Origin of the sequence: Ructibacterium gallinarum (assembly GCF_014982785.1) — a bacterium.
In the GTDB taxonomy this organism is placed as follows: Bacteria; Bacillota; Clostridia; order Monoglobales; family Monoglobaceae; genus Ructibacterium; species Ructibacterium gallinarum.
Genome location: NZ_JADCKB010000003.1, coordinates 1 through 115,343 on the forward strand (window position 1 = coordinate 1; position 115,343 = coordinate 115,343).

The 115,343-nt window shown below is 41.2% G+C and carries 97 protein-coding genes, 2 tRNA genes and 1 riboswitch (1 of these 100 running past the window's edge); of the genes, 17 read left to right on the top strand and 82 right to left on the bottom strand.

Going from position 1 to position 115,343, the window contains the following annotated elements; translation table 11 throughout:
* Nucleotides 1-373 precede the first annotated feature (373 nt).
* Entirely contained in the window at nt 374-724 is a 351-nt protein-coding gene (locus INF28_RS02135) for a hypothetical protein (protein ID WP_226391830.1), read from the top strand.
* A 116-nt stretch (nt 725-840) separates the two neighbouring features.
* On the opposite strand, the gene INF28_RS02140 is transcribed toward INF28_RS02135, so the two are convergent.
* The 24 genes from INF28_RS02140 to spoIVB form a co-directional block, all read right to left on the bottom strand.
* A complete protein-coding gene (locus INF28_RS02140; protein ID WP_226391831.1) occupies nt 841-2,805 on the bottom strand; it encodes a beta-L-arabinofuranosidase domain-containing protein in 1,965 nt (654 codons plus the stop codon).
* 2 nt (nt 2,806-2,807) lie between these two features.
* A complete protein-coding gene (gene dtd, locus INF28_RS02145) occupies nt 2,808-3,284 on the bottom strand; it encodes a D-aminoacyl-tRNA deacylase (protein ID WP_226391832.1) in 477 nt (158 codons plus the stop codon).
* A gap of 299 nt (nt 3,285-3,583) precedes the next feature.
* Nucleotides 3,584-4,270 carry a DUF975 family protein gene (locus INF28_RS02150; RefSeq protein ID WP_226391833.1) on the bottom strand — a complete coding sequence of 229 codons (687 nt, stop codon included), beginning with the start codon at nt 4,268-4,270 and terminating at the stop codon, nt 3,584-3,586.
* A 94-nt stretch (nt 4,271-4,364) separates the two neighbouring features.
* The gene (locus tag INF28_RS02155; RefSeq protein ID WP_226391834.1) at nt 4,365-5,540 is read right to left on the bottom strand and encodes a phosphoribosylaminoimidazolecarboxamide formyltransferase; all 1,176 of its coding nucleotides are present in this window, start codon (nt 5,538-5,540) and stop codon (nt 4,365-4,367) included.
* Nucleotides 5,541-5,554: 14 nt separating this feature from the next.
* The gene (locus tag INF28_RS02160; protein WP_226391835.1) at nt 5,555-6,268 is read right to left on the bottom strand and encodes an IMP cyclohydrolase; all 714 of its coding nucleotides are present in this window, start codon (nt 6,266-6,268) and stop codon (nt 5,555-5,557) included.
* A 26-nt stretch (nt 6,269-6,294) separates the two neighbouring features.
* Complete coding sequence (purN, locus tag INF28_RS02165; protein ID WP_226391836.1) at nt 6,295-6,894, bottom strand: phosphoribosylglycinamide formyltransferase; 600 nt, start codon at nt 6,892-6,894, stop codon at nt 6,295-6,297.
* Nucleotides 6,888-7,925: a phosphoribosylformylglycinamidine cyclo-ligase gene (purM, locus tag INF28_RS02170; protein WP_226391837.1), complete on the bottom strand. Its 1,038-nt coding sequence runs from the start codon at nt 7,923-7,925 to the stop codon at nt 6,888-6,890. The genes purN and purM overlap by 7 nt, the downstream gene beginning before the upstream one ends.
* A gap of 31 nt (nt 7,926-7,956) precedes the next feature.
* Nucleotides 7,957-8,454, bottom strand: a complete 498-nt coding sequence (purE, locus tag INF28_RS02175; protein ID WP_226391838.1) for a 5-(carboxyamino)imidazole ribonucleotide mutase — start codon at nt 8,452-8,454, stop codon at nt 7,957-7,959.
* 22 nt (nt 8,455-8,476) lie between these two features.
* Complete coding sequence (locus tag INF28_RS02180; protein WP_226391839.1) at nt 8,477-9,736, bottom strand: amidohydrolase; 1,260 nt, start codon at nt 9,734-9,736, stop codon at nt 8,477-8,479.
* The gene (locus INF28_RS02185; RefSeq protein WP_226391840.1) at nt 9,733-10,191 is read right to left on the bottom strand and encodes an S-ribosylhomocysteine lyase; all 459 of its coding nucleotides are present in this window, start codon (nt 10,189-10,191) and stop codon (nt 9,733-9,735) included. The genes INF28_RS02180 and INF28_RS02185 overlap by 4 nt, the downstream gene beginning before the upstream one ends.
* Nucleotides 10,188-10,994: a purine-nucleoside phosphorylase gene (locus INF28_RS02190; protein ID WP_226391841.1), complete on the bottom strand. Its 807-nt coding sequence runs from the start codon at nt 10,992-10,994 to the stop codon at nt 10,188-10,190. Before INF28_RS02190 ends, INF28_RS02185 begins: the two co-directional genes overlap by 4 nt.
* 26 nt (nt 10,995-11,020) lie before the next feature.
* Nucleotides 11,021-12,235 carry a PstS family phosphate ABC transporter substrate-binding protein gene (locus INF28_RS02195; protein WP_226391842.1) on the bottom strand — a complete coding sequence of 405 codons (1,215 nt, stop codon included), beginning with the start codon at nt 12,233-12,235 and terminating at the stop codon, nt 11,021-11,023.
* A gap of 32 nt (nt 12,236-12,267) precedes the next feature.
* Nucleotides 12,268-16,023 (bottom strand): phosphoribosylformylglycinamidine synthase, encoded by a 3,756-nt coding sequence (locus tag INF28_RS02200; RefSeq protein ID WP_226391843.1) that lies wholly within the window; start codon nt 16,021-16,023, stop codon nt 12,268-12,270.
* Between the two features lie 191 nt (nt 16,024-16,214).
* Entirely contained in the window at nt 16,215-17,519 is a 1,305-nt protein-coding gene (gene trmFO / locus INF28_RS02205; RefSeq protein ID WP_226391844.1) for a methylenetetrahydrofolate--tRNA-(uracil(54)-C(5))-methyltransferase (FADH(2)-oxidizing) TrmFO, read from the bottom strand.
* A gap of 11 nt (nt 17,520-17,530) precedes the next feature.
* Nucleotides 17,531-19,651 carry a type I DNA topoisomerase gene (gene topA / locus INF28_RS02210; RefSeq protein WP_226391845.1) on the bottom strand — a complete coding sequence of 707 codons (2,121 nt, stop codon included), beginning with the start codon at nt 19,649-19,651 and terminating at the stop codon, nt 17,531-17,533.
* 20 nt (nt 19,652-19,671) lie between these two features.
* Nucleotides 19,672-20,958 (bottom strand): DNA-processing protein DprA, encoded by a 1,287-nt coding sequence (gene dprA, locus INF28_RS02215; protein WP_226391846.1) that lies wholly within the window; start codon nt 20,956-20,958, stop codon nt 19,672-19,674.
* Entirely contained in the window at nt 20,951-21,751 is an 801-nt protein-coding gene (locus INF28_RS02220) for a TrmH family RNA methyltransferase (protein ID WP_404815131.1), read from the bottom strand. Before INF28_RS02220 ends, dprA begins: the two co-directional genes overlap by 8 nt.
* 18 nt (nt 21,752-21,769) lie before the next feature.
* Nucleotides 21,770-22,465, bottom strand: a complete 696-nt coding sequence (locus INF28_RS02225) for a folate family ECF transporter S component (RefSeq protein ID WP_226391848.1) — start codon at nt 22,463-22,465, stop codon at nt 21,770-21,772.
* A gap of 62 nt (nt 22,466-22,527) precedes the next feature.
* Nucleotides 22,528-22,640: riboswitch (THF riboswitch) on the bottom strand.
* A gap of 106 nt (nt 22,641-22,746) precedes the next feature.
* Nucleotides 22,747-23,091, bottom strand: coding sequence for a 50S ribosomal protein L20 (gene rplT, locus INF28_RS02230; RefSeq protein ID WP_226391849.1), 345 nt, complete (start codon nt 23,089-23,091; stop codon nt 22,747-22,749).
* A 67-nt stretch (nt 23,092-23,158) separates the two neighbouring features.
* Nucleotides 23,159-23,356 carry a 50S ribosomal protein L35 gene (gene rpmI / locus INF28_RS02235; RefSeq protein WP_226391850.1) on the bottom strand — a complete coding sequence of 66 codons (198 nt, stop codon included), beginning with the start codon at nt 23,354-23,356 and terminating at the stop codon, nt 23,159-23,161.
* A gap of 35 nt (nt 23,357-23,391) precedes the next feature.
* Entirely contained in the window at nt 23,392-23,889 is a 498-nt protein-coding gene (infC, locus tag INF28_RS02240) for a translation initiation factor IF-3 (RefSeq protein ID WP_226391851.1), read from the bottom strand.
* A 295-nt stretch (nt 23,890-24,184) separates the two neighbouring features.
* Nucleotides 24,185-24,261 (bottom strand) — tRNA-Arg (locus INF28_RS02245).
* A 147-nt stretch (nt 24,262-24,408) separates the two neighbouring features.
* On the bottom strand, nt 24,409-26,916 hold the full coding sequence (locus INF28_RS02250; protein WP_226391852.1) for a stalk domain-containing protein: 2,508 nt from the start codon (nt 26,914-26,916) through the stop codon (nt 24,409-24,411).
* Nucleotides 26,917-27,277: 361 nt separating this feature from the next.
* Nucleotides 27,278-28,285: a SpoIVB peptidase gene (gene spoIVB / locus INF28_RS02255; protein ID WP_226391853.1), complete on the bottom strand. Its 1,008-nt coding sequence runs from the start codon at nt 28,283-28,285 to the stop codon at nt 27,278-27,280.
* A gap of 477 nt (nt 28,286-28,762) precedes the next feature.
* Between spoIVB and INF28_RS02260 the strand changes: the two genes are divergently transcribed.
* From INF28_RS02260 to INF28_RS02280, 5 genes are all read left to right on the top strand, one after another.
* Nucleotides 28,763-29,245, top strand: a complete 483-nt coding sequence (locus tag INF28_RS02260) for a hypothetical protein (RefSeq protein WP_226391854.1) — start codon at nt 28,763-28,765, stop codon at nt 29,243-29,245.
* A 56-nt stretch (nt 29,246-29,301) separates the two neighbouring features.
* Nucleotides 29,302-30,525 (top strand): CCA tRNA nucleotidyltransferase, encoded by a 1,224-nt coding sequence (locus INF28_RS02265; protein ID WP_226391855.1) that lies wholly within the window; start codon nt 29,302-29,304, stop codon nt 30,523-30,525.
* 83 nt (nt 30,526-30,608) lie between these two features.
* Nucleotides 30,609-31,220 (top strand): dTMP kinase, encoded by a 612-nt coding sequence (gene tmk / locus INF28_RS02270; RefSeq protein WP_226391856.1) that lies wholly within the window; start codon nt 30,609-30,611, stop codon nt 31,218-31,220.
* Complete coding sequence (metK, locus tag INF28_RS02275) at nt 31,213-32,361, top strand: methionine adenosyltransferase (RefSeq protein ID WP_226391857.1); 1,149 nt, start codon at nt 31,213-31,215, stop codon at nt 32,359-32,361. The genes tmk and metK overlap by 8 nt, the downstream gene beginning before the upstream one ends.
* Nucleotides 32,362-32,429: 68 nt before the next feature.
* Complete coding sequence (locus INF28_RS02280; RefSeq protein WP_226391858.1) at nt 32,430-34,193, top strand: Rqc2 family fibronectin-binding protein; 1,764 nt, start codon at nt 32,430-32,432, stop codon at nt 34,191-34,193.
* Between the two features lie 87 nt (nt 34,194-34,280).
* Here the strand turns inward: INF28_RS02280 and INF28_RS02285 are convergent, their stop codons facing one another.
* The 8 genes from INF28_RS02285 to INF28_RS02320 all read right to left on the bottom strand — a co-directional run bounded on the left by INF28_RS02285 (nt 34,281) and on the right by INF28_RS02320 (nt 39,332).
* Complete coding sequence (locus INF28_RS02285) at nt 34,281-34,874, bottom strand: hypothetical protein (protein WP_226391859.1); 594 nt, start codon at nt 34,872-34,874, stop codon at nt 34,281-34,283.
* A gap of 140 nt (nt 34,875-35,014) precedes the next feature.
* Nucleotides 35,015-35,089: transfer RNA gene (locus INF28_RS02290), tRNA-Gly, on the bottom strand.
* Nucleotides 35,090-35,201: 112 nt separating this feature from the next.
* Nucleotides 35,202-35,609, bottom strand: coding sequence for a CD1247 N-terminal domain-containing protein (locus tag INF28_RS02295; RefSeq protein WP_226391860.1), 408 nt, complete (start codon nt 35,607-35,609; stop codon nt 35,202-35,204).
* Nucleotides 35,610-35,639: 30 nt separating this feature from the next.
* On the bottom strand, nt 35,640-36,197 hold the full coding sequence (gene efp, locus INF28_RS02300) for an elongation factor P (RefSeq protein ID WP_226391861.1): 558 nt from the start codon (nt 36,195-36,197) through the stop codon (nt 35,640-35,642).
* Between the two features lie 112 nt (nt 36,198-36,309).
* A complete protein-coding gene (locus INF28_RS02305) occupies nt 36,310-37,362 on the bottom strand; it encodes a M24 family metallopeptidase (protein WP_226391862.1) in 1,053 nt (350 codons plus the stop codon).
* Complete coding sequence (locus tag INF28_RS02310; protein ID WP_226391863.1) at nt 37,359-38,234, bottom strand: TIM barrel protein; 876 nt, start codon at nt 38,232-38,234, stop codon at nt 37,359-37,361. Before INF28_RS02310 ends, INF28_RS02305 begins: the two co-directional genes overlap by 4 nt.
* An 83-nt stretch (nt 38,235-38,317) precedes the next feature.
* A complete protein-coding gene (gene rpsU, locus INF28_RS02315) occupies nt 38,318-38,494 on the bottom strand; it encodes a 30S ribosomal protein S21 (RefSeq protein WP_191511994.1) in 177 nt (58 codons plus the stop codon).
* Nucleotides 38,495-38,627: 133 nt separating this feature from the next.
* A complete protein-coding gene (locus INF28_RS02320) occupies nt 38,628-39,332 on the bottom strand; it encodes a ClpP family protease (RefSeq protein WP_226391864.1) in 705 nt (234 codons plus the stop codon).
* Nucleotides 39,333-39,485: 153 nt separating this feature from the next.
* Here INF28_RS02320 and metA point away from each other — a divergent pair, with 153 nt between their 5' ends.
* Together metA and INF28_RS02330 are read left to right on the top strand one after the other, a co-directional pair.
* A complete protein-coding gene (gene metA, locus INF28_RS02325) occupies nt 39,486-40,418 on the top strand; it encodes a homoserine O-acetyltransferase MetA (protein ID WP_226391865.1) in 933 nt (310 codons plus the stop codon).
* A gap of 111 nt (nt 40,419-40,529) precedes the next feature.
* Entirely contained in the window at nt 40,530-41,378 is an 849-nt protein-coding gene (locus INF28_RS02330; protein ID WP_226391866.1) for an undecaprenyl-diphosphate phosphatase, read from the top strand.
* 48 nt (nt 41,379-41,426) lie between these two features.
* On the opposite strand, the gene INF28_RS02335 is transcribed toward INF28_RS02330, so the two are convergent.
* The 7 genes from INF28_RS02335 to INF28_RS02365 form a co-directional block, all read right to left on the bottom strand.
* Nucleotides 41,427-42,344, bottom strand: a complete 918-nt coding sequence (locus INF28_RS02335; RefSeq protein WP_226391940.1) for a SufB/SufD family protein — start codon at nt 42,342-42,344, stop codon at nt 41,427-41,429.
* Nucleotides 42,345-42,365: 21 nt separating this feature from the next.
* On the bottom strand, nt 42,366-43,130 hold the full coding sequence (locus tag INF28_RS02340) for an ABC transporter ATP-binding protein (RefSeq protein WP_226391867.1): 765 nt from the start codon (nt 43,128-43,130) through the stop codon (nt 42,366-42,368).
* A 17-nt stretch (nt 43,131-43,147) separates the two neighbouring features.
* Entirely contained in the window at nt 43,148-45,007 is a 1,860-nt protein-coding gene (locus INF28_RS02345; protein WP_226391868.1) for a heavy metal translocating P-type ATPase, read from the bottom strand.
* A gap of 22 nt (nt 45,008-45,029) precedes the next feature.
* Nucleotides 45,030-45,386: an ArsR/SmtB family transcription factor gene (locus INF28_RS02350; protein WP_226391869.1), complete on the bottom strand. Its 357-nt coding sequence runs from the start codon at nt 45,384-45,386 to the stop codon at nt 45,030-45,032.
* Nucleotides 45,387-45,573: 187 nt separating this feature from the next.
* On the bottom strand, nt 45,574-46,704 hold the full coding sequence (gene tgt, locus INF28_RS02355; protein WP_226391870.1) for a tRNA guanosine(34) transglycosylase Tgt: 1,131 nt from the start codon (nt 46,702-46,704) through the stop codon (nt 45,574-45,576).
* Entirely contained in the window at nt 46,655-47,737 is a 1,083-nt protein-coding gene (gene queA, locus INF28_RS02360) for a tRNA preQ1(34) S-adenosylmethionine ribosyltransferase-isomerase QueA (protein WP_226391941.1), read from the bottom strand. The genes tgt and queA overlap by 50 nt, the downstream gene beginning before the upstream one ends.
* A gap of 21 nt (nt 47,738-47,758) precedes the next feature.
* On the bottom strand, nt 47,759-49,135 hold the full coding sequence (locus INF28_RS02365) for a SpoIID/LytB domain-containing protein (protein ID WP_226391942.1): 1,377 nt from the start codon (nt 49,133-49,135) through the stop codon (nt 47,759-47,761).
* 360 nt (nt 49,136-49,495) lie between these two features.
* On the opposite strand from INF28_RS02365, the gene asd reads away from it, so the two are divergent.
* The 4 genes from asd to INF28_RS02385 are packed head-to-tail and all read left to right on the top strand — an operon-like array spanning nt 49,496 to nt 52,791.
* Complete coding sequence (gene asd / locus INF28_RS02370) at nt 49,496-50,575, top strand: aspartate-semialdehyde dehydrogenase (RefSeq protein WP_226391871.1); 1,080 nt, start codon at nt 49,496-49,498, stop codon at nt 50,573-50,575.
* A gap of 22 nt (nt 50,576-50,597) precedes the next feature.
* On the top strand, nt 50,598-51,482 hold the full coding sequence (gene dapA / locus INF28_RS02375; RefSeq protein ID WP_226391872.1) for a 4-hydroxy-tetrahydrodipicolinate synthase: 885 nt from the start codon (nt 50,598-50,600) through the stop codon (nt 51,480-51,482).
* Between the two features lie 56 nt (nt 51,483-51,538).
* Nucleotides 51,539-52,300, top strand: a complete 762-nt coding sequence (gene dapB / locus INF28_RS02380) for a 4-hydroxy-tetrahydrodipicolinate reductase (RefSeq protein ID WP_226391873.1) — start codon at nt 51,539-51,541, stop codon at nt 52,298-52,300.
* A gap of 26 nt (nt 52,301-52,326) precedes the next feature.
* Nucleotides 52,327-52,791: an ACT domain-containing protein gene (locus INF28_RS02385; RefSeq protein ID WP_226391874.1), complete on the top strand. Its 465-nt coding sequence runs from the start codon at nt 52,327-52,329 to the stop codon at nt 52,789-52,791.
* Nucleotides 52,792-52,931: 140 nt separating this feature from the next.
* Here the strand turns inward: INF28_RS02385 and INF28_RS02390 are convergent, their stop codons facing one another.
* Nucleotides 52,932-56,120: a GLUG motif-containing protein gene (locus INF28_RS02390; RefSeq protein WP_226391875.1), complete on the bottom strand. Its 3,189-nt coding sequence runs from the start codon at nt 56,118-56,120 to the stop codon at nt 52,932-52,934.
* A complete protein-coding gene (locus INF28_RS02395) occupies nt 56,117-58,588 on the bottom strand; it encodes an efflux RND transporter permease subunit (RefSeq protein ID WP_226391876.1) in 2,472 nt (823 codons plus the stop codon). Before INF28_RS02395 ends, INF28_RS02390 begins: the two co-directional genes overlap by 4 nt.
* Nucleotides 58,589-58,806: 218 nt before the next feature.
* On the opposite strand from INF28_RS02395, the gene INF28_RS02400 reads away from it, so the two are divergent.
* Nucleotides 58,807-59,403 (top strand): TetR/AcrR family transcriptional regulator C-terminal domain-containing protein, encoded by a 597-nt coding sequence (locus tag INF28_RS02400; RefSeq protein WP_226391877.1) that lies wholly within the window; start codon nt 58,807-58,809, stop codon nt 59,401-59,403.
* Nucleotides 59,404-59,503: 100 nt separating this feature from the next.
* On the opposite strand, the gene ytfJ is transcribed toward INF28_RS02400, so the two are convergent.
* The 6 genes from ytfJ to lysA form a co-directional block, all read right to left on the bottom strand.
* Nucleotides 59,504-59,965: a GerW family sporulation protein gene (gene ytfJ, locus INF28_RS02405; protein ID WP_226391878.1), complete on the bottom strand. Its 462-nt coding sequence runs from the start codon at nt 59,963-59,965 to the stop codon at nt 59,504-59,506.
* The gene (locus INF28_RS02410; RefSeq protein WP_226391879.1) at nt 59,958-60,692 is read right to left on the bottom strand and encodes a DUF2953 domain-containing protein; all 735 of its coding nucleotides are present in this window, start codon (nt 60,690-60,692) and stop codon (nt 59,958-59,960) included. The genes ytfJ and INF28_RS02410 overlap by 8 nt, the downstream gene beginning before the upstream one ends.
* A 15-nt stretch (nt 60,693-60,707) precedes the next feature.
* Nucleotides 60,708-61,367 (bottom strand): SMC-Scp complex subunit ScpB, encoded by a 660-nt coding sequence (scpB, locus tag INF28_RS02415; protein WP_226391880.1) that lies wholly within the window; start codon nt 61,365-61,367, stop codon nt 60,708-60,710.
* 10 nt (nt 61,368-61,377) lie between these two features.
* Nucleotides 61,378-62,148, bottom strand: a complete 771-nt coding sequence (locus tag INF28_RS02420) for a segregation and condensation protein A (protein ID WP_226391881.1) — start codon at nt 62,146-62,148, stop codon at nt 61,378-61,380.
* 78 nt (nt 62,149-62,226) lie between these two features.
* Nucleotides 62,227-62,913, bottom strand: a complete 687-nt coding sequence (locus tag INF28_RS02425) for a site-2 protease family protein (RefSeq protein ID WP_226391882.1) — start codon at nt 62,911-62,913, stop codon at nt 62,227-62,229.
* Between the two features lie 15 nt (nt 62,914-62,928).
* Entirely contained in the window at nt 62,929-64,230 is a 1,302-nt protein-coding gene (gene lysA, locus INF28_RS02430; RefSeq protein ID WP_226391883.1) for a diaminopimelate decarboxylase, read from the bottom strand.
* A gap of 320 nt (nt 64,231-64,550) precedes the next feature.
* Between lysA and rpsB the strand changes: the two genes are divergently transcribed.
* Together rpsB and tsf are read left to right on the top strand one after the other, a co-directional pair.
* Nucleotides 64,551-65,300 carry a 30S ribosomal protein S2 gene (rpsB, locus tag INF28_RS02435; RefSeq protein ID WP_226391884.1) on the top strand — a complete coding sequence of 250 codons (750 nt, stop codon included), beginning with the start codon at nt 64,551-64,553 and terminating at the stop codon, nt 65,298-65,300.
* A 51-nt stretch (nt 65,301-65,351) separates the two neighbouring features.
* A complete protein-coding gene (gene tsf, locus INF28_RS02440) occupies nt 65,352-66,266 on the top strand; it encodes a translation elongation factor Ts (protein WP_226391885.1) in 915 nt (304 codons plus the stop codon).
* Between the two features lie 126 nt (nt 66,267-66,392).
* Here tsf and INF28_RS02445 read toward each other — a convergent pair whose 3' ends face one another.
* From INF28_RS02445 to hprK, 32 genes are all read right to left on the bottom strand, one after another.
* Nucleotides 66,393-72,545 carry an immunoglobulin-like domain-containing protein gene (locus tag INF28_RS02445; RefSeq protein ID WP_226391886.1) on the bottom strand — a complete coding sequence of 2,051 codons (6,153 nt, stop codon included), beginning with the start codon at nt 72,543-72,545 and terminating at the stop codon, nt 66,393-66,395.
* A 26-nt stretch (nt 72,546-72,571) separates the two neighbouring features.
* The gene (locus tag INF28_RS02450; protein WP_226391887.1) at nt 72,572-74,794 is read right to left on the bottom strand and encodes an immunoglobulin-like domain-containing protein; all 2,223 of its coding nucleotides are present in this window, start codon (nt 74,792-74,794) and stop codon (nt 72,572-72,574) included.
* A 63-nt stretch (nt 74,795-74,857) separates the two neighbouring features.
* A complete protein-coding gene (locus INF28_RS02455; RefSeq protein ID WP_226391888.1) occupies nt 74,858-77,578 on the bottom strand; it encodes an S-layer homology domain-containing protein in 2,721 nt (906 codons plus the stop codon).
* Nucleotides 77,579-77,754: 176 nt separating this feature from the next.
* A complete protein-coding gene (locus tag INF28_RS02460) occupies nt 77,755-79,341 on the bottom strand; it encodes an extracellular solute-binding protein (RefSeq protein ID WP_226391889.1) in 1,587 nt (528 codons plus the stop codon).
* Between the two features lie 33 nt (nt 79,342-79,374).
* Nucleotides 79,375-80,241, bottom strand: coding sequence for a carbohydrate ABC transporter permease (locus INF28_RS02465; RefSeq protein WP_226391890.1), 867 nt, complete (start codon nt 80,239-80,241; stop codon nt 79,375-79,377).
* Nucleotides 80,242-80,252: 11 nt separating this feature from the next.
* Entirely contained in the window at nt 80,253-81,170 is a 918-nt protein-coding gene (locus tag INF28_RS02470) for an ABC transporter permease (protein ID WP_226391891.1), read from the bottom strand.
* A gap of 177 nt (nt 81,171-81,347) precedes the next feature.
* Nucleotides 81,348-83,522, bottom strand: coding sequence for a helix-turn-helix domain-containing protein (locus INF28_RS02475; RefSeq protein WP_226391892.1), 2,175 nt, complete (start codon nt 83,520-83,522; stop codon nt 81,348-81,350).
* 803 nt (nt 83,523-84,325) lie between these two features.
* A complete protein-coding gene (locus tag INF28_RS02480; RefSeq protein ID WP_226391893.1) occupies nt 84,326-85,540 on the bottom strand; it encodes a nucleotidyltransferase domain-containing protein in 1,215 nt (404 codons plus the stop codon).
* Nucleotides 85,541-85,546: 6 nt separating this feature from the next.
* The gene (locus tag INF28_RS02485) at nt 85,547-86,590 is read right to left on the bottom strand and encodes a nucleoside-diphosphate sugar epimerase/dehydratase (RefSeq protein ID WP_226391894.1); all 1,044 of its coding nucleotides are present in this window, start codon (nt 86,588-86,590) and stop codon (nt 85,547-85,549) included.
* 2 nt (nt 86,591-86,592) lie between these two features.
* A complete protein-coding gene (locus INF28_RS02490; protein ID WP_226391895.1) occupies nt 86,593-88,080 on the bottom strand; it encodes an oligosaccharide flippase family protein in 1,488 nt (495 codons plus the stop codon).
* 57 nt (nt 88,081-88,137) lie between these two features.
* Nucleotides 88,138-88,575: an acyltransferase gene (locus INF28_RS02495; protein WP_226391896.1), complete on the bottom strand. Its 438-nt coding sequence runs from the start codon at nt 88,573-88,575 to the stop codon at nt 88,138-88,140.
* A gap of 125 nt (nt 88,576-88,700) precedes the next feature.
* Nucleotides 88,701-89,567, bottom strand: a complete 867-nt coding sequence (locus INF28_RS02500; protein ID WP_226391897.1) for a glycosyltransferase — start codon at nt 89,565-89,567, stop codon at nt 88,701-88,703.
* A gap of 263 nt (nt 89,568-89,830) precedes the next feature.
* Nucleotides 89,831-90,391 (bottom strand): acyltransferase, encoded by a 561-nt coding sequence (locus INF28_RS02505; protein WP_226391898.1) that lies wholly within the window; start codon nt 90,389-90,391, stop codon nt 89,831-89,833.
* A complete protein-coding gene (locus INF28_RS02510) occupies nt 90,391-91,635 on the bottom strand; it encodes a hypothetical protein (protein ID WP_226391899.1) in 1,245 nt (414 codons plus the stop codon). The genes INF28_RS02505 and INF28_RS02510 overlap by 1 nt, the downstream gene beginning before the upstream one ends.
* Before the next feature lie 5 nt (nt 91,636-91,640).
* Nucleotides 91,641-92,717, bottom strand: a complete 1,077-nt coding sequence (locus INF28_RS02515; RefSeq protein WP_226391900.1) for a glycosyltransferase — start codon at nt 92,715-92,717, stop codon at nt 91,641-91,643.
* A gap of 28 nt (nt 92,718-92,745) precedes the next feature.
* Nucleotides 92,746-93,273 (bottom strand): acyltransferase, encoded by a 528-nt coding sequence (locus INF28_RS02520; protein WP_226391901.1) that lies wholly within the window; start codon nt 93,271-93,273, stop codon nt 92,746-92,748.
* Complete coding sequence (locus INF28_RS02525) at nt 93,270-94,403, bottom strand: glycosyltransferase (RefSeq protein ID WP_226391902.1); 1,134 nt, start codon at nt 94,401-94,403, stop codon at nt 93,270-93,272. Before INF28_RS02525 ends, INF28_RS02520 begins: the two co-directional genes overlap by 4 nt.
* 30 nt (nt 94,404-94,433) lie before the next feature.
* Entirely contained in the window at nt 94,434-96,317 is a 1,884-nt protein-coding gene (gene asnB / locus INF28_RS02530; RefSeq protein WP_226391903.1) for an asparagine synthase (glutamine-hydrolyzing), read from the bottom strand.
* A 5-nt stretch (nt 96,318-96,322) separates the two neighbouring features.
* The gene (locus INF28_RS02535) at nt 96,323-97,297 is read right to left on the bottom strand and encodes an SDR family oxidoreductase (RefSeq protein ID WP_226391904.1); all 975 of its coding nucleotides are present in this window, start codon (nt 97,295-97,297) and stop codon (nt 96,323-96,325) included.
* A gap of 2 nt (nt 97,298-97,299) precedes the next feature.
* Nucleotides 97,300-98,619: a nucleotide sugar dehydrogenase gene (locus INF28_RS02540; protein ID WP_226391905.1), complete on the bottom strand. Its 1,320-nt coding sequence runs from the start codon at nt 98,617-98,619 to the stop codon at nt 97,300-97,302.
* Nucleotides 98,616-99,722 carry a glycosyltransferase family 4 protein gene (locus INF28_RS02545; protein WP_226391906.1) on the bottom strand — a complete coding sequence of 369 codons (1,107 nt, stop codon included), beginning with the start codon at nt 99,720-99,722 and terminating at the stop codon, nt 98,616-98,618. Before INF28_RS02545 ends, INF28_RS02540 begins: the two co-directional genes overlap by 4 nt.
* Before the next feature lie 187 nt (nt 99,723-99,909).
* The gene (locus INF28_RS02550) at nt 99,910-100,527 is read right to left on the bottom strand and encodes a sugar transferase (RefSeq protein ID WP_226391943.1); all 618 of its coding nucleotides are present in this window, start codon (nt 100,525-100,527) and stop codon (nt 99,910-99,912) included.
* Nucleotides 100,528-100,780: 253 nt separating this feature from the next.
* A complete protein-coding gene (locus tag INF28_RS02555) occupies nt 100,781-101,251 on the bottom strand; it encodes a zinc ribbon domain-containing protein (protein WP_226391907.1) in 471 nt (156 codons plus the stop codon).
* A gap of 3 nt (nt 101,252-101,254) precedes the next feature.
* Nucleotides 101,255-101,572 carry a hypothetical protein gene (locus tag INF28_RS02560; protein ID WP_226391908.1) on the bottom strand — a complete coding sequence of 106 codons (318 nt, stop codon included), beginning with the start codon at nt 101,570-101,572 and terminating at the stop codon, nt 101,255-101,257.
* A 27-nt stretch (nt 101,573-101,599) separates the two neighbouring features.
* The gene (locus INF28_RS02565) at nt 101,600-102,610 is read right to left on the bottom strand and encodes a biotin--[acetyl-CoA-carboxylase] ligase (RefSeq protein WP_226391909.1); all 1,011 of its coding nucleotides are present in this window, start codon (nt 102,608-102,610) and stop codon (nt 101,600-101,602) included.
* 18 nt (nt 102,611-102,628) lie between these two features.
* Nucleotides 102,629-106,090, bottom strand: a complete 3,462-nt coding sequence (locus INF28_RS02570; protein WP_226391910.1) for a DNA polymerase III subunit alpha — start codon at nt 106,088-106,090, stop codon at nt 102,629-102,631.
* Nucleotides 106,091-106,124: 34 nt separating this feature from the next.
* Nucleotides 106,125-107,021: a DNA-binding protein WhiA gene (whiA, locus tag INF28_RS02575; protein WP_226391911.1), complete on the bottom strand. Its 897-nt coding sequence runs from the start codon at nt 107,019-107,021 to the stop codon at nt 106,125-106,127.
* A gap of 17 nt (nt 107,022-107,038) precedes the next feature.
* The gene (locus tag INF28_RS02580) at nt 107,039-108,136 is read right to left on the bottom strand and encodes a gluconeogenesis factor YvcK family protein (protein WP_226391912.1); all 1,098 of its coding nucleotides are present in this window, start codon (nt 108,134-108,136) and stop codon (nt 107,039-107,041) included.
* 1 nt (nt 108,137) lies between these two features.
* Nucleotides 108,138-108,998: an RNase adapter RapZ gene (gene rapZ / locus INF28_RS02585; protein WP_226391913.1), complete on the bottom strand. Its 861-nt coding sequence runs from the start codon at nt 108,996-108,998 to the stop codon at nt 108,138-108,140.
* A gap of 64 nt (nt 108,999-109,062) precedes the next feature.
* Nucleotides 109,063-109,980, bottom strand: coding sequence for a UDP-N-acetylmuramate dehydrogenase (murB, locus tag INF28_RS02590; protein ID WP_226391914.1), 918 nt, complete (start codon nt 109,978-109,980; stop codon nt 109,063-109,065).
* A 13-nt stretch (nt 109,981-109,993) separates the two neighbouring features.
* Nucleotides 109,994-110,704, bottom strand: coding sequence for a phosphatase (locus tag INF28_RS02595; RefSeq protein WP_226391915.1), 711 nt, complete (start codon nt 110,702-110,704; stop codon nt 109,994-109,996).
* Between the two features lie 30 nt (nt 110,705-110,734).
* Nucleotides 110,735-111,664, bottom strand: coding sequence for an HPr(Ser) kinase/phosphatase (gene hprK / locus INF28_RS02600; protein ID WP_226391916.1), 930 nt, complete (start codon nt 111,662-111,664; stop codon nt 110,735-110,737).
* Between the two features lie 323 nt (nt 111,665-111,987).
* Here hprK and rpmB point away from each other — a divergent pair, with 323 nt between their 5' ends.
* Nucleotides 111,988-112,176 carry a 50S ribosomal protein L28 gene (gene rpmB, locus INF28_RS02605; protein ID WP_226391917.1) on the top strand — a complete coding sequence of 63 codons (189 nt, stop codon included), beginning with the start codon at nt 111,988-111,990 and terminating at the stop codon, nt 112,174-112,176.
* 114 nt (nt 112,177-112,290) lie between these two features.
* Here the strand turns inward: rpmB and INF28_RS02610 are convergent, their stop codons facing one another.
* Both INF28_RS02610 and fucO read right to left on the bottom strand, forming a co-directional pair.
* On the bottom strand, nt 112,291-113,172 hold the full coding sequence (locus INF28_RS02610) for a putative ABC transporter permease (RefSeq protein WP_226391918.1): 882 nt from the start codon (nt 113,170-113,172) through the stop codon (nt 112,291-112,293).
* Nucleotides 113,173-113,232: 60 nt separating this feature from the next.
* A complete protein-coding gene (gene fucO, locus INF28_RS02615; RefSeq protein ID WP_226391919.1) occupies nt 113,233-114,387 on the bottom strand; it encodes a lactaldehyde reductase in 1,155 nt (384 codons plus the stop codon).
* 257 nt (nt 114,388-114,644) lie between these two features.
* Between fucO and INF28_RS02620 the strand changes: the two genes are divergently transcribed.
* Nucleotides 114,645-114,938, top strand: a complete 294-nt coding sequence (locus INF28_RS02620) for a hypothetical protein (protein ID WP_226391920.1) — start codon at nt 114,645-114,647, stop codon at nt 114,936-114,938.
* 121 nt (nt 114,939-115,059) lie between these two features.
* On the opposite strand, the gene INF28_RS02625 is transcribed toward INF28_RS02620, so the two are convergent.
* Nucleotides 115,060-115,343, bottom strand: partial view of a B12-binding domain-containing radical SAM protein gene (locus INF28_RS02625; protein WP_226391921.1) — the final stretch only. 1,357 nt of this gene lie beyond the right edge of the window; 284 of the gene's 1,641 nt are visible here — the last part of the coding sequence; its start codon lies off the right edge, out of view — the gene reads right to left on this strand; it ends in the stop codon at nt 115,060-115,062.

Genomic DNA, 115,343 nt, shown 5'->3' on the forward strand with positions numbered 1-115,343 from the left:
CAATTCTTCTTCGTGTTGCCTTATTTTTATGTATTTTCTTGGCATAACAATGCCCCCCTTTGATAGTTTTTATTATACCATAGGAGGGCGATTTTTTCTATTGTCCGTTTTTACTGGACCTGTTCACTATTCGGGGGCTTTTCTATTCTTAGATGAAACTTGTTAAATTTGTATTTTTTTTAACAAGTTTTTCGAAATTTACTTGACAATTTCATAAAAAAGAGTAAAATAAAAGGAAAGGTTTTTTTTCGAGAATAAATATGTCTTTCATAAGTACCTGGATCATACTTATTGAATATTTATTTTCTCAAAGATTTTTATAAAATTTAATTTCGGCGTTAAATTGCGCCTAAGATGTGGAGGAGAAGAATTTATGGATCAATTAACAGCACTGATTAAGCAGGAAATTAAGAAGCAGTATAAAAGCGTAAGACAATTTACCACATACTTGGATATCCCCTACACCACCATTGCAAGTGCGCTGAAAAATGGTGTCGGCGGAACTGCTTATGATACCGTCACCAAAATATGTCAGGCATTGGATATTCAACTGATCAATTATCAAAACCCGGTTCTGATTAATCAGGACGTTTTGAATGTTTTGGAACGCTATAACTCTTTGGACGAAAAAGGAATGCATGTAGTTCGTACTGTATTGGAAATAGAAACCGCTCGATGCGCTGGACAACCCATTACCTCTGAATTTATTGAAAACGGAAAATAAATCAACTATTGATTTTTATATCATATTAGTACAACAAATTTTTAATGAACACACCAAAGGCTGTAAAAATTCTTTTGAAAAAGAATTTTTACAGCCTTTTATAGGCTCCAAACCCGTTACATGTCTTTGGTCAACATCCAGACAGCCATTTTGCTTTCTTCATTCCAAAGCTTCCCAGCGGAAGCATAATCGGTAACCAACAAATGCCCGCCATCTTTTAGCGGTATTTCCGCTTCAATTATATCGGGATAAGGCGCTTTTTGAGACACAGGTTCCAACGTTTGAATAAAACCGTCTTCATCAATTTTAATATCCACAGGATCATCTACACTATATCCCAAGCGGTTTTCCTGAGCAAGCATAATAGGCCCGCGGCGCAGGGCAACATGTCTATGTGCCAGCGGATCTTCTTCATCATAAGTAGGAACCATATAATTTTTACCCCATATTACTTTATTCATCAGTACCTGATTGCCATATGGAACAGGGAAAACAGCCTGTGTTCTCATATCAAATGTTATTTCAAGAACATCACCATCATGCCAAATCCGCCGGGAAGACAAATAGCCTTTTTTTGTTTCGATAGGAAGGCCATTAACAGCAAAGAAGGTTTCATTACTCCATCCCGGATTTCGCACAAGAATTTCCAACTGTTCTTCTCGTTCCATATGTAATCTAATTTGAATATTTCCAGATTTTGGGTATGTTGTTTGGGTTTCAAATACAATCTGCTGTCCTTCCGGTGTTTTTGTCCGAACTGTTCCATCGATAAAAAGAGAAATAGCAAACCCCTTCTCATTCCTAAGCAGCTGTAGCAATGGAACCACGCCAAATCCTGCCGCGCCAATACATGCACAACAGCCATAATAATGATGATCTGACATTTCTTTCAGACCTCCTACACCATTTCCCCGCGTCCCTGCAGTCAATGGACTATAGCTGTCAAAAGGAAGGGGTTCTAAAATCCAATCTGAATGCTCTTTACGAATTGAGGGTTCAATGACCTTTTCGGTATTCACCGCCCCCATGTAGGCATTATACAAAGAACACTCTACCGCATCCGCATACTTTGCATCTCCCGTCAGGATGGTCATCTGAGTAAAAAATTTCATCAAGGTCACTGTAACACAGGTTTCCTGCGCTATTTTTCCATTCGTGGTATTCGCCTGCCGCACAGAAGAATGATCGAACAATTCATGTGTACACCCACAACTCCCGATAACTGTAAAATCACTTTCTAAAATTTTATTTGCAAAATTTACAATTGCTGTCCTATATTTTTCAATTCCTGTTACCCTATAATAAGCCAGCAAGCCCTCAAAACAAGAAATCATTTCGTATGCTTTCGTCACCGGATATTGATATGGATACAGCTTGTCCTCATACGCAAGGCGAAAAATATTCTCTACATCTGTTCCGCCGCATTCCACAATATAAGATGCAAAATCAAAGTATTCCTGTTTTCCAGTCAAAGAATACAAATACACCACCGGCTCCAAAAGAGATGAGGAATTCAATCCGCGCCAATGCCGGGTCGCAGAAGTAATGGGACGTTTTCCCTCCTCTTCTTTTCCGATCCTCTGGATGATATAGTCAAGCTGTCTGCACATAGAATTCATAATTCGTCCAGATAAAGCTTCTTCTTTACAAATAGACAGGAAATACTGCATTCCAAGCAAAACATATTTCCGGCCCCAAATATCCCATCCATCAAATTCATGACTCACCGCATAACTGCTAATCCTTCCATTCTCTTCCTGATGAATCAGTAAATCTTCAACTGTATGTTTCAATACATTATATAATAATTGATTCTGTGTATAGCGATATATCATGCATGCGCCGCGCATCATTTTCCCCCAGTACTCTCCACGCCAGCCTGCATCAAAATCCGCATCTTCGTGGAACTGCTGTGCGAGACGTTTCCACAACTGTGTATCAAGAAGTTGAAACGATTCGACATATTTTATCATTTCATCTATGATCCCTATGTACTCACACTGCTTTGCATCATCCCGCAAAAAAAAATCCAATTTCCTCATTTTTTGTTCCTCATTTCCAAAAGCTATTTTCTGCATCATTTTCACCCTCCTTGCCTTAAAATAATATCATTAAAAAGTTCTTCACTATCCAGCGCCAAAGTAAAAGGGCCGTCATTGATCAACGAGATTTTCATATCAGCCCCAAAAACACCGCTTTGTGTTCGCCGAAAAAGCGATCTGCATCTTTCTAAAATATGTTCATAAATTTCCTTAGCGAATTGAGGCTCTCCCGCATGGACAAAGCTCGGTCGGTTCCCTTTTTTGCAGTCTGCATAAAGGGTGAATTGAGAAACCACCAAAATTTCACCACCCACTTGATCGATGCTCAAATTTGTTTTTCCCTGATGATCCTCAAAGATCCGCAGTTTTGCTGTCTTTTCAATCATTTTATCCGCAATTTCCTTGTTGTCATACTCAGAAACTCCCACCAGCAAAAGATACCCTTTTCCTATTTGTCCTTTGGTTTCACCATCTACTTCTACCTTTGCCTCAAGCACTCTTTGTAAAACAAATCTCATCTTTTTCTCCTCATAATACTTCATGATCATTTTTTGTATCGATCAGATCATGCCCGATCATCAACTAAATTCTTGCCAAAAGCAGGCATATTAAAGCGCCTAAAACAGCTATTACATTGTATCTGCACCAATATAAGGATATAACTCATTATAGCATATCACTTTGAAAATAACAATCATTTTTCCCACATATTTTGTTCACTTTTTTGCAGATAACAAAGCGGCCATGTTTTAAACATGACCGCTTCAAAAAGCCAAAGCGTTTTATGAGATCTTTTCCCAATCATATTGTTTTAAAGTTACTGTACAAAGTTCTGTACTGATTCTGCTGATTGTACATTTAAACCACACAAATATAAATAATAATTTGCATAAGTCGTATACATATAGGGCGCAAGCCACAGCATTCCGATGAAACAGAACGTTGATAATATTCCCCAGCCTATAAAGCTCAGCTCGAGAACAAAGTATTCCCATTTATGTCCGATCATCATTTGCTTGCTTTGCCGAATCGCATCCATAATACCAATTTCAGGATTGTCCGCCAAAATAAACATTGCCTGCGAATAACGAAAAGCAGCAATAATACCGGGCACAATCAACAGCAAAGACCAAAGGAAAACAAAAATGGCAATCATGATTTCTAGACCAATCACTTTAAGCAAATACCGAAATCCCCAAAAAATCTGGGAAATTTCAACCTGCTGCATTTTTGCCAAATTTAGAAAAAACCGCACTAAGCCGAGCATAAGCGCCGGCACAACCAGAATATAAAGTATCGTTGAAATCACATTAAGTACAGCGCCGCCCACTGCAAGACTTGAGGCGTTTCCTTGCTGACCGATAAGAGACAAAGAATTTCCCATACCCATAAACGCTCCGCAGGCACCTGCTATCACCAAAACGATCAGAGTGGCCAATACAGCCGGTGTCCATTTTCCGCTCAGCTGCTGTTTTGCAGCATTTTTCAATGTTGCTCGCAACATAAAAATTTCCTCCCTTTATACATGATTCTTTTCTTATACATATTTACTTGATATTTTTGAGAATAGAACCTTTTTTTAAAACGCTTTATTTGTATCAATGATGGAACAGACGGATACCCGTAAATGACATAGCCATACCAAACTTATTGCATGCCTCAATCACATTATCGTCACGTATGCTTCCACCTGGCTGAGCAATCACTGTAACACCGGATTTATGCGCCCGTTCAATATTGTCACCAAACGGGAAAAACGCATCAGAACCAAGGGCAACATCTGTATTTTTTGCCAACCATGCCTTCTGCTCCTCTTTTGTAAAAACGGGAGGTTTCACTTTAAAGGTTTTTTCCCAGACACCATCTGCTAAAACATCCATATATTCGTCAGAAATATAAACATCGATTGCATTGTCACGATCTGCACGCTTGATTCCATCCACAAACTGGAGATTCAGCACCTGAGGCGCTTGTCGAAGCCACCAAATATCTGCCTTATTGCCCGCCAGACGAGTACAATGAATTCTTGACTGTTGTCCAGCACCAATTCCAATAGCCTGCCCATCTTTCACATAGCACACGCTGTTTGACTGCGTATATTTCAACGTGATTAGCGCAATCATCAAATCTCTTTTCTGCTCCAAAGTTATCTCTTTTTTTTCAGTTACCACGTTTTCAAGCAACGATTCATTAATTTTTAAATTATTGCGTCCCTGTTCAAAAGTAATGCCAAAAACTTGTTTTCGTTCAATTTCAGCCGGAACGTAAGCAGGATCAATCTGAATAATATTATAATTTCCCTTCCTTTTTCCTTTTAGGATAGCAAGAGCTTCTTCTGTATAGCCAGGGGCAATGACACCATCAGACACTTCTTTTGCAATCAGCTGAGCCGTAGCAGTATCACAAACATCTGACAAAGAAATAAAATCACCAAAGGAAGACATACGGTCTGCGCCTCTTGCTCGCGCGTAAGCGTTTGCAAGGGGCGTCATCTCAATGCTTTCATCTACAAAATATATTTTCTTTAAGGTATCCGATAGTGGAAGGCCCACAGCTGCCCCAGCAGGGGAAACATGCTTAAACGAAGTGGCCGCCGGCAGGCCGGTTGCCTCTTTCAGTTCCTTCACCAGCTGCCATCCATTGAGCGCATCCAAAAGGTTAATGTATCCGGGCTTGCCGCAAAGCACTGTAAAAGGCAGTTCTCCTTCCTCGATAAAAACCCGTGACGGCTTCTGATTTGGATTACAGCCGTATTTTAATTCCATTTCTTTCATTCTATCTTTCCCCCTTATACGTTTTTATTGATAATTTTTGAAAACAGTTCCCCGGTTTCCAAGTCGATATACCGTACAAACAGTGACACTTTGTTCTCCTCGTTCAAGCTCTGCCACAAGGCATCTGCAAAGGCCTCATAATCATCGGGTATGGCAATTTGCTTTGGTTCTCCTTCAAAGCTGGGCAGAGGATCACCATCCTGCATATAGGTATGAATAAAATGTCCCTGTCCTGCCACAGGATTGTGATAACTGAACGTATATCTGCGACAGGAATCCGGATTTCCATCCGCGCTTTTTAAAATAGACAAAGCATAGTTAAATCCATTGCCTTCTCTGTGAATAATTCCGGAGATTCTAGGCGTATAATTCGGCGCATCCGGCTCAAACTCTCGGGTGCGAAGGGATTGTTCAAAGGTCATCTGCCGGTCCATCAATTCATAAATGGTATCGGTCTGATCCCCATTGGTTACAATGGTTTTTGTTCCCAAAACACGTACCGGAGCATAAATAATCAAAGAAGGATCCTCTAATTTGGAAGGATCAAAAGCTTGAGTACGAATGCCATCACCATCTTCTACAAAAATACGGTTCCGGCTATTAGAACTTCTTCCCATAATAAAATAAGCTGCAGCCGCAAATTTTCCATTGGCAGATTTACCGAGAATAATTCCCCTGCCAGGATAACTGTTATTTTTCAATTCTTCACAGATATCAATTGTTTTCAAAATAAATTCCTTCTTTCTCTTATATTTTAAACATGCACTTTTCCGCTGCAAACCAATTCAACTGCTTCCGGAAGAATTTTCCATTCTGCCTCTTCCATGACTCGCTTCTGCAGCGTTTCAGGCGTGTCTTCTTCCAAAACATCAACCGCCTTCTGTAAGATAATTTTCCCGCCGTCTGTAATTTCATTCACAAAATGTACCGTAGCACCTGTCACCTTGACGCCATAGTCAAGCGCCGCCCGGTGTACTTTCAGCCCATAAAAGCCATCTCCGCAGAAGGACGGGATTAACGAGGGATGCACATTTAAAATGCGGTCTTTGTAAACTAATAAAAAACTATCCCCGAGAATTGCCAAGAATCCGGCAAGTACAACAACATCCACCTGCATTTTCTGAAGGTATGCACAAAGAGCTGCATCAAAAGCATCAGAAGAACCGCATTCCTTCTTCGTAATTACATGTGCATCAATTCCAGCATTTTCAGCTCTGGTCAGTGCATAAACCCCCGGCTTGTTGGAAACCACGGTCACGATTCTGCCGCTGTGGATAATACCAGATTTTTGGGCATCAATCAAGGCTTGCAGATTCGTTCCGCCACCGGAAACCAAAACACCGATATTCAGCATATTTCCACTCCTTTTTCACCACAGGTAATTTCTCCAACCACAGAAGCCTCTTCTCCGGCATTTTTTACTGCCGCAATAGCCTTGTCCGCCTGGTCAGCAGGAACGGCAAACATCAGACCAATTCCCATATTATAGGTGTTAAACATATCCTGTTCCGAAACATGCCCCAAATCCTGAATCATACGGAATATAGGTAGAACCTCAAAACTATTTTTCTCTATTTTTGCACGTGTGCCTTCTTTCAGCATCCGCGGAATATTTTCAATAAATCCACCGCCAGTAATGTGGGAAACCGCACGTACATCTGTCGCCTCAATCGCAGCAATCAAAGGCTTTACATAAATTTTCGTCGGCGTCAACAATGCCTCGCCGATGGTCATACCCAGTTCCTCGCTATATTCATGCATTCTTTTTGCGCATTCCGGGCTATCATCAATCCTGAAAATTTTTCTCACCAAAGAATAGCCGTTAGAATGCACACCGGAGGATTTCACTCCTATAATCACATTGCCTGCTTCCAACCGAGACCCATCAATAATTTTGTCTTTATCTACAATTCCGACCGAAAAGCCTGCAAGATCATATTCGTCCGGGGCATAAAATCCGGGCATTTCTGCTGTTTCACCGCCGATCAAGGCACATCCCGCTTGAACACAGCCATCAGCAACTCCCTTTACAATATTCGCTACCCGTTCCGGCACGTTTTTCCCTACTGCAATGTAATCCAGGAAAAACAAAGGTTTTGCACCGCCGCAGGCAATGTCATTAACGCACATGGCTACACAGTCTTGACCAACTGTATCATGCTTATCCATTACAAAAGCCAGCTTCAATTTAGTTCCCACACCATCTGTTCCGGAAACCAATACAGGATTTTGATACCCCGCACCAATCTCAAACAATCCTCCAAAGCCGCCGATACCAGAAATCACACCCGGAATATTCGTCCGCTTTACATGTTCTTTCATTAGTTCGACTGCTTTATATCCGGCCTCCACATCTACACCCGCACTTTTATACGCCTGACTCATAGTATTTTCTCCTCCGCTGTTTTATATTTCATTACAGATTTTTCAATTCTTCCTGTAGTTTGGCATCTTTTTCCATAACTGCCGCAGCCATATCCTCTTTAAACTTTTCAAGTCTCTTTTCTAAATCCGGATCCGCCAAAGCCAGCATCTGTACCGCTAAAATCCCCGCGTTATCCGCTCCGTTCACCGCCACGGTAGCCACAGGAATACCTGACGGCATTTGGACCATAGATAAAAGGGAATCAAGTCCATCCATCAAGGAAGATTTGATTGGCAGTGCAATCACCGGTAAAGTGGTATATGCCGCAATCACACCACCCAAATGTGCTGCTTTTCCCGCTGCAGCAATAATCACCTTAATTCCACGTTCTTTCGCCGTTTTTGCAAAATTTTCCGCCTGATTTGGTGTTCTGTGTGCAGAAATCACATGTGCTTCATAGGTAACATCAAATTGTTTTAACTGTTCGATCGCACCTTTTACCACTGGTAAATCCGAATTGCTTCCCATTATAATTGCTACTTGTGCCATTTTTTATCTCCTTCTCTGTTCTTTATATTAAAAAATCATCTGCTGTTTTCTGCTGCTGAGAATAAATTGCCGATTCCTTTCCACGGCGGTAGACAATTTGACCATCCACCATGGTATATGCCACATCATTTCCCCGGGCGGCATATACCAAATTGGACACCGTATTGTGGTTCGGCATCAGATGGGGCGAGTGGAAGTCCACCAGAATCAAATCGGCCAAATACCCTTCCTTCAGCATGCCCAAATCATCATATCCCAAGGCTTTCGCCCCATTGACAGTAGCCATCTTCAAAACCTCCCACGCAGGAAGCACGGTCGGGTTTCTTAAAACCCCTTTATGAAGAATGCCGCACAGCTTCATCTCTTCAAACATATCAAGATTGTTGTTGCTGGAAGCCCCGTCGGTCCCCAGCGCCACGCAGATGCCTTTTTCTATCAATTTTGGTATCTCAGCCACGCCGGATGCCAGCTTGAGATTGCTGGTTGGATTATGTACCACAGCCGCATGGTTCTTCTTTAGGATATCCATATCCTCGTCAGAAAGCCAAACGCCGTGCGCCGCTGTAAGCGGAATCGAAAACAGGCCGCACGCTTCCATCAGCTGCGTGGGACTCTTACCATAGTCCCGCTGACAATCTTCATTTTCCGTCAAGGTTTCTGACAGATGTGTATGCAAGCGCAGTCCGTATTCCTTTGCAAACGCAGCGCAGCGGCGCAGAGTTTCCGGCTTGCAGGTATAAACCGCATGGGGAGAAATACCGACACGCAGTCTACCGCTGCCATTTTTCACCTGTTCGATCAACCGCTCGGTCTTTTCCAGTTTTACATCCAATACAGCATCGGTAATCCCTTCATTCAAAACGCCGCGAATGCCCAAAAGTTCTGCAGCACGTGCTGTCTCTTCCTGGAAAAAATACATATCATGAAAGCAAGTCGTCCCGCTTGCCAGCATTTCCATGATGCCAATCAAACTGCCGTGATAAACCTGTTCCGGCGTTAAAGTATCCTCAAAGGGAAAAATTTTTTGAAACAGCCAGTCCTGCAAATTCATATCATCCGCATAGCTGCGTAAAAGAGTCATGGCAATATGGGTATGGGCATTGACCAAACCGGGCATTGCCGCCATCCCTCCGCCGTTTATCACATGATCAAAATGTCCTGGGGGTTTTTGAGTTCCTACATAAGCAATTCGGTTTCCTTCCACCGCAATATAGGCCTGAGGGATCACACCAAGTTCGTCACACATGGTCACGGCTGTTACATCATAAATCAAAATGCTCATTTTGCATACCTCATCTTTTCGGTTGTCCAATTTTTTATTTTGCTGTAATAGCGTTCTGCCTCCTGCTTTGCCAGCCCAAGATCCAGATTTCTATAATTGCCGCACTCGATTTCGCTGTTCCCTGGCATGGGGCCTGTATACTGCTGAATCTCTTTCAGAATTTCCAGGATCAGCTGCAGATTTGCTTCGTGGTCCAAGCTGCGCATCAACAGATAAAAGCCGGTTTGACATCCCATAGGGCCAAAATAAATAACATCTTCACCGGACGAGGAATTCCGTACCAGCGTGGCAAAAATATGTTCCAAAGAGTGCATAGCGGCATTGGACAGCAAATCTCCTGTATTGGGGATCCGCATCCTGAGGTCATAAGTCGCAATATCCCCGTCAATACGGGAAATATACACCCCTTCCTTGAGCTTTCTATGATCCACCGTAAAGCTTGCTATGGTCTTCAAATTTTCCTCACCACCTTGATGATCAGCTGTTTTAAACGCTCTTTGAGCTTTTCTTCTGCCTGCGCAATGACCTCCTGATTCATCCCGCCATCTTTCATTCCCGCCGCCATGTTGGTCACGCAGGAAAGCCCCAGCACCTGCATGCCACAGTGCGCCGCTGTAATCACTTCCGGCACGGTAGACATCCCCACCAGATCGGCTCCTAAAGCACGAAGCATTCGAATCTCTGCCGGGGTCTCAAACTGCGGACCGCCCATATAGGCATACACTCCTTCCAGAAGCGTCAGACCCATTTCCGCCGCAGCCGCATGAGCCGCCGCCTTTAGTGCGGGATGGTAGGCTTGCGTCATGTCAAAAAACCGGCTCCCCAGAGCGTCTGGATTTTTTCCCCGCAAAGGGCTGTCTGCCGTCATCTTAATATGATCCGTAATCAAGACGATCTGCCCGGGAAAATAATTTTCACAAATGCCGCCGGATGCATTGGTCACGATCAGCTTTTCTATGCCAAGCATGTGCATTGCCTGCACAGGAACAGCCAGCTGTGCCATCGAATACCCTTCATAAAAATGCACCCTACCCTGCATGATCAGCACTGACTTGCCAGCAATCTTTCCTGAAACAAATCTTCCCGCATGCCCTGAAACCGTAGATACAGGAAAGTTTGGTATCTCGCTATAAGGTACCACGACAGGATCTTCTGCTGCTTCCGCCGCCTGTCCAAGTCCGGTTCCCAGTATGATCCCGATTTTTGCATCCGTTCCAACTCTTCTTTTTAAATATTCTGTCGCTTCTTGATACATCATACTGCCCCTTTATCAAAAATTTCATTTCACCTTTCATCAGCAGGTGTAACCGGTATATAGCCTGTTTCTTCTAAAAGTTTTTGCCCGTCCGCAGAAAGCATCCACTCCAAAAGAGCCGCAAGATTAGGATTTTCCCCGCCGGCTGTAACTGCATACATCTCTGAAAGGAGTGGATAACTGCCGTTTTGCATGGTTTCCTGTGTGGGCATCACGCCATTGATCTTCAATAGTTTTACCGGAACATGGTCCGGTATTTTCATCGCATCATCAAAATACGCATAACCGATTGCGTTTTTCTCATTCCTGTATGGATGCGGCATAGGATCCATCGCCTTTTTCATCATCTGCGGCTGTACAGGGTCCATCCCATCAAGAAGGTTTTCCATCGTATAAAACGACGGCAATATTTGACGGGATTGATATGTATGGATCGGAGCATCTTTGCCCCCCACCTGTGTCCAATCGGTGACTGCACCGGAATAAATGTCCCGTATCTGTTCCACACTGAGATCATCAACGGGATTTTTCTCATGGGTCATGAAAACCAACCCTTTTTTTCCAATCGGTGTAATTTGCAAAGAAATTCCTTTTTGAGCCGCTTCTTCTAAAAAAGAATTGGGAAGTTCCTTCAAAAAGATCAAATCTGCTTTTCCGTCAAGCAGTTGATAAAATGCAGCGTACAAACCGGAAGATACCACCAATTTCTTTTTTTCTGTCTCTGGATACAACACTTCTGCCGCAGAAGCATAGAACGGGAAACTCCCTTCATCTCCATCAATTTTTGGCAAAGGCTCTTTCCAGGCGATGGGGTTCTCCTGTCCAAATTCGTCTTTTCTGACAGAAGGCATATATTGATAATGTCCCGTGTTTGCAAATTCCAATTCTTCCGTAAACACCCAAACCGAATCAAAGGATAAATACCAAGCCGGAACAACGGCGCACAACACGCAAAAACTTCCAAGCAGGGTCATGATTCCCCTGTTTCTTTTTTTCAAAAGAAACAGCAGTAAATACCCAAAAACACACACGCATTCCAATATCAAAGAATTGCACAATAATTTTGTATATGGAAACTCTGAAAAAGACGCTTGAAACACGGCAAGCAAGCAGCAGACTGCGATAAAGGCGAAGCAGCCGATACAAACGACCGCTTTCAGCCATCTATGCCGCACATTCTGCACAGCCGCTATCAATAAAAAGCTCAAAGCAAACGCTCCCAAAAGCATCCAGATACTTTCCATATCCTCCGCCTCCCTCAAAAGGGGTCCACTTCTTATTTGAAGTAGTTGACACCGGATGCAAAGATCTTTTGATCCTTGTTCCCGGGAATATTTTGAAATACGCCGACCTTAAACCGCTCCGAATGCCCCATTTTTCCTAAAATACGGCCGTCTTTGCTGGTGATCCCTTCGATCGCATAATACGAACCGTTGGGGTTATACGGCATCTCATAGGTTGGGTTTCCATTGGGATCCACATACTGCGTTGCGACCTGTCCGTTTTTCTCCATTTCTGCAATGACCTCCGGGCTTGCCACAAACCGCCCTTCACCATGAGACACTGCGATTTGATGGATCTCGCCCAGACTGACACCGCTAAACCACGGAGATTTGACCGAAGCGATCCGGGTGGATACCATCTGAGAAACATGGCGCCCGATGGTGTTAAATGTCAGCGTCGGGCAGGTATCATCCACTTTACGGATCTCACCGTAAGGCACCAGGCCAAGTTTGATCAGTGCCTGGAATCCATTACAGATTCCCAGCATCAATCCATCACGCTGATATAAAAGTTCCATGACCGCTTCTTTGACACGTTCGTTTTCAAAGGCGGCCTTAATAAACTTTCCAGAGCCATCCGGTTCGTCACCGCCGCTGAATCCGCCGGGAAGCATGATGATCTGCGCATTCTGAATGGATTGCACAAAGCGGGAAATGGAATCTTCGATATGCTCCGGTTTCAGATTTTTGAAAATCTGTACATCAGCGATCCCGCCGGCTCTCTCAAAAGCCCTTGCGGAATCGTATTCGCAGTTGGTACCAGGAAAGGCCGGAATAAAGATCCTTGGTTTTGCAAAACTGGTTTTGGGCTGGATATGACAGCGCTCGCCATAGGCAAAGGTTTTCATACCCACATCTTCATAGGGTGCCTTAGTGGCAAACACCTCTTCCAGCGGTTTCTGCCATACCGCCATAATCTCAGAAAGTGCAATTTTTTCGCCTTCTATTGTCACTTCCGGTTCCTCTGTGGTATGTCCAAGCTTGACCACATCAACCAAATTCCCCATAAAGCCGGTGGCGCCAAGACCCTTGACCTCTACCACAACACTGCCGTAAGCCGCAGTGAACAAATCGCTTTTATCACAGCAATCCGTAAAAGCAAAACCAATCTGATTGCCAAATCCCATCTTCAAAACCGCTTCCATGACGCCGCCATAGCCAACTGCCCAGACAGACTGCACCAATTGGGTTTTGGTGTCCGAAATCATCATATAAAGCATGTCATAAAGCGCTTTTAAGCTTTCAAAATCCGGAATACCGTTTTCTCCGTATTTTGGCTTAATCCAAAATACCAGGTTGTTGCTTCCCTTAAATTCGGAAGAAACCGCATGTTTTGCATTCAGCGGTGCCACCGCAAAGGAAGTCAGGGTCGGCGGTACGTCAATATCATTAAAGGAACCAGACATACTGTCCTTTCCGCCGATAGCCGCAATGCCCAGCTTTTCCTGTACGTAGTATCCGCCAAGCAAAGCCGAAAGCGGTTTACCCCACCGCATGGGATCTGTTCCCAAACGCTCAAAATACTCTTGAAATGTGAGGTAAATATCTTTATAATCTGCACCGGCGCAAACCGCCCGTGTCACCGAATCAACCACAGCGCACACAGCACCAAGGAAAGGATTGGCTTTAGAAATCTTAGGATTATACCCAAATGCCATTACCGTGCCGGTATTGGTTTCCTTATGCAGTACCGGAAGCAGCGCCACCATGTTCTGCTGGGGTGTCATTTGTGTTTTACCTCCAAAGGGCATAAATACACTGCCCGCACCAATGGTACTGTCAAAACGCTCTGCCAGCCCTTTCTGAGACGCCACATTTAAATCACTCATCAAACTCATTAACTTTTCACGCCAGCTTTCACCGGAAGGAACAAAACGGAATAAATCAGCATCGTAATTTCCAGCAGGCACAGTCACATCATGATGCTTTTCCGCACCGTTGGTATTCAGGAAATCCCGGCTGATATCACAAATCGTCTTTCCACGCCACTGCATAACCAAACGATTGCTGTCGTTGACCTTTGCCACAACCACAGCTTCCAGATTTTCGGCATCCGCTTCCTGAATAAATCGATCTGCATCAGCGGCCCGTACAACAACCGCCATTCTTTCCTGTGATTCAGAAATGGCAAGTTCTGTTCCGTCAAGCCCCTCGTATTTTTTTGGCACCTTATCCAGGTCGATCGAAAGTCCATCGGCCAATTCACCGATTGCCACCGAAACGCCGCCGGCACCAAAATCGTTGCACCGCCTGATCATATGAGCGACTTCCTTTTTGCGGAATAAACGCTGCAGCTTCCGTTCCACCGGGGCATTTCCCTTCTGCACTTCTGCGCCGCAGGTTTCAAGAGAACTGTCGTTATGCGCTTTTGAAGAGCCGGTTGCGCCGCCGCAGCCGTCTCTGCCTGTCATTCCGCCAAGCAAGATCACCACGTCTCCGGGCTCAGGAACTTCACGGATCACATTTTCTTTCGGCGCCGCCGCAATGACTGCACCAATCTCCATTCTCTTTGCCACATAGCCTTCATCATAAATTTCTGTTACCTGGCCGGTAGCAAGTCCGATCTGATTTCCATAGGAACTATATCCTTGTGCGGCACCCACCGTAATTTTCCGCTGGGGCAATTTTCCTTTCATAGTATCCTTTAATGTTGTCCTAGGATCTCCCGATCCGGTAACCCGCATAGCTTGATAAACATAGGAACGGCCTGAAAGAGGATCCCTGATAGCACCGCCCAAGCAGGTCGCGGCACCACCGAAAGGCTCGATCTCGGTGGGATGATTATGGGTTTCGTTTTTAAACATGACCAGCCATTTTTCATGCGTACCATCTGTCATTTCCACATCAACTTCAATGCTGCAGGCATTGATTTCCTCTGACTCGTCAAGCGCCTTGAGCAAGCCGCGTTTTTTCAGTTCTTTTCCCGCAATGGTAGCAATATCCATCAGACAAATATTCTTTTTTCTGTCTCCGTATACGTATTTTCTTGACTTTAAATATGCCTCATATACATTGGAAACCAGCGGATCCTGAATCGTGACTCGATCCAAAATAGTAGAAAATGTTGTATGACGGCAATGGTCGGACCAATAGGTATCGATCATTCGTATTTCTGTGATGGAGGGATTTCTGCCTTCCGTTTCTTTAAAATATTTCTGACAGAATTTGATGTCGTCCAAATCCATGGCAAGCCCCATATCTGCCATCATTTGCTTTAAACCGTCTTCTCCTAAATCAATAAAACCATTTAATATTTTGACATCGGCGGGAACTTCCAATTTTTCTTCCAGAGTATCTGGCTTTTCCATACTTGCCAGACGGGACTCCACAGGGTTGACGCAGTAATGCTCTGCGGCTTTTAAATCCGCATCATCGATTTCACCCAGCAGGACAACGATCTTGGCGGTCCGCACCCTCGGCTTTTCGCCTCCGGTCATAATCTGCACGCACTGCGCTGCACTATCTGCCCTTTGGTCAAACTGTCCCGGGAGATATTCCATAGCAAAATATTTTCCCTCTGGAATTTCCAAGTTTTCCATTACCAGCTGATCCACCTGCGGCTCTGCAAACACCGTTGGCTTGACCAGCTCCAGCTCTGCATCACTGATTCCTTCTACATCATATCGATTGATCATCCGAACCCCAGTAAGGGCGGACAGTCCCAGGTTGTCCTTCAAATCGTGATACATCGCACGAGCTTCTATGTCAAAGCCCTTCTTCTTTTCTACGAACAATCGTTTTATGCTCATTCCCACCGCTCCGTTTCTGTATATTCATAGATTCCTGTTAAAAAAATACTTTTCTATGTTACATTTTAATCGTAAAACCCCCGTTTGTCAAGCAAAATACCTACAAATCCTTCTTCTGCGACAAAACAAAAACCATCGAATGCGCCAAACAAAAAACGCTCAGATCCCCAAAGAACCTAAGCGCTTGTATTTCATTTCAGCTGTGCGGCAAATTCCTCTGTTTCAGCAAGAGCTCGGGCAGCAATTTTTTCTGCCTTTTCTTTTTTATCCCGTATGCGCTCGGGCAGAGGTTCCATGATTCCAAAATTGATATTCATCGGCTGAAAACGGCTGATGCTTTCATTGGAAACATAGGCTCCCAAAGCACCCAAAGCTGTTCTTGACGAAAGCGAGGGGGTCTTCTTCCCTTGCAGCGCACATGCGGCAGCAATTCCTGCAATCATTCCAGATGCCGCAGATTCTACATACCCTTCCACGCCGGTGATCTGTCCTGCAAAATACACATTGGTGTTTTGCCGCATACGATACTGCGCAGTAAGCAGTTTGGGAGAATTGATATAGGTATTGCGGTGCATGACACCGTACCGCATAAACTCCGCATGTTCCAATCCGGGGATCATGGAAAAAACACGTTTTTGTTCCGGAAACTTCAAATGTGTCTGAAAACCTACCAAATTATACATACTGCCTGCCGCATTGTCCTGCCGCAGCTGTACAACTGCATAAGGCCGGGAACCGTCCGGTGCCGTCAATCCCACCGGTTTTAAAGGCCCAAACCGCATCGTATCCTCACCACGGCGTGCCATAACTTCGATTGGCATGCAGCCCTCGAAAACCTTGGGATCCTCCACTCCGTCATGGACCGCAGCGGTCTCCGCATGAACGAGTGCGCGATAAAATGCCAGATATTCCTCTTTATCCATGGGACAGTTGATATAATCATCTCCGCCTTTGCCGTAACGTGCGGCGCGAAACGCCTTGTTCATATCAATGCTTTCAAAAGATACAATCGGTGCGGCCGCATCATAAAAATGCAGATATTGATCCCCGGTCAGCCGCTTGATTTCCTCTGCCAGGGCATCTGACACCAATGGGCCTGCGGCAATGATTACAGGACAGGTCGCATCTATCCGAGTGACCTCCCCTTCTTCAATGCGAATATTGGGATGTTTTTTGATCTTCTCTGTCACCATTTCAGAAAACCCCATCCGGTCAACCGCCAGGGCACCGCCCGCCGGGATCCGGGTGGCATCCGCACATTCCATGATCAGAGAATGCAGCCTGCGCATTTCTTCCTTGAGCAGTCCCACTGCATTATGGAGTCCGTCTGCCCGCAGGGAATTGCTGCAAACCAGCTCCGCATAGCTTTTTAATGTGTGCGCCGGAGAAAATTTTACGGGTTTCATTTCACAAAGACGGATTGATATTCCCATTTCTGCCGCCTGCCATGCCGCTTCACAGCCGGCAAGGCCGGCACCAATTATCTGCAATTCCATATTTTGTCCCCTTAATTCTTCTTTTTGGTTTTCTGTTCCGGTTTACGCACATAATCACAGTCCGGATTAAAACATTTATAGCTTACAGGCCCTCTGCGCCGAAACGCCCGTACCTTCATCAAAACACCGCCGCATTGCGGACATTTCTCCTTGGTGGGCTCATCCCAGGAAATAAAGTCACATTTCGGACTGTTTTCACAGGTGTAAAAAACAGTCCCCTTTTTCGATTTCCGAATCAGAACCTTTCCGCCGCATTTAGGGCAAGGCGCATCCAATTCTTGGGTAATCGCTTTTGTGTTTCGACATTCCGGAAAACCTGGACATGCCAAAAATTTTCCAAATTTACCCTGTTTATACACCATCATGCGTCCGCATTTCTCACAAGGAATATCCGAAACCTCGTCTTTAATTTCAATATTTCCAATTTTTTCTTCTGCTTCCGCAAGGGTTTTGGAAAATGGTCCATAAAAATCCTCTATGACTTTTTTCCATTTTGTTTCACCATCTGCTACCGTTTCGATCTTATCTTCCATGTTCGCAGTAAATTCAACATCAACGATCTCTTCAAAATTCTCTTTCAGAAGGTCTGTCACGATATACCCAAGCTCTGTTGGATACAGCGACTTTCCATCCCTTGCGACGTATCCCCGGGCGGTGATGGTGGCTAAAGTCGGAGCATACGTACTAGGCCGGCCAATACCGTCCTCTTCCATAGCTTTAACCAAAGACGCCTCTGTGTATCTTGCCGGCGGCTGGGTGAAATGTTGCTGAGGATCCAGTTCTTTTAATAACAGCGGCTGATTTTCTGTCAGCGCCGGTATTTTTTTTGCTTTTTCCTCTTCCTCGTCCCGGCCTTCTACATACAGTGTCATGAACCCTGCAAATTTAATTTCGGATCCAGTTGCCTTTGCCAAATACCGGTCACCGCAGAGGATATCCGCCGTCACAGAATCCAATACGGCATCCGCCATCTGAGAAGCCATAAACCGAAGCCAAATCAAACGATATAGCTTATACAGATCTGGCTTTAGTTTTTCTTTATATTTTTCAGGGGTATTGGCACAAACGGTTGGCCGAATTGCCTCGTGGGCATCTTGGGCGCTCTTTTTTGCCCGGTATTGCTTGGGGCTCTTTGGCACAAATACCTGACCATACTGCTTTGCAATAAACGCCAGCGCTTCGTTTTGCGCAACAGTCGAAATACGCAAAGAATCCGTACGCATATAGGTAATATATCCCATTTCATAAAGCTGCTGCGCCGCAATCATGGTTCGCCGGGAGGTAAAATTCAGCTTTCGTGACGCCTCCTGCTGCAAGGTACTGGTGGTAAACGGCGGAGCGCTGCGCCGTTTCGTTTCCTTGCGCACCACAGATTTCACTCGGTAATCTGCAGATTTTAAATATTCCGCAATCTGCATTGCTGTTTCTTCATCGGGAAGCGGAAGCTTTTTCCCGTCAGCCGTTCCGTAAAACTTTGCACCAAAGGGAAGCTTGCCTTTGTCATTGGTCAGCTTGAGATCAATGCTCCAATATTCTACCGGTTGAAAGGCATCGATTTCCCGTTCCCGATCCACCACGAGACGGACAACTACAGACTGCACACGTCCGGCACTCAAACCTTTTTTTACCTTTTTCCAAAGCAAAGGGCTGATTTTATAACCCACAATCCTATCAAGAACCCTGCGCGCCTGCTGCGCATCTACCAGGTTCATATCAATAGGTCGGGCTTCTTTCACGGCTTCCTTAACCACATCTTTTGTAACTTCATTAAAAGTAATTCTACATTTTGAAGCCGGATCTATTCCCAAAACATTTGCAAGATGCCACGAAATGGCTTCTCCTTCCCGGTCAGGGTCGGTTGCCAAAAATACTTTGTCTGATGCTTTTGCTTTTTTCTTTAGCTTAGCAATCAAATCTCCTTTACCACGAATGGTAATATATTTAGGTTCAAAATCATGTTCCAGATCTACACCAAGCTGACTTTTGGGGAGATCGCGAACATGCCCCATGGTTGCTTCAATGGTATAGCCACTGCCGAGGTATTTTTTTACAGAGTCCACCTTAGTTGGCGACTCAACGATTACCAGCTTTTTCTTAGCCGTTGTGGTTTTTGCAGCCTTTTTTTCGGCCATTTTATCCTCCTCCTGACTTTTCATTCACAGTTTATTGTTCCAGACGAAAGCAAACAGTCTGGCTGCAAACAATACATATTTCCAACACTTTGAGATACCATTCTTTTCATTTGTAAAATAATAAGCAGGCCGCTCAAGGTTCCGGCAGGTAAGCCACAACAATCAGCAATCGCATCAAATGAAACTTTCTTTTCTTGTTCCCAAAGATACCAAAGTACTTTCTTTTCATTTTCATTGAAATCATTTTTTTCTAAGAATGCAGCAAAGATTTTCCTATCTTTTACCGGAGCAGCAGATTTAGAAGTCGTTTCTTCTACTTGAGATTGCGGAGCAAACACAGGGACTGGTTTTTTACGCTTTGCTTCCGGAAGCAAATTGCCAACCACAGGTTTCCCTTTTAAATGCATTCCATAATCCAGCATTTCCGGATAAACACCAATATATTCTTCCACCACATCCAATCCGCTGGTTACCAGTTTAGCGCCGTCTGCAATCAAAGCATTCGGCAATTCTGAAAGTAGCTCAGTTGGTTTAGAAGGGACAGCAAATACATCACGGTTTGACTCATGCGCCAGTTTAATTGTTAAAGAAGTACCGCTTTTGTTACGTCCTTCCACAGCAAGAACACCATAAGATAATCCAACCATAATCCTGTTACGCTGTTTATAAAAAGGAGCGCGTCCTCGCATTCCCGGCGGGCGTTCCGATAACACCGCACCATGTGTCTGGATATGTTTATAAAGCTCCGTATGTTCCGTAGGATAAATCAAATCCACACCACCCGCAAGCAAAGCGATTGTTATTCCGCCCGCTTCCAGTGCACCTGCATGGGCTGCGCCGTCAATACCGAGCGCCATTCCGCTGATTACAACAATACCACTTTCTGCAAGTTCTCTGCCAAGCCGTTTCGCAATCATTCTGCCTTCATCAGAACAATGACGGGTACCAACTACTGCCACACCAATCAGCCTATTCAAATCTGGTAAATCTCCCAAAGCATAAAGCAAGTGCGGTGGATCAGCAATATGCCGGAGACGTTCTGGATAATCATCATCTGATATAGAAATCATTTGTATTTTTTTGCTTTCACAGTAATCCTGAAGTCGCTTTGCTTTTTCCAAAGTCCGGTCCATCTGCAAAACATTTTCCATTTTCATCAACCGGCAAAATTCCGGATCATAAAAATTTGTATGAAATACCGCTTCAGCACTACCATATCTTTTCAAAATCCGGCTGATTTTCACTGGATCATGGCCGCAGTTGATATTCAGCCAAAGCTGATATAACAATTCCATTTCTTTATCCACGATCTCTTCCTCCCTGAGGACGCAGGAAATACATGGCAATACCTGCCGCAACCGCAGCATTGAGAGATTCAACCTTCCCTTCCATGGATATTTTCACCCTAATATCTGCGTAGTTAAGCACCTCATCCGATACGCCGAAAGCCTCGCTTCCTATCACCAAAGCCCGTGGCCCCACAATTTCAGCCTGTTCCAATGATACAGAATGCTTTAAGGCTGTCACCGCTATTGTAAAGCCATGCTGTTTTAAAGCAGGCAAAAGAGCTTCCACCTGTCCTCCTGACAAACAATGCATCCGAAACAAAGATCCCATCGTCGAACGTACCGTTTTTGGATTATATAAATCCGTACATCCTTTCAAAAGACAGACACAAGATACTCCTGCCGCTTCTGCAGTACGTATGATAGTGCCTAAGTTTCCGGGGTCAGCTATACCGTCTAAAATCAACACAAAAGTTTGCTTCTCCCAATCTGGCACAACAAATTCCGGCATACGCAAGACAACACCGATTCCCTGCGGAGACTCGGTGTTACAAATTTCCAGGAAAAGGCTTTCTCTGGCAGTATATACAGTTTTTCCTTTTTCGTCAAGTGAATTTATGAAAATTTTATTTTTTTCTGCAAATTCATCAGAAACAATAATAAATTGGATCTCTGCTTCTGCATCTAGCAACGCTTCCTGTACCATACGCATTCCTTCAGCAAAATAGAGGCCGGAATCAATCCGGCCCTTCTTTCTGCGCAAAGAACGTATCAACTTCAGGTTTTTATTATCACGGCTCGAAATAGGGATCAAGGGTTCACCTTCTTTATATTATGCACGAGCTTTAAACAGCTGGAACTGCTGCGCAAATTTTAATACCGCATAAACCACCGCTGTTTGTATTGGAAGCAACAACAAGTTTTTAAGGATTCTGGCAGGCAAAATACCAATAAAACCACTTCCGACAGTAGGCGCCAGTGCAATGGAATTTAACAATATATTAGAAAGAACAATAACAAGCAGCTTAGCCAGAAAAACGCGCCATAAAGTCACTGGCCTGCGGTATAGCACAAATCCATAAATCATTCCAGATATTCCGACGCACATGGAATAAGTTGGCATATAGGCGCCTCCTACGGGATTGAGCATATAAGATAAAATATCCTGAAACACTCCTGTTACACAGCCAGCCAAAGGTCCAAACATCATGGTAACCACTGGCTGCGTTACAAATCCAAAACCTACACGCAGATAAGAGCTGAGCCATAAATTAAAATATCCAAGCACAATATTCAGCGTCACCATCATAGCACAAATCACCATAGTCCTAGGTTTTCGTATCTGCTGTTTAAACTCAGCGCCATATTTTATCACGCAATAACCCAAAACCAACAAGAAAACAACAGTAACAACTGCAGCACTGATCCATGCATTAGAAAGAAAATCAAAAACATGGTGCACAGGTTCTAATACGAATTTTAGCATTCCCTTCCAGCTATCCATTAAAGCATCAAATTTTTCGCTCATATAATAAAATACCTCCTTAAAAATTCACTGCTAGCACAGCAAAAAGAGGTATTTTTCTGTGTAACAGCGGGATGCGGTATCCACACCGCGACAAAAAGTACTTCGTCCGATTATCAACTCCCTGTATAACCGGCACTGAAAGCCCAAAGGCTAACGCGTGGATACCTACTCTGTAAAATAAAAAGTTTTACGTATAAAGAAATTCCCCAGTCCGCCAAAACAAATGGTGCATACTGCACCTCAGCTAAGGCTGCTGAAGAATTTCAAAAAACAGTCTCAGATTAGCGAACCTGATCTACCAGCTTTTTAAAAGCTTCCGGATCAGAAATGGCAATTTCAGAAAGCATCTTTCTGTTAATTTCAATCCCTTTCTGCTTTAATCCGTTCATAAATCTGCTATAGCTCATTCCGTTTGCACGGGTTGCCGCATTAATACGCGCAATCCACAGCTGTCTAAATTCTCTTTTCTTTGCTTTTCTATCTCTATAAGCATAAACCAAAGACTTCATGACTGCTTGATTTGCAGTTTTATACAGCTTGCTTTTAGCACCTCTGTAGCCTTTTGCAAGCTTTAAAATTTTCTTATGTCTGGCGCGGGTTTTCATAGCGCCCTTTACTCTTGCCATAATAAAAAGCTCCTTTCTCTAATCACATTCCACATCACGTAATTCGTGACAAAGTCCAAATAACATCTTATTTATAAGGCATCATACTTTTAATTGTTGCCTCATTGGCAGCAGCAAGATAACCGCCTTTTCTCAGATGTCTTTTACGCTTGGTAGACTTTTTGTTCAGAATGTGACTTCTGTAAGCCTTACCTCTTTTGACTTTACCATTTTTGGTGATACCAAAACGTTTTGCCGCGCCTCTGTGTGTCTTAATTTTAGGCATAGTATTCCTCTCCTTCCATCGAATTAAGTTCAAAACTAAGCTTTTTTGGGTGATAATATCATAGCCATGCTGCGTCCTTCCAGCTTGATGTCCTTATCGGCACCGCCGACTTCTCCAACAGCATCACGAAACCGCACCAAAATATCTTTTCCAAGTGCACTGTGCGTAATCTCACGGCCACGGAAACGAACAGATACCTTTACCTTGTCCCCGCTCTTTAAAAATTTGATCGCCTGATTCAGCTTGGTGTTAAAATCATGGTCATCAATATTAGGAGTAAGCCGGACTTCTTTCAGCCCAACCACTTTTTGATTTTTACGGTTTTCCTTTTCCTTTTTTGCCAATTCAAATTTGTGTTTGCCGTAGTCCATAATCTTACATACCGGTGGTTTCGCCTGAGGAGCAATTTTTACCAGATCCAAGTTGTTTTCTTCCGCCATCGCCTGAGCAACACTGTTTGCAACAATTCCAAGCTGCTCGCCATTTACTCCGATCAGACGGACCTCCTTATCCCTGATTTCCTCATTAATCATCAACTCTTGCGTTGCTATTTCAAAACACCTCCAAAAATAAGCTTAATTGAGCAGTATGTCACATTTGCGCATTTTCCTAACATCAAAAAAACGAAGCACAAACAATGCTCCGCTTCCTATGTTACTATCAGTATACAATATCTATTTTGATATAAGGAAACCCTTTTGCCATAAGCGAAGGGGAGAAGCGGATGACTTCTGCTTTACTAAATTATTTTACCACATATGTTTTTTCCTGTCAAGTATTTTTTATATAACAATCGGCGCTATTTTAAAAAATAGCACCGATTGCTATTGGTACGCCCGATGCGATTCGAACGCACGACCTTCAGAGTCGGAGTCTGACACTCTATCCAGCTGAGCTACGGGCGCATACAACAAAAGATAGTATAGCATATTTGACAGGGTTTGGCAAGCTTTTTTTTAAATTTTTTTATTTTCTTGGCTCCGATTCATATCACTGTGGGACTTTACTACAAATCGGAGCAACATAAAACCTGAACATAAATCCAAAAACATCTAACATACACCGGCAATAATCAAAATGGTTTGTGTATCTTCCTCCCAAATCACCGCGGCTCCAAATGCTTCTACAACAGCCCTGACAGGCAAAAGAACACGATCATTCACCATAATCGGCGCGACTTCCAATGTAATATCCTCACGGCTTACCACATCTGTCAACGGATTTTTCGTCTCTTTCACCATCGTTGTATTCTCCAAGCACAAATTAACTTGAACTGTTTCATCTCGAATCGTTACGCTTTGATCTTCGTCATTCCAGTCCACCGTCTTTCCTAAAGTTTCCATCAGCGCTCGAATCGGTATCATGGCACGATTATTCACAATCATGGGCTGTTGATCAGGAAAACTCATCTCGTAATTTCCATCAATATTGATTTTAATATCATCCTCCTCCTGAAAAAACGGCTCCATTTCCGTTTTCTCCTGCAATCCCACAGTCTGTACGCCTAATACTGCAAATCCATAATCAAACATTTTTGCTGTATCAGTAAATCTGGCATCATTGGACGCAGACGGCAGTGTAACCGTTATAACTCGTTTTCCGTCCAAAACAGCTGTTCCACACATACAGTAACCAGAAGCATCCGTCATTCCGTTTTTAAATCCATCCGCACCTTCATAATAATAATCTGTAAACATCTTATTAAGATTATAATAGGTTTGTCCATGAAAATCTACTGAAGCGCATTTGGTTCTTTCCAAAATCTCTGGATAATCCTCAATCATTTTTTTGGTCATAACCGCCACTTCTTGCGCACTCATTAAATTTTCTTTTTCTATTTCGGGATTTAAGCAAACACCGGTTCCGTTATAAAAAACAGATTGGATTCCAATTTCAGCTGCCTTGGCATTCATTCGCTTTACAAATTCTACTTCGCTTCCCGCAATCAATTCGGCTACTGCCGTAACACAAGCCGCCGCAGAATCAATTACAATCATATCCAACATTTCATCGACAGTATATTTCTCATCATAATACAGAGGGACCATCATTTTATAATCTTCCATCCTGGACAGATTGTACACATTTTCACTAATCGGAACCACGGTATCTAATGAAATCTCTCCATCCTGCACCGCATCAAGCATCACATAAACAGACATCATTTTTGCAATAGATGCCACTGGCTTCTGTATTTCTCCCTCAAATTCATAAATTGCATCACCCGTCTGGAAATCCATAATATATGCGCTTTCCGAAGTCAATTTTTTCCCATTCGGCAAAATTGCTTTCGGACTTTTATAATAGGTCGTTATGTATGCGGCATTTTCCTCTTCCTTCCATATGAAATCATAGATTTTCTGAAATTCATCCACCGAAATGCACATATATCCATCTACGTCATATACATCCTGCAGTTCAAATACCTCTGCACCATCATTCACCAAAACACTAATGTTACTGGAAGGCGCAAGCGTAAATGCCTTTTGTCCGTTTTTTCCCCGGTAATAATCCATCGGTATCGGAGAGAAATGTTTGTCCGGATGATAAACAATATGCAGCGTTTCTGTTTCTGCATCATAACGCACATCAAATCCATAATTTTGTAAATCTTCTGCTACAATCACCGCATGGGGTTCTGCTCCATTATAAGAAAAGGCAGGTATTTCAGCATTATTGATAAAAACACGCATATCTGTAAAATATATGCTTCCATACTTTTCGTTTGCAATAGAAAATCCATAATCAAGCAACCGCGCTGTATCCACAAACCGCTGTCCCGTAGAAGAAGACTGCATGGTAACTGAAATCATACGTCTTCCATTTCTAACCGCAGTTCCGCAAAAGCAATAACCAGCCGCCGGAGTGGTTCCTGTTTTCAGTCCGTCAGCTCCTTCATAATAATAGGTATCCAAGAGGTGATTGGTCGTTTGATAAGTATTTCCATGAAAAACAACTGCCTTTTGTGCACTTCTGTTTAGAATATCCGGATAATCCCGAATCAAATTTCTGGCAAGAGATGCCATAGAAATTGGAGAAATTTCATTATCAGCTATACCACAGCTATCGTAGTAATAAGCATTAAGCCCCATTTCAGCTGCTTTCTGATTCATTTTCTCCACAAAGACAGCTTCACTTCCATCTCCTAAAAGCTCAGCCATAGCAATCGCAGCCGCACTTGCGGAATAAACCACAATTACATCCAACATTTCATCTACTGTATAAGTTGTATTATAGTATAGCGGCAAAACACTTTGATACACTGCATCTCTTGATTTGTCATATACATTCTGACTAATCGGCACTACAGTATCAAGTGTAATTTCTCCCGCTGCAAGCGATTCATAAATACAATAAACATTCATCATTTTTGTCATGCTTGCCGGAACACGCAGAACATTGCCGTTATACTCATACAAAACCTCTCCGGTATCAAAATCCATTACACAGGCTCCCGCTGAAGAAATATAATTTTCTCCTACATAGGCTGCCTGTACCGCTCCGCCCGAAAGAGCCTGAAACGTTAGCAGAAAGCTTAACAAAACCGCAATTTTCCTCATTTTCTCTCCCCCAGTTTTTTTACAAATATATTTTAAGAACGAAAGGCTTTATTGTTTGACAAAAAGTGTACTTCATTTCAGGACAAAATTGATACATAAATTATAAAGAATGGCACCGATATTGTCAAGTAAATCATGGAAATACAACAATCTACGAGAAAGTAATGGAATAACTGAGATTTATTCCGTTTTTATATTGCTTTGTATCTATTTTTTCTGGAATGATTCACAGAACAAATTTGTATTCTTCTTAACATTTAATTTTATTTATTTGCAAAATAAGATCAGCCAACCAAATAAACAGATTGGTTTTCTTTTATGCAAAAAAACAGCGCACTAAAGCGCGCTGTTTAAAACAATGTTATTGAAGCATCAAATCCATAAAAATTCCATAACCTCGCGTAGGATCATTAACAAAAACATGGGTTACTGCACCTACCAATTTTCCGTTTTGAATAATAGGGCTGCCAGACATCCCCTGTACAATTCCTCCAGTTTTTTCTAAAAGTTCCTGATCCGTTACATGAATAACCATACCTTTGGTACTGTCTTCGTCTTTATTAATTTTTTGAATCTCAATATCAAATTCTTCTATTTTATCTTCCGCAATATTTGACAATATCTGTGCAGCTCCTTCTGTAACCTCTGTGCGTTCTGCCACAGGAATAGGTTCCATTGAAGCATTTAGCTTTACAGTTCCGTCCAATACACCTTTTAATCCAACCATGGTATTGCTTTGTACAGAACCAAGTTTTTCTTTATCTTCGGCAAATACACCGATCAATTCACCCGGCTGGCCCTTGCTCCCTTTTTGAACAGAAACAATGGCGGCCTTTAAAATACTCCCCCCCTGAATAGGAAGGGCCTCTTGTTCCTTTTGTTGGGTAATACCATGCCCCAACGCACCAAATTCTTTGGTTTCCGGATCAAAATAGGTTACAGTACCGATTCCAGAGGCAGCATCTTTAATCCAAACACCAATACGGTAATGTCCATCCAAAGAAGACAACGCAGCTTTTACCTTACACTCCTTTTCTTCTTCACCACGCCGGAATTTTACCTGCAAATCCGTTTCACCCTGTTCATTGACCAACTCTTCCAATTGCTGTGCGGACTGCATTTGGGTCCCGTTAATTGTTTCAATGACATCGCCGGGCCGGATACCGGCATCTTTGGCCGGCGTATATTTTTTACCGTCATAACTCTCCACATCGGCCGTATCCACTACGGTTACGCCTTCCATATCAAGAGTTACACCGACAGTCTGCCCTACCGGAACCAGAACCTGAGCTTTAGCATATCCTATGGTCTGGTTCAAAAATAACAGAAAACTTAGACAGCACGCCGCCAAAAAATTTTTTGTCTTCATTTTTTTTTTCATATCTAACCTCTCAAGAGGATGGTTTCCTCTCAAGTTTATTATGAGAAAACGACATGGTTTTTACCCAGACAGTTTTTGAAATTTTCGGGGTTCTCTGCCCAAAATTCCAGTTTCGTGAAAACATATGTACCGTTTTCCGCCAGCCGGTCTCTTAAGAGACCGGCATGGGCTTTCAAACGCCGCAGCGTTTTTACACAAAAATCATTCAAAATTAGTCTTTAGACGGATTGTCGTTCTTATCCTGCTTGGAATTGTTGTTTTTGTTCTGATTCGAATTATTTTTGTTTTGGTTAGGATTGTTTTTGTTTGACATGATACTTCCTCCTCAAATTGTTTTTTTGCGTAATATTTACTGCGCTTTTTCTTTTGTACAACCTTATTTTGTGTCAATTTCAAAATATTATACAATTAATATGCTACTTTTTTTAATTTTTGAATAAAATACAAGCAGGAGGTGCTTTACATATGCATTCAATTCAATCAAGCAGCGGAGATACCACTACTCAAACTTTAACCAGTCCCGCAAAGAATACCACATCAGAACTTCCGGAAAGCAGCATTGTTGTACCGCCAGGCTGTGATACTGCCATGCTTCGTGGCTGCGGCGAGCCTGTCTGTACTTATGTTCCACCGTCTTACCGTCCTTACACACCAAAAGACAGCGATACCGGAATGATTCCACACAGCATGAGCGGCAAAACCGGCGTAATTTCCATACCCAAAAATCCACTGCCTTCTGCCGCCAAAAGCATGACAGAATATTTAAGCCAGTTTCAAAATGCCCATCTGTGCCTAGATTTATGGTTTGGCGCAAAGACCAGAATAAAAAAATGCGGCGTACTTACTGAAATAGGAAAGGATTTTATTGCCCTGCGCGACAGCTGTACCGGTAGTTTAACTGTTATCGATTTAAAACCGATCCGTTATATCAATATATATTGCAAATAACCGCCTTTACTTTCTACCTTGCCTGTGTTATGATAAAAGAAAATGGAAAAAGGCAGATGAAACAAATGCAAGTCCCGTCTGAAATACTAAATATTATGGAAATTCTTGAAAATGCAGGATTTCAAACTTTTGCAGTAGGTGGCTGTGTGCGTGACAGCCTACTTGCTCTAACACCACACGACTGGGACTTGTGTACCTCTGCGCTTCCAGAGGAAACGATACAAACACTCCATGCATTTCCAATCTTTCCAACTGGGCTACGCCATGGCACTGTTACCGTCTTTCTTTCTGATCGTCCAGTAGAAATTACCACGTTTCGCAGTGACGGCAGCTATCGGGATCACCGCCGGCCGGAAAAGGTAATTTTTCTTCCCGAAATTACCGAAGATCTTCGCCGTCGCGACTTTACAATAAACGCCATGGCCTATTCTCCCCGCAGAGGACTGCTTGATCCGTTTGACGGACAGGGCGACCTAAACAACAAGATACTGAAATGTGTCGGCGATCCATCGATCCGTTTTGAAGAAGATGCCCTCCGAATTCTCCGCGCTTTACGCTTTTCCGCCGTATACAATCTAAACATCGAAAGCAGTTTGTCAAAAGCCATACACAACAAAAAACACCTGCTATCCGCCATATCCAAAGAACGTATTTACAGAGAACTTACCAAACTGCTGACCTGCAAAACACCGGGCCAAACTATAGCAGAATTTATGGATGTCTTGGCTGCCGCCCTTGCTATTCCTGAAAAACCGTTGATCAAATCGATTAGTGCAGCGGTTTTCCTTGATGCACTACCACCAGTATTTTATATTCGTTTTGCTGCACTTTTCCAGCTATTTGACCTTTCCCAACCCGATATAATTCTAGAAAATTTAAAACTGGACAAGCTAACGCTGACCAAAATACAAAATTTGCTTCAGCTTCAAAAATTACCTCTTCCAGTCTCTCTTCCGGAAGCCCGCCGCATGGTAGGCTGTTGGGGAATAGAACTTTTATACGTTTCCCTTTTTCTGCACCAAACCCAGCGCCGCTTCTTTAAGACAAAAAAGTTCTCTGAAGAAAGCTGTATAAAAGCCAAACTTTTGTTTGACCGTATTCAAGAACAGAATCTTTGCTGCAGTGTTAAAGAACTTGCCATTACTGGCAGAGACCTGATGGCTGCTGGAATACCATCCGGTCCTGCAATTGGTGAAAAATTGCAGCAACTGCTAGATCTGGTTATTAACGGTTTTATACCCAACGAAAAAAATGTCCTTTTACATCAGCTTTTTCTTTAAAAGGTTATTGCTTTTTTATTCCGTATTCGTTATAATAGTAATATTGAATATAAAACAGAAAGCGAAGTAAAAAAGAAAAAAACATGGAAAAGAATAAATTTATCGTAATAGAAGGCCTGGACGGCTGCGGAAAAAGCACACAAATTCAGCGGCTGGCTGCTGCACTCCGCACCCGTGGAGAAAAAGTTCATATTACCGCAGAACCCACTAATTTTGAAACCGGTGCTTACCTTCGCCGCATTCTGGCTGAAAGTCAAGAAAAAGATATGTATCTGCAGGCGGCACTGTTTCTGGCAGATAGGCTAGAGCATATTACCCATCCCGAATCTGGTATCGCACGATACCTCAAAGATGGTTATACGGTAATCTGCGACCGCTATTATTATTCCTCGTTTGCCTATCAAGGAACTGCCAGCGATATAGACTGGGTAATGAAAATTAACTTAGACTGTGCTCAAATGCTAACTCCAGATCTTTGTATTTTTCTAGATGTAAATCCAGCTACCTGCAAACAAAGAATTGATGCCGTCAGAGAAAAACCGGAACTATACGAAAAAAGTACTTCTCTAATGAAAAACATACGGGATAATTTCCTTAATGTACTTGGAAGACTTCAAAAAACACAGAACATCGTCATTATTGATGCAAATAAGGGTCTCGATGACGTGGAAAAGGAGATTTTAAAATATGTATAAGAAACTATTTACCTCGGAATCCGTTACAGAAGGACATCCAGATAAAATTTCAGATTTAATTTCTGATGCCATACTGGATGCCATTCTTGCCGAAGATAAAAATGCCCGCGTAGCCTGTGAAGTTACTGTTACCACCGGATTGGTTTTGGTAGTGGGCGAAATTAGCACTACAACATATGTTGATATTAAAAAAATTGTACGTGATACAGTCCGCGAAGTAGGCTATGACCGCGCAAAATATGGTTTTGATTGTGATACCTGTGCGGTTCTAACCGCGATTGACGAACAATCCGGTGATATTGCCATGGGAGTGGATGATAATGGGACCGGTTTGGGAGCTGGAGATCAGGGTATGATGTTTGGCTTTGCCTGTGATGAAACACCAGAATATATGCCAATGGCTATTTCCCTTTCCCACAAGCTCGCCCGGCGCCTGAGTGAAGTACGTAAATCCCGGTTGCTTCCCTATCTGCGTCCTGATGGAAAATCCCAAGTTACAGTAGAATACAATCAGGACGGTTCCGTAAAACGAATTGATACCGTGGTGGTTTCAACCCAACATGACGAATCCATTACCATTGAACAGCTGCGCCAGGACATCAAAAACCAAGTCATTCTTCCGGTAATTCCCACAGGTCTATTAGATGAAAATACCAAATACTATATTAATCCCACCGGACGTTTTGTCATTGGCGGTCCTCAAGGGGATTCCGGCCATACCGGCCGAAAAATTATTGTAGACACCTATGGCGGTTATGCCAGTCACGGCGGCGGTGCTTTTTCCGGCAAAGATCCCACCAAAGTAGACCGAAGTGCCGCCTATGCCGCCCGATACGTTGCAAAAAACATAGTGGCCGCTGGGTTTGCAAAAGCCTGCGAGGTTCAGCTGGCCTATGCAATTGGCGTATCCCAACCGGTTTCCCTTCACATTGATACCCGTGGTACTGGTGTCATCAGCGACAGTTTGTTAGCGGAAAAGGTCACCAAGGTCTTTGATTTAAGTCCCAGCGGCATTATCCGGGATTTGGATCTGCGCCGTCCGATTTATAAACAAACCGCCGCATATGGCCACTTTGGAAGAGATGATCTGGATCTCCCTTGGGAGCGGCTGGATAAAACGGAAGCGCTGAAAAAGGCATAATTTTTGAAATTTAAAACCGCAGATACCCTGCGGTTTTTATCTTCTGATTTTGAAAAGGAGCATTCTTTATGTCATATGATGGAATGGTTACACACTGCATTGTTTCCGAACTGAAACAAACCATTTTAAATGGAAAAATTGATAAAATATATCAGCCAGAGCCGGATGAAATTATTTTTTTGATTCGAACTTATCAAGGCAATTACCGATTGCTTCTCTCAGCCAGTGCCTCCCATGCACGGGTTCACCTGACCGAAGTCAACCGGGAAAATCCTATGGTTCCGCCCATGCTCTGCATGCTTATGCGCAAGCATTTGCAAGGAAATAAAATTATACGAATTACCCAACAGGATTTTGACAGAGTCATCCGCATTGACACGGAAGGCCGAAATGAACTAGGAGATATATGCGAAAAATCCATCATTACCGAAATTATGGGCCGTCACAGTAACGTAATTCTCCTGGATGAAAACCAACGTATTTTAGACAGCGCAAAGCATGTAGATTTTACCGTCAGTACCGTGCGGCAGATTCTACCCGGATTGATTTATCAATCTCCTCCAGCACAGGATAAGCTCTGTCCTGACAGGTATTCTATGCTCGACCTGCTGCGTATACTGGATAACAGTCCCGAGGATACCTTGCTTGATAAATTTCTTCTTTCATCCTTTATGGGTATGAGTCCGCTTGTGGCACGGGAAATTGTCTGCCGTTTTTCGGGCAGTACCAAAATGACCCGCAACGAAGTGGATACCGCTGCATTTATCACCTTTACAGACAGTTTTCTCAAAGATATCTGCGCTGAGAAATATGAACCTACCTTGGTGATATCCGATACAGATAAAAAACCATCCGCCTTTTCCTGTGTCCGACTCACTCAATACGAAGGGACAGGCACTTTGAAGGCTATGCATTCCATGAGCCAGGTCATTGACAATTATTATGAAAAGCGTGCGCAAAGAGAACACATGAACCAACGCGCCAACACCCTTTTAAAATTAGTGAACAACAACATTGACCGCTGCGAAAAAAAGCTGGCAATTCATCGTGAAAATCTTGAACAGGCCAAAAATCGGGACAAATATAAAATTTACGGTGATTTAATCACCGCAAATCTATACCGCATGAAACCCGGAATGAAAGAACTGGAAGCCGAAAACTACTACGCTGAAGTACCAGAAATTATTATAATTCCTCTCAAAGAAAACATTTCTCCTGCCCAAAATGCACAGAGATATTATAAACGCTATACCAAAGAAAAAATGACAGAAAAATATGCCTTGGAGCAAATTGCTGACGCAGAAAAAGAATTATATTATTTAGAATCTGTCTTGACTGCGTTGAAAAATGCAGATACTCCCGCAGAGCTTAATGAAATTAAAGACGAACTAGCAGACAGCGGCTATATTCCAAAAATTAAAACCAAAGGGAAAAACCAACAAAAAAAATCTGCACCTTTGCGTTTTCTCTCCTCTGATGGATTTGAAATTCTTGTTGGCCGCAATAATCGTCAGAACGATGAACTGACCATACGTATGGCTTATTCCACCGATTTGTGGTTTCATACCAAAACTATTCCAGGTTCTCACACCATTATACGTACCCGGGGCGGAGAACCGGTGCCAGACCAAACCATACTGGAAGCTGCACAGCTTGCGGCTTATTATAGTAAGGCCAAAAATTCCTCCAAGGTACCTGTAGACTATACCACCGTCAAGAACGTTCGAAAGCCCAACGGTGCACGGCCAGGTATGGTAATTTATGACCATTATAATACCTTATATGTTACGCCTCAGCTTCTCCCCTCTTCAGAATCTAATACGATTAAATAAAGTTTCTTCATACTATAAAGCCGCACCCAAACATGGATGCGGCTTTATAATATTTTAAGATTATGATAGAAAAACACTTAATACAGTTTATTTATTCCATGGACTTTTTTGATTCTGCTGCTGTTTCTTTTTTGCATAAACCAATTTTTCCATAACAACGTCTAAAATACGAAATTTTGTCAACCCAACAAAATATCCAGCAATAAAAAACAGAGGCTGAACTAACATCACCAAAATATAGGTCACAATATTACTGTTACCTAAAAATGCCTCTAAGGGAAAATACCAAGTTTTAAAAATGAAATCTGCCGTTCCGGCTAAGCGATTTCCAGACAGGAAAAAGTCATATTCCCCATTGACAAATGGCAAATTCAAAGGCCAAATATCAGGAAATACCAACCGGAAAATCAGGAGTATCACCGGAAGGATTAAGCCCATGGCAGCAGCGATAAACGGAAATTTGGGGTTTGGATAGAATCCTGGAATCTTACGGCTATCCATTTTCCCACAATTCCAGCCTATTGAATACATGGCAATGACATAAATTAACCCTGTCAAACTGCTGTACAAAAAAGGCAATTTTTCAACTAAGGTCCATAAAGGAACAATTAAAAATAAAGAGATAAACACAAATAAAATATGATATAAGTATAGTTTTGCAACCGCTTTTCCCAGTTTCATAAAACGCTCCATTCCGCCGTTGTGCACCGGCAAAAAATCTATAAAATTTCTTATTTGCACAAAACAATAAAAATCCACTTATTTAAATTTTTATAACGCCAAAATGAAAGAAAAACAGTCCGCATAAGCGGACTGTCGTATGGAGCGGAAGACGAGATTCGAACTCGCGACGTTCACCTTGGCAAGGTGACGCTCTACCACTGAGCCACTCCCGCATAGCATAGTTATTTTAGCATAGAAAAGTTGCTTTGTCAAGGGTTTTGTCTGACTTTTTCTTTCTATCTTTTATAAATGGCCCCTGTCACATAACAGGGGCCATAAATTTTCTTATTTATCATGATCGCAATCACAGCCGCAATCACAGTCACCCATATCCAGCTCGATAATTTCTCCGCAGTCAGGGCACTTAAATACGCCATCAGCAATATCATCTAAATCATCGGCAGTCAAATCAATTTCTGCACCGCAATGATCACAGACTAAAGTATACATATCATCGTCATCATCACAGCCAAACGCCTCATCGCCGATCATCTCAATAACATCTTCCATTTCGTCCATTTTGTCAGCAAGAAAACCTTGTTCCTGATCCAGCATTTCCATTTCTTCTGCCATATCGCCTAAAAGTCCCAAAATACCATCAATCAGCTGTCCTTCCGTGGTTTCCTTGTCTAACTTCAGTCCATCTGCCAATCCTTTCAAGTAAGCCGCACGATTTGAAATTTCAGACATCATAAGCACCTCTTTTTTTAATTTATGTTTTATTTACACTCTTTCCATATATTCACCGGTACGAGTATCGATCCGGATGGTATCCCCTTCATTTACGAACATGGGAACAGTAATAACCGCACCAGACTCTACCGTAGCTGGTTTGGTAACGTTTGTTGCTGTATTTCCCTTAACACCAGGCTCTGTCTCAGTCACTTTCATCTCCACAAATGTCGGCGGCTCTACTGCAAATACGTTTCCTTTATAAGAAAGAATTTTCACTGTCATGTTTTCCAGCACAAACTTCAAAGCATCCCCCAACTGATCCTTGCTGAGCGGAATCTGATCATAGGTCTCTTGATCCATAAAATAATAAAGTCCGCTGTCCTCATAGAGATATTCCATCTCTTTTCTCTCAATCCTAGCGGGTTCAACTTTCTCAGTTGGATTAAATGTTCTTTCCACTACAGCCCCTGTCATTACATTTTTCATTTTCGTTCTAACAAAAGCAGCTCCCTTTCCGGGTTTTACATGTTGAAATTCCACTACCTGATACACGCTGCCATCATATTCAAATGTCAGACCATTTCTAAAATCACCTGCACTTATCATCGGTGCAACCTCCTATCTCATTATAAATACACAGTTTTTTTTATTGTATACTAAACCCTGCAAAAAAGCAAGAGATTTTTCTAAAAAACTTTCTAAACTCTGTAGAATTATGCTAAAGCTCCAATAATTCCTTCGTAAGCCCGGTTAAATTCTCACAGCCATCCAAAGTAACGGCCACCATATCTTCGATTCGAACGCCGCCAAACCCCGGAATATATATTCCGGGCTCACAGGTAACCACCATACCGGGCTTCAAACAGATCTCGCTCTTGGGTGATAAATTCGGCTGTTCATGAATTAATAAGCCAACGCCATGGCCCAACGAATGGCCAAAATATTTTCCATATCCTTCCTCTTCAATAACATCCCTTGCCGCCTTATCGGCTTCCCGCCCCAAAATGCCACTGCGAATGGCGGCGAGACCTTTTTGTTGTGCCGCAAGCACAATTTCATAGATTTTTTTCTGTTCCGGCACAGCACGTCCTACTACAACAGTTCTGGTCATATCTGAACAGTATCCGTGATAATTGCATCCAAAATCCATCGTCACAAAATCACCGGGTTCTATTTTTTTGTCTCCCGGTTTTCCATGTGGCATGCTGGTTTTTATTCCAGATACCACTATAGTTTCAAATGAAGTACCGGACGCCCCTAATCTTCGCATTTCATATTCCAATTCTGCCGCAACAGTATTTTCCGTTACTCCCGGTTTCAGCATTGGCAGTACCTTTTGAAAAGCAGCAACCCCAATTTGCTCAGCCTGTCGCATAAAGGACAATTCTTCCGCGTTTTTTATCATACGAAGTTCTTCTATCATCTGAGAACCTTCCACCCAATGCACTTTGGGCAGTGCTTCCTGAAAAATTCGAAATTCACCCACTGTCAAATAGGATTCTTCAAAAGCCAAAGACTGTACGTTAGGAAGACGGGAAGCAATTTCACGCATTCGTGCCCCGGCACCAAATTCAATCACTTCAAAATCCGGTGCTTCCTGGCAGGCTGCAACCGTATATCTTGAATCCACAAAAAGCCATCGATGTTCCGGGGTAATTAACGCCAGTCCCTCTCCTCCACAAAACCCTGTAAAGTACCGCAAATTGTGAGCAGAATTAATAAGTACACCCTCTACTTTTGGAAAAAACACATTTAATTTTTTATACGTCATTTCATTGCCCGCTTTCCTAAATATATTTTCTTCATCTCTACCGCATCTTCCGTCTGCGTGCCTGCAGATTCGCAAATAACACGCGGGGTAAGCCCACGTTCTGCTATGAGTTCCGCCAAAGGTTCAAACTCCGGTTCATATTCTGTTTCGGCAAATGTATGATGCTTTTTTTCTCCGGCATTCGTATATTCGATCCGGCTATAGTGAATATGAAAACATTGGGCTTGATAAGGATTCAGTTTTCTTTCCAGCAGATCTAAAATTGCCGCAAAATCCGCTTTTTCCTTAAGTCCTCCACAGGTTTGGGCGTTCACATGCCCAAAATCAATGGCCGGAATCAACCGATCACTCATCATACAGAGCTTAACAACCTCTTCTGTATTACCAAGCTGCTGAACTTTTCCCATGGTTTCAGGGCAAATATAGATATGCCCCAATCCTGCCTGTTCTGCCGCTATGAGAGCGCGCTGCAACGTATCAGCAGCCAACTTTAAAGCCTCTCTTCTGGTAATTTTGGCGCAGGAACCAGAATGTACCACAATACGGTCTGCCCCCATGGCTGCCGCCGCTTTTAGTGTCGCTATAATATAATCCACACTGCGAAGGCGCTTTTCCTCCTCCGTAGACGACAAACTGATATAATACGGTGCATGAACAGATAAAGCAATTCCGTTTTCCCTGGCACGCTCCCCTAAAACCGCCGCCGCATCCTCTGAAATCCGCACACCATGACCGCACTGATATTCATAACAATCCAGATGATGCTGTTTCAGCCACTCGGGTGCCTCCAAAGACGACTTATGTCCGGCGGCAAAAAAGCTTTCCGCATTTCCGGCAGGCCCAAACAAAGGCCTGTCCTCTAATTTTTCCACGCGCTGCTCCCTCCTGCCATAATCAAAGTATCGCTTCTATATTTTTCGATAAAGAAAAGGCGGGGAATCTCCCCCGCCCATGATTATCTGTATTTACGTTTTCTCGCCGCTTCGGATTTCTTCTTCCGTCTAACACTGGGCTTTTCATAGTGTTCTCTCTTTCTGACTTCAGACAAAACACCCGCTTTGGCGCAGGAACGTTTAAACCGCCGGAGTGCACTGTCCAGCGATTCATTATCTTTCACTCGGATTTCTGCCATGTTTGCTACCCTCCCTCCAAGTATGGTCAACACTAAGATGTCAAGGTAAAAAATTCTACTCTCACAATTATACAGACATTTACGAATTCTGTCAAGCAAATTTGTAAATTTTTTTGAGGGAATTTATAAAAACTTATTTCTTTGTCATTTTTCGTATCTTTTTCATTGCCTCGGAAATACCGCCCACTTTATCGATTAACCCACATTCCACTGCTTCTTCACCAAAAAGAATGGTTCCCACATCATTTGCAATTTTTTTTGTTTCCATCATAAGGTCTCGAAATGTTTTTTCCTTAATGTGAGAATTTCGCACAACAAAATCGGTCAGCCTGTCCTGCACCTTATTAAAATAATGAAACATCTGAGGTACACCTATGACCGTTCCATTCATCCGGATCGGATGGATGGTCATAGTAGCAGACGGTACAATCAAAGAATATTTTGCAGAAACCGCAAGCGGTACGCCTATGCTGTGGCTCCCACCCAACACAATAGAAACAGTTGGCTTTGTCATACTGGCGATCATTTCCGCAATGGCAAGCCCAGCTTCCACATCTCCGCCCATAGTATTTAAAAGCAACAAAAGGCCGTCAATAGCATCATCTTCTTCAATCCGCACCAATTCAGGTATGACATGTTCATATTTTGTTGTTTTGCTTTGTGGAGGAAGGATCACATGGCCCTCTATTTCTCCGATAATGCTCATACAACAGATCCTGCTTTTTTCATTTTTTACGGAAACCGCTGCCATCTCACGAATATTTTCTTTTTCGACTCCGATATCTTCTGCATTATTCTTTTCTTCCGGCTCTGTTTTCGGATTGGTTTGCTGTTTCATAAGTTTTCTCCTTTGTTCTAGTATCTTCACCTTATAATATGTACAAAAATACGCTTTACTAATCAATAAACTTATGTTATAATATTTTTTACGCCGCAGTATTTAAAACAGTACAGAACGGCAAAAAAATTTATTTACAGGACGTGATTCCATATGCCAATTAAGGTACAGGACAATCTGCCAGCCATTGAAACACTGAATCAGGAAAATATTTTTGTAATTACGGAACACCGTGCTCTGACACAAGATATCCGTCCTCTAAAAATCTTGATTCTTAATCTGATGCCTACTAAAATTGAAACCGAAACACAACTGCTTCGGGTTCTTGGCAACACGCCGCTGCAAATTGATATTTATTTTATGCATACCAAAACTCATGTATCGAAAAATACACACAAAAGCCATTTAGAAACTTTTTACGGGACCTTTGACGACTATAAAGCGCAGAATTTTGATGGAATGATCATTACCGGTGCGCCTGTGGAAACTTTAGAATTTGAAGAAGTGGACTATTGGCCTGAACTTTGCGAGATCATGGAATGGTCAAAGAAACACGTCACCTCCACCTTCCATATCTGCTGGGGTGCACAGGCAGCGCTTTATTACCATTACGGAATAAAAAAATATCCACTGAAGGAAAAACTGTTCGGTGTTTTTCCACATTATGTAGTGCCAGAAAAAAAGCATAAAATTTTATTGCGTGGTTTTGACGATATTTTTTATGCCCCCCATTCCCGGCATACGGAATTCCGGGAAGAGGACATTTTAAATGTTCCGGAGCTAGAAATTCTGGCAAAATCACCACAGGCAGGCGTTTATATTGTCACTGCCAAAAGTGAACGTCAGTTCTTTATTACCGGTCATTCTGAATATGATAACATTACACTTGCAAAAGAATATTTCAGGGATATTGACAAAGGCCTTGCGATTTCTGTTCCCAAAAACTATTTTCCGAACGATGACCCTGAAAAAACACCGGAAATTACATGGCGCGCCCATGCTAACCTTCTGTATTCCAATTGGCTTAACTATTTCGTTTACCAAACAACACCTTACAATATCAATGACATTGATTGCGATTCTTAAGCATATGATTTCATATAAGCATTCTGCTGATTTCATGCTTCCTCCTGCCCGCTGAGGAACTGAGTAAGCCGCAGAGTGACACCGTGCGGGCAGAAAGGGCTGGAAAATTTTATGTATTGGATTGAACTTTTAAAAACCGTTATCCTTGGCATTGTACAAGGAATTACCGAATGGCTGCCTATCAGCAGTACCGGACATATGATTTTGGTTGATCAATTTATGCCACTGCATCAACCGGCTGAATTTATCAACTTATTTTTGGTTGTGATTCAGTTCGGTTCCATCTTAGCCGTGGTTACCTTATATTTTCATAAACTGAATCCTTTCTCTCCGCGAAAAAATACCCAAGAGAAAAAAGAAACATGGACGATGTGGCTAAAAGTGCTGGTTGCCTGCATTCCAGCAGGCATTATAGGCCTACTGTTTGATGATCTGATCAATACTTATACTTACAATGCTCCCGTTGTTGCAGCCGCACTGATCATATACGGTATTCTGTTTATTGTAATCGAACGCAGAAATAAAAAACCGCGCATCAACTCTATTGATACGCTGACTTACAAAACCGCTCTTTTTATCGGAATGTTTCAGGTGCTTTCCCTGATTCCAGGCACATCACGCTCCGGTTCCACCATATTAGGCGGCGTCATTCTTGGTACCTCCCGGTTTGTTGCAGCTGAATTTTCTTTTTTCCTTGCCATTCCGGTTATGTTAGGCGCCAGTTTAATGAAAATAATTAAATTCTTTATTGAAACCGGCAGTGGTTTTTCATCCCAGCAGCTGGGGATTTTGCTCACTGGTATGATCGTGGCATATCTGGTCTCCATTGCAGCTATCAAATTCCTTATGGGATATATCCGAAACCACGACTTTAAAGCATTTGGTTATTACCGGATCATTATCGGAATTTTGATTATTCTGTACTTTGCTGTTTCGGGCGCAAATGTTATTGTCCGCTAAATCCAAAAGCCGTTGCTGCGCAAAATAACAGCAACGGCTTTTTTATATCTATTTTAAAAATCCAGCAATGATTCTCTCTTGTGCTTCTTCCTCTGTTAAACCCAACGTACGCAGCTTTAAAATCTGCTCACCAGCGATTTTTCCAATGGCCGCTTCATGGATCAACTCAGCATCTACATTGGACGCCTCAAGTGCCGGCATAGCATTGACCGTTCCATTATCTACTAAAATTGCGTCACAGGAAGAATGTCCGGTACAACGTGCTAAACCATGGATACAAGACTTAAATTCCTGATACGAGTTACCCCTGGCTACAGATCGAGAAATCAACTCTACACCAGAATTATCGCCTTCCATTACCACATCAAAATCTGTAACTGCTTTTTCGATACCATCCGTCATGATTCGCTCCCGCACAATCAAACGAGCATTTGCTGCCAACTTTGCCCGGGTTTTCCGGCAGCTATAGTCTACACCACCTAACTGAACGGTATCCATCTCCAATCCTGCTCCTTCTGCCAGTGCAACATCTGTTACTGGATCAATTCTTTTGCGCCCATCGCCTTTTCCAGTTCCCAAATGCTTTTCCTGATAAAGTACATGTGCATTTTTTTCCAGAAAAAAACGATGGATTCCATCATGCCGTGCCTCTTCTTCATCATCTGTGTGCACACCACACCCTGCTACAATGATCACATCTGCTCCTTCTCCTACATAAAAATCATTGTAGACCAGGTCATGAATTCCTCCTTGATTAACGCATGCAGGGATGTATACTGTTTCTCCTTTTGTTCCTGGCATGATATGCACGACAATACCCGGTCCTTCCTTCCGAGACTCAATCCTGATATGTTCAGTAGACTGCCTTCCTGCGCAGCCCCCGTTTTCCCGAATATTAAAAGCCCCTTTAAATTCTCCTTTAAAATCCGATACAGCCTTCAACAGTTCTTCCGTAATCTGATTCATTTTCATTGTTATCCTCCTTCCTCACCGTTCCTGGTCATGACATTCCCGGCGCATTGCATCAATTTTAGCATTTTCCCTTCCCAGAGGGCAAAGAGATGCTCGTTCGCTCGCAAACAAAAGCGGCCACACCTGTTCTTTCGGTCCCGCTTCACGGATTTTACCGTCTGCAATCACCACGATTTCATCCGCAATGCTTAAAATCCGCTCCTGATGTGAAATTACCAAAAGCGTCCCCCTTTTCTGTTGCCTCAGCTCTTCAAAAGTTTCTACCAGGCGGGAGAAGCTCCATAAATCAATGCCCGCTTCCGGTTCATCAAAAATAGATAATTTTGCATTTCGTGCCAAAACAGAAGCAATTTCAATCCGCTTCATTTCTCCGCCTGACAAACCAGCGTTTAGCTCTCGGTCAATATATTCATTCGCACATAAACCAACTTTTCTTAAATAACTACACAAGACATTTTCTTCTAAAGCTCTGCCGGCCGAAAGCTCCAGGAGATCCTTCACCGTCAGGCCTTTAAACCGAACTGGCTGTTGAAAAGCATAAGCAATGCCGAGTTTTGCTCTCTGCGTAACATCCATATCGGTAATGTCCTGTCCTTCAAAAATGATACGACCTGACGAAGGCTTTTCAATTCCTGCCACCACCTTTGCAAGAGTGGTCTTTCCACCGCCATTTGGGCCAGTAACCACCACTAACTTACCCGATGTTACAGTTAAGTCAACATCATTTAAAATTCCCTCTCTATCCGGAAGATTCCATACAATATGTTCTAAAGTCAACATTTTTCTTCCACCTTTCTTTACAATTTCTTTTGTTTTGGTATGGTATGCAAAGTACGCATGGCATTAAAAACAGCCAAAACAGATACACCGACATCGGCAAATACCGCTGCCCACATATTTACAATTCCAAATGCTCCAAGCAAAAGGATAAGCCCCTTCACTACCAAAGCAAAAATAATATTTTCTTTTACAATCCACATGGTTTTTCGTGCAATGGAAATGGCATCTGCAATCCGGGAAGGCCGGTCATCCATCAGCACAACATCAGCCGCTTCTATCGCTGCATCAGAGCCCATGCCTCCCATTGCGATTCCTATATCCGCCCTAGCTAGAACCGGTGCATCATTCATGCCATCTCCAACAAAGGCAAGCGTATCTTTTCCATGTTTTTGCGCAAGCATTTTTTCTACCAATGCGACTTTATCGGTTGGAAGAAGCTGTGTATACACATCCTTTATTCCAAGTTGAGATGCCACATGCTCTCCCATTTCCTTGTTGTCCCCCGTCAGCATTGCTATCCGCCGTATCCCCATGTTCTTCAAATGATTCACCGCTTCCAATGCATCAGGTTTCAATGCATCAGAAATAACAATATGCCCTGCATAACTACCATCAACAGCTACATGCACCGTCGTTCCTACCTTATGGCAAGACTGCCATGCAAACCCCGATTCTTCCATCCACCTGCTGTTTCCGACATATACATTCTTTCCATCAATTACCGCACGAATACCTCTGCCTGCAAATTCTTCTGTTTTTTGAACCCGCTTTAAATCAAGTTCTCCACCAAATGCATCGCGCAGAGATACAGCAATAGGATGGTTCGATCCATTTTCTGCCAAAGCCGCAAATTCCAGCAATTCCTGGCGCGAACAAATTTCAGGATGTACTGCAGATACTTTGAAAATTCCCAATGTCAAAGTACCTGTTTTATCAAACACAACCGTCTCGGCATTTGCCAATCGCTCCATATACTGTCCGCCTTTAACTAAAATACCATGTCGTGACGCTCCACCAATTCCACCAAAAAAACTCAAAGGGACCGAAAGCACCAGTGCGCAGGGGCAGGATACAACCAAAAAGATCAATGCCCTGTGTATCCATAAACTCCAGGTTCCGGTTATTAGCGACGGTACAATGGCGATTAAAACTGCTGCACAAACCACTGCTGGTGTATAATATTTAGCAAACCGCGTAATAAAATTTTCTGCATGCGCTTTTTTATCGCTCGATTTTTCCACCAGATCTAAAATTTTAGAAACGGCTGAATCCTGAAACAGTCTCGTCACTTTTACGCGTAAAACACCAGTTTGATTAATACACCCGCTCACCACATCATCTCCAGGATATATTTCCCTGGGCACAGATTCCCCAGTTAAGGCAGAAGTATCCAGTGATGATATGCCATCCAAAACCACACCATCCACAGGTATGCGCTCACCTGGAAAAATACGTATCAAGTCTCCCACCTTTAGCTGTCCTGGCAATACACGTACCGTCGTCCCGTTTTGTTCTGCATTGGCATATTCCGGACGAATATCCATCAGCGCAGAAATTGATGTTCTGGATTTACCCGCAGCAAAGCTTTGAAACCATTCCCCTACTTGATAAAATAGAAGAACCGCCGCAGCCTCAGAATACTCTCCAATTACAAACGCACCAACGGCAGCTAAGGCCATCAAAAAATTCTCATCAAAAATTTCTCCATGAAAAATATTACGTACCGCTTTAATCAACACATCTCCGCCGGCGACCAGGCAGCAAATCAAAAAAGCAGCAGCTTTTCCGACTGCGCCTCCCGGAAGAAGTAGCGCCAATACAAATAATATGACACTGAGCCCAATCCGCCAAAGTTCTAATTTTAATTCTTTACTCATAATACTCCTTCCTTCCCATATTTTATTCATTGACATGTTCCAGACCTTGACTGATAATCCGCTTTACATGACTGTCTGCTAGTGAATAAAAAATCACTTTTCCCTCTCTGCGAAACTTTACCAGTTCACTATTTTTCAAAACCCGAAGCTGATGGGAAACGGCATTTTGGCTCATTCCCATCAACTGAGCCATATCACCAACGCACAATTCCGCTTCCAGCAAAAGAGACATAATTTTTATACGTGTAAAATCCCCAAATACTTTAAACAATTCTGCCAACTCATATAAAGTTTGATCTGCTGGTACTGCCTCCATTACATTTTTGACAGTTTCATCATGTATCCGTAAGAAATCACCATGTTCTGCCCTTTTTTCCATTTTTCTTTCGCCTCCAACATATGAACATCTGTTCATATGTTATCATGTTAATTGTGTTTTGTCAACTCTTTTATAAAAAAAATTTGGAAAATTTCATTAAGTCTTTCTGCATTTTTTTATTCAAACTGCTAAAACAGCCTAAAAAAAATGCTTTCAGAGGTACCAAACTCTAAAAGCAGTATAAATTTTATATTCGACGTCCGAGAATATCTACACAGGAATTTTTAAAAGAAGAAAATCTATCCTGATCCAGCGCTTCTCGAATTTGCAGCATCAAATGATTATAAAAATACAGATTGTGAATGACTGCAAGGCGCATAGCAAGCATTTCTTTGGCCTTGAACAAATGCCGGATATAAGCACGCGAAAAATTTCGACAGGTGGGACAATCGCAGTTGACATCCAGCGGTGCAGGATCACGTTCATATTTCACATTCCACATATTCATAATCCCTTGTGAGGTAAAAATGGTACCATGCCTTGCATTACGGCTAGGCATAACACAGTCAAAAAAGTCAATTCCTCTTTCTACCGCCTCCAAAATATTAACCGGTGTTCCCACACCCATTAAATACCGTGGCTTGTTCTGCGGCATATACGGCTCCACTGTTTCAATCACATGATACATTTCTTCCGTTGTTTCTCCCACAGCCAAGCCGCCGATAGCATACCCATCCAGTTCTAATTCCGCAATGCGCTGCATTTGTTCTATTCTCAAATCATCATACGTACCACCTTGGTTGATACCGAAAAGCATCTGATGGGGATTAATCGTATCTTCCAAAGTGTTCAGTCTTGTCAACTCCTCCTTACATCTTGTCAGCCAACGCACCGTCCGCATAGAAGAATCCCGTGCATATTCTTTTTCACACGGGTTTTCAATACATTCATCAAACGCCATAGCAATAGTAGACCCCAGGTTTGACTGTATCTGCATACTCTCTTCCGGACCCATAAAAATTTTTCGTCCATCAATATGGGAAGAAAAATATACTCCTTCTTCTTTGATGTTGCGGAGCTTAGCAAGAGAAAAGACTTGAAATCCGCCACTGTCCGTCAAAATGGGTCGATGCCAGTTCATAAACCTGTGTAGCCCGCCCATATCTCTCACTACTTCATCACCGGGGCGCAGATGAAGATGATACGTATTCGACAATTCCACCTGGCAACCAATTTCTTCCAAATCTAAAGCTGTAAGGGCACCTTTAATGGCCGCTGCCGTCCCGACATTCATAAAAACAGGGGTCTCGATTACCCCGTGTACCGTTTCAAATCTTCCCCTGCGGGCCGCATGGTATTGTTTGATCAGTGTGAACATGACTCTCTCCTTCCAGATACATTGCATCCCCAAAGCTAAAAAAACGATATTTTTTCTTTACCGCTGTTTCATAAGCATGAAAAATATGCTCTTTTCCCGCAAACGCAGAAACCAGCATCAACAAGGTTGATTCCGGCAGATGGAAATTGGTAATCAAACAGTCCACCGTTTTGAACCGGTAACCGGGATAAATGAAAATGCTGGTTTCACCAATTCCCGGCTGTACAGTCCCATCCTCATGTGCAACGGTCTCCAAAGTTCTTACTGATGTGGTACCAACAGCGATAATCCTTCCTCCATTTTTTTGTGTCTGATTGATCATATCCGCCGCTTGGGGAGAAACTTCGTAATGCTCCGTATGCATGATATGATCTTCCACATTTTCTACTGAAACAGGCCGAAAAGTCCCAAGGCCCACATGCAAAGTCAAGTATGCCAAGTGAACGCCTTTTTCCTGTATCTGCGTAAGTAAATCTTTTGTAAAATGCAGCCCCGCTGTAGGTGCCGCCGCAGAACCCTCATGACAGGAATAAACCGTCTGATATCGTTCCCGATCCTGCAATTTTTCTTTAATGTAGGGAGGCAACGGCATTTCGCCCAACTGATCAAGAATTTCTTCCCAAACACCATCATATAAGAAACGGACAATTCTTTTCCCGTCCTCTGCGATAGCAAGTACTTCAGCTTGCAGGCGGCCGTCACCGAATACAAACTTCGTTCCAGGCTTTGCCCGTCTTCCCGGTTTTAGGATAACTTCCCATGTATCTAATTCTATCCGTTTTAGGAGCAGAAATTCAATTTTACCGCCTGTGCCCTCTTTCACACCATATAGCCGTGCAGGAATCACCCTGGTATCATTCATTACCAGGCAGTCTCCCGGTCTCAAATATTCTATAATATCCCCAAAATGCCGGTGGGCCATTTCTCCGCTCTCCCGATTCATAACCAAAAGTTTAGACGCCGTCCGGTCAGCGAGCGGCGTCTGCGCAATCAGTTCCTGAGGGAGATCATAATAAAAATCTTTTGTCGTCATCATAATCCCTTCAAAATTCAATTAATATGCATTCTCTAAATTGGTTCCCAAAAAATAATGCCGAAGTATTTCCAAATAGTCATATCCGGCTTCTGCCATACCTCTGGCGCCATACTGGCTCATTCCTACGCCATGACCCCATCCAGTTCCTTCAAAATAGAAACTTGTGTTTTCATGTGGCTCAGACGCAACAATTTCATATGTTTGCTGATATTCACCATTTGTAACATATAAAATATTTGACTCTAAAGAAGCCCGTCCTGCCGCTGTCAGCATTATCATTTTATCAATAGCCTGTTCGGCAACATCCGTACCATCTGTGGTATGTATTTTAGGTGCCGTCTGACCGCCTTCGCCGTCACCAACAACCGTAAACATTTGGCTCTTGGTTATGGTATTAAAAATTGTCCGGCATGCCTCGCGCTCAAAAATCTTAGATCCATTTGTTCCCGTCACTTCCATCCTCAATACGCGTCCATTGGGAGTATATTCTAAAACTTTAATTTGAGTTACAGCACCCACATCATATCCTTTGTTGCGCATAATTGCCGTAGCTTCCTCGCAAGTAAGCGAGCCGGACCATTTTCCATTGGGAATATTTTCCGTATCCTCAAAAGAATTATCTACACTTACCAAATATGGCAGAGAATTGCCCCAAACATTTTCCACATTTTCTGTTGTGGGACCCATCGATGAAGCATAATAAAGTTCTGCAAGCTCGCCGTCATAGGTCAGAACCTGCCGGGTAGTTTCATCTACCGGCGCATAAGACCCATCTGCCTCCGCTTTCACACCGGAGTATGCCTGACAATCTACTGTATTACACAAATCAAATCCCTGACTGCCATGCTTGTCCAAATTATTGATAGCATAATTCCGAGCGCAAACTGCCTGTGCCTTCAATGCTTCAATAGGCCAAGACGGACTCATCTCACGGGAAACCACACCATACAAATAATGGTCTAAAAATACAACGTTTACCACTGTCAATAAATTCCCATCTGGCAAGCAGTCGATTCCGCCCCGATACTCTGCTCCATCCACTGTAGTAATCTGATCCATGCCGGAAGCACGCGGCAAAACACCAGCGCTGTTGCCAATATACAACGTCTCGCCATTTGGATCTTTTACCACCACAGCTGCATTTTCGCCTACGCTCACCGTCACTTCCGTCTGATCCGTTTCCGTTTCATAAAGAAAGTCGCGTCCCTCATATCTGCCCAATTCAAACCCCCAGGGAGACTGAAGTGTAACAGATGGTAAAGCGCTGTTTCCAAAGAATAATCCTACACGTATGTACTGAGGTATACTGTAATCCGCCAATGCCGTAAAGGAAAAACATGGCAGTAATAAAAGCAGTACAGCAATAAAAACGGCAGTAATCCGCTTCAATTTCATCACACCTTTCACCTACAGCTCCGCTTCTTTGATATCAGCGAATAACTGTCTGGCATATAAAACAAATATATCATATCACAAAAATTAAATAATTTCCAGCCTTTTTTTCAAATCATAGCAAAATTCCATGAATTTTTCATGATTCTTTTATGAAATATTTGTAAACAACTATATACGCAGAAAGAAAATTACGTTTTTTCCCTGTTTATTAAAGCGAATTTGTGAAAATCGTCAGAATTTTTGCCGGAAAAGAGCGAATTTCTGCCCAAAAAACATTTGACATCTCCGGTATGTTCGCATATAATAACTATACTAAGGTAAATATATTGAAATGAGTTATAACACAAGGAGGAAGTTTCAGTGAAACAGTATAATGTCGGGATCATAGGTGCAACAGGGATGGTAGGCCAGCGTTTTATCACGCTGATAGAAAAACACCCCTGGTTTGAGTTAAAATTACTTGCTGCCTCTCCACGCAGTGCCGGAAAGCCATACAGCGAAGCAGTAGGTAATCGCTGGGCCATGTCTGTGCCGATTCCAGACTCTGTGAAAGATATGATTGTTTATGACGCGACAGCGGATGTGGAAACCATTGCAAATCAGGTAGATTTTGTCTTTTGTGCCGTAGATATGAAAAAAGATGAAATTCGCGCACTGGAGGAAGCATATGCCAAAGCGGAATGTCCGGTGGTATCCAACAACTCTGCCCACCGCCATACCGAAGACGTGCCTATGATTATACCGGAAATCAATCCGGAACACGCTGAAATTATTACTGCACAAAGAAAACGTCTGGGCACCAAACGTGGATTTATTGCTGTAAAATCCAACTGCTCTCTGCAAAGCTATGTACCTGCACTCCATCCCCTTAAAAAATATGGGATAAAGCAGGTTCTGGCCTGCACATATCAGGCTATTTCAGGTGCAGGCAAAACCTTTGAGACCTGGCCTGAAATGGTAGATAATGTAATTCCTTATATTGGCGGGGAAGAAGAAAAAAGCGAAATAGAGCCCTTGAAAATCTGGGGACATATTGATGGAAATAAAATTGTTGATGCTTCTTCTCCATCTATCACGACCCAGTGTCTGCGTGTTGCAGCTTCTGATGGCCATATGGCGGCAGTGTTTGTTAAATTTGAAAACAAACCTACCATCGACCAAATTAAAGCAGACTGGAAGGCATTTTCCGGCCTGCCGCAGGAACTTCAGCTTCCCTCAGCGCCCAAACAGTTTTTGAATTATTTTGAAGAAGACAATCGTCCTCAAACCAAACTTGACAGAAATTTGGAAGGTGGTATGGCCGTGTCCATGGGACGTCTTCGCGAAGATACACAATATGACTATAAATTCGTCTGCCTTTCCCACAACACGCTGCGCGGTGCGGCCGGCGGGGCAGTCCTGATGGCAGAACTTCTGGCCGCAAAAGGATATTTCGACTAACTCAGAAAGGAGTTGTACCGTTATGAAAACACCTATTTTCACTGGCTCCGCCGTTGCTATTGTCACGCCATTTACTTCGTCAGGCGTTGATTATCCAAAACTTGCCGAGCTCATTGAATTTCACATTCAAAACCATACCGATGCCATTGTTATCTGCGGAACCACAGGCGAAGCGTCCACCATGCCAGACGAAGAACACAAAGAAGTCATTCGTTTCACTGTTGAAAAAACTGCAAAACGAATTCCTGTTATCGCAGGAACCGGAAGCAATGACACCGCCCATGCAATCGAACTGAGTCAATATGCAGAACAGGCAGGTGTAGACGGTGTCTTGATTGTCGCTCCATATTATAACAAAACCACACAAAAAGGGCTCTGCGCCCATGTGGAAGCCATTGCAAAAAGCATCCAAATCCCCATTATCCTTTATAATATTCCTGGGCGTACCGGCGGACTGGGTTATAGCATTGAAACTTTGAAAAAATTATCCGAAATTGAAAATGTAAACGCCATCAAAGAGGCAACAGGCGATTTGGGATTTGCCGCTAAGGTTGCCGCAGAAACTGATCTGGTAATCTATGCCGGCAATGACGATATTATTGTGCCGATTATGTCTCTAGGCGGACAGGGCGTTATTTCAGTTGTTGCCAATATTTTACCGCAGGAAACCCACGATATCTGTGCGAAATTTGCTGCAGGTGACATTGCTGGTTCCCGAACTATGTTTTTAAAACTTTTGAAACTGATTAATACCCTTTTCATTGAAGTGAATCCGATTCCCATCAAAACCGCCATGAACCTCCTGGGCTTTCAGGTTGGAAACTTCCGCATGCCGCTCTGCGAAATGACGGAAGCCAATTTCATGGTACTCAAACAGGTGCTTAAAAACTATGATCTGCTGAAATAACGGCAGCGAATCAGCCTGAACGATTAAAACAGCTGATAAAAAGAGGTGCAATACAAATGATAAATATATTACTCAGCGGGGCAAATGGAAAAATGGGGCAGGCTGTAACCCGGGTTGCTGCCGCCTCCGACCATGTGAAAATTTCTTGCGGCTTTGATATTAATACTACCCAAAATGCTGATTTTCCCGTATACAACCAATTATCACAGGTAACTGAGCCTGTGGATGTGATCATTGATTTTTCACATCCCTCCATGCTGGATCATATTTTGGACTATGCAGCTGCAAACCAAATTCCGGCTGTCATCTGCACTACGGGGCTCAGCACAGATCAGCTTTCAAGGATTGAATTTGAATCAAAAAAAATCCCGCTTTTCTTTTCGGCTAATATGTCTCTTGGGGTCAACCTGCTGATTGATCTGGTTTGCCGCGCAGCAAAAATTTTAGAAAATAATTTTGATATTGAAATTATTGAAAAACACCATAACCAAAAAATAGATGCTCCCAGCGGCACGGCATTAGCCATTGCAAATGCGCTTTCGGATACGGTTTCTTATCCAGCCGAATACGTATACGACCGGCATTCTGTCAGAAAAAAACGCGGTAAACACGAGATTGGCATTCATGCTGTTCGTGGCGGTACAATTGTTGGCGAACACGAAGTGCTCTTTGCTGGAACAGATGAAGTAATCGAAATCAAACACAGCGCAGCTTCTAAAGAGGTCTTTGCAGTAGGTGCCGTACGTGCCGCACTGTTTTTGACCCAACAATCCGCGCCTGGGCTGTTTTCCATGAAGGATTTGATAGAAGCGCAATAAATTTGAAATTAATGGAGGGGACTATTATGATTAAAACTGTAACCGAAATCGGATATCTTCCCGATGTGGCACTTGTTACCGTGAATAATATTCCAAATACACCCCAAAACCTGGCTTCCATTCTGGATGAAATTGCTGCCCGCCATGTAACGGTAGACATGATCTGCCATACAGCTCCCTATAAAGATAAAGTAAACCTTTCCTTTACGGTTCCACAGGAAAATCTTGCGGAGGTAATTTCAGCCACACTTGCTTTCAAAGCATTAAGCCCGGAAATCTCTACTGATGTTAACGGGAATAACACGAAAGTCATTCTTTCGGGAGCAGGAATGCGAAGTACATACGGCGTTGCTGCAGAGCTTTTTCGGCTTTTGGCGGACGCAAATATATCCATTAAGCTTGTTACAACTGCTGAAACAGAAATTTCCTGTCTCATTGATATTAAGGACATAGAAAAGGTAAAATCTCTTTTAAAAGAAACCGAACAATGACATAAAACTATCTATCTCAAACATTCCTACTATAATGACAGGGACTGTCTAAAATGCAAAAAAGCATAAGAGACAGTCCCTTTTTTATAAACAACATTTGCACATTTATATCTAATTTTTGCGTTGCAATCGCTTATCATTTATTTATGCTCTCCGCTCAGAGTATGAATCCTTTTCCAGAAAAGCAAAACGAAAACAACCGCTGTCACCACCATTAAAAATATGCCTGCCCAATACAAAGCAGTGTGTCCTTGGTGTAAAACAGAAAATTCCCGTTCGTCATTTAATTCAAAAATCAAATAATTTCCATCCCGTTCACACGGAATCAACACTTTTTCTCCGTCCCGTATAATTCCAATCATATTTCCCTTGCCAGATTCATCCCGAATATGTACACAAATTTTTCCGTTATATTCCGGAATAATTTCAAAGGAATAGGACGCAATATTTTTATATCGATATCCGAAATGCGCAATATTTTCGATCTGCGTTGCTGTAAGCTTTGCATCCTCAGTAAAATTTCCTTCTACCAACATCAAAGGCGGATCTTCATCGGTAGCAATGGTTGTAGTTGCATCATGATATAAAGCATGAAAATCTGTATTGCGTATAATAGGCTGAAAAACATCTTGATCCCAACGGGGATAATATCCATCTCTCCATTCTGGTTCAGGAATCATTTCCTCACTTAAAACTGTGCCATAATCTACTGTATACGCCGCAAGCTGCTGATCGTCCTGATAAAAAACAACGCGAAAGTGGAACAGCGCCATTTCTGCAGACTTTCCCCGCAAAAGTTCACTGTTGTGACCATTCTGTGCTTCTGCAAGCGTCCGTATCTGAGGAAGATATAAGTCTCCGCTTCCCATAAACCAATCCTGATCCGAAAATCCAGAATAGGAAGGCGGCAAAACGTCCGTTCCAGCCATATCCCATGGAGCAACCGCAACGGCTACGTTTTCATAATCTGCTCCGTCCACGCCAGACAAGCCTTCCTGAATAAAGTAATTGGTTTGTACCTCACCAGATATCATTCCTGCAATAGCACCATTATACTCAATTCCCTCCTCGTACCGAGGCAAACTATAACAGAACGAAATATTCTTCCCCCGGCCGGCAATACCCCCTACGTATTTCTTGCCTTTTAAATCGGCAATAGAAATACAGCGGCTGATCGTCCCCTCTGAACGGCCGACGATTCCACCAGCATATTCTCCATCCTGCGCGGTGATATCACCCGAACCAATTGATTCATAAATCCAGCCAAGCTCCGCATTTCCAACAACAGCTCCAACATATCCATCTCGTGCAGAAACATTTTGCTCGGCAATGCATTGCCGTATGGTTGCTTTTACATATCCCTTTAAATCAATGGTGTTGCTAGCCGTAAGATTCAAGTTTTCGCCTTCTTTTACATCAGACTCAACACCCACATTTCCTGCTATACCGCCTGCTGCACTGCTTCCTTCAATCTCTCCACTATTAAAGCATTGATCAATGACAGCCATATCCACCCATTCACCAGCCACGCTTCGGTATAGAGGAGCCTCCACTGTAACAATCTTTTTTTCTTCGGCAGCATAAACAGACATTCCCATTTTATTAAAGATTTTCCCAATGATAGACGGGGGATTTTTAGGCAGTTTATTTTGAATTTTTTCAATCAATTTTTCCGTTTTTTTTCGTATTTCCTCTATTTTATCCTGCAGTTCTTCTACTGTTTCTATCAAATCCGAAACAGCCTGATCCACTCTTTCCAACGGGCGCGTAACTGCATCCGAAATATCACCCGCGCTGATTCGTAAAGCATGCAGCATACGCTGAAGTTCTGTCTGCGTTTTTTCGAGGTCTTCCTGAAATGGTTTCAGGTAATCTGTTTCCAATCGCTCCAAATCCTCTATTCTAGATTGCAGCTCATCAATTGTTTTTTGAGCATCAGTACGACCGTCCTCTACTGCATCCGACAAACTTCCCGCCAAATTATCGATTTCTTCAGCCGTCTTTCCAATTTCTCCAGCGGCAGTTTCCGCCCCTTCCAGCATACGATCCAGTTCTGCGACAGAATCTTGAAAAGTTTCCAGCGTGCCGCTAACAGAATCAAGGCCTTCGCCGCCTGCGCGATCAACAAGATAAGTTATGGCTTCCATCATTGCACTAAGATCACCGCGCAGCTGACTGATTTCCTCACCGCTGCTTAAGCCAGAAACAGCATCTGCAATATTTCCCGCAGCCGAATGAACTTCATTCAAAACACCAGTCACCTGATCTGTCACCTTATCTGCATCCCCTACCAAAGTATCCGCATACGTTTGCGCATGCTCTTTGGTATCCTGAATATTCGCTTCAATTGAATCCACGCCAGTCTGGACAAAATCACGAACGCCCTCTGCTGACAAATCAATATCGGTGTAAGGCTCAAAACGTCCCGTAATTCCTCCGGTATTTTTGCGTCCTTTTATCTCCCCCAAATTATTACATGCAGAAATCCTTCCTTTTTGTTTTCCTGCAATGCCTCCAGTATTATCTCCAATGTTGAAACAGCCAACCGCTGCTTCATTCACACATCCCCGGATAACACCCAAATTTTCTCCTGCAATCCCACCAGTATCCACTGCCGATGCATCGGCTTCCTGATTGACAATTCCGGCATTTTTGCTGCTTTCAATTCGCCCCTGATTACTCCCAGCAATTCCGCCAGTCGTCTCATATCCAGAAACAGCTGCCGTATTCATGCAATAATCGATGACTCCGCTCTCTCGGTTTTCTCCTGCAATGCCTCCCGTCTTTATTTCTCCTGCAATTGTTCCCGAGAAACTACAGTTTTGAATCACCCCATAATTGCTTCCGACAATTCCTCCCGTAATTTTTATCCGTTCCTGATCGTCATTAAATTTTAAACCAAAGGTTTTCGCTAAATTTGCGGCCATATCCTTTGCACTGGTCACTTTGCTTTTTGGACTATTTACCGTAATTTCTCCGGATAGATTCAGATTCTTTAACACAGCGTCTTCTGATGTCCGAACAATAAAGCCCTGTTCAGCCCCGGTAAATTCCTGTTTAAAATGAAAGATACGATACCCATTTCCCTCAAATGTCCCGCAAAAAACTGGGATTGGCTTAAAAGAATTACCTTGAAAATCAATGTCATTCAGTAAAACAACTTGTTTATTCTTGGAATATGCATCATAAACACAATTTTCTGCCAAATAATTTAAATCTTCGACCGTACGAATCGGTACAGTTTCTCCTTCTGCCTCTACAGAAATGACCGGAAAAATTTCCATAAAGAACAAACATGCCGCTATCGCTGACATAATACGCCGCATCATGATTTAACCTCTCCTTTCCCGGTCTTTAAAACTTCATGCTGGCCATCAGGCAATTTCGGCGAAGTTTGTATTTTCGCTCCCGAATCCACCCGCGCATGAATCTCTCCTCGAATCATTCCATGGACTGATCCGTCCACATAACCATTAATGTACCCATGTACCCTGCCGTTCACATACATGATACCACTTTCATCTGCCCGCGATGGTTTATCCTTCATTCGGGCAAAGGCCCCTTTTTCTATCAACTTATCACATAAAACCATCAACTGCGGCAATACCAGCATAACCAATATAATTGAAATGAGTGTTCCCCTTCCCAGACACAGTCCCAACGAACCGATCGTAGGATCTGAAGACTTAAATCCGATCAGAAATCCCGCTACCGTCATAATGCTCCCGGAGGTAAAAACTGTTGGAAACGCTTCATTTAATGCCTGCACTGCCGCTTTCTGCGGGTCCATTGTCTTTTTTAGTTCAAGATACCGATTGGCAAAAACAATTGCATAATCTATAGTTGCCCCCATCTGAATAGAACTCACAACCAAATATCCGAGAAAATACAATTTTGTTCCAGTCAAATACGGAAAAGAAAAATTCATCCAAATACTGCCTTGAATCGTCAGGACAAGAATAAAAGGCACCACAGATGACTGAAATGTAAATAACAATATCACGATGACTGCCAGCAATGTCAGTAAATTGATTTTATTATTATCCCCAGTAAACGAGCCTTTAAGATCCTGGCTGCTGATGGTATTACTTGCCAGGATAGGATTGCTATAATACCGTTTTGCCTCTTTTCGTATCTCTTCCATCAATTGCACATTTTCTTCGCTTTCAATATCTCCTGAATATGTAAAAATCAGACGCGCATAATTTTCTCCTTCTAGCTGCGCCCTGGCATCAGAGAGCGTGTCATAAAGGTTATTGACTGTCTCTGTCATATCCGGCTCCAAAGAGATGACTCCCAGGTCCATCTGCTCATGTACAAATAAAAATAACTCTAAAATACGTACTCGATATTCATCCACATTTTGAAAAATTGCCTGGTATTGCTCATGAGAAGCACCGTATGCCTGAAACAATAAACGACTGACTTCGATATCTATGCCTGTTAATTCCGCAAATTGCCGTGGCGTGATTGCATCCGTTAATCCATAGCTATCATTAATCTTAGTATTTGCTAGTCCCTGCGCTGAAGTCACTCCGCTTTTCTGTCCAACAACCTCCAAAACCTTTGCTTCCTTTTCGTATTCTCCTTTTGGAACAATGAGTGCAAGCGTATTATCCGTATCAAATGTTTCCTGTATTTTCTGCTGAGCCAAACTGTCCTCATTCCGCTTGCGCGCCTGAATAGAATTGGTATCAAACGCATAATCACACTGCGAAGAAAAATAAATACAGGCCGCCGTAATTACGGCAAAAATTACAGGAATCACATAACGAGCCCGAAGCATCCATCTGCCGAACCAATCAATATTAGGCACAAAAGAGCGATGAGATGTTTTATCAATCCACTTTGAAAACATCAACAAAAGTCCTGGCATAAGGAGAAAAACAGTCAGCAAACTGCACAGAATTCCTTTGCAAAGCACCAACCCCATATCCATTCCAATCTTAAGCTGCATGACCATCAGTGCCGCCAATCCTGCAATGGTGGTCAAACTACTGGAGCTGATTTCAATAATTGCCTTGGATAGCGCCGCAACAATGGCATCATATGCACTTTTCCCCTCTTTTTCCTCTGCAAATCGATGGGATAAAATAATTGCATAATCAATGGCCAGCGCAAGCTGCAAAACAACAGCAATGGAATTGGTAATATAAGAGATTTCACCAAAGATTACATTTGTTCCCATATTTAAGACAGCAGAAACACCAAACACAATCAAAAATACTGGCACTTCCATGAAAGACTGTGAGGTAAACAAAAGAACAGCAATGATAACTATCATGGCGTACACCAGAATCATATTCATTTCCTGTGCTATCCGTCGGGTGCTGTCATCAATGGTCGCAGAATAAATATAGCAATCATAATCTGAAACCATCTCGCGTATACGATCCAGAATTTCCAATTTTTCCTCGTTATCATCCATGGTGTCCAGTGTAATCTCGAGGAGCGCAGAGGATTTTCGAAAATAATCAGAATTTGTCTCAAAGATCACCGATTTAATTCCTTCTACCTGCCGCAACCGCTCTGCTATCTGCCCCGCAATTTCCGCAGTCGTATTGGTAATCATCAGCTTAGCGGTATCATAGGTTACAAACTCCTGTTTCATAATCTCTATGCTTTGCCGTGTTTCTGTATCCGTCGGCAGATAAGAAGTAATATCATTGTTCACGCGAACTTTTGGAATCGATAAGACACTGAAAAACAATGCCAGTGCAAATACGATATAAACCGCCTTCCGTTTGTCTACAATGAATGTTGCAGCTCGTTCCATCATATTGTTTTCCCGCTTCACATACGTACACCTCCGGCAGCTGTAAGATAATAGACAAGTGTTTTATATCATATAATGGAGTATACGCTAGAATAGTAAAGAATACAACCGTCAGTTTTAATATAGAGTATAGATATCAGACAATATATAAAAACTGTCCTTATGTATAGTTAAAAATACACTTGACGAAATGAAAAAAATAGAGTATGGTAAGAGAAAGAAACAGAGGAGGCAAAGTTATGTTGGAGAAAAAAGAAGATCTCAGAATCCGGCGCACCCATAAACTGCTTTCTGACGCATTGCTGACATTGATGAATCAAAAACCCTTTGATAAAATTACTGTCCGGGATATCTGTGACACCGCAATGATACATCGGTCTACTTTTTATACACATTTTACAGATAAATATGCTCTGCTCCAATACTGCCTCGGTGAATTTAAAACCGTATTTGACGAGACCGATTTAACAGAAAACAGTATCAACGGATACCGCCAGTATTATCTGAGTGTAGCAAGCTCTATAGCAGCGGAAATACAAAACAACAAATCGGTATATCAAACAATTATCAAAAAAAATCAAGAAGAATCTGTAATGCAGAATTTTCAAAATGAGCTGGAACGGCTTATTTTAGAAAAGCTGGAAAAATGCCAGGATACCCTGGAATTCCCAGTACCAACAGAATTTTTATCCACTTTTTATGCTGGCGCATGTATGAGCGTCCTTGTGAAATGGCTAAAAGGAGAAGCCTCTTATACCATGGACAATTTACTAAAATTTCTTGAACTGATGATATATCAGCCGATTGCCATTGAAAAAAAGCCTCAAAATATCTGAGGTAATTTAATTTTAAAAACACCAAAAACCGTGATGCTTCCTTAAGGAAACATCACGGTTTTTGCTAAAAAAATTCTTTCCTATCTTCAACATTCACATTTCAAGCATCCGGATTTTGCGCAGAAAAGTCTTCTTCATCCAAATCTTCAGGCGTAACCTCTACCTTTTTCTCCTTATGAAAAAGTTCTGTTACGCGATCAATGGCCTCCGGTGCCAAGTCCATCAGCCGATCATAAATGCTATTCTGCGGCGTAACAGAAATCATACGGATCTTGCCATTACCAACTACCAAAAAGGCTTCCGGAGTCAACGAAATTCCTCCGCCAGTAGCACCGCCAAACATATTTTTCGGTTCTTCACCAGAAACTTTTCCAGCACGATATTTTTCAAATTCAGAACCTCCTACGCCAAATCCAAGCGCAACTTTCGAAATTGGAATGATCACCGTTCCATCCGGTGTAGTAATCGCATCGCCCACAATGGTATTAACATCGATCATTTCTTTTAATCCCTGCAACGCTGTATACATGATGCCCTCAATCGGATGTTTGTTTTCAGCCATATTTTACACTCTCCTTACTAAAATGTTTATAGCAATAAGTAACTGCCAGTCTTAACGCTTGTTTTATCACAGCGTTTATAATATGTGCCGGCCTTACTTTAATTATACTCTTCGCTTCTAATGCAAAACATTTTTGATTAAAATCCGGTGTAATCTGCATATCGGGATAAGCGATATGAAAATACCTGCAAAGCATTGGATAAAGCATTCCTATCATTCCCCATGCAGTACCGAAAGCCATGCCGGTATGCGCAGGGTTGCCCGTACCGAACACAAGCCGTATTACCGTCTTTGGAATTTCTATCTTATACCGAAGATCTTTGAAAATGCCTCCCAGGACATCTCGGAACTGACTCCAAAGCTCCTGATATTCTGTAAAAACTTCTTCAAGCCCTCCTGGCTGATACCCACCTTTTTCTGGATTGTAAATTCTTTTTTTATCTTCTTGTAATTTTTGCACCCATTTTGGTTTTTTTTCTTGGGAAGCGCCTTGCTTTTCCGTCGTGCGTTTTGTTTGCTTGACTCCGGATACCGCTTCAGGCATTTGATTTTTTTCCTTTGTGGCAAACTTGTAGCAAAACACTTTCTTTTTAAAACGCAAAACGCGCACATATATTGTCAATGTGTTTTGAGTGTAATGCAGACGAATTTCCCACAAAAGCCAAGTTGTAATACCAACCACAAGTAATATGGCTGCCAACAATCCCAGCAAAATCCATACAATCATCTGCATATCTCCCCTTTATTCCGGAGCCTGTATTTCCTCTTTTTCTACTTTTTCTTTCTGTTCTATTTTCCCCTGTGTTTCCTCTGTTTCGCCTACTGCAGCAAATTCCATCTGACGGGGGGCAAGTTCCATTTCCAGTTGTTCTCCCTCTTCTTCCGAGCCGCCAAACGATTCAAAATCCGGCAAGTCAGACAAAGATGCGATTCCAAAACACCGCAAAAATTCCTGAGTGGTACCAAAAAGGATGGGGCGTCCAGGTGCATCCAAACGGCCTACTTCTTCCACCAAATTCCGTTCCACCAAGCGGTTGACAATATAATCGCAGTTCACACCACGAATATGTTCTATCGTACTTTTAGTCACAGGCTGTTTATAAGCAACAACTGCAAGCACTTCCATTGCCGCATTGGATAGGCTTTGTTTCCGCCGGGGCTCTGCCAGCATCGCCACATAATCATGGTATTCCCCACGTGTGCACATTTGATACGCATCTTCCAGCTGAATAATATGAATTCCGCGGCGCTCATAATTGTATTCATCCATCATCTTTTTCAAAATTTCACGAAGCGACCGCTTGTCCACATCCACAATGTCCGCAAGCTTTTCAATTTGCACAGCATCACCGGCCGCAAAAAGAACACTTTCCAGTACGGCTTGTATCTCTCTAATTTCCATTGTTTTTTCCTCAATCTGCTATATTGGTAAAATCCATTTCTTCACCAGTATCATTAGGAACAATCTTCGGATTAGCAAAGTTTTTCTCATCGCCATATTCCACACGAATTTTTTTCATTTTAATAAGTTCAAGCACCGCTAAAAACGATGCCACTGCCTCCGGTCGGGAATGGATTCCGCGAAACAGATCTCGAAACATCATTTTGCCTCTTGAAAGCAATCGTTTCCAGATTCCGCGTACCTTCACACGCACCGAAACCTTTTCATGTCCCACAATACCTGCAAAAGAATGTCGCGGCGGCGGCTGTTTTCTCTCCATCTTTTGGTAAGCCCGCTTATACGCCGCCACAAGATTTTCTCCCGTCATACTGGTATAATTCCAATCGGCAGGTGGACGTTCCAATGCATCTGGGGCTTTAAAAAACATTGACGCACCAATCCATTGTCGAGGGCAAAAAAACGCTGCAGCCTCTTTTACTTTGTGATATTCCACCAGCCGACGCACCAATTCTTCACGGGGATCTCCCTCTTCTTCGTTTTCCGCTTCTGGTTTCGGAAGAAGCATTTTTGATTTAATCTGAAGTAATGTTGCTGCCAAAACCAAAAACTCGCTGGATACTTCAAGATCCATTTCTTGCATTTCCTGCATTACCGCCAGATACTGATCCAAAATTACCGAGATCGGGATGTCATAAATGCTCACCTTGTTTTTACGAATCAAAGTGAGCAGCAAGTCCAGTGGTCCTTCAAAATGCTCCAGTTTAAATTGCAGCTGATCCATATGCTTCTCCGTTTCGCCTCCTGCTTCGGCATCCTTTTGCCTTCATCTGCAGGGAAAATAATAAAAGTACCTTATGCTTTAATGAATAAAGATTCCTATAATGTTATTATAGCCCGCTAGAACCACTTGCTCAATCATCATCAACAAATGGTTAAAAAACGGAAGATTAATTAATATAATCAAGGCGATGAACCCAAAACGCTCATATTCCATAATTTTAAAATATGTCCGCGCCGGCAGGACAGCATTTAAAACCTTAGAACCATCCAGCGGTGGAATCGGAATTAAATTAAATATTCCAAGTCCAAGATTCAGCATAACAAGATAATAGCAAATCATGTAACATACATTTGCAAGTTGGAAAGAAAAACTTGCTTCCGATGCAAAGCGAATATTTCCCAGCACAGCAACTCCTACTTGGGCTAAAAACGCCAACAAGAAATTTGAAATGGGTCCACCCAATGCTGTAAGCACCATACCGCCTTTTTTGTTATTAAAATTCCAGGGATTGACCGGTACTGGTTTGGCCCATCCGAAACCAAATAGAAACAAGCAAAGTGCTCCGAACGGATCTAGATGGTGCAATGGGTTCAATGACAGCCGTCCGGAATATTTGGCGGTTTTATCACCCATCCAATATGCCACTAAACCATGGCAAAGCTCATGAATGGAAAGTGAAAGCAGAACGCAAAACGCGATTACCAGTATATAAAGCAATTTTTCGCCGATGCTGAGACTAGAATCTCGAAGCAAGGATAAAAACATAGCATTCCCTCCGTATTATACATCACAGGCAACCAGATCCTGATAGGTTTCGCGGCGTACAGCCAAACGTGCCTTCCCATCTTTAACCATAATGATAGGGGGTCTCGGTATCCGGTTATAGTTGCTGGCCATAGAATAATTGTACGCTCCAGTAGCCAGTACAGCCAGTAAATCTCCAGGTTTCACCTTTGGAAGCTTTGCATCCCGGATCAAAACATCACCGGATTCACAGCATTTTCCCGCAATGGTTACAGTCATCTCCCGCTCTCCCTCCGGATTTTCAGGAAGAACAGCTTCGTATTCTGATCCGTACATAATATGCCGCGGATTATCCCCCATACCGCCATCCACAGAAACATAAGTACGCACAGACGGAATTTCCTTAACAACACCTACTGTATATAAAGTCAGGCCAGCGGAAGCAACAATAGAACGCCCAGGTTCCATTAGAATGAACGGTTGCGCCACATGGAGCCTCTCACTTTCTTCACGAACTACCCGAGCTACTGCCTCAATGTATTTATCATAATCGACAGGTGTATCCTCCTGTACATATTTAATACCATACCCGCCGCCCAAGTTTAATTCCTGAATTTGGGCGCCATATTTTTCTTTTAACATACCAATAAATTCCATCATAGTTTTCGCCGCCAATTGGAACGGCTTAAGGTCAAAAATTTGAGAACCGATATGGCAATGCACCCCAACCACGTTAATATGGGGCATACGCAATGCAATACGGACGATCTCTTCCGCCTCGCCTGTTTCCAGTGCAACACCAAATTTAGAATCAATTTGCCCGGTTTGGATAAAACTATGCGTATGGGCATCAATTCCCGGTTTAATACGGAACAAAACAGAAGTCTCCAGATTTCTTTCTGCCGCCAGCTGTTCCAGCATTTCCAGTTCCGTCATATTATCTACAACAATTCTGCCTACACCGTTTTCCAGCGCCATAACAATTTCCTCTTTTGTTTTATTGTTACCGTGGAAATAGATTTTTTTCGCAGGAAATCCAGCCTCAAGCGCCGTATACAGCTCTCCGCCAGAGACCACATCAATCCCCATACCTTCTTCCTGCATAATCCGATAGATTTCCTTGCAGGAAAGTGCTTTGCTGGCATATAAAACCATCCCGTTTCCGCCATAATATTCTTCCATAGCACGAAGATATACCTGGCAGTTTTTGCGGATTTCGTTTTCATCCATTACATAGGCCGGTGTTTTAAATTCACGCGCAATTTCTGTCAAACTACATCCGCCTATTTCCAAGATGCCTTCACGGCCAACCTGAAGGCAATCCATCACAAACTGCATCCTTATGTCCTCCTTCAAACAATGTTACAATATTACATTTTATTGTAACACAAGACAACCACTTTGTCAAACCACACAGCATAGGTAGTATGCACAGAAACAAAAAGTTCAGCGCAAAATTTTTATTGGTTTTTTTATATATTTTTTTTAAAAAAAGCTTGCAACAAAACTTCAATTGTGATATACTATTATGGCGTTTGGGCAAAGTCCCAAAAATTAATTACACACGCCGGCTGATTGCCCGAAAAGTGCCGCACACCCATGACGGTTTCAGGGCAAAACGATCCCGGCGGAGGAAAAAACTATGGAGGTGTTAAATCATGGGAGTTATTCAAATGAAACAGCTGCTGGAAGCTGGTGTGCATTTCGGACACCAAACCCGCCGCTGGAATCCTAAAATGGCAGAGTATATTTTTACAGAAAGAAACGGCATTTATATTATTGATCTGCAAAAAACTGTAAAAAAAATCGAAGAGGCTTATTATTTTGTGCGTGATATTGCAGCAGAAGGTGGAAGCGTTCTATTTGTAGGTACAAAAAAACAGGCACAAGACGCTATCCGCGAAGAAGCCGAAAGAACTGGTATGTATTTTGTAAATGCAAGATGGCTTGGCGGAATGTTGACTAACTTCAAAACCATCAAAAAACGGATTGAACGCTTATATCAGCTAGAAAAAATGGCTGAGGACGGCACCATGGATCTGCTACCTAAAAAAGAGGTTATTAAACTAAACCTTGAGCATGAGCGTCTGGAAAAATTCTTAGGCGGTATTAAAGAGATGAAAGAACTTCCCTCTGCTTTGTTTGTAGTTGACCCCAGAAAAGAGAAAAATGCAATTGCAGAAGCGCATAAATTGGGTATTCCTGTAATTGCTATTGTAGATACCAACTGCGACCCCGAGGAAGCAGATTATCCTATTCCCGGCAATGATGACGCCATCCGTGCGGTAAAACTGATCGTTTCTACCATTGGAAATGCCGTATTGGAAGGCAGACAAGGCGAACAGAACACTCCAGAAACACCTGTTGAAGAAGAAGCTGAAGTCAGCCTGGACATGCTGGACGAATAAGAAATTCACAGGCAAAGATATATTACCAATCATTTAGAAAGGAAGATGAACATGGCATTTACAGCACAAGATGTAAAAAAGCTGAGAGAAATGACAAACTGCGGTATGATGGACTGCAAAAAAGCACTGACAGAAACCGACGGAGATATGGACAAGGCCATTGAATTCCTGCGTGAAAAAGGTCTTGCTACCGCTGCCAAAAAAGCCGGCAGAATTGCTTCAGAGGGTATGGTAGAAGCTTATGTTTTTGACAACGGTGTCGGTGTTGCGGTAGAAGTAAATTCTGAAACCGATTTTGTAGCTAAAAACGCAGATTTTCAGAATTTTGTACACGCGGTTGCACAGGTGATTGCAGATACCAACCCTGCCGATGTAGAAGATTTAAAAACCCGTAAAATTAATGACACTCAAACGGTAGGAGATGCGCTGACTGAAAAAATTGCTACCATTGGTGAAAACATGAACATTCGCCGTTTTGAGCGTTTTGAAGGTATCAACCAGGCATATATTCATGCCGGCGGCAGAATTGGTGTTCTGGTTAATTTTGAATTAGCAGATGCCTCCAAAGCAAATGATGATGCCTTTAAAACAATGGCCAAAGATGTTGCAATGCAAATTGCTGCTGTTTCTCCGCAGTATGTACGTGAGGAAGAAGTTCCTGCTGATGTTGTAGAACACGAAAAAGAAATTCTTAAAGCGCAAGCGCTCAACGAAGGAAAGCCGGAAGCAATTGTAGAAAAAATGGTCGTGGGAAGAATCAAGAAATTTTTCAAAGACGTTTGTCTTGTCGATCAACCTTTTGTGAAAGATCAGGATATGACAGTTGCAAAATATGTTGATGGCGTTGCCAAAAATTTGGGAACTGATATTAAAATTGTAAAATTTGCTCGTCTGGAAAAAGGCGAAGGTTTGGAGAAAAAAGAAGAAAATTTTGCAGACGAAGTTGCAAAAATGATAGGAAAATAATTCTTTCTCGCTTTTTGAAAAAAAGTGCAGGCTTTGGGCCTGCACTTTTTCGATTTAGATAAGCTTCTATGGATTCCAAACTATTAAGTTCACACCACAAGAAAATCGGCGACCTAATATCTTAATTTATTGCAAAATACGATTTAACACTGCCGCCATTTCTGCCCGAGTTGCATTTCCCTGCGGATAAAACATATGGTTTTCATCTCCCTGCATAATCCCCTGTGCAGAAACATATTTTACATAATCCACTGCCCAATCAGAAATATCTGCCACATCCATATATACTAGTTCTTGATACTCTGTATTCTCTGAACAGTTCATACGTTTGCTGAGCATATAAAGCAACTTGCTCATTTCCTCTCTGGTAATTGGGTCATTAGGTCGAAAGACGACATCGGGTGAAATAAAGCCGGCAGAAAATGCCGCCTGTATATAACCCGCATACCAATCTTCTGCCTTAATGTCAGAGAAGCATTTTGCATATTCCATTGCAGAAAGATTGGCGCTCCGAATCATCACCGTTACCATTTCCGCTCTGGTCACACTATCTTCTGGACGATAAAATCCATCACTCCCCTGCACAATACCTTTTTTTGCCATAGTCAAAATATCCTGTTCGGCCCAATGCCCTTCAATATCAGCAAACTTCACTTCATCTTCCGTGTCTTTTCCCTCTTGATCGCTTGCATCTTGGCCTGACTGGTCACTTTGATCGCTGTTGCCCCCGCTGATACTACTACCGTTTCCACCGCTGACACTGCCACCACTTCCTCCTGTTGGATTACGGTCAACGATACCTCCTCCTTGTGAAGGATCCAGCTCTGGCTTAGAATCAACAGACTGATCAATCAGCGTGACATTGCCATCTTTTTGTACAAAAGCGATGCCATCTCCATTTAAAGTGACATTTTTTATGCTATCTGTAACACACAGTTTCATCTTTGACGCGTCTATATTTTCTTCCGCTGTCGTAATATTTAAGGTATCTCCGGTAATTTCAAATGAGAAATCACTGTATACACTTCCCAGGTCGACAATTACCTTTCCGTCAGAAGTATTGATGCCAGAAGACTGGTTTAAAATAACCTCTTTAATACTTTCACCTGAACTGCGCACAAGTGCTAACTTTGCAGTTGTTTGATAATCTCCAAAGTTTCGTTCCCTTTTCTCCATTGGTTCATAATCCAGCATATATTGCACCGTTTCTTCCTTTCCTTCAATGACAGTATCAAAACGCAGTGCAGTTGCTTCAGAAGCACTTGCGCCGATATCCAAGCGACTGACATTTATGGAAGCCGTACCAGGATTGCGATATGGAAGCAAGACCGTATCAAAGGTCGCTTTTCCAGCTATTCCTTCTTTGGAAAAATAACCATATTTTGATTGCACTACCTGCCCATAACTATAATCATGCAGGCCCATTTCTTCTGCTACCTGTACGTCATCATCTGCGGAGGCAACAATAATATTTGCGCCAGCTGAAAAATTAGAGGAGATTGTTTTATGAATGTTATTCCCTGTCAGGCCGGCATTTGGCAGCATATGCCAGGACTGCTTATAACTGTTTTCTTTGGTTTCGTTATCAGGATCAATCAAATCAGATACAATCCAAAATCCGGATTTTACAAAAGTAATGGTTCTTCTATGTTCAAAACCAGAATAAGCTTTTGAGCTCTGACTCAAAAAGTCGTATGTATCATTACTCACCCAATCATAGATGCTCCCTGTGTCAGCAGAGCTTTTTCCGGCTGCACCAATATTTTGACTTGTATTATTGATTTCTACCGTATTATGCGCACGGGTGGATTTACCCCAAATACGATTCGGATCCGACTCGGTATAAGTCATAATTCCTGGGTCAACCAACAAATTACGCTGATAAGCCATCACTGTCATTGCATTGTCATCTGCGTGGGAATGCTGTCCACCTCCTCTGACTTGTGTAAAGCAAAACAATGCATTTTTTGTCCAGTCGGAACGCATGATACTTAATTTGCTGTCAGGAAACAATTTTGAAGTCCATTCCGGTTCTTTGCCTCTGCGATAAAAAGATGAAATAAAGCTCAATTCATCATCTTGGAACCAATTCGCAAGTTCTGGTCTTCTGTCACCATAAGAATTGCCTCCCTGCTGATCTCCGTATTGCAGCGACAGACCATTTGGGCCGTTTAGCAGCATATTATAATATCCTGCCTTATGCAGCATATCGTTGTACTGTTCTGAAACATCACGGCCATTGTTTAATAAAATTTCTTTTAATTCTATAAAGTCTCCATACGCACTTTGGCTGTATCCACCGGTTCCCTCAATATAGGAACCATCATCAAAATGATTTTCATAAATTAAGGCTTCCAATCTTTCTAACGCTTGATCAAACCATTCATTCCATTTTGTAAATTCTGGAAAAGACAATCCACCATGTAGAATTCCTTTATTTTCATGCTGAATCCAATTTCCAGTAGTGGTTTTGGATTTGGTAAGCGAATCAGTCATGTCCCACATATTTTTCATAATTGCAGTACAAATTTCAGGCGTCATATACCGGCTTTTCATTAAAGTAAGTAAGGCAGGAATTTGATTTTGCAGACGTATAGAGGTATCCAGCGTTCTTGGGTAACCGCCTCTGATATTCTGGCCACCCCAATTTGAGCCGGTAGTATACATCAGTTCTCCTTTATCCCATATGAAATCCATCATATCAGAAATCATGTAATATGCATATTTCTCATCCCGAGTATATTGATATTCCGTAGACAAAATATCCCATCCAAAAAATCTGGACGATTGAAACAAATATTCAGCATCTGCCCCTTTGGGAGATTCCCAGTCGTTTCTGCCAGGCAAACCATTATAATTATATACATATCCAATTAAGGAATTCCAGCACACATTCTGTTCCGACCAGGCATTATTGGGATCATAGATCACAATAATTTCTTTGTTGCAATCATATTGTTCTTCTGTCTTGGCATTGACTACTAAAACAGCATTTGTAACACTATCTGTTTCCAAAATATCAGAGAAATTAAATCGCAGAAGCACCCTGCTTGTTTCATTTCCGAGAAATTCACCGGACATTTTGACCGTCATTTCACTTTCTGTTCCAAAACAAGTATCCGCATACTCTCCAGCTCGAATTACAGCGTCTGCTTCCGCCTCATAAACTCGCACTTGACCATTCACCGTCACTTCTAGTCTAGGTCTCATGGAAGAATCTGGGTATTCCTTTGATATTATCTTTACACTTGATGATTCATTATATCGAGAAATAATTCCATAAGTATTGGCTCCGCCTTTTGTAACAGATTCAGCTTTAACCGATATTGCCACAGTTTCATATTCAGAAGAACTTACTTTGCTGCTTCCTTGATAATAATTTGTTCCCTGCAAACTGTATATATCAGATATTCTCATATCTGCCCATCCTGCTTCACGTGCAGTCGCAGGCTGGATTGACATTTCTTCGGTGCGTTCCCGCATATGCTTTAATAGTTCTTCTTTAGCAAGGAAATAATTTCCTTCTTTTACCGCACTTTCAATGGCGCCAAGCTCTGTCCGACTATAATCCAGTTTACCTTCCGTTGTCCAGTTGCTTCCGTCAAACTGTCCAAAAAATTCTTCATCGGTCATATACTGTGGATCTGTGTATTCGGTATCTGCCTTGACCATAAAACAAAAATCCTTAGATTTTGTAATACCTCCTTCCGAAACCGAAGCAGTAAGAACAACTTCTTTGTCAGCCATATCCCACCGCGGCCGTATTACCCTTCCGGCATTCGTTATTACTAATGGTTCACTGCTGCGCCATACAATCTCATGTCCATAAAGGCCTTGTGCAGGCAACCGAAGATAACTTGTAATACTGTCTGGGTTTTCTGCAGTAAGTAACTCATAGGACAAATCCTCTAATTCTCCTGCCAAAGTTTCTTCTGCCGAATTGAATTTCCTTAACACACGGAACTTAAATAATTTTTCATATTCAAATCCATATGCAGAAATTGTTGCAGTTAAAGTCACCTCTGGCATTGTATCTACATTTTCAGGAAAATGAATCTTCCCATCGGTAGATATAATATCAGGATGAGAAGAATTCCAGCTGATATCACTCCCGTAACGTCCTTTGGTCACCAAATTAAGATCTTGGTCAATAATATTGTCCATAACATATGGAGCAGTGCGAATTTGACTATCTGTCAACCAGCGATTGTCTGCGGCTGCAACGGAATAAGACGGCGGTATAGCATAATACACTTTTAAATTATCCATTTTCACCATACATTCAAATGTAGCATTTCCTGTTGCAAACTGCATGGACATAATGCCTTCTCCTGCACTGGTACTGTTATTGGCGCGAACATCTTGAACCACAAGTTTATCATTAATCCATGCAGAATACCGATCCGCTTCCGTATCAAACAAAATACGCAAATGATACTTTTCAGGGTAATTTCCATAATATTGTCCCTGAGTTCCATCTTCATTCAAATATCGAAGATAAGTATTTCCATCTCCATAATAAAATGCACGAAGATAATCGCTCCAGGCACCACCCTTTACAAATATTTGATTCCATTGTCCCCAACCGCTCTGCTCCAACGTATATTCTACACATATCATTCCCTTAAGAGGCTGGCTGTCAGGACTAAAATAAATATTAGTATAACAGTAACCCCCCGCGGGCTGTTCTAAAACCAGCTTACCGTCTTTGATAGAGGACTTGCCACCGTCAGAATCCGAAATGGTAAAATTATTTGGTAAAGTATTGTCAGAAAAATCATTTTCATAAATCATTTTCTCTATCATAGGCAAAGCGTCTGCTTCAGCATTCGCATTTAAAATTTTTAGTTTAAACTGTTTTTCTTCCCTTACCTCACCTGAAATAACCGTCATAGTAAGAGTCACCGTTCCATGTCCTTCCGTCGGTCGGTGTACTGTCCCATCAAGACTCACGAGATTTTCATCCGAAGTTGCCCAAATGATGTCACTGCCATTTTGACCTGCATTCGGTAAATTAATGTTTGAGGATATATACCCTTCTATGCTTTCAAACGGCTTAAATAAACTTTCATACGTCAGCAACACCAAATCTTTATCCACACGTTCCTGATCCGGCATTTCTTCCATAGCCAAAAAATGTTTATAATCATCTACCGTAATTGTATTAGGGAGTTCATCAGCTGACACGTTATATATTGTGACACCAGTTAAATAATTTCCAGGTGTATTCAAATAACAGTTATCACACACCAACCGATTGTTGATCCACAAGTCTACTGTGCCTTCATCCAAATGGTAAAAAATCGTAAACTTTGCTGTTTTATCTGTTTCAAAGGTTCCCATATCGTGCGCATATCCGCTTCCCCCGGCTGTATCTGAAAAATAAGCCCATATGTGGCCATCCTGATTCCAATCGACTCTAAATAAATCACCGTTTCCCCATGAACGTACCATCATTTTCTGATTTTGGTTCATCTTGTTGATGATGAACTCAGTAACTAAGTCGCCAGTTGCCAAATCGTTAGGATATCTGAAATACGCAGCATTATCATTTGAACTTTTATTTCTTGTAATTTTTAAAACGCCCTCTTCTTCTATCACGGTTCCTACATCTGCTGCTGTCTGTATGGATATTCCGGAGTCAATGATGCCATCAGAAAAATCATCTGTTTTTATCATATTTCCGGATACCGGCATACCATTAATTTCATTACGCCGAGCTGGAACAACTATTAAAAAAGTTTTTTCTTTCGACACATCATCTTTAGAAATAACAGCGGTCAAGGTAACCTGTACATCCTCAATGCCACGCTTTACGGTACCAGAGTTAGATAAAACAGCTGGCATGTTTGAATACCATGTAATTTCTGACCCGTTTTTTCCCATGGATGGAAGTATTAAATCATCTAAAACCATTTGATTATCCAAAGGCGGCACTTTACATAAATTTTCTAACGTCAGGGCATTATAATCCTCTTCCACAATCTCTTCCGATGATGACATCAAAAATATATCTTCAAATAGCAGGTCATCGGCATTTTGGGTTTCCTTTTCATCCACATTTTTCTGCGTTTCTTCTTCAAAAGATTCCGCCTGATTTTTGTCTTCCATTTTTGGCCCGTTATCCTGATTCCCCTCTGTCTGTCCTCGTATCGGCTCGGTAATTTCTGTAACAGACATCATACCAGCCTCATCTATATTGCCTGCAAATACATTTCCTAAAGCCACAAGAGTCATAGCTATCGTCAGCAAAGCTGAAATGCTTTGTTTTAATTTCATTTTGCAATCATTCCTTTCGGGCTTAATCAGATACTTATCTTATATTTTACGGGATTTACCAAAGGTCTAATACTGCCATCCGGCATCCATATGTAAATCATCGCCTCAGAGGCATTGATCACATCGCAGCTAAGCTGTAATTCTGCCTCTGACGAGAAATCGTATTGCTTAACATCCGCAGAAACCAAGAATCCTTTATCATCTTTTACTGCCAAGATCACCATAGCAGTTGATTGCGGTTCTGTTCCAAAATAAAGTCCCTTGGCCGTATAGGTAACTTGCTTGTTTTCATCTTCTCCAGTCACCATCAGTTTATCATCCGTCCAATCATAATCATTATCCTGCATGCTCTCATAATATTTGTAATCCGTAATGGTTATAGTTCCCACTGCATTTTGTGCAGCCTGTCCATTTCCCATACCATTATAAAACGTAATACCATTAATATTGCCGCCATTTGTCTTGTTTCTTAAACTCTTATTGCGAACTGCTATCTGGTTGTTTACCCAAAGACTATAGGTCTGTCTTTCTTCATTAATTAGCAGTGAAAATTTCAACGTATTATCTTTCATACCAAAGTCATTTTCCCAGCCAAAAGTAGTCCATTCGCTGCCATCATATCCAGAAATTCTTCCACCATATTGCCATTCAAGTGTACACGCACTGCCACTTCCGGCATGCCAAATCTCAGCTTTAAAAAAAGTTGTTGTAACATCTTCTTTTTTTACAGTAAACTCAGTTACAAATGTTCCATGCGCCGGAGACAATGTCTGATTATCTGTACTATAAAGATAATAGGCATTGGGGACATTGGTTGAGGTATCTTTTTTCGTCAGTTTTAATTCTCCATGTTCTGCAACAGTCCATCCCGCGTTATAATTAAGCAGTAATACTGTTTTAGGAATGCTGTTTTTAAATTGATTAGAGTTCTTCATACTAATTAATTGCGGTATATCCAACTGACTATTTCTCTCGGCAACAGTAATATCAAATTCCTTGCTTCGTGTATTTTCCCCAGTACCTATTACCGCGGTAAGCCGCACCGTGGTTGGCTCATTGCACGGCGTTACCGTTCCATCCGCAGCAATTACATCCGGTTTATTTGAAGACCATTTTATTGGTGAATAATTTTCCCCATACGTGGGCAACTTTAAATTATCAATGATACTCCCGTCAGCAAAAGGCGGTATTACATATAAATCATCTTGAAGTAATGCGTCATAATCTGCATTTACTGTGTCAGCATCTGGTGCAAAATTTGTTGTATACATTTGATAATCTTCAATATAAATAGAAGAAAGTGAAGATTTTATATTATAAACCGTAGTACCCGTAGAGGTCATTGCTGTTCCAGACTTGAATTTATACGGATATTTATCATAAACAACAAGACGGTTATTGATCCACATACTGATTGTACCGCGAGAAGCGTTAACAGCCAGCGTTATTTTTGCCCGGGTCTGCGAATCATAACTAATATATGGAATCGTATAAACCGTCCCCTCTGTTCCTTCTGTATCTGAAACATAGATCGCCATTTCACCTGCCGCATACCATTCCAACTGAATATGCTGTGCACTGCCCCACATATTGATACGTGCAGCTTGCGCAATATCTCTGGTAATAACAAACTCCGTAACAAAATCTCCGGAAGTAGACGGATATGCAAAATATGCTGAATTCTCTTCTGCGCCATTTATGGTTCTAGTCAAACACAGTTTACCGTCTTCTACCGTTGCTGTCCCTCCTTTTGTATTAGTATATATCTTATCTTGCTCCGGATCCGCTCCGGTAATCAATGGATTTTCTCCTGAAAAATCAGCTTTTTGTAAAACATCTTTGATGATAGGCATACCATTGATTCTAGTACTTGTTGAAGGAACCATAAAAACAAATTGTTTTTCCGTTGCCTCTCCATTATACTCTAATTTGGCTGTCAATGTTACACTTTCATCTATCTCTGGCCGATTCAGACGTCCCTCAGAAGAAAGCACAGTTTCATTGCTGCTGGTCCATGTAATGACAGAACCACCGGCGCCGGTTGTAGGAAGCACTAAATCATCCATCAATATATTTTCTGTATCCCCAGGTAATGCTGGTATTGTCAATAAGCTTTCCATCGTCAATGCCTCCACATCAGCTGCTAAAGTTTCATCAAGGACTTCCTCTCCCGCAAAAGCCGCAATAGACATCAGCATAGAAATAATAACCAAAATTCCTATGACCTTTTGAAATACTGTTTTTTCCATTATAAAATCTCCTTTCAAAATAAAGAATTTTATCACAGATACCTCACCTTAGCAAAGCACAAGCTAATCCTCTATTAAGACAACCGCTTGTGCGTCATTGTCTTCCACAAGAACAAAAATTTTTGTTGCTTCTTCTTGACTTGTCTGATTCATAGTGACAATATCATCGGTCGAAGCTGAACTGATCGTTCCTCTCTGCCGATCATACATATAAACTGGTTGGCCATCTTCTTTCATTACCCTTGCAATTTGCTGCTGCTGATATTCATCAAAATATACCGTAATTTCATCAATCATTTGATTGACTTGAAAATCATAAAAATTCTGCTGCAAATCACGGATGATTCCATAATAGCCCTTTTCCTTTTCTCCGTAAGAAGAAAGGCCTTGAACACTTGCCAAAATATCAAGCTGCTCGATTCTCCCATATACATCTGTCGTATATCGTATCAAATCTCCCTGACGAAGTTTGTTTTTCACTTTCTCATATACATCACCAGCAGATTTTGTAGTAACACTTACTTTTTCCTTTTCGTTCAATAATTCCAGCGTATATACCAGACATCCTTCGTCTCCCCTTGCCGTACCAAGACTGGAGGAAATCCCTCCTACAATGCATATATCTGCTGTATCAGGTACAATGGTGGACTGAGAAGCGTCCATATATGCCGATATCAAAAGCACTTCCACCGGTTCTGCTTCCTGTCTACGCTGAATTTCATCAACTGGCAAAGATGAGCTATACATATCATGATACATATTCACACCATAAACCTCATTTGCCGTTGATTCATCCGCAAGCTGGACGCGTACATAATAATCATCCTCCTCATCGCAAAATTTGGGAAGACAAATAAACATAGTATTTTGGTCCGTCGCGTATCCTCTTTGCAATCCCTCTCCCCCAAATGACAAGATTTTCCCGTTAAAGTCACACTTATCCATTACAGAAGGAACAGCATAAGTTTCTATTTCCTTGACCTGGTTATTGGAATTGAGCTTTAATTTTACTACTTTACCAGCAATTTCATGTATATTTTGCTGATCAAAATGAGCGCCGTTCATTTTTACTTGATCCGTACATACATATTCTTTTAAAAGATCATTTTGAAAATTATAATATATCTTTTCATTTCCCGATTCCATCTTTACTTCTTTTTCCGGTTCCATTCCCTGCAACAGTCTTATCTTCAGCGTATTACTAAAGCTTCCCTCCACCGCCGCCTGTACAACATACCCGTAAATTTCACCGCTCTGCTCTGTCAAACTGCAAAGTCCAACCAATTTATCATTTGTATCAATGGCAAAAGTCCCTGAAGTTCCCAAAAGCGCTGAACCGCTGTCTATGTACTGATAAATAGAAAATGTTCCATCAGCCATTTTTAACAAAGAGTATTTCACCCCATCTATAGCAACCTCTTCTTCGTATACACTTTCAATCTCTCCAGTTACAGTTTTTTCCGATACAATAATTTTGGTATATTGGTCGTTTTCGCTCGCCATAACGGTAATTGCACATCCGGGTTTCATCTTGGTATACTCCATGGGATTTCCTTCCAGGTCAACAATATTGCAAATGTATTCCGGATCATCCCGGTTTACCCTTATACCATTTTTCCCTTTATATGTCTGCTTCCCTTCCAAATACAGCATTTCGGCATCTTCACTCACTCGACTGACAATAAAACTTTCGGTCTCTTCCACAATTAAAACATCTATTTTCCCGTTCTTATTATTATCTATCCCCCGATAGCACCCATTGTATATCTGCTTGGGTTTTTCTGCTAACCGACCGTTATAAACATAAGTAAATCCATCATCAAAATAATATTTTTTTAAGGTGTTATAGGCAGGATCTTGATAGACACCAATATAATCTGCTTTCAGCGTCACCATATCCGCTTCTGCTTCCCACCAGATATTGTTATTTTCAGCAATATGGATCTCCGCAATTTCATTGCGTCCTGTTTCGTCATTGTATCTTATCCAACCCTGTACAACATATCCCAGCAAATCTGAATAATCTTTGTTACAGTAATATACTGTATCTCCAATAAATACCTGATTTTCTGCCACAGAAATTTCATCGGCTATAGCCGAAACCCATTCCGTTTCAAGCAAAACGCCCTTTATTTCCTGCAGTTCCTGTGCTTCACTGTATAATTCATACAAAGTCTTATTTTCTGTATTCTTGATATATTCATCCCGCCCCACACTTTTTTCAAGCGGAATAATATCAAGGGTATTATAAATCATATTGCAAACCAGGCCTCTGGTAACATTACCCTCTATTCTTTCTACGTCTTTGACAATTCCCAACCTGTTTGCCTCTGCATAATAACCATTTGGGTATCCGCCAAGCTCATTTGCCGCAACATCGTAACCTGCGACACAGACTAAAATTTTTACCGCTTCATCGTATGTAACAAAAGCATCTGGGCGAAAAGTTCCTTCCACATCACCTGTTATAATCCCCATGCCTTCCGCCATAGAAATAAGGCCGCTTGCCCAATGCGATGACGGTACATCAAGAAATCTTGTTTCCTCCTGGTACAGTTCTACGTTGCCATACAACTTGAGCCGAAGTGCAATTGTGACAAACTCTGCTCTGGTAATAAAGTCGTCAAAATGCATATTGCCATCTTCATCACCCTCCATGATTCCCAAATCGCATACCCGCTGCCGTGCCAAACTGTCCATTTCTGATTCAGCAGCATAAACATACACCATAGAAGACAGCATCATACAGACTGTCAGTACAACAATGAGCCATTTTTTTACCATAACTTTAACCTCCTAAACCCACTTTTTACACGGTTCATCCTGCCACAATTAACATTTTATAGCCGCCAAAGATTCTATATCTTAACGAAAAAACGACTTAACACTGTTTACGAAAAAAGTCATGCCAGAGCAGTCAAATACATGGTATCCGGGCTGCTCCGGCTTACTTTCCCTTCTTATCGATTTAGGTAATCCTTATACGCCTGATTCATCAGTTTGACATATTCCTCAACACCTAGTTTTTCCATATTTGCAATATAATCATCCCAGCTTGCTTCAACATCTAGCCCGCTCAACATCCATTTCTGTGTTGTCTCTCGATTATAGGTTTCAATTTGAGTCGAAAGCTCCTGCATTGTATCTGCAATATCATCAGGAATCATGAATTGTGGGATCTGCTCTGTATAATAATTATTATTAACATATTCATCAATACCTTTTAAAGCAATTTCATTGGTCCACTGTTCTTCATACCAAAAATCTGCCCAATATCCAAAATACATCTGCGCCCCCAACTCCGATAAAGCAGAATATGGCGATAGTTCTGGATTATGGAGCACAAAATCAGTAAAGACAGGTTTCCCATCTACCATATTATAGCTCTTGCCTTCTATTCCAAAATTAGCCATTCTCCTTCCCTCTTCTGTAAACCAAAAATCAAAAAATTTCATAGTTTCTTCTTTATGCTTGTTGGTAGTAGACATTCCCCAACCACCACCGGATAACGGCTGGCGTGTTTCTGTTTCACGTATCACACCGTCTGGACCGGCAGGAGGGGTCATCGGCACAAAAGCAAAACCTTCTATTGTCTCAGGTAAACGATTATTATATTCTGCCGTAGATGCAAACCAATCATGCGTAATACCACCCAAATTATTTTCCAGCAATACATCACGGGCATTATTACCTCTGGTAAATATTTCGGGATCAATCAATCCTTCCTGATACCACCGTGCAATTTGCTTATATGCTTCTTTATATTCAGGCTGAATAGGTCCATATTTAATTTCGCCATTATCCAGATAGAAATCTTTGTACGCATTAAACAATATCAGCATACTCCATATTCCATCATTTCCCTCAGACGTACGGCTAAAATATGGAATTTCATCAGCCTGACCATTTCCATTTGGGTCCTGCTCTTTAAATGCCTTCATCACTGCATAAAATTCTTCCGCATTTTTTGGGGTTTGCAGTCCCAGTTTATCCAACCAATCCTGTCTGATAAACCACCCCCCGGCTGCCTTACCGTCTGCAATCATAGGAATAAAATATAATTTACCGTCAGAAGACATAGCGCTTTTTTTGATATCTGGATGTTCTTCAAAAAACTTTTTAATATTTGGAGCATATTGATCAATCAGCGGGTTCAAGTCCTCAAAAGCGCCTGCATTTCCATATTCAATAAATGGCTCCGATTCTACATACTGAACAATATCAGCAATATTTTTTGAAGAAATCATCAGATTAAGCGCTTGTGCCGCATCTGAAGAACTTTGTGAAACAACGCTTTTTAAAGAAATATTTGTCATTTCTTTTGCTTTTTGAAATACTTCATTATCCTCATCAAAGGTATAGCCATAATTAAGATAAAACAAACTCAGTTCCAACGGTTCCTTAGAAATAAGGTACGGCTTATCTTCTGTCGCCACACTATCTTTCGTTTCGTTTGTTTGATTACACCCTCCAAATCCTACTGTACAGCATACTGCAAGGATTCCCACAGCGGCGCGCTTCATCATTTTTTTGTAAGTACTCTTCATAAATTTTCACTCCTCTTATGTATTTTTATTATTTTACCCTTTGACAGCCCCAACGGTCATTCCCTTAATAAAATACTTTTGAATGAAGGGATAAAAGATAAGCATTGGAAGAATGGAAATGACAATCGTGGCATATATAAATGTTTCCTGGGATATTTTTTGTGTCATATCGACTTTAGAATCGCTAACAGCAGAGATCTCCACAATCATTTTTTTCAAAACGACCTGAAGTGGAACTTTGCTGTCCGTTTGTAGCAATACCATAGCCCAAAAATAACCATTCCAACGTGATACTGCGTAAAAAAGAGCAATTGTGGCTAACGATGGCATAGCCAATGGTAAGTAAATTTTAAATAAAATATATGGATCTCCAGCGCCATCCATTCTCGCTGCTTCTTCCAACGCATCAGGGATTCCTTCAAAATAGGTGCGCAATACGATCACATTAAATGTAGAAAGCGCAAAGGGGATTAAAATGGCCCACCTGGTATCTAGCATATTTAGATTTACAATATTCAAATAAGTAGGAATCGTTCCCGCCTGGAACCATAGTGTCAGCGAAATAAAAAAACCAAAAAAGCGCCGCCCCATAAGTCTCTTTTTAGATAAAGCATACGCGCCCAAGGTAGTCAATACCATACTGACGGCAACTCCTGCTACCGTATAAAAGATGGTGTTTGCATAGGAAATCCAGATTGAGGAATTAGACAAAACCCTACGATAACTTTCCGTTGTCAATCCTTTCGGCAGCAAAATTACATTACCACTCAAAACCTCCGATGAACTGCTAAAAGAAGCAGAAAGAATATAAATCAGTGGATACACGCATAAGACAGCAATCAATGTCAGTAATATATAATTGACTGCGCCAAGTATTTTCTCTCCTCTAGACTCTCTCACGTTATCCCTCCTTACCACAAACCTGTTTCAGCCAATCGGTTACTGAAATGATTGACGGTCAGAACCAGCACCAAAGCAATTACCGCATTAAAAAGCCCTACCGCAGTCGCATAATCATACTTTCCTTCCAAAAGCCCCGTACGGTACACAAAAGTACTGATAACATCAGCTGTTTCATAAGTAGCAGGCTGATACAATAAAATAATCGCCTCATAACCTACTTCCATAATTGTACCAAGTTTAAGAATAAACATAATAATAACGGTTGGCAGAATACCCGGGAGAGAAACATGCAGAATCTGTCTTAGTTTGCCCGCACCGTCAATAGATGCCGCCTCATATAATTCAGAATCCACGGCCGCAAGTGCCGCAATATATACGATGGAATTGTATCCTGTATCTTTCCAAATATTCATTAGCAAATAAATCCAACGAAAAGATTCTTTCTGCATCAAAAAATATTGTTTTTCTCCGCCTAGTTTGGCAATGATTATATTCACGATTCCATTGGAAGGTGCTAAAAAGCTGGTTACAATTCCAGTTACCACAACAATAGAAATAAAATACGGCAGATACGTCACTGTCTGCACCGTCTTTTTAAACCATTTGTTTTTCACTTCATTCAGCATAAGCGCAAAAATGACTGATAGCGGAAATGCAAAAACCAGATTCATTAAACTAATAATAATCGTGTTTTTTAATAAACGAAAAAAATAAGGACTTTCAAAAAAAGTTTTAAAGTGTTCCATCCCCACCCAAGGACTTTCGGTAATTCCTTTAAATAAATTGTAGTCCTTAAAAGCGATTTGCAAGCCATACATGGGCACATAAGCAAATAAAACATACCACAATAAAAAAGGAATTAAAAATATATACAACCATTTGTCCCGGATTAACCGGTTCATCAAGCCGTTTCTTTTTTTCATCATAATTACTGGCTCCTCCCGTATCATTTTATGTATTTTCATCATAGCAGGAAATTTGTGAAAAGTATATATATTATTTTTGCCATTATTGATTCTTTTTGACATTATCACAATAAAATCAACAAAAGCAATAAACGCATATGAAAAAAGCACGCAAGACAGCGTGCTTTTTTCATATGTTCAATCACCACTCGTAGGTTCATGTATTCCATGCTGATATTTCGCCGGAGGCATTCCCTCATAACGTTTAAAGAATCTTACAAATACCGAGGTATTATTAAAGCCACATCTCTCTCCCACTTCCTGCACTTTCATGCCTTGTGCCAAAAGACGTTTTGCTTCCTCCAACCGGTATTTTGCTATCACATCTTTAAAGTTCATATTTAATTCTCGTTTAAACAATCGACTGATATACGAAATAGACAAATTAAAGGTCTCTGACAAATCTGTAAGAGAAATATCTCTCGTAAAATTATTTTTTACGTATTCTAAAATACGGTTAATCAGCTTTTTGCTTTTTTGACAGCCGTCTTCTGAGAGATGTTCAAATATTTTTTCAAATAAAGCTTTCGTTGCCATCTCAAGATCCTGGTTTTTCTCCCTCAATCCAAATTCAAGATATAAAATACAGTCCTCTCCAAATATATCTTCCTGGCGAAAATTCATTTTATATAAAATACGTTTCATGGTCATGACGATGGATAATTTAAACTGAGAATAAATATCCCTCTCCTCTTTTTTGCCAGAAAAATTCCGTTCTATCAAAGAATGCAGTATCATATAAACTCGTTCTTTATTGCCGTCCAAAGTAGCTTCTATAATGCTCTGTTCTATTTCCAGTGGATAATACAAGTTGGAATTATGCCAGTCTTTCACATCGTCATAAGTCAAAACGCGCTGATTGCTCAAGGCAGACTGATATTCCATTACGGCCAAAGCATCTTCATAAGACACAGAAACATTTCGGGAATCGATGCACACTTTTCCAATTGCCGCAATTAAATTAATATCACATTCCACTTCAATAAATAAAATCAGTTGCATTAAAATACTTTTTAAATCAACATTTTTATCAGCATCGGCTATTAAGACCATGTTATGATATGAATAATCTATCAGTTCGAATTTACAATATTTTGAAAGTTCTCCCGCAATAATCTGTTGTATATTATTCTTCAAGTCAATTAATTCACTATTGCCTAACATCTGTGAGAGTCTAGAAAAATTTTCAAACTCAATAATACTGACACTGTATTCTCCTTTTAATACATCAATTTTATAGAGATCCGTTCCTTTCCTTCCCAAGTCCATATATCTGCTGTTATGAATCAATTCTTTTATGTAAGAAATTCGCATGCTGCTTTTGTGATCTCGTACCGTCCGGATCAATTCTTTGTTTGCATCAGCATATTTATGAATTGTCTTATCAAAAAATTCAAATTCATTGCCTACATATTCGCCGTCATATTCACTAAATCGTTTCACAGCATAATATACAGGCCGATATAGTATTTTGCTCGCAAGCACAGAAATTGCCAAAGCAATCATAAACACCAATAAAATAAGAGGCAAAATGCTAATAGGTGATACGCTTTGTTTCTGATAAAAATACCGGTACTGAAACCCGAAATAATTATCACCGTTGATAAACATTTCTTCTCCGTTTTTCATATTTTCATCATTCGTCATCTCGACAAGGATCGTACCGTCCTTGTCTGCAACGGAAACAATAACATTCGCACTGTTTTGAAATTTTCTAAGCATTTCCGCAACTTTATATTCCACAATAACAAAAATATGATTTTCAATACCAGAAAATAAAGGAGAAATAAAAAACACATTTTCTTTTTCTCCAGAAAGCTTAGGAAGCATATAAAAATCTTCACTACTTCCATTTTCTATATAACGTTTTAATGCGTCTGGATCTATGCTGGTCTGCTTTAGATAATCTGAACTTTCCATGATTTCAACGCTTCCAGTCATTACTTTCCCGCTTTTTGGAGAAAATATAGCCATTTCATAATCATAGTCATAAAACAGTCCAGTGTATGTTTTTAACAGCTCACGGATTTGTATCTCGGATAAATAATCATCGCCGCCTAAAAGATTATAGTTTAAAATTGCCTTCTCGCTTTTTAATTTCAGCGCAAGCCTGTATACAATATTAAAACTATTATCTAAATTACGCTTCGTCTGTTCCCGCAGGAGCTGATTACTATGTTCCAAATTCCGACTGTTCAGTTGATTGGTTTTAAATAAATAAACACTAAATATGACAGAAACAAATAAAACTGTTATGATAAGAAGGGTAGAAAGGATCCGATTATAATACTTCTTTTTATAAGTATAAATCATAGTCATGCTCCTTGATTATAGTGAATCTCATAATAAATATTATATCATTGCCGCTCAGGTTCGTCAATTGAGCATTTTTGCACTTAGACAAAAAAAGCAAATTTTAAGCATATAATAGCCGATAAAACAGTGACTACACTAACCGTGTCAGTGAGCTACGCTACAAATTAAATGTAAATATATCTTTCTATGCTCTTTTGATCTCTCCCTACTACACTCAACGCTAAAATGCACAGTATAATACAATAAAAAGTATTTTATGCCTGCATCTAATTATCAAAAATTTAACCAATATTTTAAAACCCTCTAGCTTTCCTCTGCCAAAACGTGAAAATGCAAACACGGCTTTTAAAGAAATGAAACGTTCTTCAATCTGCTTTTAGCAAATAGATAGGTCAAAATCTATATTGGACAGTCCCTAACTCAAAACTGGTAAAGGAACTTCAAAAAACAATACTCAACTTGAGGATAAAAATCTTATATTAAAAAGTAATTGACCTCTTTCAGTCATTACTTGCACAACGAATAACAGCTGTACATTAGCTTCGAATTCTGCATAATCTAAAAGAACTATGCAATGTTCTGTGGAGCAACAGAAAAACTTGCTATAAATTCTCCCTGTATAAGGCGGAGCAAAGTATTATTACGCAGTTAACCCGCATGGTGTTGCCGTAAAACTTAGACATCACGACAGACCAGACACATGGAAGGATAAGTTGAAATAAGAGACAAAATCCAAACTGTATTAGACTTTAAATGCTATCAAAGGATTTTTCACATACGAGATAAGTATCATTTTTTAGCTACAAACCAATCTTATGATAAAATTCCGTATTTTTTTCAATGCTTTGCGTCTTCGCCAGGATAATTTCTCCCGATTCGCCTATCTTGTTTTTAATTCTTTGTCGGTTTCGCAGGCACCGATCAACCCAAGCAACGGGCAGCAGATATGGATGCTTCTTGATATAGTCATACTTATCCCGAATTGCTTCTGCCGGAGGGAATAATACATTACATAGTGCGCGGAAACGCACAAACCTTTTTTCTCTAAAACGGGCATGCCGAATGACTGCCTCGCTTTGTCTTTTTCCTTCTTTTCCAAAAACGCCGGCCTCCATCGTGAAATCAAAAAAATCTGCAACCACTTCCCGCTCTGGTTCACTGAGTTTAAACGGAACCATAACCCCAAACCATTTTTGCACACAAAAAATTGTCAAAGCAAAAAATCGCCCAAGCCCTAGATTCTCAAATTCTTTCATAATCCACTGCCAATTGAACGCTTCACTTTCCGATTTCAAAAGAAAAGCCAAATCCAGATACATGCGAATACCTGCACCAGAACTATAAATATGCTTCGCAATATGTGCAACAAGATAAATAAAATGAAATTCTGGTGTAAGCTTCCACCGGTGACCGCTCTCTTGGTAGGCATGATTCCAAAGTCCTTCAAAATATTCTTTTTGCGCTCCGTTTTGAGTAATATTAATAGTCATAATACTGGTATGGATTTCATAATGCTCACAGCCCTTTTGATAACTATATACCTCGCCAAAGTCAACTTTCGCTGTATAGCCTAAGCGAAGCATCAGAGCATGGCACCGCTCGCGATCCTCTTTATGAATAATAATGTCAATATCCCCAAAGGTTCTTAATTCAGGAATCGCATAAAAATCCTTCACAACAATTCCCTTAAACGGAATATAGTCAATTTTTTCATTTTCCAGTTCCTGTAAAAGGCGCTGGCAGCCAAATTCTCGTTTAACCATGCGGCTCACCGTCATGGCATAGAGCTGTTCTGAAAGAACAAACATTTCCTTTTCATCGGGATCCGTCGGAGCATACCGGTTATAATATTCCCAAACCTTATACCCAGCGATTCCTAAAACATTATGAATTTTGGCCAGATAGAGTACCCCAGCATTATTTTTCCGAAACACCTGCATAAATTCGGGTTCCAGACATTTTTGGTATAAAAACGCATTTAAAATGCGCATCAGCAGTTCAGCGCTTGTATTCATAACTCACTATTTTCCTTCCTGCCATGCAGTAATTTCCTGTCTAATATATCCTAAACGCAAGAGTTTCTGCTTGACCTGCTCAACATCCAAAATTTGGGTGTTATTGGAATTAAACTCCGTAAGCAAGTTACGGCTCTCATCTCCTTCTTTGAAGTACTTATCGTAATTCAGATCCCGTTTATCAGAAGGCACACGGTAAAAATCCCCCAAATCTTCAGCGTGGGCACACTCTTCATTGGTAAGAAGGGTTTCATACATCTTTTCACCGTGCCGAATGCCAATGACCTTAATCTCATTGTCAGCGTGAAACAACTGTCTCACCGCTTCAGCCAGAACACCAATCGTGCAAGCTGGCGCTTTTTGCACCATAATATCCCCGCTTTGCGCATGATCGAAAGCAAACATTACCAGTTTGACCGCCTCTTCCAAAGACATAATAAACCGGGTCATTTCAGGTTCAGTTACGGTCAGCGGATGACCGGCTTTGATCTGTTCAATAAAAAGCGGAATCACCGAACCCCGAGAGCACATCACATTGCCATACCGGGTACAGCAAATCATGGTTTTTTCCGGAGCAACCGTCCTGGATTTGGCAACAACCACCTTTTCCATCATGGCTTTTGATGTTCCCATGGCGTTAACTGGATAGGCCGCCTTATCGGTAGAAAGGCAAATGACCTTTTTCACTCCTTCTGCAATTGCAGCTGTAAGCACATTATCCGTTCCAATCACATTGGTTTTGACCGCTTCCATGGGAAAAAACTCGCAAGACGGTACCTGTTTTAGGGCAGCGGCATGAAAAATATAGTCCACACCGTGCATGGCATTTTCCACACTTTGCAAATCACGGACATCTCCAATATAAAATTTCAGTTTATGAAATAGTGCAGGATATTTTGCCTGATATTCGTGGCGCATATCATCCTGTTTTTTCTCATCCCGGGAAAAAATACGGATTTCAGCAATGTCCGTATTTAAAAATCCATTGAGCACAGCATTTCCAAACGACCCCGTTCCCCCAGTAATCAAAAGTGTTTTATCTTTCAACATGGCTATTTGCTCCTTTGTATGTTTATTTTAACCTTACCCAGCATGGACAATACCAAATTTTTTTCATAAGAATTCATTCCTTTCCAGAACATCAAACACATATATGTACCTGCCATGATTGAACAATGCATTGTCAACCCAGCCCATCCGTCTATTTTCAATAATTTAACCGCAACACCGGCTAAAACACAGCCGAAAATACAAGGTAGAATACCCTTAAATAAACCTTTATAGAATCGCGGCATGGATATACCGATATACTTTGTAAATACAATATTTTGCACCCCAACATTACCAACCAAATATGTGATAGCAGTGGCAATAGACGCACCCAACAACGGATTCCATTGTATCATGATGGCCGTTAGAACAATATTGGAAAGAGCAACGATAATCTGTAGTAATGCTTGTACTTTATGCCGGTTCATAGCCCATAAAATTTGTCCCCCCATGGCTTGCGATAACGAAAATACCAAGGGAAACATAATAATAACACCCACATAATACGCCTGAGAATTTTCTTCTCCTGCCCACAATTTCACAAAATCATTGCCAAACACAACAAATATACAATATATCAAACTCAAAAGCATAAAAACGACTCTTCCAATTCTGATCATTTCTTTTTCAATATATACCGGACTTTCTTTTTGCTCCACCATTTTTACCACACCAGGCATTAACAATCCGTTGACACTGGAAGCAAAGCTCTGTAGATACGTGCCAAATTGTGCTCCGATCGCATAAATTCCAATAATAACTGCAGACGATGTCAACATAATGCCCATTAATACCTGATCCACCATTGCATTTAACTGTGTTGCAATCATTTGAACAAATACAATAAATGAAAAAGAAAAAACTTCTTTTATAAACGATAAATCTACTTGTTTTGCTATAGGTTTTACTTTAATATATTTTATGTTATATACAACAGCCAACAAAGAGAACAATACCGTCATCAAAAGGTTAATTGTCAAAATAGCTATGGCACGCCCTCCGAATTTTAAGACAACAATGGAAATAAGCACTCTTAAACAAATTTTGATAATATCAGCTGTCTTGGAAAAAGTGAATTTCTCATAGGCCAAAATGGTTTTATTTAAAGGGGATGAAACCAATGTAATAGCCATATTTATCAATGTAATGAAAAACATAATTTTGGCTTTTTCTATCTGTTCGTCACTTAAACCTACTCCAAAAATAATGGGAAAATTTGCTTTCAAAACCAAACCAACTATAAGCATAAGCAATCCCATCAATGCATAAAACAGCAATGAAACAAACATCACGTTTCCCTGTTTGATGGCATTACCATTCACGCGATACTTTGCCATATATTTCACAATCGAATTACCAACACCCATATCAAATAAATATAAATACGCCGCAACCGAATTAACCAAACTATAAACGCCATATTCCGCTTGTCCGAACGACCGTATCAAAAACGGAGTAAAAAATATACTTGAAAAAATTTCTAAAGCCATAAAAATATATGATAGCACTACCCCTTGTTTTCTCTGGCTTGCCATGAAACAAACACCTCAGTTTTTATATTTTATCACACGTCCCGGAATTCCTGCCACAATTGCATTTTCTGGAATTTGTTTACCTGTTATAACGGTCTTTGCCGCACAAACTGCGTTATCCCCAATGACACTGCCTTTTAAAATTGTGCAGTTTTGGGCTATCCAAACATTTTTTCCGATTACAACCTTTTTCACAATATCAGGCTGCGTATGATAATTATCTCCAGCCTTTGTTCCATGATCCATATCAATAATATAGGTATACGGTGCAATGCCGGTTTTGCTCCCAATCGTAATTCCTCCGTCTTTGGACGCCAAAAGATAACATCCGTGATTAATTCTTACATCATCACCGATCACAATGGGTCCATCTCCATCTAGTATAATATCACCCCGAAAGCAAACATTTTTTCCAATCACAATATTGGAATTTCTTAGTTCCACTTTTCCCATAAAAACTGTATCACGGACAACTTGTCCAGTTTTTTCCTTGAATAATCTTTTATAATATATAATTCTTCCTTTATTTTTTACTTTTTCCATAAAAACAGCTATTTTCAACAAGGCAATCCGACTCCTTATTTTAATATTATTTCCTTCAAATCCCCGCAGAATTGTTGATCAAGAACAGCAATCTTTTTTCTGCCGTCATAAGCATCATGAAAATCTATTTTCAATATTGCCTCTGCAATTTTCTCCGGCGTTTGTTCTTCATAATAATATACGTCTTTTCCAATGGCAGATGTTTCAATGGCAGGAATACGAACCGTTACTACCCGCAGCCCATTTGCCATATACGACAATATTTTTGACGGGAAAGAGGTATCATTAAAAGACGCATCGGGATTTTGGGTGCTTAATCCAATATGACATTTTTGTATAAATTGAATATATTCTTCTCCCGCAAGCAAGCCATCATAACTGATGGCCGCCTTTGTTTGTGGGACAGTTTCTAAAACCAAATCTTTAATCTTTTGGATTTCTTGCTCACTTCCAAAGCCTAAGATATGTACATGATAGTTTTCCGGCAGCCATTTTGCCGCTGAAATTGCCGCTGCCGCACCTCCTTTTTTGGAGTCAAATGTTCCTGCATAAACAACATGAATTTTATTATCTTGAAAGGAAACATTACGCTTTGGCTCCACGTGATATGTCCCATGAATGACGGCATAGGGTTTATGCTCAACATTAATCAAATCATTCAGTAATTTGGTCGGGAAAATATAACCATCAGCCAACCGAAAATCTCTATATTCGCGTTTATTTTTAATGAATCCAAGGTTTTGTACGTTTTGGTAAATCTCTTCTACCTCGAGGATCATTTTAAATTTTTTTAGTTTTTTTGCCCAAAAAACAGCATTTCCATACCCAACACTATGATACACCAATACCTTTTCATTTGTTTCTGTATGTAAAATAAGATAAACGAATAAAACTGCTTGCATAAAATAACTGCTTATTCTTCTTAAAATCTTATTAGAACCAGGTATACAAGGGAATAACGTTAACATGGTATGCTCTGATAAAAAAACTTTTTTCCCTTTGCAAAAGCGATTACCTTGGGATTCGGAAATCGAAATAATATTGACATCCATACCACTTTGATTGAATGCCTCACATATGTAATCAATTTTATTTGTAGCGGCTAAAACATATTTTCTATTTTCATCTGAATAAGGAAGGTCATAATATGCAATCAATTTTATGTTCAATCCAGAACACCCCGTTTTTTTAAAATTTCTTTATGCTGTAATATAGTATCCGCACTAAATCTTTCTCGAAGTTTTGCCAGTGGTACTCCTGTATATATACTATAGGGAGGCACATCATGTGTTACAACAGCACCAGCACCTATAATACTTCCTTCCCCAATTGTAACATTTTTTAATATGATTGCATTTGCCCCTATCCATACATCATCTTGAATGACAACCAAACCGTCTTCTCCCTCTTGCTTTGTAAGTTCTTTCATCCATTTTCCAACAACACTAAATTTGTGATTTCCGCCATGAATATGAACTCCCGGTCCAAACATAACATGATCTCCAATATGTATTTTCCCATGCATAGATTGAAAACAAGCATTTGCTCCAATATATACATCATTGCCAATCCATATGTTTTTATATGTAAAAATTCCACTTTTCCCAATATAAACATCAGCGCCGCAATATTCAAACAATGACATTTGATAAACTTTCACACAATGCCAAAAGAATCTCTGTGCTGCTAGGAAAATTCTTCCCAAGAATCGAATAAAATATTTCATTAAGCTAACACCCTTTGATTTTTTTTTTGATAATAATCCCGTATATATGGATAAAACACTCCATATACTAATGCAATAGAATCAGTAGCATTATTTTGCCCATAAATGATACACATAGAAAGAAAAATCGGGATTGTCAGACTTCTACCATATCTTATCCATTTACCTTTTTCCCGATAAGGAAGTACTAAAATTGTCAAGTTAAAAATACCTCCCAAAATCCCAAAAATGGCAAAAGTATCTATAACATGAGAATGTTGGCCAAAAGAAAACCACTCTTGCTCATCAGCCGCGATAATTCCCATAAGGGGATGTGCAAAGAAAGTTTCAACAGAACTTAATAAGGTTGGTAGCCTGTCACTTTGCATTTCTTCCTGTATCCCTTCTAATATTGATCCTTGAAATTCTAACAATCTCTCTGCAGTTCTTCCTGATGGCGCAATTTGTAAAATAAAGTCAATAATATAATTTAAAATATCTTTTCCCCAAAAAAGAAAAATGCTAACAAAAACCAAACCCATAAGTACAGCAAAAGCTTTGTTTTTATTATCGACCGTTTTCTCCAACACAACAGTCAGCACACATCCTAAAAACGTTGCAATTAGTGCCGTCATATAATTGGACAAAATAATGGTCGGAACAATAATGCAAAGCCCAGCAGCTACTAATATTTTTTTTAACCACTTCCGCTCACGCAAAAAAACATAGGTCAAAATAATACTACAAGGCACAAGGGTATAAATTAAACTATATCCCCCTATTCCCTGCCGAAGTGTATCATATGATTCCTCTCCACTTTTAATATTCCTGGAAATATACGGCTGCTCAATTAATGCCATTTGTGTTATAAAAGTTGTAATGATAAGCAAAACAACCACTACAATCAATACATTATTTAATACATATAATCTATTATGAACTTTATAATAGTGATAAATCAATGGTGCCATAGGAATCAGTGTAAGATCGGCATACCTGTTTCCAAATATTCCTGCACCAAGCATATATGGGATTAAAATAGAGTACAAAACAAATAGAATTGCTCCTGTTACCTTCCATGAACCATTTAGAAAAAAATTTCTATCTTCTAAAAAAGAATAAAAAAACCAAATACAGAGGCAGGGAAAAGTAACCGCAATAGATGGAACATATGTTGTTAACGGAGGAAAACAAGCAAAAGAAAAGCACAGCAGCAAAACTGCTGTTGGAATTAAGTCATTTGCTTTTAAAACGATATGTTTCATTGCGCTCACATCCAGTTATCAAAATACGAATATACTTCATCTATTTGCTGTATAATTGTTTCTTCATTCAATTTTTGATCAATCAATTTCTTGGCCTCATGTCCCATTCTTTTCCGCAAATTCTCATCTGCAATTAAAATCCTCAACTTCGTTATATATTCTTCTATTTGATTATCCACCAAAAATCCTGATTTTCCGTCACTGACAATTTCCGGTATTCCTCCCACATTTGTTGCAATAACGGGTAATCCGACCCCTGACGCTTCTACCACCGAATTACATAAAGTCTCATGCCATGTACATAAAACGAAAATATCACAACCCAGTAAAATAGATCGCACATCCTGCTGATATCCCATAAAAAAAACCTGGGTTGATTTATCAGCCGCTGAAATTACTGATTTCATATGTCCTAAATACGAACCTTCCCCAACAATAATAAATTTAATATTAGAATCCCACCAATGTTCAACTATCATTTTTAAAAGGGTGGCAAATCCCTTTTCTATTTCAATTCGTCCTGTGGAAACAATCAAAATATCTTCATCGGAAAATCCCATATTTTTTCTAAAGTCAGATTGCATTTTACCTCTCTCTCCAGGTAAATTATAAATGGTTCCATAATATTTCTTGGTATATTTTTGACTCCTTTTCCAACTTGAGACATAATCACTGACACCATACACTATAGCAGCATTTTTTAAAGTAATTACTTCTATTGCCTTCATCACAATTCGTTTGTACCAAGGAAAAAAAGCTGCCTCCAAAGAACTTCCATGAATCGCCAAAATAGTATTTTTAATACCGGCTAATTTAGAAGCCAACATACTATACCATCCTACCAGTTCCAATCCTGCATAATGGACAATATCCGGTTGCGTCTCTCTAATACTCTTGACCATTTTCCAAAGTTTAAAGATATTTAAAATCCCCAAACGTCCTTTCGGTATAATAAGAGGGACAAATTCATATTTTTCTTTTAACTTACTTTCCATAATTCGCCGATGGCTAATATACGGTCCTCCGTTTTGCCCGCCTTCACGAAAAGTAATCATAATTTTGGGTTTTCTTTTTTCGCTCATGATTCACTCCGTATAACCACTATAATCTTTATTTGACTCCATAAAATTTCTTCAACGCCTTGTCCTTTTGTTCATATTCTAAATGCCCAAGATGCAAGGATTCCTTTTTAATTTTTTCGAAATATTCCTCACTGGTTTTAATAATATGGGCTGGAACACCACCTACCACGCTATGATCTGGTACATCCCTGGTAACTACAGCCCCCGCCGCAATAATACACTGATTGCCTATTTTAACGCCAGGCATGATCATGCTCCGCGTACCAAAATATACATAATCTCCTACCACAATAGGCTTGGTAATTTCTAAATCAGGAACCAAATGCCTAAAAAGCAATGTTCCGCCATCATGTGTAACAAATTTAACTTCATCCGTAATGTGAACATGGTTTCCCAACGTAATACACCAGGGTTCCGTACCAAACATTTTAGATGGATTTCCATATATATGTATATCTTCTCCAAAATTTAAACCTATCCACCGCAAATATCCGACGCGATCAAAGCGAGCTAAAATTCTGCCATATATTTTTCGAATCAATCGCATAATTTTCATAAATCTTCACCTAATTTAATAAAAATCTTTTGCATTTCATCAATATAGCCATGATAATCAAACATGTTCCGGTTTACATTTTTCTTTATATCTTTTAAGGCAGACATATCTTGATTCAATATCTGCGGCAAGGATGTTTCTATCTCTCCTTCAAGAAAAAAACCGTTTTTTCCATTTACAAGATAATTTTCCAGATCGCTTGTCCGATTTGTAATAACCGGGGTACCGCAGGAAATACTTTCAACAAATTTTGTAGGAAACCCCGCCATTGTCACCCTGGTAATATCTCTGTAAAAAATAGAAAAATCTGCTTTTTTTATGGCATCTATGACTTGTAAATGCGGAATCCTTCCTAAAAATAATACTTTCTTATCAAGTTCCTTTAAATTGATCTCATCTTCTGGATGGTTTTTCAAATACTCAGCCTTGGTCAACCCGATTATCTGAAACACAAAGTTCTGGTCTACTTTTGTTAATCCTAAAACGACTTTATGGAGCTGATCTTTACTTCTTCCCGGAGAACCCGCATACACCAATTGTAAAAAGGGTTGATCATCTACTAGCTTTTTTTTCCATTTTCCCTCTTCCATATCTACTAAAGGGGGGATCAAAGCAACCGGCAATTTCTCTCTATAATATTTTTTCAAATAGCTGCTGATTACAATCATTCCATCCAACTTAGGATGAATCACATTCATTCGCAAATAAGAATCGATTCCACGTAGAATTTTTGAAACAATATTACAACCCTGACAGCCATACCATTCTGTACAGTCAGCAATCACGGAAATATTCCTTTTTTTGCAAAACCGCAACAAACGATATAGCGCAACAGATGGAAAATCATATGCAATAACCCATTTTATGCTTGAATCATTCTGATATATTTTCTTAAAAGCGTCAATGCTTACGAATCTATGTATGCTACATCCTCTTGACCATCTTTCAAAGCCTTGACAAGGTATATTTTTTTGGCACACTGTCGACCTGCATTTTCTGTCTATATCTATAAAAACAACTCGATAACCAATTTCACTAAGTATTTTAGCATTTGATATAACTCTGTGTGCGGCTGCATTTTTATCAGGCAATTCAAATCCACCAATATAAACTACAGTTTCTTGTGCCATCTACAATTCTCCTATCTTGTCCATCCTATGTTAAACCATATATTTTAAATACCATTTTTGAAAAATATAATATGCCCAAAGTTCACTTTTTCTATTGCGTTTCCCTGAAAAATGTTCATCCGCAAGATTACGAAGGTATTCATACCGAAACAAGCCTTGGCTCTTTATAAGATCCGGCTGCAAATACGACAGCAATTCCGTTTTAAGTTCTCTGTTTAACCATCTATCGACAGGAACCCCAAATCCCTTCTTACTCGCATGCTGCAATCGCCGAGGAATAAGATCGGCAAACGTTTCTTTTAAAATAACTTTTCGTTTTCTCTCATTGATTTTATATTCAATGGGTATCCTCGGTACAAGTGTCAGCATTTCTTTTGATAACATAGGCACTCTCGTCTCCAAAGAAGCAAGCATACTATTTCGATCTACCTTTGTAAGCATATCTCCTTCCAAAACAACCTTAAAATCCAAATATAAAGTACGGCTAATCTCATCCAACACGTCCAGATCTTTTAAATAGAAAGGACTTATCAACTTTTTAAGATCCATTTTTTCTTTGTCATAATCATTGAACAAATATGTTATTTCTTCTTTTTTAAATCCTAAACACATCAGTGCAATGCGTTGATCGTATATATCTTTCGAAGTATTATCCAATACTTTTTCTGCTTTTCGTCTTATGGAACTTTGATACAGCAACATTTGAATACCTTTTTCGATCAGGTTTTGTCTAATCACTTTAGGTATTTTTTCATATTTTTTTGAGTATACTCCAATTAGATATTTATTATATCCTGCAAATAATTCATCCCCTGCATCTCCCGTTAAGATAACTTTCACATATTTTCGGGCAAACTGCGAAACAACATAAGTAGGAATTTGAGATGAATCAGCAAAAGGTTCATCAATGTTTTCAATTACCTTCTGTATTTCTGTTAAAGCATGATCATAATCCAAATAGAATATATGATGATTGGTTCTATGAAAGTGTGCCGCTATTTCAGCCCGCTGACTCTCATCATAATCTTTTTCTTTAAATCCAATTGTAAATGTATCTATTGGTTTATCCGAAAGACGTGCCGCAATTCCCGTAATAATTGTCGAATCGATTCCACCGCTTAAAAAAGTTCCTATCGGGACATCCGATACCATACACTGCTCAATAGAACGAAAAAGTGTCTGCCGTAACATTGTGCAACATTGTTCATAGTTTAAGATCATATTATCAGAATCGTATTCCATATCCCAATATTTTTTTATTTCCATAGTCCCTTGGAAAAATTTTATATAATGTCCTGCCGGCAGTTTATAAACATGTTTAAAAATAGTTAACGGCGAGGGGATATAAGTCAACTGAAAATACTGCGCCAAAGCTTCCTTGTCTATGCTTTTCTCCACAATACCGGTTTCTATGATACTTTTCAATTCAGAAGCAAAAATAAAATAATTTTCGTTCCAAAAATAATACAAAGGTTTTTCTCCAGCCCGATCCCTGAATAACACAACTCTATGATTTATTATATCATAAATACAAAAAGCATACATGCCCTCCAGATGCTCTACACAGTGTTCCCCATATTCTTCAAATGCGTGGAGCGCTGTTTCCGTATCGCTATTTGTGGAAAAAAAATGGCCTTTTTTGATTAAATCATTTCTGATTTTTCTGTAATTGTAAATTTCTCCATTAAAAACAATCAATTTGGACTTATCTTCATTAAAAATAGGCTGGTGTCCATCTTTTAAATCGATAATGGACAACCGCCGCATTCCAAAGGCAGCTCCATCTCCCACCCAAACCCCATCATCATCAGGACCACGGTGTACAATCTGTGCATTCATTATCCTCACAAACTTTTCAACTTCTTCTAAGGAATGCTTTCTTTTTAAATCTATGAATCCAACAATACCACACATTTTCCTTACAAATTCTCCTTATACCAGTCTACAGCCAAAGCAAGGCCTTTGGCAAAATCATAATCCGGATCATATCCCAAAAGTCGCTTTGCCTTGCTGATATCTGCATTGCTGTGCTTGATATCTCCTGCTCTTTCCGGGCCAAACACAGGGGTAATTTTCTTTCCCAAAAGCTGACACAGTTTATCATAAATATCAATCAGATATTCTCTTCCTCCATAAGCAATATTGAATACTTCGCCAGCCGTTTCATTTCCAGATCTCATCCCTTTTAAGTTCGCCTCGATTACATTTTCTATATAAGTAAAATCTCTCGACTGTTTCCCATCTCCATGGATCACAGGCGCCTCCCCGCTGAGCAGCTGCTTGACAAATTTGGGAATCACCGCCGCATAGCTGCCGTTTGGATCCTGCCGCCGGCCAAAAACATTAAAATAGCGAAATCCCACTGTCTCTAAACCATAAAGTTTATGATACAATCTTCCATATTCCTCATTGGCCTTTTTGGTCAGCGCATACGGGGACAGCACTTTTCCGATCCGCTCCTCAGTCTTTGGCAAATTCGGCTCATCCCCATAAACCGAGGAACTGGAGGCATATACAAATTTATTGACCCCACTTCTTCTTGCCGCTTCCAGCATGTTAAGTGTTCCCCGGATATTGATCTCTTCATAAAGGAGCGGCATTTCTATACTTCTTGGCACACTACCCCAAGCCGCTTGATGCGATACATAATTGATTCCCTCGCACGCTTTTTGGCAGGTATCAAGATCACGGATGTCCCCTTCCATCAATTCAAAATTGGGATTCTTCATGAAATCTGTCAGGTTTTCCCATTTTCCGGTTGAAAAATTATCCAGGCACCGCACAAAATAACCCATACGAAGCAGTGCTTCACATATGTTGGAGCCAATAAATCCCGCTCCACCTGTTACTAAGAATCTGCTGCCCCCATCAAATTTAACATTCTGATATCCCATAATTACAATCTCCAATATATATAGTTCTGCTTTTCCGCAGTCTTTTTATCCAAAATTCCCTTAATGTCCGCAATGACTTTGCTATTATTCTTCCCAGGTTTAAACATAGCTTCGAAATAGGAAAAATCCTTTTCACAAAAACACGTATGCGCTACCGTCAAAATCACAGCATCCAAATTACAAAGCTCTGCTTCCCGTGACATTTCTACATTATACAGCCTGCGTGCTTCCGCAGCGTCCGCCACCGGATCATATATCATAGGGTCAACTCCATATTCCCTAAGTTCATTGACAATATCAATCACCTTAGTATTTCTGGTATCGGGACAGTTTTCCTTAAAGGTAAACCCCAAAATCGCCACCTTTGCCTGCCGGACCGAAACATTGGCATGAATCAGTTTCTTGACCGCATTTTCTGCCACATATTTTCCCATATCGTCATTTATCCTGCGTCCCGCAAGGATCACCTGAGAATGATATCCCATTTTTTCTGCCTTATAAGTGAGATAATATGGATCTACGCCAATACAATGACCGCCTACCAGTCCCGGCGTAAATTTCAAAAAGTTCCACTTCGTTCCAGCGGCTTCCAGAACCGCTTTTGTATCGATCCCCATCCGGTTAAAGATAATTGATAGCTCATTCATAAATGCAATATTGATATCCCGCTGGCTGTTTTCAATCACCTTTGCCGCTTCTGCGACCTTGATGCTTTCTGCACGATGGACTCCAGCCCTGACCACCAATTCGTATACCTTGGCTATTGTTTCCAAAGACTCTTCATCCATACCGGAAACAATTTTAACTATGGTTTCCAAACGGTGCACCTTATCCCCAGGATTGATTCGCTCCGGCGAGTACCCCACTTTAAAATCTCTGCCGCATTTTAACCCTGACTCCTGTTCCAAGATCGGCACACAAACCTCCTCGGTCACTCCTGGATACACAGTAGATTCATATACGACCACCGACCCTTTCGTCAGATTGCGTCCTAAAGTACGGCTTGCGCTCTCCACCGGCGTAAGATTCGGCGTATGGTCTTCATAAACCGGCGTAGGTACTGCCACAATATGAAATTTTGCCTCTCTAAGTCGTTTTTCCTCTGCAGTAAACTGTACCAAAGTCTGTGCAATAGTGCTATCTCCCACCTCGTTGGTCGGATCCACGCCAGAACAATACAACTCAATTTTTTCTCGATTTACATCAAAGCCAATTACATCGGCTTTTTTAGCAAAAGCCACCGCAATTGGCATACCAACATAACCCAAACCGATTACTGAGATTTTTTCTGTTCTATGTATAATATTTTCATATAAATTCACAGTTTTTCCTCCGACAAACATTTATTGATTTCTTCCATGTAAGCTTCGACCACAATATTCCGGTCAAACTCCCGAGCCACCTTTTTCCTTGCATTTTCTCCCATTTTTTTCTGAATTTCAACAGGGAGCTGTAAAAAACGCTCAATTGCGGCAATTAAAGCCTCCGTATCCCCTGGTGGGAATAAAAAACCCGTCATTCCTTCTTCTACAATTTCTCGGCAGCCTGCAATATCCGAACACAGACAGGGCCTTCCACAAGCTGAAGCTTCCAACACTGCATTTGACATTCCCTCATGATAAGATGGATGCACCAAACAATGCACTTCTTGCAGGACTTCTCTAACATCCTGTACCATTCCATGATAACAAATCACATTTGCTCTTGATAAAGATTCCAGTCTGCCCTGATACGCTTCTTCACAAAAACCGCAAATATGAAACCGTACAGCAGGGTATTTCTTTGTCAAATATTTCGCTGCCTGAAGATATTCCTCGATTCCCTTATCCTTCATAATCCTGGATATGAACACAAATTCTATCGTATCTTTTTGAGGATAATCCAAAAACCGATACTGAATAAGATTTACCCCGGAACCTGGTATCAAACGATGTCTTCCCAACGCAATATTATGTTTTTGAAAAAAAACTTCGTTTTCCATATTTTGAAAAAAAACGCAAACATCTTTCCTTAATGCAAATTTGTATAAACTCAGCACCAACCAACGAAGTATTCCGGGATTTTCCACAGCAGTCCCAAGGCCTGTAATATTTGCAATGCACGGCACATGGCAAAACGACGCAGCCATTCCCCCATAAATGTTAGGTTTCACCGTATAGGTCAGCACAAATCCAGGGCGAATTTTTTTAATTATCCCTTTATATTTCAGGAACAATTTAAAGTCGGCAATCATATTTTTCCCATGACGCTGATAATTTGTTTCAATGAAGTGACAGCCCATAGAAGAAAGTTGTGAAATACGATCACCATACGGGCATGACAAATAAACCTCATATCCATCACTGACTAATCGCTCTACCAGTTCTTTTCTCATGTTATAGATTGTCACATTATGATTAATTAAAATCACTATTTTTCTATTCATATAGGTTGCATCCATTCTATTTCTTTTCCATGATTTACATACGAAACATTCCTTACATTTTCCGTAATTCTAATACATTATTCATACATAAAATATTAAAATTGCTCATAACTAGACATGTTTTAATGCACGTCTCAAAACATCATTAAAACACTCAATTCCTAATTAGAAACATCTACATCTTTTTCTACTGTTTTATTTTCCCCTCTATCACCCCATCATGTTTTAATACACACCAAATGGTAGCAAAAAAACACCGGCAATCAAATAAAAAACTCATTTTCTGAACATATTCACCATCTAAACACGCTTTTATTTCAATCGGCAATTCATCACGCCCATTAATTTGGGCCCACCCAGTTAACCCAGGTTTAATCTCATTTACTCCATATTTATCTCTTAATGCAATCAAATCATACTGATTCCACAGCGCTGGTCTTGGTCCAATTATGGATAAATTTGATACAAAAATATCCCACAGTTGCGGCAATTCATCTAAACTATATTTTCTTAAAAATCTGCCCACACGAGTAATATATGCTTCTGGATTAAGGAGCATATGGGTTGGGACGTTTTTTGGGGTTGATGTTTTCATAGAACGAAATTTATGTATATAAAATGTTTTTTTATAGATTCCTATTCTCTTTTGCTTAAAAAAAACTGGACCCGGATCATCCAACACAATAATCAAAGAAATTATAATAAAAACCGGCAATAAAAGAATAAGTCCTAAAAAAGATACTACCAAATCTATACACCTTTTTACTATGACTGCATAAAATATTTTTTTCTTTACAATACACATTGAACTCTTATAACAAGGCATATCATCGGATAAATCACTAGATATATTTTCCTTTTTTTCAAGATATTGATTTATCATAACATCACCTCTTGTAGATATAATCATATTTTATTACTCCAACTCTATAATTTTATCTTTAATTCGTTTATTTGTCAACATGTTATAAATACTTTTTAAACAAAATATCCCATTTTACGTCATCTTTTAAAAGCAAAGATAACGTATCATATACATCAATGATACGTTATCTTTATTATAGAAAATAAAAAATGGACATAAATGACCAGAATCCCTGCATCACAACAACAAAAATGCCTAAACCAAGGCCGATTGCCGACAGTAGTCCACCGCCTCGTTTACGCCCCAAATTCACCGCACCAAAAATAACAGCCAGCACAGCCGCAAAAAAACCACTATATAAGGCTGCAAATATCATAATGCACAATGCAAAAATTCCAGATAAAAAAGACAAAACACCCAGGAGAGTAAAAAAAGGTTTCTTTGCTTCAGAAGGTGCATGGACAACACTCACAGGCTGTATTGAATTAGTATGTACAGATACAGAAGCATCAGCCGGCGGAACCACATCCCGCCTCGGCTGAACCGTTGTATTTTCTTTTACCAATGCAGCTCCGCAAAAGGCACAGTAATGACTTCCCGTCTGATTCACCGCACCGCAGTGGCTGCAAACCGAATCCATCGATGCAATATTATGATTTTTCATCTTTTACATTCCTTCCCGAATCCTCTGATCTTCCAGACGTTCTTCCACAGTTTTCCTGTTGTCCGGCGCATGGGCACTCTGCCAGCTTTCTCTACGCTGTTTCGCGTCCGCAGCATTCCATTCATCCTCCGGGAGCTGATCACTCAACCGAATCAAAGCATCGCGATATTCTTCATTTTTCTTTTTCATCCCCCAGGTAATCACTGCCATGGCCGCACCCAGCAAAAGGCCTAAAACACCCAGCACTTTCCATGGCCATGGATTTGCTTCTTTTTGTACAAATACAGGGAATGCATTCTTTTTCCACCATCTCATCTGCATATCTCCCGCTCCTTTCCAACTTGTTTCTTATTTAGTATATCCATTTTCCGACATATTATCACTTTTTAAACTGTTTGTCAAACGGATACTCACTTCTCCATTTTCGAGCGTTCTTTTCTTACCGTCTGCACCACGTAAAATCAATTCACCATGCTGTCCGATATCTACCGCAGTATAATATTTGCCCGGTTCTTGCAAAATATATACCTCTTGTCCCAGCACCATGGATTTACTGCGATATTCATCTAGAAAACATCCCGTGGCCATCATATTTTCCAAATCATTCAGCTGATTAATCAGTTCGGCCGCCATTTTATTACGGATCGACCGTATTTCTCCGGCTTCCACCACGCAACCTGCCACTTTTTCCAGTTCTCCATGAAAAACCGTAGTGCAATTGATGCCGATTCCTACAATCAGTGCTTCCACCGTTCCGGTTTCAAAATCTGTTATTGCCTCTGTTAAAATACCGCACACCTTGTGCCCTCGCAAATATAAATCGTTGACCCATTTTATTTTTGGCTGTTTTCCTGTGACATTCTCAATGGTCCTACAGGCAACAACAGAAGCCGCTGTAGTGGATAGCACCGCTCGTTCCACAGGCAAACCGGTGCGCAAAAGAACCGAAAGATACACACCGCTTTCAGGCGGAGAATAAAAACTGCGTCCCAACCTTCCCCGTCCAGCACTTTGATGGTCCGCAACTACAACCGTACCGGACACTGCACCCTTCAGCGCCATGCGCTTCAATTCCGAATTGGTAGAGTCTACCGTGTCAAATACAAAAATTCGGTTTTCAGCCTTAGGATCATTTAAGTAAGGAAGCATACCAGCAAGCGACAGCTTGTCATTGGCATCCAGAAGACAATACCCTTTATTCCGAATAGCCGAAATGGCATATCCTTCTTCACGTAATGCTTTCATTTGTTTCCAAACTCCGGCACGGGACATTCCCAATTTTTCAGCCACCTCTTGACCAGATATCGTTTTCCCCCGACAGCTTTCCAATATTCTCAACAGTTCTTCTTTAGAACGCATTTCTTATCCTTTCCTTTTTTAGCGTTGAACCAGTTTCACATTTTCACTTCCCAGTAACTTCGCTATTTGTTCCTCTTTACCGCTGTTTTCTGAAATCCACATGCTTTTCGGCGCCATTAATGTTTCTTTGCGGTCCTCATACCGTAAAATTACCGGAATACTTCCTCCTGATGCTTTCAGAATATTCAGAACTTCTTTTTCTTTGTCTGCGTTTTCTTTATAAAATCGTATGTACAACTTAGTACTGGAGGGATTCCATTTTTCTTTTTTCACTTCACTCAGTGGCCGTACTGCTTCTAAGCGCAGCTTCGCAGGCGCATCTTCGGCAATATCAAGATTGCCCTCCATAGCAACAATTTGATCTACCTGCAGCAAAGCATCAAATTTCCGAACCATAGCCGGAAACACCAGTACCTCAATGCTTCCTGTCAGATCCTCCAATTCAACATACCGCATAATTTCTCCTCTGCGTGTAATTTGATTGCGGGTATTCGTAATAATGCCTGCCAGTTTTACCTTGGTATCAATATTAAAACGTTGTTCTTCGTTTTCCTGGATTTCCCTCACGGAAGCAGTTGAAAACTGCTCCACCTGTTTTTTGCAGCTGTCCAACGGATGCCCGGAAATGTACATGCCCACACATTCCTTTTCCATAGCCAAAATATCCCGTTTATCAAACTCCTCACAGTCAGGAAAGTGGTCTTCCTCCGGTCCGGTCTGCTCCAACAGCATTCCAAACATATCTATCTGCCCTGGCATCACTGATTTCATCTGGCTCACCGCATCGTCCATTACTTTTTCAAATACTTGAATCAAAACTGCTCGTTTCAGGCCCATACTGTCAAACGCCCCGCTGCGGATCAAATTTTCAAGCGCCCGTTTATTCAATTTTCTTCCAGCCATTCGGCCACAGAAATTACGGAACGAAAGAAAATCACCGTTTTCCTTCCGCTCGGCTTCAATTTCATCCACAACTGCTCCACCGACATTTTTCACAGCGGCCAATCCAAACCGGATACCTCTGCCATCCACGGAAAACTGTCTTCCACTTTTGTTAATATCTGGCGGCAGGATCACAATCCCATGTTTTTTCGCCACAGCAATGTATTTGGTAACCTTATCTGTATGCTCAATACAAGATGTAAGCAAAGCCGCGAAAAATTCAACCGGATAATGACATTTGAGCCATGCTGTTTGATAAGCTACCACAGCATATGCCGCCGCATGAGATTTATTAAACGCATAGGATGCAAAATCCATCATTTCATCAAAGATCGACGCAGCGGTTTTTTCATCTACACCGCGCTTTACGGCCCCATCCACAATCTGCCCGTCTTCTTCGGTACCGTAAATAAAATTCTGACGTTCTTTAGCCATGACGTCTGCTTTCTTTTTTGACATTGCCCTGCGCACCAAATCCGCACGTCCCAGAGAATAGCCTCCCATCTCCCGAACAATCTGCATTACCTGCTCCTGGTAAACGATACAGCCATAGGTCACATCCAAAATATGTTCCAGCATGGGATGCTTATACTGAATATTACTCACATTATTTTTATTGGCAATATATAACGGAATAGAATCCATGGGGCCCGGCCGGTACAAAGAAATTCCTGCGATAATATCTTCTAAAGAAGCAGGCCGCAGTTCCTTCATAAATTGCTTCATACCACCACTTTCCAACTGAAAAACGCCATCGGTATCCCCAGCAGAAATCATTTCATAAGTAGCCTGGTCATCAAACGAAAGATGATCCATATCCAGAATAACTCCACGCTGAAGCCGAACGTGATCCACTGCATCGCGAATCACAGTGAGTGTTCTGAGTCCCAGAAAATCCATTTTTAAAAGTCCCAGGCGCTCAATCGTTGTCATGGTAAACTGCGTTGTAATCACATCATCGTTTTTTTGAAGCGGGACATAATTCTGTACCGGTTCTCGAGTGATTACAACACCAGCTGCATGGGTAGATGTATGCCGCGGCAAGCCTTCCAGTTCCTTGGCAGTATCAATTAAATGCCTGATTTTTTCATCGCTATCATACATTTCACGCAGTTTATAATTTACCTGCAAGGCTTTTTCAATAGTCATTTTCAGTTCCATGGGAATCTGTTTTGCCACCTGATCCACCATACCATAAGGGATATTCAGGGCACGCCCCACATCCCGCACTGCAAGCCTTGCCGCCATAGTTCCAAAGGTTACAATCTGGCAAACCTGTTCTTCACCGTATTTTCGGTTCACATAATCAATGACCTCGCCTCTGCGTTCATAACAAAAATCGATATCAATATCTGGCATACTGACCCTCTCCGGATTCAAAAACCGTTCAAAAATCAAGCCATACCGAATGGGATCTACATTGGTAATATGCAGGCAATAAGAGACTACACTTCCTGCCGCACTCCCCCTTCCCGGGCCTACCATGATCCCGTTTTCTCGCGCATAACGGATAAAGTCCCACACAATAAGAAAATAGTCCACATACCCCATGTTTTTAATGGTTTCCAGCTCATATACAAGCCGCCGGCGCACAGTTCCGTCATCCTCCGGATACCGTTCCAGAAAGCCCTGATCAGTTAGTTGACAGAGATAGTCATAAGAAGTCAGGCCATCTGGAACCGTAAACTTTGGCAAATGCAGCTTGCCAAATTCAATTTCCACATTACAGCGTTCTGCAATCTTTACGGTATTGTCAATAGCCTCCGGGACAGCAGAAAACAGCTCTTCCATTTCTTCTTCTGATTTCAGATAAAGCTGATCGCTGGACATTTTCATTCTATCCTCATCATCCACTGTTTTGCCCATCTGAATGCACATCAGCACGTCCTGATATACCGCATCTTCCTGACGCACATAATGAATATCATTGGTAGCCACCAACTGCAGACCAAGTTCCCTTGCCAGCGCAATCAAGCCGCGGTTCAGTTTTTTCTGTTCCAAAATGCCGTGGTCCTGGATTTCAACAAAATAGCGGTCCCGACCAAAAATATCAATAAATTCCAAAGCCCGGCGCTTTGCCTCCTCATAATTATCCGCCAAAATATTTCGTGATAAAACGCCTGCCATACAGGCACTCAAGGCAATGATTCCCTCTTGATACTGACGCAGCACCTCCATATCAATTCTAGGGCGATAATAATATCCATCAATAAAGCCAATGGATACCAGTTTCATCAAATTATGATAACCTACATCATTTTCTGCCAACAAGATCAGATGACAGCTTTGTGCATCATACTCATGCACTTTATCAAATCTAGAACGTGCGGCAACATACACCTCGCAGCCAAGAATAGGCTTGATACCCTGCTTTCGGGCATATTCATAAAAGTCAATAACACCATACATATTACCGTGATCGGTAATTGCCATGGCTGTCTGTCCCAATTCTTTGGCACGGTCAACCAACTTTTCGATGGTTCCTTCTCCATCCAATAGGCTATATGCAGTATGGGTATGCAAATGTACAAAACTCATGTTCTCACCACGTTTCTCATCTGTTTTACTGTTTCTATGCCAATTCCATCAGCTTTTTCAGTCGATGGTTCACACCTGATTTACTCAAAGGCGGGTTCATTAGCATTCCCAACTCGCTTAAGCTGAGTTCTTTATGCTTCAAACGCAGCACCGCAATTTCACGCAAATCATCCGGCAGACTATCCAACCCGCGGGTACGCTGAATTTTCTCAATCGCCTGCACCTGCCTGACAGATGCATTGATCGTTTTTTCTAAATTTGCTGTCTCGCTGTTGGCTGTACGGTTAAAATCGTTCCGGATTTCCTTTTCAATTTTAATATTCAAGAGCTCCATCTGAGCCTGATATGCACCCATATAGGTTAAAAAGTCCGAAATAGCCTCACTATTTTTCAGATACAAAACATATTTGGATTTACGAGTTACCATTTTAAAATCAAAACCGCATTCCAAAAGCAAGCGGTGCATATCCCGGCTCAATCCTAAATAAGGCGTAACCATTTCTAAATTATAATTTTTCTTGGGATCAATAACAGTGCCGCCGCTTAAAAAAGCCCCTCGCACAAAAGCTTTTCGGCAACATTCCTTCTCAGTCAGAAACGGATCTATCCGATAGCGAATCACACCGGTATCGGGATCCAAAAGCCGAAACTGATCCAGTACAGCTGCAATTTGCTCTTCATCCCGCAATTCAGCAGAATACCGGACTGCCTCTGGGGGCTGAAGCAACTTCTGGCGTACCAGCCTTTGATGCTCGCATTGATTCATATACACCGAAAGCACATCGGCATTCTCAGTCACAAACCGTATTTTTTCTTTGGTAATCACTGCACCCAGCAGCAACATTCCGGCAAGCACAGCCTGTCGGCAACATTCCCGGGTATATTCTGCTTTGCACAGTTCTTCCTTTGTCATCTGAGAAAAGGATTTCATGCCTCATGCCTCATTTCCTAATTTTCCGGCTCTGTTTTTTCATGATACTCTCTATGCCGGGGTTGATACAGTACCACGCCCTCATCACTGACGCTGATTCCACGACTGGCCCGGGAATAATTGACCACGTCCAAAATAGCATCCGCCAGTACATCCGTATCGTGCCGAATATAGCGTTCCTGTATAATTCCGACCAATTCCCGCTTAAACAACCGGATAGACGTGCCCGCAAATCGTGCTTCATCCAGCGGAACTGCTTCGGAATCCTGTTCTGTATACTTTGACAACAGCGGTGTATCCACCGGTTGTGTATTGACAATACAATAATCCAGGAAGTCTGGGCAGGTATGATCCAAAATAGCCTGCACGTGGTCAAAGGCAGTATACCCGTCCGTTTCTCCCGGCTGTGTCATAATATTATTGATATAAACCACCGGAACGCCGGATTGTTTAATACATTCCGTTAATTCCTGCACCGCCAGATTGGGCAAAACGCTGGTATACAAGCTTCCAGGGCCCAGGGTAATTAAATCCGCATACCGGATTTCATCCGCAATTTCCGGAACCAGGTGAATCGGCATATTGCCATACTTAGGACGAAGATATACTTTTTTAATCCGGCTTCCAAACCGATGCACACAATGCCCAATTTCCGATTCTCCTGTCACCGTCTGTCCACTTTCCAATTGGGCTACCAATTCCACATCAGTATCCGTCACCGGGAGCACCTTTCCTCGCACCCGAAGGACATCACTCACCTTCTGTACTGCGGTAACAAAATCTCCATCAAAGATCTCGTTCATCGCCGCCAAAAACAGGTTCCCAAAATTCTGCCCTGAAAGGCTTCCCGCTTTAAACCGATACTGCAAAAGCTTCTCCATAACCGGCTCCGTTTTTGCGAGCGCTAAAATACAGCTGCGAATGTCTCCTGGCGGCGGCATATTTAAATCCCGACGCAAAACACCACTGCCGCCGCCGTCATCTGCTACGCTTACAACTGCTGTAATATCCTCGGTGTACATTTTTAATCCTCTCAACATGGTAGAAAGGCCTGTACCCCCGCCAATGGAAACAATTTTTGCCTGCGCCCCCAGTGTTTTATGATTCTGACCCATATTATACACCCTTTTGAATATCCCGGTGAGAAATCAGTACATGATGCCCCGCTTGGGAAATTTTCTTATATAAAGCTTCCGCAATGGTAACACTGCGGTGATGTCCTCCTGTACATCCTATGGCAATCACCAACTGTGACTTTCCTTCTTTAATATAATGAGGAATCAAATACTCTATCATATTATCCAGCTTTTCCAAAAATTCTACACTCTGCGGGAATTCCATCACATAATCCCGTACGCAGGTTTCCAGTCCGGTATGATCCCGAAGTTCTTGAATATAAAATGGATTGGGAAGAAAACGGACGTCAAAGACAAGGTCAGCATCGAGCGGGATACCATATTTAAACCCAAAGGAAATCACGTGTACCATCATTCCTTCAAAATCCTTATCACTGCCATAAATAGAAATAATATGCGCTTTTAGCTGCGCTGTAGAAAGAAATGAAGTGTCAATAATATGGGTAGCCCGATGCCGCAGTTCATCCAGCAAAAGTCTTTCACGCCGAATTCCTTCAATAATACGCCCCTCTCCTGCTAGCGGATGACTTCGCCGCGTTTCCTTGTACCGCTTAATTAAAACTTCATCGGAGGCTTCCAGGAACAGAATTTCATAGTCATATCCAAGCTCTGCAAGCTGTTCTAAACTTCCGGAAAGCTCCTGAAATAATTTTCCGCCCCGAATATCGCATACCAGAGCCGCTTTATCTTGTGGATTTGCTGCCCGGTGATAAATTTCCGCAAATTTGGGAATCAATTCCGGCGGCATATTATCTACACAGTAATAGCCAATGTCTTCCAGAACTTTTACAACCTGAGACTTTCCTGCACCGCTTAATCCAGTGATAATTACGATTTTCAAATCCAATTCACTCCCCTGCTGCAGTTTCTTTTTTTTACAATATGGCTTTCTCCACTATTGTGCGTTAAAATTCTCCAATAAATTTAACTTCAGGCTGGAGTTCAATCTGAAACTTTTCTTTCACCTTTTCTTGAACCAATGCAATCAACTTTCGCACATCTTCCGCCGAAGCTCCCTGGTCATTTACCACAAAACCAGCGTGTTTTTTAGAAACCGATGCACCGCCAACACGCAATCCCATCAGCCCTGCATCCTGAATCAATTTACCCGCAAACGCACCTTCCGGCCGTTTAAAAGTACTTCCCGCACTGGGAAGATTGAGCGGCTGTTTTTCTACACGTTTTGCCGCCAGTTCATCCATTCTGGCACGTATCTTCTCCTTATCACCGTTTTGCAGTTGAATTTCGCATTCCAGAATGACACACTCCGGATGCCGTGCAAAAAAGCTATCACGGTATCCAAAGGCACACTCCTTAGCCGTCATAGTGCCGCGATGTCCCATGGAATCTAAATAAGTTACCTGCCGAACAACATCTTTCATTTCTCCGCCATAGGCACCGGCATTCATATAAACCGCGCCACCCAGCGTTCCGGGAATACCGGCAGCAAATTCCAGGCCAGTCAGGCAGTTGCCTAAAGCAAATCCAGCCAATCGGGAAAGCTTAATTCCCGCCTGGGCCTTCACAACCGTCCCAATTACATCACAGGCTCCAAATTCTTTACCAAGTTTTACAACCACACAGCGAATGCCCTTATCTCCTACTAAAACATTGGAACCATTTCCCAATATCATATACGGTATTTTCATCTGCCGAAGAAGTTTAATCACCGCCTCGGTCTGATTGACATTAGCAGGTTCGACCAATAAATCTGCCGGTCCGCCAATACGAAAGGTTGTATGCCGGCTCATGGGCTCATTGACATATACCATGGAGGCGCCCACTACCTCTGAAATTAATCTAACAATTGCCTCTGTTATCATTTCCATTTTCCTCCTAACCGCGCAATTCCTTTAAATAATCAGTAAACCGCGCCGCCGTAAGGTTCATAATCTGTTCCTCAGGGAAATCCACTTCTTTTAAAAGCTCAAGAGCATGATCAAATACGCCAATTTGAAAACTGTTATGCGCATCCGAGCTAACCACAATTTTTGTCCCAATTTTTTTACACACTTCAGCAATTTTCATACAATTTTCCCGGCTGCCATGTCTAACGCTAAAGGAATGATTATTAATTTCAATACATTTATTGTATTTTTTCGCCGCTTCCGCCACCGTCTCATAATCATAAGGGAAGGATGGATGTCCACTATGTCCCAGAATCGTTACATAGGGATTTTGTAATACATGAAGCCAAGTTTGTGTATGTTCCTCCACCGTTTTAGGCGGATAACAGGGCGCATGAATCGAAGCCACCATTACTTCCATTTGATCCTGCATTGATTCGGGAATATCCAAATGCCCCTGTACATCAAGAATATTTGCTTCCACGCCGAACAGCAATTTTACACCATCCACCTCTCTGGGAAGCTCATGCATGGTTTGAAAATGCCATATATGCGGCGCATCAGGCAATGCCGGGGCATGATCCGTCATGCAAAGCATTTCCAGTCCCCTTTTCTTTGCCATAGCCAGATTTTCCATGATCGTACCAAATGCATGCGTACTGCAATTGGTATGCGTATGTGTATCTACCAAAATTTTCATTTTACTTTATGCCTCCAAAATAAGCTTATCTTAATTTCCAAAACCGCTCATACGCTCGGCAATTCTACGGTTTAACTCCTCAGCCGCATTATAGCCCAACATTTTCTGGCGGTTATTCATAGCCGCTACCTCGAAAATAACAGCCAAATTCCGTCCAGGACGGACAGGTATAGTCAGCGACGGAATATCCAGGCCTAAAATGTTAGTATATTCATCTACCAATCCCAGCCGGTCATACTGTTTTCCGTGCTCCCAGGCCTCCAGATGAATGATCAGATCAATCTTCTCGGAATCCTTTACTGCGCCCATACCAAAAATATTTTTCACATCCACGATACCGATACCGCGAATCTCAATGAAGTGCCGAATCAAATCCGGCGCAAAGCCAACTAGAGACTTTGAAGAAACTTTTTTAATTTCCACAGCATCATCGGCCACAAGCCGGTGTCCGCGCTTAATCAGTTCAACAGCCGCTTCGCTTTTCCCAACGCCGCTATCACCCATAATCAGTACGCCTTGACCATAAACCTCCACAAGCACGCCGTGCCGGGTAATCCGAGGTGCCAACTCCACATTCAAATAAGCATTCAATGTACTGGTAAAATAAGAGGTCGGATGCGAAGAACGCAAAACAGGTGTATCATATTCCTCTGCCAGCTTCATCATTTCTGGCGATGCATTTCCATTTCTGGTCAATACCACCGCGGTCACATTTTTTTCAAACAGCCGCTTTAAACAGTTATATCTCTCCTCTGAGGTCAGCGTCGCTAAATAGGTATTCTCTACCATTCCAAATACTTGAATCCGCCGGGGATCAAAATAATCAAAAAAACCTGTAATCTGTAGTCCAGGGCGGTTCAAATCCGCTGTTTCCACCATAATTTCCCGATCAGGATAGTATAACTTATCCAGTTTCATTTCGTTCACAACCTTGGACAATTCTACGCTAAAATTTTCCATTTGCTCCACCTCTTTATTATACCTTACTTATCTTTCGGTATTTTCAAATGTGTTCTAAAGTATATTATGATACATTATAATATTATACTATGAATTTTTCTGTTTGGCAAGGGAAAATCCCACAGTCCAAGCCAATCAAAAGGGAAACAAAACAACAAAAACCCTATGCATTTTCTAAGGATTTTCGTATAATTTTGCCTACAACAAAAACAGACGAGATAAAAATAAAAAAATTTACAAAAAACGCTTGCATTCTCCATGGCTTTCTGCTATAATAGTTCGAGTTGGATTTAAGTTTTACGGTACTAAGGAGGTGTATCTATATGGCAAAATGCGAAATTTGCGGCAAAGGCGTTACCTTTGGTATTAAGGTATCCCACTCCCACCGGAGAGCAAACAAGGCTTGGAAGCCCAACATAAGACGAGTGAAAGCAATCGTTGACGGCACTCCCAAACGGGTGTATGCTTGCTCCAGATGTTTAAGATCAGGCAAGGTTAACCGCGCTGTATAGTTTTACACGTTTTAAATTATATTTCCACGCCTGGGCAAAACCGGCAATTGTTGTAAACCGTAGATAAAACTGTTAAAAAACTGTTTCCCTATATAGTGGAAACAGTTTTTCCTTTTACTCCTCTTCTTTTTTTCGATTGAGCATCCGTTGCCGCAATATATGTTTTAACTCCTCCAAACGCTCATAACTCCCTGCCCGCTTCAAGTTTGGAAAAGCCTGCATCAATCGCTGTCTACTAACCTCACTTCGGGCAATTAGAGTATAAAGTTCCAAAAGCAAATCCGCTTTATCTTGCAAATGCTTTTCATTTTTCTCAAAGCGGTATGCATCCAATCCAACTCGAAATTCTTCTTTTTTTCGCACCGCAGTGATCACACCGTCCGAAATACTTTCACCCATATCATCTGACAGAGCACGCAGCCGCGCACTCACCGCTGCCGCCATTTTCATAGCACGACGGAACCGTTGTAGATCCATAACAGTCGCTGCAAAATCAATCACCAATGCGCTGAGCAGTGCCGCGACCAAAGTCGCACCCAGCAATCCGGGTATCCAAGCCACCAATTTATACACCGCAGGGTGTAGCAGTTTAAGGATCAAAACACAGGCAACCCCCCAGAGCAGGGAAAATTGGAGACAAATATACCCTCGGAAGTTAAACGGTCGTTTGGAATAATCCCACCAATGCTGATGGTATACCTTTTCAAGTACATACCCCGTAAAATATTCTATCGCAGAAGTTAAAATCACGGATCCCAAAAATAAAAATAAAATATTATCCGCTACAGGAGTCAAGCAAAAGACCACCAAACAAACGCCAAAGCCATAAATTGGACATACCGGTCCATTCAAAAAGCCACGGTTAATAAACTTTCCTGTTTTGACTGCAGCAAATGCTACTTCCGCACACCAGCCCAGGCAGGAATAAATTAAAAAATACCATATATAAGAATACAAAGCAGACAATCTTATCACATCCATTATGTCTAAATCCAAAAACCCGGATTCGGTAACGATCCGGGTTTTTTGCAATCATATCCAAATATGAAACAACCATTAAAAAGCTTTCTTATAAATCTCAAGAATTTCTTCAGGAGAAGTGGGACGCGGATTACCGCCTGTGCAAACATCATTAAACGCCGCAACTGACAAATCCTGCAAATCTTCCTCTTTCACACCGATTTCACCTAACTTCTGCGGAATATCAATAGACAAAGAGAGAGCACGAACCGCATCGATTGCCGCCTTTACCGCTTCATCTTCCGTCATCTTCTCCGTACCTTCAACGCCCATCGCTTTCGCAATCGCGCGATATTTGGGTTTTGCAGGAGATTCCGCATTATATTCCAGTACATAAGGCAAAAGCAAAGCATTTGCTACACCGTGGGGTGTATCATAAAACGCTCCCAACGGATGCGCCATGGAATGCACAATACCAAGACCCACATTAGAAAATCCCATACCAGCAATATACTGCGCCAAAGCCATAGTCTCTCTCGCTTTGGGATCTCCGTTCACACTGTTGTACAAACTCTCATGAATTAACTCAATAGCTCGCAGCTCCACCATGTCAGAAAGCTCCCACGCCCCCGGTGTAATATAACCTTCGATAGCGTGGGTCAGCGCATCCATCCCCGTGGAAGCGCAAAGTCCTTTAGGCATTCCCATCATCAATTCGCTGTCTACAATAGCAACAACCGGAATGTCATGGGGATCTACGCAAACCATTTTCTTTTTATGTACTTCGTCCGTAATAACATAGTTAATGGTAACCTCTGCAGCAGTACCGGAGGTTGTAGGCAGTGCAATCAACGGAACACCTTTATTTTTAGTATCCGCAACACCTTCTAAAGAAACAACATCCGCAAATTCAGGATTTGCAATGATAATGCTGATTGCTTTTGCCGTATCCATAACACTTCCGCCACCGACTGCAATCAAGCCGTCTGCACCACATTCTTTATATTTGGCAACGCCATCCTGCACATTTTTCACTGTAGGATTTGCCTTAATCTCAGAATAAATTTCAAACGCAACGCCGCCTTCTTCCAGACACTGTGTAACCTTAGTTGCTACACCACAGTCCAGCAAAACTTTATCTGTTACAAATAAAATTTTTTTCAGTCCGCGCGCTTTCACTTCTGTAACGGCATTTTCTCTCGCGCCTGCACCAAAATACGATGTTTCATTCAAAATAAAACGATTTGCCATTTTTTATCCTCCTTTGGTTAAAAAATCAAATACAGCCCTTTGGCTTCTTTGTCATTATAACATAAGAAATTTAAAAAATCCAGTATAAAATAGACAAAAACCATCCGTTTTTTTTAGGAAATTAACCAAATTCCATTAAAAAATAATATATCTGTAACAACGCACATTTTATTCTCATTTTTAAGTGCATATTCTCCACCCGCCTCTTGACATTTAGACTAAAACAATGTATAATTGTTACAGAAATATTACAAGATATGAACAATTCAACAACAGAGGTGATTCCAATGGACAGTCAAATCATAAATTCCTCCGATGACAAAAACCTTCAAGCACTGAAACAAGAGGTAGAACAATTGGAGAATATTACTCTAATCGCAATTGAAAATCTGGAGGAAAAGCTCAGTAGTCTTCAGGACATAACCCCTGTATCAGACGATGAAAACTGGTCATCCAGATTAGACTCCATTGAAGTATATGCGATGGAAAAACTGCCTCCTCTTTCTGCCAGCATACGGCAGCTCAGTCCGGAGGAATTCATACACGAATAGCAAGCGATATCATATTTGACCACGCTAGAATCATTTTGGCAGCCGCATACAAACGGCTGCCATTTTCTATGTATTTTTAGGTTCCTATATGATTTCCCTGTTTTTTTAGCTATATTCGATTTCAGCATCTATCAATTTCGGCATCTAGCTCCATTGTAATATTCCACAGCTTTCCGGAAGCATAATCCATCATATAGGCCTTGCCATCCATCCGTTCAAACCGCAGTCGGGCGAGATCCGGTACAATCCCATAGGTACGGCAAAAAACATCATTTTTCATCAGCTGATAGGTTTTATCTTTAAATCCCTTCTCCCGCTGAGGGTGCACAAACGCCGGCAAAGGAACATTTTGATTATAACGGATAAAATCCTCACTTAAAGCTTCCCGAAGCGATTCGCCGTAAA

Coding starts and splice junctions, on each gene's coding strand:
- rpsU (WP_191511994.1), bottom strand. CDS start 38,494: ATGGCAGAAATCCGAGTGAAAGATAATGAATCGCTGGACAGTGCACTC.
- INF28_RS02515 (WP_226391900.1), bottom strand. CDS start 92,717: ATGAGCGAAAAAAGAAAACCCAAAATTATGATTACTTTTCGTGAAGGC.
- purN (WP_226391836.1), bottom strand. CDS start 6,894: ATGCTGAATATCGGTGTTTTGGTTTCCGGTGGCGGAACGAATCTGCAA.
- INF28_RS02195 (WP_226391842.1), bottom strand. CDS start 12,235: ATGGAAAGTATCTGGATGCTTTTGGGAGCGTTTGCTTTGAGCTTTTTA.
- INF28_RS02385 (WP_226391874.1), top strand. CDS start 52,327: ATGATTAAAACTGTAACCGAAATCGGATATCTTCCCGATGTGGCACTT.
- INF28_RS02475 (WP_226391892.1), bottom strand. CDS start 83,522: ATGATTTATACTTATAAAAAGAAGTATTATAATCGGATCCTTTCTACC.
- scpB (WP_226391880.1), bottom strand. CDS start 61,367: ATGGAAATTAGAGAGATACAAGCCGTACTGGAAAGTGTTCTTTTTGCG.
- INF28_RS02280 (WP_226391858.1), top strand. CDS start 32,430: ATGTCATATGATGGAATGGTTACACACTGCATTGTTTCCGAACTGAAA.
- INF28_RS02490 (WP_226391895.1), bottom strand. CDS start 88,080: ATGGCTTTAGAAATTTTTTCAAGTATATTTTTTACTCCGTTTTTGATA.
- INF28_RS02320 (WP_226391864.1), bottom strand. CDS start 39,332: ATGAAACAGCAAACCAATCCGAAAACAGAGCCGGAAGAAAAGAATAAT.
- INF28_RS02410 (WP_226391879.1), bottom strand. CDS start 60,692: ATGATTGTATGGATTTTGCTGGGATTGTTGGCAGCCATATTACTTGTG.
- trmFO (WP_226391844.1), bottom strand. CDS start 17,519: ATGGAATTGCAGATAATTGGTGCCGGCCTTGCCGGCTGTGAAGCGGCA.
- efp (WP_226391861.1), bottom strand. CDS start 36,197: ATGATAAGTGCAGGTGATTTTAGAAATGGTCTGACATTTGAATATGAT.
- hprK (WP_226391916.1), bottom strand. CDS start 111,664: ATGGAAAATTTTAGCGTAGAATTGTCCAAGGTTGTGAACGAAATGAAA.
- INF28_RS02445 (WP_226391886.1), bottom strand. CDS start 72,545: ATGAAATTAAAACAAAGCATTTCAGCTTTGCTGACGATAGCTATGACT.
- INF28_RS02155 (WP_226391834.1), bottom strand. CDS start 5,540: ATGAAAGAAATGGAATTAAAATACGGCTGTAATCCAAATCAGAAGCCG.
- metK (WP_226391857.1), top strand. CDS start 31,213: ATGTATAAGAAACTATTTACCTCGGAATCCGTTACAGAAGGACATCCA.
- INF28_RS02140 (WP_226391831.1), bottom strand. CDS start 2,805: ATGATGCAGAAAATAGCTTTTGGAAATGAGGAACAAAAAATGAGGAAA.
- INF28_RS02525 (WP_226391902.1), bottom strand. CDS start 94,403: ATGGCACAAGAAACTGTAGTTTATATTGGTGGATTTGAATTGCCTGAT.
- queA (WP_226391941.1), bottom strand. CDS start 47,737: ATGACGACAAAAGATTTTTATTATGATCTCCCTCAGGAACTGATTGCG.
- topA (WP_226391845.1), bottom strand. CDS start 19,651: ATGGCCGAAAAAAAGGCTGCAAAAACCACAACGGCTAAGAAAAAGCTG.
- INF28_RS02390 (WP_226391875.1), bottom strand. CDS start 56,120: ATGATGCGGCGTATTATGTCAGCGATAGCGGCATGTTTGTTCTTTATG.
- INF28_RS02510 (WP_226391899.1), bottom strand. CDS start 91,635: ATGAAACATATCGTTTTAAAAGCAAATGACTTAATTCCAACAGCAGTT.
- INF28_RS02365 (WP_226391942.1), bottom strand. CDS start 49,135: ATGAAATTGAAGCGGATTACTGCCGTTTTTATTGCTGTACTGCTTTTA.
- purE (WP_226391838.1), bottom strand. CDS start 8,454: ATGGCACAAGTAGCAATTATAATGGGAAGCAATTCGGATTTACCAGTG.
- INF28_RS02250 (WP_226391852.1), bottom strand. CDS start 26,916: ATGAGGAAAATTGCGGTTTTGTTAAGCTTTCTGCTAACGTTTCAGGCT.
- INF28_RS02580 (WP_226391912.1), bottom strand. CDS start 108,136: ATGGGTCAGAATCATAAAACACTGGGGGCGCAGGCAAAAATTGTTTCC.
- fucO (WP_226391919.1), bottom strand. CDS start 114,387: ATGGCAAATCGTTTTATTTTGAATGAAACATCGTATTTTGGTGCAGGC.
- tmk (WP_226391856.1), top strand. CDS start 30,609: ATGGAAAAGAATAAATTTATCGTAATAGAAGGCCTGGACGGCTGCGGA.
- INF28_RS02420 (WP_226391881.1), bottom strand. CDS start 62,148: ATGGATCAGCTGCAATTTAAACTGGAGCATTTTGAAGGACCACTGGAC.
- spoIVB (WP_226391853.1), bottom strand. CDS start 28,285: ATGAAGACAAAAAATTTTTTGGCGGCGTGCTGTCTAAGTTTTCTGTTA.
- INF28_RS02400 (WP_226391877.1), top strand. CDS start 58,807: ATGTTGGAGAAAAAAGAAGATCTCAGAATCCGGCGCACCCATAAACTG.
- dapB (WP_226391873.1), top strand. CDS start 51,539: ATGATAAATATATTACTCAGCGGGGCAAATGGAAAAATGGGGCAGGCT.
- INF28_RS02545 (WP_226391906.1), bottom strand. CDS start 99,722: ATGAATAGAAAAATAGTGATTTTAATTAATCATAATGTGACAATCTAT.
- INF28_RS02335 (WP_226391940.1), bottom strand. CDS start 42,344: ATGAATCAGATTACGGAAGAACTGTTGAAGGCTGTATCGGATTTTAAA.
- INF28_RS02225 (WP_226391848.1), bottom strand. CDS start 22,465: ATGAGCGAAAAATTTGATGCTTTAATGGATAGCTGGAAGGGAATGCTA.
- INF28_RS02295 (WP_226391860.1), bottom strand. CDS start 35,609: ATGATGTCTGAAATTTCAAATCGTGCGGCTTACTTGAAAGGATTGGCA.
- rpmI (WP_226391850.1), bottom strand. CDS start 23,356: ATGCCTAAAATTAAGACACACAGAGGCGCGGCAAAACGTTTTGGTATC.
- INF28_RS02330 (WP_226391866.1), top strand. CDS start 40,530: ATGTATTGGATTGAACTTTTAAAAACCGTTATCCTTGGCATTGTACAA.
- INF28_RS02495 (WP_226391896.1), bottom strand. CDS start 88,575: ATGGGAAAAGTGGAACTAAGAAATTCCAATATTGTGATTGGAAAAAAT.
- INF28_RS02425 (WP_226391882.1), bottom strand. CDS start 62,913: ATGTTTTTATCCTTGCTTCGAGATTCTAGTCTCAGCATCGGCGAAAAA.
- INF28_RS02480 (WP_226391893.1), bottom strand. CDS start 85,540: ATGAATACAAGCGCTGAACTGCTGATGCGCATTTTAAATGCGTTTTTA.
- INF28_RS02180 (WP_226391839.1), bottom strand. CDS start 9,736: ATGAGCATTTTGATTTATGATGTAACAGCCGTGACCATGTGTGACGAA.
- tsf (WP_226391885.1), top strand. CDS start 65,352: ATGGCATTTACAGCACAAGATGTAAAAAAGCTGAGAGAAATGACAAAC.
- INF28_RS02620 (WP_226391920.1), top strand. CDS start 114,645: ATGAACAATTCAACAACAGAGGTGATTCCAATGGACAGTCAAATCATA.
- INF28_RS02595 (WP_226391915.1), bottom strand. CDS start 110,704: ATGAAAATTTTGGTAGATACACATACGCATACCAATTGCAGTACGCAT.
- INF28_RS02340 (WP_226391867.1), bottom strand. CDS start 43,130: ATGTTGACTTTAGAACATATTGTATGGAATCTTCCGGATAGAGAGGGA.
- ytfJ (WP_226391878.1), bottom strand. CDS start 59,965: ATGGCTGAAAACAAACATCCGATTGAGGGCATCATGTATACAGCGTTG.
- INF28_RS02150 (WP_226391833.1), bottom strand. CDS start 4,270: ATGTTGCGAGCAACATTGAAAAATGCTGCAAAACAGCAGCTGAGCGGA.
- INF28_RS02550 (WP_226391943.1), bottom strand. CDS start 100,527: ATGTGTATTGTAAAGAAAAAAATATTTTATGCAGTCATAGTAAAAAGG.
- rplT (WP_226391849.1), bottom strand. CDS start 23,091: ATGGCAAGAGTAAAGGGCGCTATGAAAACCCGCGCCAGACATAAGAAA.
- INF28_RS02555 (WP_226391907.1), bottom strand. CDS start 101,251: ATGAAAAATCATAATATTGCATCGATGGATTCGGTTTGCAGCCACTGC.
- whiA (WP_226391911.1), bottom strand. CDS start 107,021: ATGAAATCCTTTTCTCAGATGACAAAGGAAGAACTGTGCAAAGCAGAA.
- purM (WP_226391837.1), bottom strand. CDS start 7,925: ATGAGTCAGGCGTATAAAAGTGCGGGTGTAGATGTGGAGGCCGGATAT.
- INF28_RS02135 (WP_226391830.1), top strand. CDS start 374: ATGGATCAATTAACAGCACTGATTAAGCAGGAAATTAAGAAGCAGTAT.
- INF28_RS02260 (WP_226391854.1), top strand. CDS start 28,763: ATGCATTCAATTCAATCAAGCAGCGGAGATACCACTACTCAAACTTTA.
- INF28_RS02560 (WP_226391908.1), bottom strand. CDS start 101,572: ATGCAGATGAGATGGTGGAAAAAGAATGCATTCCCTGTATTTGTACAA.
- INF28_RS02505 (WP_226391898.1), bottom strand. CDS start 90,391: ATGAAATATTTTATTCGATTCTTGGGAAGAATTTTCCTAGCAGCACAG.
- tgt (WP_226391870.1), bottom strand. CDS start 46,704: ATGTTCACACTGATCAAACAATACCATGCGGCCCGCAGGGGAAGATTT.
- INF28_RS02190 (WP_226391841.1), bottom strand. CDS start 10,994: ATGATGTATCAAGAAGCGACAGAATATTTAAAAAGAAGAGTTGGAACG.
- rpmB (WP_226391917.1), top strand. CDS start 111,988: ATGGCAAAATGCGAAATTTGCGGCAAAGGCGTTACCTTTGGTATTAAG.
- lysA (WP_226391883.1), bottom strand. CDS start 64,230: ATGCAGTTTGTGATGGATTGCCTTCAGGTTGGCCGTGAAGGCATCTTG.
- INF28_RS02350 (WP_226391869.1), bottom strand. CDS start 45,386: ATGGAAAAAAGGGCAGAACATGGTGATTTCTTACGGATACATGATGAA.
- INF28_RS02455 (WP_226391888.1), bottom strand. CDS start 77,578: ATGGTAAAAAAATGGCTCATTGTTGTACTGACAGTCTGTATGATGCTG.
- asnB (WP_226391903.1), bottom strand. CDS start 96,317: ATGTGTGGTATTGTTGGATTCATAGATTTAAAAAGAAAGCATTCCTTA.
- INF28_RS02565 (WP_226391909.1), bottom strand. CDS start 102,610: ATGCGTTCTAAAGAAGAACTGTTGAGAATATTGGAAAGCTGTCGGGGG.
- INF28_RS02520 (WP_226391901.1), bottom strand. CDS start 93,273: ATGAAAATTATGCGATTGATTCGAAAAATATATGGCAGAATTTTAGCT.
- INF28_RS02535 (WP_226391904.1), bottom strand. CDS start 97,297: ATGGGATATCAGAATGTTAAATTTGATGGGGGCAGCAGATTCTTAGTA.
- INF28_RS02570 (WP_226391910.1), bottom strand. CDS start 106,090: ATGAGTTTTGTACATTTGCATACCCATACTGCATATAGCCTATTGGAT.
- dtd (WP_226391832.1), bottom strand. CDS start 3,284: ATGAGATTTGTTTTACAAAGAGTGCTTGAGGCAAAGGTAGAAGTAGAT.
- infC (WP_226391851.1), bottom strand. CDS start 23,889: ATGATTAATGAGGAAATCAGGGATAAGGAGGTCCGTCTGATCGGAGTA.
- dapA (WP_226391872.1), top strand. CDS start 50,598: ATGAAAACACCTATTTTCACTGGCTCCGCCGTTGCTATTGTCACGCCA.
- INF28_RS02460 (WP_226391889.1), bottom strand. CDS start 79,341: ATGAAGAGTACTTACAAAAAAATGATGAAGCGCGCCGCTGTGGGAATC.
- INF28_RS02265 (WP_226391855.1), top strand. CDS start 29,302: ATGAAACAAATGCAAGTCCCGTCTGAAATACTAAATATTATGGAAATT.
- INF28_RS02500 (WP_226391897.1), bottom strand. CDS start 89,567: ATGCAAGCAGTTTTATTCGTTTATCTTATTTTACATACAGAAACAAAT.
- murB (WP_226391914.1), bottom strand. CDS start 109,980: ATGATAACAGAGGCAATTGTTAGATTAATTTCAGAGGTAGTGGGCGCC.
- INF28_RS02285 (WP_226391859.1), bottom strand. CDS start 34,874: ATGAAACTGGGAAAAGCGGTTGCAAAACTATACTTATATCATATTTTA.
- INF28_RS02450 (WP_226391887.1), bottom strand. CDS start 74,794: ATGGAAAAAACAGTATTTCAAAAGGTCATAGGAATTTTGGTTATTATT.
- INF28_RS02305 (WP_226391862.1), bottom strand. CDS start 37,362: ATGACGTATAAAAAATTAAATGTGTTTTTTCCAAAAGTAGAGGGTGTA.
- INF28_RS02470 (WP_226391891.1), bottom strand. CDS start 81,170: ATGATGAAAAAAAGAAACGGCTTGATGAACCGGTTAATCCGGGACAAA.
- INF28_RS02345 (WP_226391868.1), bottom strand. CDS start 45,007: ATGAGTAAAGAATTAAAATTAGAACTTTGGCGGATTGGGCTCAGTGTC.
- INF28_RS02200 (WP_226391843.1), bottom strand. CDS start 16,023: ATGAGCATAAAACGATTGTTCGTAGAAAAGAAGAAGGGCTTTGACATA.
- metA (WP_226391865.1), top strand. CDS start 39,486: ATGCCAATTAAGGTACAGGACAATCTGCCAGCCATTGAAACACTGAAT.
- INF28_RS02485 (WP_226391894.1), bottom strand. CDS start 86,590: ATGTTGAAAGATAAAACACTTTTGATTACTGGGGGAACGGGGTCGTTT.
- rpsB (WP_226391884.1), top strand. CDS start 64,551: ATGGGAGTTATTCAAATGAAACAGCTGCTGGAAGCTGGTGTGCATTTC.